Here is a 91,651-nt window from a genome sequence, read left to right on the forward strand (position 1 = left end):
TAAGAACATTCCTCACTCTACTTTGCAGATCGAGTCCGAACAGCATAGACACGATGAATCCATTTTGTGCACTATAGAGTCAGGTGCGCCGGATGCACATGCACATCATAGCCATTAATAAAAGGAGGACTGTTTGACTTTTTTGGAGCGGCTGAATCCTCGACCGCTCCCCTAAGTACCAATGCACTCCTTGGAAATTTGTTCTGTAGACTAAGATCCAAGTCTGTTAACGCAAAATGGGTCATTCCTTCTTAAATGGAGCGATGGCATTTAGTATAAACCTCATTATTTTCTCAAAAGTCAAATTCATACCTGAATCGAGATAATTCAAGTCTGCCCACCATCACAATAACGGTTTTTCGTACGCATCTTTACCTACGCGATTGCCCTTTGATACGATTCAATCAGTGATTCAAGATGACCTTATTATTTTTAAAATTGTGACTTTTCCGTTCTCTTTACATATTAATAGCACCTGAAGCTATTCCCTCTGACTTTTCCAATCCAAAAAAGAACTGACCGTCGTAGCTTCTTTCTTTTATATGTCCAGTAGTATATAAATAAAGATTAATAAAAATGAGTGGACTTTTTAATCAGTGCCTTTCATAAAATTCTGAGTCAAATGGAGTGAAGCCTCTTTTAGAGTATTAATAAAAATACGTGTCGCAGCACTCAGGTATTTATCTTTCCTGTAGATAATTCCTATATATCGAGCAAGATTAACATTTAAAATGGGAATAATTCTGATACGAGGATGGTTAAGGTACTCTAAGTAAGGTCGCGGTAATATAGTTACCCCTATCCTATCTATAACCATATTAATTAAAGATTGCATGGTTGTAATTTCAAAGACCGGTTCTGGAATAAACCCCACATCTTTACAAGCTTTATTTATAAGCTGTCTTATAAAGTATTGTTCAGGAAGTAAGATGGAAGGTGTTGTTTGCAAGACTTCTATACCTAATTTATCCTGATTCTCTAACGGGTGTCCAACAGGCACTGCAAACGCCATTTCCTCTCTATATAAAGAAATGGTTTCTAATTCATCCCCTTTCATAGGTAAAAAAACAATGCCTATATCCAGCTTATTTTCTAACAGTTGTTTTTTTATATCCCCAGTACGTAATCCAAACACAGATATCTTAACACCAGGATATAGATGATGAAAACTACGTAATGTGGGCGGAATGAGGTAATTTTCAACGGTTAACAAGGTGCCTATAGAAATGGTTCCTCTTTGAAGGCCATTTAGTTCATCTATTGAGGTTTTTGCCTGTTCCAGTTCATGAAAAATGTTACGTGTATACTTTAAGAGTAATTCCCCTGATTCCGTAAGAGCCGTCTTTTTACCCATGCGATCAAATAAAAGTGTGCCAATTTCATGTTCTAACAAACGAATTTGTTGACTTAAAGAAGGTTGAGAAATCCCTACCTTTTCTGCTGCTCTTGTAAAATGTAGCTCTTGGCACACAGCGTAAAAATATTCAAGTTGTCTTAACTCCATTCTTAAGCCTCCTGATTTAAACGGTAATAGTTCCTACCTTTGCATTTTGCAAGTTCATTAACATGAATTTCAATAGGAATACTATAAACAATCTTAGATATTACACATTATACCATAGGTTAAACCTATGGTTATTATATAAATAATTGAATTGTACTATTGATTGAACTGTCTTAGACTATTAGTTGCACAGAGATCAAAGTAAAGTCTTTAATCCTAAAAGTATAAATTCTTTAAACTGTGTAAAAATTTTGTGGGGGTGATAAGATGGGTAGTCAAAAAACAGAGATTATCTACTACAGTGAGTTTTTAATAAAGAGTAGGAAGCCTGCCGTTCGAGCATGTTCATGGAAATGGAAAGACATTTATCCATTACTCAATTAATCTGTATCAGAAGGCTTTCTTTAAAGTGGCCGTGGAACATTGTCACTCATTCATAATCATACAGGGGATACGCATGGAACTTCATCAACTATGAAAGTAGTCGTCCAAATTTTTAAACCTGGTGGGCATAATAAAGCTCATCGTCATACTAATGTAGCTCTCAATCTAGTATTTCAGGGCGAAGGTTATAGTATCGTGGATGGAGAAAAGATTGAATTGAAAAAAGGTGACCTATTCTTAGCTCCTCCTTGCTCTGCTCATGAGCATTGCAACACTTAACAAACAGAGGATGCTATTATTTACACGTTTCAAAATGTACCGGTTCTTACTTCAATGGGCACTTGGTTTTTAGAGAAACCGGTGGGTAGTACACCTCGTCACATAGTCAAACCAGATACACAAACAAAGAATAACTAGAAAAGATTAGTTAATACTTTTGGCCTGAAGAATGTAACCAAACTTTAAACAACATGAACATAGAACAATTTAGTCATTCAAATATACCTTTTAAAAATTATCTGAAAGGATTTAGTATTTGACCTTATGTACAAATTAGTTCTTGTAATGTATATACACTGGAGGATATAACTGATGAAAAATTTTAATGTTGCTATTCCAACTCCCTTTCGTGATGATGAGAGCTTATATTTAGAAGGATTCAATCCTATTGTTAAATATTTAACAGATAACGGGATAGATTCACTACTTGTGTCTGCTACGACAGGCGAACAAAATTCAATGAGCATTGAAGAGCGTATCCATATTATTGATTATTTTAATCAACAAAAATTTGAAAATGTTGAACTGATGTTTGGCGTATCAGCTACAACAACAAGAAATGCAATAAAACTGGTTAAAAAGCTTGAGGAATCTGTTTTTGATTCTATTCTAATTCAGTTTCCACCTTACATTCAGCCGACACAACAACAAGCTATTTCTTATATCAATGAGCTGCTACAACATACTACCAAAAACGTTGTCCTTTATAATAATCCTTTCCGAACAGGATTTGAGCTAAGTGCTGAATCATTAAAGACTGTTATTAACCAGAAGTACTCTAACCTTGTAGGACTTAAAGAAGAGAGTGATGCCAAACGTCACCATAATACTGACTTACCAGATGATTTCATCATGTTCGCTGGTGGAGATGTAAATCTTATAGAAAAGATAATGAATGGATGTAATGGACTTTCTAGTATGGTAGGAAATGTTTACCCACAAGAAATCAAACAAATTTTTAATGACTTATTAATGAATAAACCAGTAGACCTTTGGAAGATAAAACAATTAATTGATAAAGTTACAAGTGGTCAAGCCATCATAAACATAAAAAATCACTATAATTCTTTAGGTATAAAAGTAGGGGCTTGTCGTTCTCCTATTAACTAACGGGAGAAGTCCAAAAATTCGCTTAATTTAATTAAAATGTTTAAAAGTAACCGTCAGTAGAAAACAACATTTTATTATGTTCTCTGCTTTACGGTTACTATTGTGGAACAATATAGAAGTTTGGCAATCCAAACAATAAATGAATTGATTACCTAATTTAGAAAAGCTTTAGTATTAAATGCGGAGGATCTATAGCGATCATGGGTATTTCACAAAAAACCAATCAACTAGGACAACCGAAACCGGATCTAAAGCCTAGAATAGGATTACTTATTATAGGTATCATCCTAATGGGAGCCAATCTCAGAGCACCACTAACATCAGTGGGTCCACTAATAAATTCTATACGTGACAGTTTAGGCATATCTAATATACTAGCAGGGACAATAACTACAGTACCTTTACTTACTTTTGCATTCTTATCCCCTTTTGCCCCTAAGTTAGCTCAACGTTTTAGTACGGAGTTTATCCTATTTATTTCTTTAATCTTATTAACCATTGGATTTGGAATACGTTCTTTTGGTGGTGTAATAACCTTATTTATAGGAACAATCTTAATTGGTTCATGTATTGCCATTGGTAATGTATTACTCCCCAGTCTCATTAAACATAACTTTGCACAAAATGTAGGAATGATAACAGGGATTTATATAGTCTCTATGAATTTATGTGGAGCTATTGGATCCGGTATAAGTATCCCCATCTCCTCATTATCAGGGTTAGGATGGTCAGGAGGTCTCGGATGCTGGGGAATCTTATCTCTTCTAACACTTTTCTTTTGGTTACCACTAATACAAAATCAACATAAATCTATTAGATTTGTACAAACTAAAAAGAAAGTTAAATCTATAAACTTATGGCATTCTAAACTAGCATGGAATGTCACGTTATTTATGGGTTTTCAATCCTTAATCTTTTATACCATGATAACGTGGCTTCCTGAAATTCTTGAACAAAAAGGGCTGAACACTCATGAAGCTGGCTGGATGTTGTCTTTAATGCAATTTGCTATGCTTCCTACTACGTTTATTGTCTCTATTTTAGCTGGACGTTTAAAGAAGCAGCATTCATTAGTACTGGTTTCAGTCGTCTTGCTTATTGGAGGGGTATTCGGTATCTTACACGGAAGCACGATCCTTATTCCAATATGGATAATCATGGTTGGAATTGGAGTGGGATTTGCCTTTAGTTTAGCTATGATGTTTTTTAGTTTACGTACTCAAGATACGAATGAGGCAGCAGAATTATCCGGCATGGCTCAATCATTAGGTTATCTTTTGTCTGCTATCGGCCCTGTCTTATTTGGATGGTTACATGATGTGACACATAATTGGAATACTTCCTTACTGATGTTAGTTTTAACTTCTGTTATTATCTTTATCACGGGTATAGGCGCAGGAAAAAATGAATATGTAGCATAGGATACCAGTCAGTAAACAAGAATACTTGGTTTTTAACCCAGTCTCAAAAACATTTGTTTTTGGGACTTTTTTGTAATTGGTATTAATATATAAAGGGGAATGGATAGTTGAAAACAAGAGAACTTCTTACCGACTGTCGCTATTTTATTGAACTAACGTTTCCCGTGAGTTGGACAAGATTATTAGAACTGAATGCTAATCCGTTGAATTTATGAATCCCAGTTCCAAATTTGGCGAGATCATTTCTTTATTTCCTGGGATCTTTCGAATTGATCCACTTAATCATTAAGCTCCCTGGAAATGATTTAGTTTCCTCACTCAAGCTCATGGAAGCGCTGCATGCTATTGTGCCGAACGGTACGACATATTTCTTGCAAATTACAATTAATATCTATTTTACACAACTAAGATAAGCCGTCCCCGACCCTCAGCCTCCAGTCATTACATCGTATGGTAGTACCAACAGGGTATTCAAAATCACATTCACCAATAAGAAGAAGCCAAGCTTGCGACAAATGACATTAGAAGCAGGATTGCAAAAAGCATGAATGAATTCATGTTTCTTTTCAGAATGGATAGAAGCTATGGCTTTCGCTGTTGCTTCTGTGGCTATTCCTCTGCCGATGTGTCTATGGCTTAAACCTATACTTACAATCAAATATATATATATTGTGACACAATATATAAAATCCTTATTAAATAAAGACTAAATAATAATTTAATCAAACTAAAAGAGATACGGGTTTTGTGAAGATGTCTTAGAAAACCCGCATAGCAACGTAGATTCTTCATGATATAAATCAGGTAAAATTCATCAATCTCACTGTATTTATCCCTGAGGCTAGACTTAGGGAAGATTTGTGTCACTACAATTACTTAGTCCATATTCTCCCCATTTTTATCCAATGACAAAAATGTTCCTACATTAATGACGCAAAGTTACCTAAATAGGTTCACCGATTTCACATTGATCCTTGAAGTCCATTTGTTCATTTTAATTGCCTTGTAGCTGGCTGCCAGGATATTGTTAAGTATCTTTTGAAACAAAAAAAAGAACGACTACTTACTGGAAGCCGTATAAACCGTGCTAAACAGTTATTCTATTATTAACTCACCCTTAATTCTATACTTCACCTTATTATTAGAATGCTCTTCTTCCCTCTTCGCCATATGTATCTCAGGTTCAATCAAAAACTCTTCTGTACATAACTTACTTTCATTATTCGGATCTTTGTACACCAATATGATATTCAAACTGAATAAATCCAAGTTTTCATTAAAGGCCTTTATGTTCAATAAGTATATGTACCATCTAGGAAGATGTATTTTTATACCGTGTTTTTCTGCGCCAACAGGGTGAATCGTTCCCAATTCCTCAAGATGAAAACTGATTTCATGTTTGATAATTTCTGCTTTATTAAATGAAATAACGACTTTTTCTTCTTCCTCAGAAAGATAAAATGAATGATTATCATCATCATTGAAAGCGGTATGATCTTTCATAAAATCATTTAATTCATCAAAATCAACCGCAATCTCAACCATGACATTTTCTGCTGGGATATTTCCATGATTATAAACTTCTAGATAAACACTAGATTTATCGTCTTGAAACGATGATTCCTCCACACCACTTCCCCAGTCCTGAAAGAGTGATTGATGGAGTTCAACTTCAAATGTTTTAGACGGTATGGCTAAGTTTACTTTTCTACTATTCTTCTGTTCGTCACTCGCCGTTTGATGACTCTTTTTCAATCGAAGCACAGCAAACACAGAAATGAATGTCGCTAATACTACTCCACCAATAGAAATGATTAGTACCAATAGTTGTATCTTCACCGATTTGTCCTCCGTTCCTATTTTCTTCATTATACACTATCCACTTATTCACTATATCTATGAATGGTGTCTAACTGCTAAAGCCCTATGTTTGATCACACAAAGATAACGTTAATGTTGCATAAAAAAGAACCCACGTTTTCATGGGTTTTAATCAGTCCATTATAAGAAAATCCGTCATAAGGTAAGCAGGCTCTCCTTGTTCACCTAGCATCCAAAAGCTTACATCACTTTCTCATGACCTCTTATCTACGAATTTCGCAAATTTCTTTCAAATGTAAAGTATTTGTGAAAAAATTGACTATCCTGCCCTTTAGTTTAATAAAATTGACTTTTGATGCCCATAATAAGAACGTGCATCACTAATCCTTTCTGCTCTTCTGCATTACAGGTAAATAAGCTCTTCACTACAAATCCAGACGACTAAACTCCCAACCTAACTTTCCTCATCTCTTTTTGTCGTCTCACTCTGCTTTTCTTTTTCTACCGTTCTCGTCACTCGCAGACCGAGAAGATACAAACTCAGTATCCTCAGGGTTATGTGTCCCCCTCTGTTCTATTTCTAATGCCTACAGTTTTTTGGTGTTTGTATATCCAATGTCACTGGATCATTTCAAACGGACAAAATGTATTTCTCCAAGCCTATTTTCAAACCGTCTTCATCATTACTTGATGTGACCCAGTCGGCAATTTTCTTAACTTCCTCTGGCGCATTCCCCATTGCAATTCCTAGGCCTGCGTACAAAATCATATCCATGTCATTATAGTTGTCTCCAATGGCCATCGATTCACGATAAGTAATATTAAATATCCCCTCGAGTTCCTGAATGGCATACGATTTGGACACCATCTCATCCATAATTTCCAGATAGGTTCCCTTGGATTTATAGACACTGATACCAGTAACTTCATTTTTGATTTGTTGTACAAGCCGCTCAACGTCTTCGGGAGGTCCCATGCATAAAATTTTGTGAGTATCATGATCTTCTTCTATATATGAGGAAAGCACCCTCTGTATGGGAGAGCCATTAATAATTCCCGCTTCCTGAATTACCCAAGGATTTTGAGTGTTATCAACGATCCACTGGTCATAGCCATATAAGTTAAAACTAATAGAAGGATAATGATCCGATACAATATCGTATATTTGTTTAATGCTCTTTTTCGATAAACAGATGCTATGGAGGATTTCCCTATTACAGCCCAATATTAGACCACCGCTATAACAAATGACGGGAGCGTTAATATTGAGCTCTTGCTGAAGAGGAAAAATGCTGCTTGGCATTCTCGCTGAAACGAGTACAAAAGGGATATTTCCTCCCACAACCTTTTGGATTGTATTTTTGGTGTCGAATGTAATTTGATGTTTTGAATTTAACAACGTCCCGTCAATATCGCTAAAGATTGCTTGTATCATGGCCCATGCTCCCTTGCGATTTTTATCACTTTTCTTCCTCAAGCACCTTGATAACTTCTACTCCGCTATCCTGCAACATCAGCAATGAATGCTTCGGGGCATCCTGATTTGTAATTAGAATATCAATTTCGGAAAAATTCAGACCTTTAAACGGGCTTGTTAAATTAAATTTTTTGAAATCGGCAAGTAAAAATACTTCTCTGGCACGCCTCGATACCAGCTTTTTAACTAAAGCATCATCACGGTTCGCAAAATACACTCCGTCTTCCATAATGGCGGCAGCTCCTAAAAAAGCTTTGTCAAAAAAAACATCGTTCAACTGCATAGCCGTGTCGTAGTCATAAAAAAAACGGTTTTCATGATTAAATTTGCCCCCGAGCAAATTTATGTTAATTTCACTTTTTGCTGATAAAGCTTCTGCATTATCCAACGAGTGTGTGTAAACCGTCAGATTCTTGTCCAATTGCCCACAGAGCAGTTGAATGGTAGTCGATACATCCATGAAGCATACATCTCCGTCAGCGATATACTCAGAAGCTGCTTTTGCAATAAGCATCTTTTGCTTTGTTGCTGAGGTTACACGTTCCTTGTAGGCTCTTATTTCTTCTTTTAATAAGGGTAAGGCAATACCTCCATGGGTTCTGATAACCCCCCCTTCATGAACAAGCTTAATAATATCCCTTCTTGCCGTATCTCTCGAGATGTTCAATAAATCGCAGATTTCCGAATTTGATAATTGGTTACGGCTTTGGAGATACTCTAAAATTTTCAAAAGTCGTTCCTCTTGGTGAATATAATCCCTCCCCCTTTCCCTATATTCATCATAAGCAATTTAACGCTTTTTGTTAAGTGTTTTTAAGTGTTTTTTCAGAAATTAAGCAAACCGCTTATATTGAGTATTTCACATGATAAGTCCCCGATCCGCATGCACATCGCATTAAGAGTCCAGGGACTTTATTCATTTTGCCTATTTATTGATAAATTCAATCTTTTGACATCTGCAGTGTCGGTTTTTACTTTTCGCAGTTGCATGTTTCTCGCACGTTTAGTTTGAAGTGGATTGATTATAAAATGCTTGCACTCCTCGCGTATTAAAATAGGAAACTAATCCACATCTAATCCTACAACCGGCTCCATAACACACTCCCTAATATTAAAGTTGCGGCCACTCCCACGATGGTTCCCCCATAGCTTCGCTTGTGATACGAGATCCCTGTCTCAACCAGCTCAAACATGGTCATTGAGGGCAGTGAGAGAACTGTTTTCACGACGGGCCCGCCCCAATAAAGTCAACGTTCTCTCGGCTACCGCCATCATATGATGCCTAAGAAAAAAGGCCAACCAGAAATCTCTGATTGATCTAATAACACGAAATAAAGTCCTAGACTGTCGCTATTTTATTGAGCTAACGTTTCCCGTTAGTTTGACAAGATTATTAGAACTGAACACTAAATCCGTTGAATTTATGAATCCCAGTTCCAAATTTGACGAGATCATGTTCCCTCAGAAATTTAACTGCAATTTTTACTTCAACTAAAATTATTGGATTAAGTCCTAATGTATTGTGAGAACCGTATACCATTTTGACGTTGGGTATTCTTGCAATCTTTTCTAATGAATTCACTAAATCAACAGGGTTCGTTGAAGGATAAAAGGCATATATTGGCGCTTCATCATAGAGCAGATCGCCAGTAAATAAATACCCTTTTGTTTCATCGAAAACTGAAATATGACCAGGAGAATGTCCTGGAGTGTTATATATAATTAATACGTCTTCTAAATTATACACTTAGCATTGAAATTTTGCCCGTTAGCTTAATGAAGCATCGTCAGTCTAATACTTTATTTTTCAGTCTAAATCTTTATTTTCTTTTACCCGCCGCGATCTAATAACTAACTCCATTTGCTTATTCGTCAGGGGCTACACTAATCTGCAGTGGGTCGATCTGAAAATCCTCTCCCTCTTGGGAAAATTCTTAAAAAACTTTTCCAATGTTCCCTTGTAAGACAGGTAGGATAATAGAAATTCCAGTCGCTCTCCCCCTGTTAACGCTCTCCTGATCATAGTGTAGCCTTCCTCTCGCAAAAACCTATAGGTTGCAATATGTCGAATGCTGAAGTAAAGTTTTTTTAAGCTCATTTCATATAGGAGGATAACAATGATTTATAGAAACGCTACTGTTGATGATATATCTGCTATAGTGGAATTACAAAAAAAATATCACATTACAACCATTAGTGAAAAAGACAAACCCGATGGCTTCGTAACAACCTTATTTACAGAAGAACAATTTAAGGAATTAATTGAAAAAGAAAATGGAATTACAATTGCATGTCATGGCCAGAAGATTATTGCTTATGTGATGGCTGCCTCATGGAAGTATTGGGCTAAGTGGCCTCTTTTTCAATTTATGATTGACGATTTGAAAGATACAGAATATAAGGGGATTACGCTTTCTACTGAAAACACTTATCAGTATGGGCCAATTTGCATTGATACGGATTACAGGGGGACGGTAGTACTCCGAAAGGTTTTTGATTTTTCCAGAATGCAAATGAGTAAAAAATATCCGATATTGATAACTTTTATAAACCACATCAATCATAGATCTTACGCTGCCCATACCAAAAAGCTTGGTCTTGACGTGATTAAAAGCTTTGATTTCAACAATAATACTTACTATGAATTGGGTTGTTTCACATCAGAATGATTGGATGTAATTGTAATTTTGGACCATCCATAAGCCTATTTTACCATCTCAATACCAAACCTCATGGAAATCGCCCTTCAACTAGCCTACCAGGCCAATTTAAGGGCGATTAGAATTAGAGATATTACCGATTAAGATCGAAACGACTAGCATTGAATCAGCTTAACTTACCGGTCAAAAATTGTGCCTCCCCCAGTCCAAAACTCCAATCATCATCATTATTTTCAACAATAGATACCATTAAATCGGTTGGTGCGATGCCGCATTCAGCTTCTAACCTTTCAGCCAGCAAGGAGTAGAGCTTTTGTTTCTTCTCTTTTGGCCGGGCTTTGCTTATTATGGAGAGAATAACTAGACTATCGGTACGGTTAAATCCTAGCCCAGTATCCTCAATAATCATATGGTCCGCCGGGTGTTCGTGAACGATTTGGTAACGATCTCGCTCAGGAACGTCAAAAGCTTCCACAACAACTTGGTGGGCAACATCCAAAAGTTTTTTCAGGCTTGCTTTATCTCGTCCTTTAATAAGATCAAAACGAAGTAATGGCATTTTAACTTCCTCCCTTTAATAAAAATTATTTTTCCCTATTTATTATCAACCATTCTAATAAAAGAAAATTTTCGGACTAAGGGTACACGCTCCTCCAACAGTACCAGTAGCTGCTCTTCAAATGATTCTGAAAACTTCATATGAGATGGATTTTGAGCAGTTCTAAGTTTGATGCGGTATTTATTCAGATAATCTGTGATCCGGTAAACTGCTTCTTCCGAATCTTCTGATTGCTCAGGCAGAAAGAAGTTTACTCCGAAAGGCTGGCAGACTTTTTAATTATATTCGTTAATAGCATCCAATCTTTTGAACAGTTTATTAAACTCTTTTAATTTAGCCTTATCCTCGACTTTGACCCCTGAACAATAGAATGAAATATTGCCATTGCCTTCATCTAAAGAATTCATTTCTTCCAGTACTTTTTTTAGATTTTTTGCAGTACCATTATTTCCATCAATTATATTAACATCCGATGAAAATAATTTTCTAAATACATCTTTATAGTAAGAAAAGTGAGTACATCCTAAAACAATAGTTTCATACTTACTTAAATCATATATAGATAATTGTTCTTGAAGATAAGGCAGCACTATTTGCTCGTTAAACTCAAAACTTTCTGCAAACTGAACTAATTTCGGAAGAGGTAATAAATCAACAACATGTTCGTTATCTAATTTAGTAATAAGATTTTGAAGTCTTTCTTCCCTTAGAGTCAAAGCAGTAGCAGTTACTAAAACTTGTTTATCTATATTTTTTTTTGTTTTAACAGCTGGTTTTACGGCAGGCTCCATACCAATGATTGGAATACTGTATTTTGCCCTTATTTCTTCGATTGCTGCGCTTGTGGCAGTATTACAAGCAACCACTATCGCTTTTACTTTTTGCTGGCTAATAAATTCTATAGCATTTAAAACATACCTTTTAACTTCATCTTTCGTTTTGTGCCCATATGGAACATTTATTGTATCTGCGTAATACATATAATCTTCATTAGGTAAAACTTTTAATGTATCATGCAATACAGTAATGCCTCCAATACCAGAATCAAAAAAACCTATTTGCATTTCCATTCCTCCAATAAAGGAATCAATTCACCAATTCCATTTGTATATGGTTCCAATGTAAATTACCCAGGATCTAACTAAGCTCTTGATCAGGATGAATACGAGCATGGTTCAAATTTCCTACCGCTCCTTTTTGACTTGAAATGACTGCACCGGATAGCAATATAATAGCAGAAGCAACAAGTACCAAAGCGGCAAGAAGTAGTGATAGGTTGTAGCTATGCGCCATTTCCAACACGATTCCGGCTCCGATTGGACCGAGTATTTGACCTATGCCATAAAATCCTGTCATCAAAGCAATTGCTCTACTACCACTGGATGGTCTAGACATACGAGCCGCGGCGAGAGCAAGCATGGAAATGCCCATAAAAGTGCCTCCAAAAAGGATAGATCCTAACGTTACGCCGAATATATTGGGAAGCCATACCGGCAGTATGACCCCAACAGCCTGCAGGATAAGCGCAATAATCAATGGTTTGATGTAACCGACTTTACTCGCCCACCAGGACCAGATCACTGTTGATGGTACCGCCGCTATCCCAACGATAATCCAGCTAAAGTCAGCAAAAATCGACATATGAGGCATTTGCTTAACCATTGCTACAAGAAACGTCGCGCTTACAATATAACCTAACCCCTCGAGTCCATAAGCAATAAGTAGCCAGCCGAAAATAGATGGATTTTCCGCTGATGAACTCAGGGATTCAGCATTTTGAGTTATAGGTTTCGGCTCTTTATCGTGGATAAATGACCAAACGGGTATGATAAGGATGATACTAATGATCAAAAGGCCGATCCAAGGCCCCCTCCAAGTGAAAATGCTAAGAAAAGGCGTAACTAAACCAACTAAAACAATACCAACGCCAACTCCTCCGTAAAATATACCTACCCATTTTTCACGCTTATCTGAAAACAACGCATCCAACACTAAACTTGATGATAGAACGAAAATAAGGCCGCTGCTAATTCCAGCAAGAAAGCGCAAAATCATCCACCATAAAAATGATGAAGTGATTCCCATAAGTCCCGTTAAAATGATGCAGAGTACCAATTGCATCCGAAGATGATAGGCTCTTCGGGATCCCCAGGTTATGAAACCTGCACCAAAGGCAGCGATAAGGTAACCCAAGTTATTACTCCCTGCCAAATATCCGGATTCCGTAGCGGATAGATGAGCTTGTGATTGCATCAATGGAAGTATGGAAGTATATGAAAAACGTCCGATTCCCATTGCAATAATGAGCATAACTAAACCACCGATCATGGTCTTTGTGGAATTAAACAATTTCGCATTTTTAGCTCCTGAATTCTCCATGAGACTGACCTGTCACCCTTCTAAATTCAATTTACCTCTCAATACATCAATTAATATGAACATAAATCCTGGTTAACATTAAAAAAATCAATTCCTATAACAAGAAATGACGGTAGAAACCATCCGGGATTTACCAACTTTTGAATCTTCAAATTCTATTGTTTTCCTAAAAAATCCAACATTAGTTCTCCAATTTCATATGCATGTGTTTCCAATGCAAAGTGCCCAGTATCTAATAAATGAATCTCGGCTTTAGGTAAATCTTTCTTAAAAGCCTCAGCACCAGCCGGAATAAAGGAAACATCATTTTCACCCCAGACTGCTAGCAAGGGCGGCTGATATTCACGGAGATACTGTTGAAACTCCGGGTACATTTTTACATTATTTTGGTAATCAAAAATTAAATCCAATTGTTTCTCATCATTTCCCGGCCGGGACATATAAGCAATATCTAGAGTATAGCCATCTGGGGAAACTTGACTTTCCTTTGTTCCATCAACATATTGGCCCTTGATTGTGTTAGGCGCAAATGCTGTCCTATAACTTTCCCTTTTTTCTTGTGTAGGATAACGCCAATAATCTTCTCGTGCCGCCCATTTTCCTCCTAGTCCTTCACGATAAATGTTGCCATTTTGGCTTATTATTGCTGTTACACGTTCTGGATGGTGCTTGGCAATGCGAAAGCCAATAGGGGCTCCGTAGTCAAAGACATATAACACATATTTAGTAAGCCCTAGTTTATCGATGAAAGTTTCTATAATTTCAGTTATATGGTCAAATGTATACTGGAAATCTTCTCTGTCAGGTGATGAGGTATTCCCGAACCCCGGATAATCAGGAGCAATTAAATAGTAGTCTTTTTGTAAAATAGGTATTAGCTCTCTAAACATATGACTTGCGGATGGAAAGCCATGAAGCAATAAAATGACTGGCTTGTTGGGATTACCAGCCTCACGATAAAATACGTTTAATCCTTCTATCTCTAATGAATGATAAGCCCTCATACTATAACCTCCTGTTTTATTCATAAGACCTGCCGCTTACTAAACTAATTGTAACTCCTCACAAATATCGTGTAAAATGAATTTATACGATTTGTAATATCAAAATTATCAATAATAAAATGGAGGAATGACGGTGGACATCCGGGATTTGCAGATTTTTCTGGCGGTTGCGAACGAAGGAAGCATTACCAAAGCAGCCGAAAAAATGGAATATGTTCAGTCGAGTATAAGCATCCGTATCCAGCAGCTTGAAAAGAAACTGAAAACAGCGTTATTTCGTCGTGGCCGGCAAGGGGTTCGGCTCACAACATCCGGAGAGACACTCAAGTCCTATGCTGAGAAAATTGTCTTTCTTACTCAAGAGGCGGAACGAGTCGTGGCAGATAACTCAATCCCAAGAGGCCCGCTTCGGATCGGATCGCCTGAAACCACAGCTGCGATTCGGCTACCATCTATTCTCACTGATTACCATAAATCCTATCCAGAGGTGGATTTAGCATTAAAAACTGGAACGACGGAAGAACTTATCCATTTAGTGTTGAAATACGAGTTGGACGGAGCTTTCGTAGCTGCGCCAGTTGATCATGCTGAGCTCGATATTACTGAGGTAGGGGTTGAGGAACTTGCGTTTATATCGGGAGGACAATTCCCCTCAATAGATCAGCCTGAACAATTGCAAAATCTGACTTTACTAGTATTTCGTGTTGGGTGTTCATACCGACGAAAACTCGAGGATTGGTTACATTTGCAAGGAATTATTCCTGCTAAGATCATGGAGTTCGGAACATTGGAAGGAATCCTTGGATGTATTCATGCTGGTCTCGGAGTATCCCTTTTACCTCGCTCGGTGGTTGAAAGAGCCACGGTTCAATATAACTTGCGATCTCAAGAAATCTCGGAAGAATTCTATAAAACCCCGACTCTATTCATACGTCGTAAAGATACTTATGAAACTGCAGCTATGTCCGAATTTATCCGGATTTCAAAACAGAGGTTCATTCTTACGTAATCTGCCATCGAAAGTTATCGACAATATCCTACATTTTAGAGCACCATATTAACGAGAACAAACCATACTGTGTAATTAACTTATAGAAACCGCAGCCTACTAGCGGACTGGCGTCATGGGCAACAAAACAAAGAAAGCAGCTGATCACATTGGTCGGCTGCTTTCTTGTTGTTATAGAGCTAACGGCTGTAATAAACTTCGATAACATTACCATTCAAGACATTGCAGACCAAGCAAACGTAAACCGTGGTACGCTCTTCATTATCAGGACAAATATGATTTATTGAATCAAATCATGAGACACACATTAATGAATTAAAAGAAATAGATACCTGGGCATGTCAGATGGAATGGGCTGATGCTCTTGTTCCATATTTGCAGCCAAAAATCCATGTCCGCTAATGATAAGCGTATAGAACGGTTAAAATGTTGGCGAGACCCCTTATATTAAACTTCATGATCCTTAAATTAAAATATCTCGCTACAAGCTTTCTAACAAACACATTTCCACCTGTAACTAATGTAAGTTTCATAAGATCCACCTTCTAATTAACTTAAAAATGTCCTAGCAATCACTTGGTCTAGGTGCAGAAGGGCCAAGACCAATGGAACAAAGCCAATTCAGTACTACCTCATGCAGCACGTTGATGTTGTCTACCTGGCAGTGTTCTAATCCGCCAAGTCTTCTATCCTCTATGGCGAAGAACGTCTTGTTTTTCGAACCAGCCTGCTCGTAATTTTTAAAAGCTTGCGTTAGTGGATTGGGCTGAACTAATATCTCTTCCGCACCGTGCATCACAAGAAGCGGGCATTCTATCTGGTGAAGCACGCCCTCGAGATTGTAGGCAAAACGAGGATTTTCCGCAAAGTCATCCAAGCTTTTTGCACCCAGGATTCTCATGCCGTGAGCAGCCAAACTCGGCGGCATCCATATTAGCATTGCTTCCCAGTCGAATGCGTGGGTGCCTCCGTCAGAGATGACGGCAGCAATCCTGTGGTCGAAGGAAGCAAATCTAAGGGAGTCGTATGCCGCAAAGCTCTCACCATGGACAATAATCTTGCTAGGATCCACTTCCGGTCTAGTCAGAAGAAAGTCGATTGCTCTTGAATGAAAAGCCTCGCTGTCAGCCCGTCTGCCCTTTCCCTTTTCGTACATTGAGAGACCGGTCCCAGGCTGGTCATAGACCATAAAGTTATATCCACACGAAATAAAGGCAGGCCCTAACCAGAAATAGTTCTCAATTGACCACTCATCACCACCATTGAGAGCCAAAATTGTGGGCTTCGGACCTTTTATCCAAGAAGGTGAGAAAAAGTACCCATCCAACTTGACATCCTCATAATCTACTTGGATTTTCTCTGGTTTGACATCGAAGTACTTTCCGGCAGCTTCGAAGAGTTCATTTACTTTCCTAAATATACGGATTTTCTCGGTGTCATCATCCATCACAGCATATTCAGCGATTCGGTGGTAATTGCAAGCACGAATGTAGCAGTTACGTGCTGTATACCAGTTTCCAAAAGCTTCCGCCTCCTTGCCATGCCTTTCCAAGGCCTCTGCTGTTATGAGCCATTCCCTATGCCATGTTTCCTTATCATTGGGATCTATTTTTTTGCATGCTTCATAAATTTCGGTGACATCAGTAGCACCAAGACTTGCCATGCCTAGAGCTTTAGTTACTTGATATGACATCATATAGTTGTTTGGCCAACGGCTGAATTCAATTGACATTGCAGTATCCTCCTTTTCTAGCTCTATAGATTAGTCCCGTCCTTCTCTGATTAAGCACAAGGGTGTATGTTTCGAAATGAGCACCTATCTATGTCGGTGCCGAAAACTTGATTTTCTACCATATCATTTCCTCCTATCAATTTACTTGTAGTGTTTAAGCTACAAGTAAATTTTAAGATATAAAAATAAAGCTTTTCTAAAAGGAAAATAAATCTTTATAAAGAGAATATAAAAAATCATAAAGTACTAAAAAGCAAAAAGGCCACTGCCTATATTCTGTACTTTCAACCAGCAGCGGCCTTTAATTTATTGTAAAAAAATAAAATTAGTGTTTTGCAAGTGGAAGGCTGAACTTTATGCCCAGACCGCCATACTCAGAAGAATATGCATAGATTTCTCCACCATGATGTTCAATAATTGATTTACAGCTTGCAAGTCCAAGCCCTATCCCGCCATTTTCAATTTGCCGAGATTTATCCACAGTGAAAAATTTAAGAAATAGTGAAGAGATATCCTTATCCGGCACTCCAGTCCCATTATCCTCAATTTCAAAATAGGCATAAGAACCTTGTGAGTATCCAGTCATATACACTTTCAACTCATTTTTTCCTCCATATCTTACAACATTACTGAAGAGATTACCAAAGACCCGACCTATCATAATTTCATTGACCATAAGCATTACATTTCCCGTGAATAAATGTTTGTAAACAAGCTCACAGTCAAGTCCTGATAGCTCATATTCATATTCTAGGGCAATGTTTTCAAATAATTTTGATGCATCAACGGGTTTCACAGTCATGGATTCTAAATCCTGTTTCTCTTTGGTGAAGCTTACAAAGTCATTGATGAGTTCAGCCATATATTTTGACTTTTTTTGTATCAACTCATAATATTCCTGCTTTTCATTTTCTGATAGACCCTTTTGCATAGCTAACAGTTCAGCAAAACCATTAATAGATGTTAATGGTGCTTTTAGATCGTGAGCAATGGCAGCAATGATATCCGTTTGCTCTTTGTGTGCTAGTTGGAGCCTCTTTTCCATCTTATTAAAGTGATTATAAAGGTCTCCAATTTCATCATTACTCCTTAATGCAAGTGGAGGCAATGGATGCACAATATTTATTCTTTCCAATCTGGTATTAAGCAGTCCGATTGGTTTTTCTATAAAAAAATAGATATACATAATCAAAATAATAAAGATGAAACAGGCAATAGCAAATATAGGAAAGAGTAATCCTATATATGAGGGATTCAGTAATGAACTGGATATAGGTGAATATGCTGCAAAGATAAACTTTAAATAGATTCCAATTGAAACCATAAAAACTATAAACATCACCAGGAACAGTAAAGGCAGCTTTATTTTCAGTTTCATACCATTACTCTCTTTCCTTGTACTTATATCCGATGCCCCAAATTGTTTTAATAAAGTCATATTCAGGACCAAGTTTCTTACGGATATTTTTTATATGAACCGTTACGGTATTTAATTCTCCGTATTCGTCTCCCCAGACATATTCATATATCCGCTCACGAGTCAATACATTATTGGGGTTATGCATGAGCATGGACAATATTTGGAATTCCTTTGTTGATAAGTTAAGCTTTCTGTTATTTAGAAATGCTTCAAAGGTCTTATCATTCAAGATGAGAGGAGAATCAGTCCTTTCTCTATTGGGACTAAGTTCATTCCACTCTTTAAGCAGCCTGTCAACTTTTCTGAAGTTGGCCCTTATCCTGGAAGTAAGCTCCTGAATGCTAAAGGGCTTTGTCATATAATCATCTGCCCCTATTTCGAGCCCAACGATTTTATCAATATCCTTATCCCGAGCGCTTAAAAACAGAATTGGAGCATTATAAGAATTTCTGATGCTTCGGCAGACATCAAGACCATTCATACCAGGCATCATTATATCAAGAATGATGAAATCAATGTGATTTTCTTTCAATGCACATAAGGCTTCTTTCCCAGAATATGCTGGGATCGTTTCAAATCCCTCATAACTTAAACTCTTTGTTATGAGTTTTACTATATCTTTATCATCATCTACAACTAATATCTTTTTTTTCACTTTTGCACCTCCGAGCTGCTTTAATATACTTTTGCGAGTCTACCAGTTGCGGCAGCATGATGCAATGAACACAATAACAAGAATAGCGATCAGATTTGCCATCCCGCCCTGAATGAGAAACGGGACGGCCAAAATTAACACAGCCTGCGTAAACAAAGCGATGCTGGCTAACAAAGGCGGTGAATAACGATCCACCAAAGGACCCCCGAGAAAGCTGAAAATCGACGCCGCAGATACGGCCGTATACGTGAAGCTGGGCATCGCCACCGACTGTGTCGATTGCTGAACAAAATACAGCAGGACGATAGAATAAATGCTGTCCGCGATATTGGCAGAAGTACGAGATGCGAAGAAACGGATAAAACGGCTATCCTTAAACAATAGATTCACATCTTCATCTTCTACTGCAAAATAGTCAAAGCATTCAAAAGCCTGTCACTAGCAGTCTGGAAGATTTGATGGATATACTGCCGGTTTTCTTTATATGGAATGGTAAGTGAAATTTTCAGAATATCCCCTACATGCTCTGACTCGAAGAAAATAACCTTGTTGACATTAGTCTGTGTGCTTTCGGTATATAGATTGTCGAGCAATTCTGCATCATCGCGTCCCTCACCTAAATAGTTGAATACGATGGGCAGCTGCCCAAGTCCCTTTTTCAAAAAGCTACTGGATACCGGGTAAGCTTCCTCCATTTCCGCATTGAAGATCAGGTTGAAAAAGTTCAAATGATAGCGTGAAGCAAAGTCCAGATGGGTATGGATGCTCTTTTCATAGGGTTCCATGTCATCTTCCTGCAGTACAACGGGGATATGATCAATACACTCGCCTACGATTCCAAAATAATTCCGGTCGACATATTGTCTTCCATAATTAGTAAGCCAAAGCGGAACATCAGAGCCTTCGAAATAGCTGCTGAAAAAACGTACAGCCATTTGAAGCGAAATCTCCCACATCATCGCAGGGCCGTGCTGCTCTGAAATTCCGTCTAAATTCAGCGTCCAGCGATATCTAGTAGTGTCAGCATAGTTGCGTTCTTCGGTCAGCGCGTGGATACGTTCATTATTCTCACCAAATCTCTGAAGTTCGAATTGCTCGCTGATTTCCTGATCCCTGATTCCTTGAGGGCCTTGACGGATATGGTTCACATAATCCCGGTACTGCAGCTCTTCTGTCGTATATTCCTGTTGCGGGTGATGATATTCATCAAGAAGCTGTCTGCGTAAGATGTCGCTGCTCGTAGCATCAAAGATGATGTGCGAGCAAGGAAATAACAACAGATGTTCACGCAAATTTAAGCGAACCAGGACAATCCGGTACTGCAACGATTGTGTAAGTTCATAAGGTTCTAAAAACAGGCTGGAAGCGATAGATAAAAGTAGCCTGCGTTGTGCTTGTATCGGCTGATCCGAGAGATCAACAATCGGTAAAGAAAGATGCTCTGGAGCTGGATGCAGTTCCCATTCCCATGCTCCGGACGATTGAACAAGCACACTTCTTAGCAATTCATGGCGGTGAAGAAGCCGCTGAACTGTTGCGGTCAAACGCTCGGTGTCCAAGTAGCTATCTAACTGTATTGCCATGCCCGAGCCTGTAAAATGCTGCAAATGATACTGCTGAGCTGGTGCAAGCGGATAGCACCCAATAGCATTTAGACTTAATATATTGGTATTCCAGCTTATATTTGACTCGGCAATGCTAGCAAGCCATTCATCGACTTGTAGTTTAAGTAAGGTTTCTTGTTCTTCGTTAGTTGGTAGAGTCCCAAAAATTCTATCTGGTTCGTCGGTTCCCCAGCGAACGATATAATGGGGATGAAGGTCTGGATGGATACGAGATTGGATAAACGCTGTGATTGCCTGGACTTGTTCTGTGTGAAAAGGCTTAACTTGCAGGAACAAATAGTCTTGCTTATCGGCGGATACGAAATGAAGCCATGCCTGTACACCAAACGCATCGGCAATTGCCTGCTCAACCTCCTGAGTTTTCGCAATAAGCGTATCCGTGTTCTCTCCGCCCTCTTTACCACGTTGTAACAGCTTGGCCAGGTTTCTGATCGTTTGATATCGCAGCAATTGATGTATATCTAGTGGAATGTTCGATTCCTGCATTTTGGATACCAGTTGAATGGCCTTCAATGAATGACCTCCAAGCTCGAAAAATCCGTCGTCAATGCCGATCTTTTCAACGCCAAGCACTGCCTGCCACAGGTTCGCCAACTGTTGTTCCACTTCATTTCTTGGAGCAACGTATTCCATATCGGAACCGCTGGTCATTTCTGGCTCAGGCAATGCTTGGCGGTCAATTTTACCGTTCGTTGTCAGAGGAAACGCCTGCAGGAACACATACTGGGCAGGAATCATATAATCCGGCAACTGGCCAGTCAAATGGGTCTTCATATCACTCTTAGATAGCGGTACGTCGGTTGAGATATAAGCACAGAGCGTTTTTTGACCATCGTTTGTGCTTTTTACCGTTACGTGCGCCTCCTGAACTGCATCATGCCTCATGAGCTGGGTTTCAATTTCCCCAGGTTCAATACGAAATCCGCGGATTTTAACCTGCTGGTCTATCCGTCCGAGATACTCCAGATTGCCATCCGGTAGCCATCTGCCCAAATCACCTGTCCGATACATTTTTTCGCCCGGAATGAATGGATTAGGGACAAAATTTAGCTGGGTCAGATCATCCCTGTTCAGATAGCCACGTGCCAGACCATCCCCGCCAACACATATTTCTCCTTGAGCACCAATAGGAAGCAGCCTGCTTGAAGAGTCCAAAATATAAACTGTTGAATTGCCAATTGGACGACCAATAGGAATGCGGTTATATTCCTTATCAATCGGGAAATAAGTAGAAAATGTTGTGTTTTCCGTGGGGCCATAGACATTGATAACGTTCAGCCCCGGAGAATATGCTCTCACCGTATTAATGATCCCAGGTAAAAGTACATCCCCGCCCACCAGCAGGTGCTTTAGCGAAGCAAAGAGATCTGGTTTATGCTGAGTGAGTTGGTTAAACAAGGGCGATGTCAGCCACATCGTTGTAATATGATATCGATCCAGCGCTTCACCAAGCTGAACAGCATCCAAGATTACGGATTCCGGTACAATGTACAAGCGCAATCCGTTCAGCAAAGCTCCCCAAATTTCAAAAGTACAGGCATCGAACACGAGCGCCCCTGTTAGCAAAATGCGTTCGTTCTCGGCAAACGGCATGTAATTGGTGTTCTTCACTAGCCGTATGACATTCCGGTGTTCAATCGTGACACCCTTGGGACGCCCGGTCGAACCGGATGTATACATGACATAGGCCAGATCGTCTGCCGTTGACGATTCGGAAAAAATGAAGTCGTCTGAATCGTAGGAGCTGATGTCGGCCAGATCCAGAACCATACCGGAAAAATCGAAAGTGTTCATCTGTTTTCCCTTACCGGACAGGGTTAGCAAAATTTCGCTGCCGCTATCCTGAAGCATGAACATAATCCGTTCCTGCGGATAAGAAGGCTCCAGCGGCAAGTAGGCTCCACCCGCCTTCAAAATACCAAGAATACCGATAATCATTTCTGGTGAACGTTCAGTCAAGATGCCTACGATGGTTTCTGACACAACGCCCAGTTTCCGCAGTTTCGAGGCCAGTTGATTAGCTTTTATATTTAATTCGCGGTAGGTTAGCTCACGATCTTCAAATACAACCGCTACTGCTTCCGGTGTTTTCTCTGCTTGTTCTTTAAAGGCGCGATGTATAGTGTGATCCGATGGGTACGGTCTTCGTGTATCGTTAAATTCAAACAAAATCTGTTGTTTTTCCTCTGCCGTTAAAAGATCAATCTCCGAAACCCGGATATTTGGGTTCTGAATCACTTGCTCCATGATTTGGATGAGGTGGGCAGCCAATTGTTTGATCGCATTTTTGTTATACGTCAATGCATTATAACTAAATTTGATTTCCAGCTCGCGCCCAGGCATGACAATTACATTTAAATCATAGTTGGTCTGTTCAATATCCTCAACTTTACCAACACGGAGAGATTTGGATTTTACTTCCGTGTCCACAAGTTCTTCCGAAACGGGGAAATTCTCAAAGGCAACAATATGCTGGATCAGGTTTTGTTTTAGTACACTATGGGCTTGAATATCAGCCAAGGAAAAATAGGAATACCGATTGGACTCCATCAAGGAATCCTGTATAGACGTAAGCAAGTCGGAAAACCGAAGTTCTGCGGAGCTTTTAATACGTACAGGTATGGTATTAATGAATAATCCGATCATATTTTCAATCCCAGGGATTTCATCAGGTCTGCCCGACACAACGGACCCGAAAATGACATCATTACTATTGTTGTACGCTTGTAGTAACAAGCCCCATACGGTTTGAAATAAGGTGCTGACGGTGACACGGTTTTGCTTCGCGATTTGTTCCATGCCTTGGGTCAGCTGCTCTCCCCATGTGCATATGAGCTGCTCTGCCTGAAACGAAGAATCAACGGAGCGGGTATAGCCGGGCACGACGGTTTCATTTTCAAAATCATCCACATAATGGTTCCAGTGTGCTGCTGCTTCCTCTTTATTTTGTCTTTTCAACCACTGAATAAAGCTGCTGAATGGATAGACGGGCTCTAATGTTAAAGGCGTATCGTCCCGAAGTGATGTGTAAATTTCAAAAAAATCTTTGGCTACCGTTCGCAGGCACCAGCCGTCCATAATTATATGATGAGAAATCCAGATAAGCTTCGAGATATCCTCATCCCACTGCACAAGCGCTAACCGGATAAGAACTTCCTTCTCCAGGTCAAAACCTCTCTGCCGCTCTTCCTGTAAAATGGCTTGAAGTCGTCTCTGCTTTTCCGCCTCTGGTAGACCGCGCACATCTTCGGTATGCACAGGAGTAGCTGATCGTTCCTCCAGTACAACCTGAAGCGGACGATCCGTCTCCTTATACACGAATACCGTACGGAAAATATCATAGCGGTCAATCAGCCTTTGTAGGCTTCGGCTGATTAGGTCGGTATCCATAGCTTCATGAATGGTAATAATCGTTTGTTCGAAATAAGCCTCTGACTTTTCATCAGCTATGGCATGAAATAGCATTCCCTCCTGCATCGGGGAAAGCGGATAGAGGTCTTTAATTTTCACTTGGTGGTTTAACAGCTTATCTGTCAAACGGTTTGCAATATTTTCAAACTGGTCCAAAGACAATTGCCCATATGTAAAATCCGTCGGGCTTTGTTCTGCTGTTTCCTTAGCACAGCAATGGCGAATAAGTTCGATCAGATGATTCTTAAAGCTGGCTGTAAGTTGCGTCACCGTCGATTCTTCATATTCATGCGCGTTATATTCGAATACAATGCTGAGTCTCTCCTTAGCCACCACACCATGAATACCAAAGCCGGGTGCTTTTTCAGTCAGAGGGCTGATTGCAGAACCGGCAAACATGGATAGTGCCGAGGTACGCCATGTTGTACCTTCTCTGGTTTCTTCGTCAAAGCTAAAGCTAATCTCAGGTGGCTTGGCAGAAAAAAGGGTTGTTTTATCCTGCTGCTCCCTGTTGGTCAAATAGCGTAAAATACCATAGCCAGCACCCTGGTTGGGTACACGCCGCAAATTGTCTTTAACCAGCTTGATTTGATAGGCCAGATCTTCGGGCTTGCTCACATGTATCACAAACGGATATACGGACGTAAACCGTCCAACTGTACGGGATACGTCAATGTCTTTAATACAATCCGTCCTGTTATGACTAGCCACCTGGACTGCAATTTCAGCATGTCCGCTCCATTCATAAAAAGCTAATCCTAGCGCCGTCAGTAAAATATCATTTATTTCTGTATTGTAGGCATGGTGCGCGTGTTTCAACAGGTTTTCAGTTTCTTCCCGGCTGAGTGTCACTTCTGATTGGTGTGCGTCACGGATGAGGCTAACCGAAACCTCATGATCTTTTGGCAGAGGACGTATCTCACGGGCTTCTACCTCATTCCAATAGTTTATTTCCTGACGCACCTGCGCGCTATGCGCGTACTTGGATAAACGTGCTGCCCATTCCTTATAGGAATCAGTTTTGGCAGGCAGTTGTAGCTTTTGACCGTTAGCAGCCTGCTGATAGGCTTTTTCCAGGTCTTCCAACAGAATTTTCCACGATACACCGTCTACGACAAGATGGTGAATGACGATTAATAAATGGTCGGCTTCCTGCAGCCGGAATAAAGCCAAACGCACAAGCGGGCCGTTACGCAAATCAAAGCCGCGTTGTAACGCGTCAGCCAATTGTAAGATTTCTGCCTCAGGTTGATCAGCATGTAATAAGTTGTAGCTTTCCAATGTGAAGCATTCACCTTCGGCTGTGCCTCTGTTATAGGCGACAGGTTCTTTTTCTCGCTCATCAAAGGTAATTCGCAAGGCATCATGGTGCGTGGTCAGCTTATCCATGGCGCTTCTCAGCCAGGTTTCATTCCATCTTTTGGTGTTCTGGAGCATGACAACCTGATTGTAATGATGACGTTCGGTTTGATGATACTCAAAAAATTCCCACTGGATTGGCGTCAGCTCCACTGCACCTTGGACTGCCCCTTGCGGGATGATCCGTGTTATTGTCTTAATATAAGGAACGATCAAATCAATCTGCGGATGACGGAACAAATCCTTCATGTCCATTTTGAGGCCCTTTGCATTCAACCGGGCTGCAATTTGCAGTGCTTTGATAGAATCTCCGCCAAGCTCGAAAAAGTTGTTGCGCAGGCCAATCGGTTTAACGCCAAGCACTTCCTCCCAGATGGAAGCGAGTGTCTGCTCCAATTTGCTCCGCGGCGCTTCATATTCGGTATCGGTCAACACAAAATCTTCGGGTTCCGGAAGCGCATGACGATCAATTTTTCCATTATGGGTCAAAGGCAATTGATCCAGCACGATAATATGGGCGGGAACCATATAGCTCGGCAACTGCTTGGCTAGCTCTGTCCGCAGGAAGGATTTGTTGGCTGCACCTGCTACGTAGGCGCACAAATACTTTTGTCCGCCCTTATCCGTTCTATCCGTGACCACCACTTGGCGTACCTCATCCAGTTGGAGTAAGGCCGACTCAATTTCCCCAAGTTCGATCCGGTAGCCACGAATTTTCACCTGAAAGTCAACTCGGCCGATGAAATCAATGTTGCCATCCGGCAGCCAGCGTGCCAGATCTCCGGTGCGGTACAGACGCTCTCCGTTCACAAAAGGATTCGGTACAAATTTCTCCGCCGTCAAGTCAGGACGGTGCAAATATCCGCGGGCTACTGAGGCGCCGCCCAAGCACAGCTCCCCGGCTACACCGATCGGGAGCGGACGCAAAGCCTCATCCAGGATATATACTTTATGATTGGGCAGTGCCTTTCCAATTGGGACGATACCGGATGAAGGCATACGCTCAGCAGTTTCTTCATAAAAGCTGGAATCAATTGCCGCTTCGGTTACACCATAGGTATTCATGATGCGCATCGTATCACCGAAGCGATTCAAAAGTGTCCGATAATTATCAACGCCAAAGCTGTCCGCGCCTGTAGTAAGTAGCTTCATGGCACTGACATCTGTACCGTGTTCATATACATAGTCCATGAGCAGCGTCAACAAGGCTGGCGGAGCTTCAAACGTCGTAATTTTATGCTGCTCGAGGACCTGGGCCAAAGCTGGAGGATCGTTGCGCACATCCTGCGGGCAGATGACCATGGTGCCCCCGTTCACAAATGTCTTGGCCAGATCACCTGCAAAGACATCGAACGACATACTGGCAATCTGAAGGAGCTTGACTGGAAATTCTTTTAACTGGTGAGCTTCTCTATAGCCCCACGCCGTATTTACGTAATGGCGATGCTCGATCATCACGCCTTTGGCGTTGCCCGTCGTTCCCGATGTGTAAATGACGTAAGCCAAAGCCTCAGGATCATGGATAGGTGTGTAAGTGGGCCCCTGTTGGTAGGCCTGCTCCGCTTGCGAAGCTTGTTGAAGTAATACTGGCAAATCCAGCACTTCACCTACAAAATCCACATCTGCCAGTAGTTCAGTCAGGGAAGATTGCGTGAGCATAATTGTAGCCCTGCTATCCTGCAGCATGTAAGTAATTCTCTCCTTCGGGTAGGTCGGATCGACAGGTACGTAGGCAGCTCCCGCTTTCATAATGCCTAGCACAGCGATAATCATATCTGCTGAACGCTCAAGCATCACGGCGACGAGATGCTCGCGTTCGACCCCGCGGCTTTGTAGCGCTTGAGCAAGCAGATTGGCCTTCTCATTCAGCTCATGATAGGTCAGTGCGGTATCTTCGTAGATGACAGCAGTCTGTTCCGGCACACGTTCTGCCTGCGCCTCAAATATTCCATGGAACGTCCCAGCAGGATAGGCGGCAACCGGTCCGCTCCATACATTGGTGAGCTCAGCCTTCTCGCTAGCAGTCAGCAGGCGAATGTCCTCCAGCGGGAGTTCAGGTGCATGTGCAATCTGAACGAGTACGTGCTCCAAATGTCCGGCTAACCGTTTCATGGCTTCATCGCTGTAGACATAGCTGTTGTAGGACAGCATAAAGCCCAGTGCTTTTCCGTCTTCTACTTCGATATTGAAGTGGTAAGGCGTTTCTTCAGATAACTGGGCGTCCTCTACGACAAATCCAAGCCGTTCCTGCAAATCAGGCCGACCAACTATATCCTCCAGTGGGTAGTTTTCAAATACAACAAAATGATCCATAAGTTGCTGCTTGAGCACAGACTGGGCCTGTATTTCAGCGAGTGAACAATAGTCATATGCCCGTGATTGAACCATGTTGCGCTGCACTTCACGAAGCAGACTTGAAAACGGCTGGTCTGCATCCCATTTGATTCGTACCGGCATGGTGTTTATGAAAAGTCCCAACATCTGTTCTACACCTGCAAGCTCCGGCGGCCGACCGGAAACAACGGTGCCGAAAACGACGTCTTCACTTTGGTTGTATCCTCCAAGCACCACTCCCCATGCGGCCAGAAACAGACTGCTAAGGGTTGTGCCGTTGTGTTCTGCCACCGTTCGCAAATGACGGGTTGTTTCATCCGTGAGTGTTATTTTATGCTCATGTAGCAGGTACCCGGTATCTGCCAGGAGTGAATGTGCTACAGGCAGGGTCGGCAGCACGGCTGGCTGATCATAGCTGTTCAGAATGGACTGCCAGTACTCCTTCGCCGCCTTCTTATCCTGCTTATCCAGCCAACGGGCATAGCCCGTATAAGGCTGCGGTGTCGGCAGTTGTACAGTCTTACCCGCTTTCAGTGCTTCATAAGCCGCGAACAGCTCTTCCATAACGATGCCGAGGCACCAACCGTCCATAATTATATGATGAAAGCTTAAAAGTAGCGTATATACGTGCGTTTTGGTTTGAAGCACCGTCAGACGAATGAGTAAATCCTTGCTCAGATCGTAACGCTGGTTCCGATCTGTGTCTGCATAGCTGCGAATGGCTGCAGCTTGCTCTGCCTCGGGAATATTTATCAAATTCTCGTAACGAAGCACCGCATTTCGCTCCTTAAACACGATGAGCCGCGAACGGGAGGCGCTTTGATGATAAATATTCGAACGAAGCGCCTCATGACGCTGCACCAGAGTCTGGAAGCTCTTTTGCAGAGCCTCCAGGTTCAGTTCACCCCGGATGGTCATTCGTACTTGCTCATAGTAAGCCTGTGATTCTGGCTCCATCACTGTATGAAAGAGCATCCCCTCCTGCAAAGGCGTTAAATTAGCCACTTTTTCGATTTCAAGACTTTTACTCATCGGATTTCCCCCTCGGCCGAATATTATAGGCTTTCATAGAAGTGCTTCATCTCTTCAAACTCTTCCAGGTCCAGATCATCCGCGCCTACGTCTGTTGGTGTCAGTTCCTGACCGGAGTGATCCAGGCAATGACGGATGGCATTTAACAGGTGAGTTTTAAAGCGAGAGAGAAGCTGCTTGATCGTGCACTCTTCGTATGCATTTCGGTCATAGGTTAGTCGGATGTTTAATTTTCCATCTTCCATTCGGCTGCTTAATAAGAGAGCATAAAGTGAAGCGCTATTTGCAGCCTGGGAACCTGATGCCACCTCAGCTTCCAGCGGCGATGTTGAAAAATATACCGTTTCCGGGTCCACGGAGTCTATGTAACGGAACCCGATTTCCGGATAACGAGAAATGCTGGAATTCGTTTGATTACTGACCTTGGTCAGATATTTTAATACACCGTAGCCCAGCCCCTGGTTGGGAACCTGTCGAATGGTCTCCTTCACACGTTTGAGCAGCATCGAAATATCATCTGCAGATTTGATGTCCAGTACAACTGGATACACGGACGTAAACTGCCCCACCGTTCTAGAGAAATCCAGCGAACTCTGTTCTCCCGGCTTTCGGACCGGCTTTTCCACGCAGAGCGCAATTCGTTCTAGTCCTGACCATTCGGATACTGTCTGACCTAGTACGGACAGCAGCACTTCATCTGGCACGGTGTTGTAGGCATAATTAACTTGTGTCATCAGTTGCCGGGTTTCGTCTGGTGATAATTGCAGGTGGAGCTGGTGTGTCGGTCTCTCCGATCCAGAATCCGTAATGACTCCATGGTCTTTGGGAAGCGTCCCCCACTCAGAGACCTCTATCTTGTTCCAATAATCCTGCTCCTTGACCAGCTCTTTGCTATTCGCATAATGCTCTAGATGCTCTGCCCACGTTTGGTAAGCGTTCGTTTTGTACGGTAAGACAATCGTTTCCTTGTCCAGCGCTTGCCTGTAGCCTGTTGCCAGATCTTCCAGCAAAATATTCCATGAAATGGCGTCAGCCACTAGCGGGTCTATAGCAAGGAAAAGATGATCACCGCTACCCATTCGGAAAAGCACTGCTCGAACTCGCGGTCCTTCAAACAGCCGCAGGCTGCTTTGAAGACGTTGACATTCAGCTGCCAATTGGCTGCGTGCTTCGCTTTCCGTTCCCGTTAGCGACAGCACCTCCAAAGTGATTAGCTCCTCATTCAACTCTTTGTGAGTTTGCACAACTGATCCGTCAGCCTCTTGTAATAAGCCAAGGCGCAGAGCATCGTGGTGCTCTACAATTTTCTTCAATGCGGCACGCAAGGGCGGCTCTTCAAAGCCCGACTTTGCTAACAGCAGTACTGACGCTGCAGCAGGAAGTGCCTCGGATGCTGAACACCGTTCGAACCAATGGATTAGATGTCGTTGTATCGGTGTCAGTAGCGCCTCCCCATCTACTGGGCTTTGCTCAATCGGAAGGGCCAGTGCTTCTACATAGCCGCTCAGGATTTCAATGGACGGATGCTCCAATACGTGCCGGATATCCAGCGAATACCCGTGAAGACGCATACGCGCGATGACTTGAACGGCTTTAACAGAGTCGCCTCCGAGCAGGAAGAAGTTATCCTGAATGCCTACCTGATCGCGTCCCAAAACATCTTGCCATACGGCGGCCAAAGCCTCTTCCACATCATTTCGTGGCGCTGCATAGACCACACCCGGCCGGGATAGCTCTTCAGGCTCTGGCAATGCTTTTCGATCAGTTTTGCCGTTCGGTGTCAACGGTATCTGGTCCAGAAAAACGAAGTGAGACGGAACCGAGTAATAGGGGAGCAGTTTGGCAGCATGTTCATGAATGGCCGTCAAGCTAGGTGCTTCTTCTGTATTCAGTACAATGTAGGCACATAGTACGGATTCATGATTTTGGCTTTCATTGACAGTGACAATAGCCTCCTGAATTGCAGAATGGCTCATCAAGGCATGTTCAACCTCGCCCAGCTCAATCCGGAATCCGCGTACTTTTACCTGATGATCGATTCGGCCGATAAACTCCAGGTTCCCGTCTGCTTTCCAGCGAGCCAGGTCACCCGTTCTGTACATTCGTGTGCCTGTGGAGAATGGATTAACCACAAATTTTTCCGCCGTCAACTCCTCGCGGTTCCAATAGCCGCGGGCTAGCCCTTCCCCTGCAATGCATAGCTCGCCCGGTATGCCGATGGGTTGTAATCTATCCTGCGCATCTATGACATACATTTGCGTATTCGCGATAGGACGCCCAATGTCGATCTGTTTGGCATGGGTAAGTTCCTGCACTGCCGACCAAACTGTTGTTTCCGTAGGTCCATACATGTTATAAATGCGGGGACCGTTCAATTTCTGCAATGCTTCCAGCAGCCTAGACGGAAGCGCTTCTCCCCCGACCATAATCTCCTGCACACCTTGCAGCGCACGGAAAGCTTCCTCATGGCCCAGCAGCAATTGCAGCCGGGATGGTGTCATTTGCAGCATGTCAACGTGGAGTGTAGTAATCAATTCGCCAAGTGTCTGAGGATCGACCTGATGATGACGATCGCCCAGCACGACGGTCATGCCGCCCAACAGGGGCAGAATCGTTTCCAAAACGAAAATGTCAAACGATATGGTAGTTAGCGATAAAATCGTTTTATTCGCTGCAAAGTCAATCACTTCACGCATCCCAGTGATAAAATTCAGCACCGAGCGATGCTGGAGCATCACTCCTTTCGGATTTCCGGTTGAGCCAGAGGTGTAGATAACGTAGGCTAAATGCTCCGGCTGAGTCGTAACTTCCAGATTGGTCTTTTCTCCTTGATATAATTCCTCATCTTCAATAAACAGGATGTTGGCGTTATAATGGTGTTCTCCTGCCAGATCGTGGCTGGTCAGGAGTACGGCAGCCTCACTGTCACTCAGCATATATTCGATACGGGCTGACGGATATTCAGGGTCGATAGGCACATAAGCACCACCTGCTTTTAGCACGGCAAGCAAGCCGATCATCATTTCCGCTGAACGCGGCGCCATCAAACCGACTAGCTTATCGGGTCCTACACCATTCGCTTGAAGCACCCGTGCCAGTGAGTTAGCACGTTCATTCAACTCCCGGTAGGTCAGACGCTGATCTCCGAACACCAATGCTGTATGACTCGGCGTCTGTTCAACCTGCTTTTCAAACTGCCCGTGTACTGTCTCATTAAACGGGAAAGGTACGACGGTACGATTAAATACGGTTAGCTGTAATTGCTTCTCCTCATCTGAAATAATCGTAATATCGGCCAACCGCATCCCTGCATCCTGCGTTACTTTTTCCAAAATTCGTACAAAATGCTCTGCCAGCCGCCGGACGGTCTCCGGTTTAAACAGCTTTGTGCCATATTCTAAAGTGAAGAACAATCGTTCTTTTTCTTCGGTCACATGCAATGAAAAATCCACCTTGGATATGCCCGCGTTGAATTCCTCCGGTTTAAAACGAATACCTCCTGCTTCCACAATATCTGTGCCGACATTTTGCAAACTGAACATCGTATCGAATATCGGATTTCGACTTACATCGCGTACCAGTTCCAGCTTGTCTACAAGCTTATCAAACGGGTATTCCTGATGCTCCAGTGCCAGCAGCAAGTTTTGCTTAACCTCCTGCAAAAAGGATTGGAACGTTAAAGAAGATTGCGGCTGGTTACGAAGCACCAGCGTATTGACGAACATGCCAATCATCGCTTGCGTGTCTACATGCCGTCTTCCGGCAACAGGTGTACCTACGATGATGTCCTCTTGACCCGCATATTTGCCCAGCAGGACATTATAAACCGCCAAAAGCACCATAAAGATCGTGGACTTTGTATCCTGGGCCAATTTATAGAGTCTGCTCGCTAGTTTGGATTCCAATGTGACGGTCAAGCTGTCACCTTCAAAGCTTTGTACTTGCGGACGTGGAAAGTCTGTTGGCATATTTAGAATAGGAAGCTCCCCATTCAAGTTCTGAAGCCAATATGATTCATGCGCTTTCCATGCCTCATCAGTTATTTGCTGCTTCTGCCAAGCAACAAAGTCTTTATAATGAAGCTGAATGTTCGCAAGTTGTCTACCCTGGTACCGTTGAATGATTTCATTAAGCAGTACAGCCATGGAAAAACCATCAGACACGATATGATGTATATCCACGAGCAGATTGAAGCCACCTTCGATAAATTCGAGCAGTTCGGCGCGGAATAAAGGAGCTGTTCCCAGCTGAAAAGGCTGAACAAACAAGGTCCTGGCCTGTTTTGCTTCTTCCTTGGAAATACGGGTATGCGGGATATCGAATGGAATGGTGTCCCGAACTTTTTGCACCACTTCCCCGTCTTCCAGATCGAAGTATGTCCGAAAAGATTCATGACGAGAAATAACTTCCTTAACGGCTTCAATGAAGCGGGGAACCTCCAGAGCTCCCTCTATGAAAAGCTGGCCAGGGACATGATAGGCCATTCCGGCTCCTAGCTGTTCAAGCACGTACATTCTCTTTTGGGCAAAAGATACCGGATAAAAGGCTTGTCTGTTCACAGCTACAATCGGTTCGTAGGCCCTCTTGCTCCCACCCGCAATATATGCAGTCAGATCAGCAATCGTTTGCAGCTCAAAAATGCGGCTAAGCGGAATGTGTGCCCCCAATTCCTTACCGACTCTCGACAGAATCACCGTCGCTTTTAGCGAATCACCGCCCAGTTGAAAAAAGTTATCGTCATGGCTGATATCCGTTACATTCAGAACGTCCTTCCAAATGTCCACAAGTTGATCTTCCATACCTCGGTTCTCTGAAGCGATGCCTGTTTTAGCGAATACGCCTGCTTGTCCCGGTGCTGGCAAAGCCTGTAGATCAGGCTGGCCATTCGGCAGAAGAGGAATATGATCCATCAGAATCCAAAAACGGGGCTGCGTATAATCTGGAAGCATTTCAATTACAGCCTTTTTTAATGCGTCTGCTTCCCAAGGCTTCGATGCGTTTGCGACCACATAGGCGCTTATATATGAGACGATTCCAGTTTCGTCCGTTTGCGGTGTAATGACGCAGGACTCCAATTGGAGAACCTGCAGCAGGTGTTTCTCCAACTGCTCCAGATTAACCTGATGCCCGCGAATATGGATGACCCGATTCAAATTTCCGATATGCCGCAGCTTACCATCGTTCTCCACATAAACCCATTCCTGGGTCGTTCCCAACAGACCTGCTGCTGAGGCTTGATACGCCTCCCCTGCTGTCCCGACAGGCGCCAAATGCTTGTACGCATCAAGGGCGCAAAGATAGTTTCCATTGGCATCGGTATTCGCTGCCCATGCTGCTCGAAGTTTTTCGGTCTCCGACGCACGGAGTAACGTCAGCGCGGAAACGCGAGCCCCTTCTTCCTCTACAAGGGAATGCAGCAGATTCAGGAAATATCCTGACCAGGCCAAGATTATGTTTGGCTGAAAAAGATCTGCATTATAGTCAAAATCAAGACGTAATTGCTTCTGCGTCTCTGTCACGTTCAAAAACAACTCATATTTGCTGAATGATACCTCATGTTCAACGAGCTCCGTCTCCAGTTTATGGAATTGAAAACGCGGAATCGGTCGATCCATATTGAATACAGCCTTTATGATAGGTAAATGTTTTAGCCCCAGCTGAGCGAGTCCGGCAAAGCTGTACTTTTGATAGCTTTCCAGTTCATTCATGCGCTTTTTGACCGTGTGAGCATGCTCCATAAAAGTAGAATCAGGACGCACTTCGCTGATGACCGGAAGCAGGTTGACACAGTTGCCGATCAAAGAGAATGCGTCCATATGGGATTGTCCTGCGGTGGGAACCCCCACCGTTATTTCCCGCTGCCCTGTCAGGCGATGCAGAAAAATCTGAAAGGCGGATAACAGCGTTATAAAAAGACTGCTGCCAAGCTTTATGCTAGCAGACCTCAATTGTTTAACAAGCGGCGTCTCAAGAATTAGGGTATGTCTGCTTCCTCTAGAGGACAGAATCTGCACTCCCCTCACTGGAGATGGCAGCTGGAGGACAGGCTGCTGTTTTTCCAGCATCGCCGACCAAAAAGCCAGGGCCTCTTCCTTTCCTGCTTTCAACTGGTCCTGCTGCCAAACCACATAATTCCGAAAAGGTATCGGTTCAGGAAGGTTGTAGTCAGCATGCCGGACAAGCGCAGAATAGATGTGTTCCAGTTCCTCAATAAATACACCGATTGACCAACCATCCGCGATAAAGTGATGGAACGTAAAGACACTCAGATGCTCCTCATCTGATATTTTTAGTAGGTGAATCCGGAATAGCGGCTCACCTGGTATCATGTTAAACGGGGTTTCGCTGTTCTTGATCATCCATGCCCGGAGATGCTGCTCCTGTTCATCGGGATGGTGAGTGGTAAAATCATAGAGCGGGACTTCCACTTTCATCTCAGGAGCGATCACCTGAGTTTCTCCATCTCCGCTCATATAAATATGTAAGGCTTCATGACGGTTTACAATGGTCTGGACAGCCTCGTTGAACGCCTGCTGCTGAAGCGGACCACGAAACCGCAACAAGGCGGTTTCGTGTAAAGATAGAGAATCACTGCGTTCTGAAACAGAGGCGAACCAAAGCTGTTTTTGGTCTGGCGTTAACGCAATAACAGTGTCTGCTGCTGAAGCTTCTGCAGGTACCGTTACAGGCTGTCTGCCCGGCCCCGGGCTGTTCCCATTCGGGGGCGGGTCCGGTAAAAAGCCCCCTTTGCGCAGCTCGTCCACGCTATCCTTGACAGCTTGTACGATTCTCGCTATATCTTCCTCGGTATGGGCCGTGGACAAGAAGCAGTTGCGTCCTTCCCAAATATAGATGCCTTTGTCCAGCATGTGATAAAAGAACAACTCCAGATCGCCCTTGAGCACAAAGCGAAATAGGGAGCCAAAGTGAACGACCTTCATAGGTACGTGTTCGTCAGTGAAATAGCTGTTTAGCTCCGCCGCTAACGCCGAGGTACGGCTGTTCAAGCGATTTTGCAGCTCCTCGCCATTTTTCTCCAAATGGTCCAGCACCGCTAAAGATGCAGCCATGGCCAGCGGATGATGGCAGAAGGTTCCTGCGACAAAGGTTCGCTGCTGCTCATGCTGTGGATAGGAATCGTCCCCGAATCTCCATGTGCCTCCGTCAATCCCGTTCATAAAGGCGGCTTTTCCGGCTACGATCCCAATGGGTAGCCCACCGCCAATGATTTTACCGTAGGTCACGAGATCCGCATGTACTCCAAACCACGCTTGAGCCCCTCCAGGCTGAATTCGGAAGCCTGTGATGACTTCATCAAAAATGAAGGCAGTGCCCGACTGTTCCGTAATCTGGCGAATTTCCTGTAAAAAAGTTTTGGGCTGAAAATCAGGTCGGCGGCTTTGCACCGGCTCCACCATGACCGCGGCCAGTTCATGCGCATGAGTGCGAATATAATTCAGGGAATCGTCCGTCCCATAAGGAAGCACGACGACATCGTCTACCATATGCTGCAAGATGCCTGGAGCTAGAGGTGTCGAATGTTCCTTGTTGTCACCTGCACTCCCCAGCGCCAGCACCCCGTCGAATGTACCGTGATACGAGCCAGCAAAAATGACGACTTTAGCTCGTCCTGTGGCAGCACGCGCCAAACGGAGCGCGACCATAACGGCCTCGGTGCCGGAATTATACATGGCAACTCGTTTCACCCCGGTCATCTTGCATATTCGTTCGGCCACCTGTCCGGCTATGTTGGACATGGGGCCGATACACATGCCGTGCTTCAGCTCTTCCTCAATTTTTTCACGAATAAAGGCCGGATTGTGCCCGAACAGATTTACGCCAAAGCCCATCGTCAAATCGACATATTCATTGCCATCCAAATCCCAGATTTTAGCCCCGTCTGCACGTTGGGTTACAATTTGGTACACCATTTCCTTCAAAACAGGCCGAAAGCCAGCCACATTCCGGTTATTTGCGTATACGGAACGGTACTGCTGAGTGTATTTTTTGGTGCTGCACGTACGGGCCGTGTAGCGCTCTATCAGCTCTTGCAGGTGTTGTTCCTGACGGAGTGAAAGCAATTCACGTGCTTTAACATCCAGCTTTTTATAGGGCGTATACGGCTTGGCTTCATGACCTGCCTGCTTGGAAGCAGCCTTTACGGATGGAGCTGGAGCTGGTGCTAATCCAGCCGCAACTTTCTGCTTCGGTTCAGTATGGATGATCTGCGTGCTTTCACTAATTTCCGATGAAAAAACGCTCGTTTCCGGGCTTAATGGCTGGGAAGCTATTGCGGATGCAACTGGCTGATGCCGGAGAATATCAAGCTGCTGTGACATCAGATGCAGCTGTTGCTGCACAATTCGCTCTACAGCCGCAGGAGCTGTAGCAATCGGAAAACTTGGAGCCTGTGTGGGCCCAGCCGGAACGGCGGACTCAAGAGTCGGTTGGGTTAACGGAAAAGCTGCATGATGAAACTGTTTCAGCGTTGCTTCTGGACGATTTTCCATAGACTGACCCGGGAGTTCAACAGAAGTAGAAATGCTCGCCCGTTCGGCTACGTAGCTGGCCAACCGTTCCAGCGTGGTCAACGATTCGAAAAATTCGTTCATTGGAATGTCTAGTCCGAAGGTATCCTTGATACTGTGGCGAACCTGGGACAAATTAATGGAATCCAACCCAAGCTCGAGAAAATGTGTCTGCGGCTCCAGTTCCTCCAGGCTGAGCTGGGACACGTTACCGATCATTTTCGCTAGCTTTAGAAGTATAGATGATTTATGCTGATCATCGGCAGCAGATGCTGGCGATGAATACTCGTTCCCCATCATTCCAGACTCCTTTACTGTTGAGTTTTCATGAACTGACGTTTTCTGTTCCGCTCGAACCTGTTCAGGCACGTTAATCCAGCATCTTTTCCGTTCGAATGGATACATAGGCAGAGAAACCTTTTTATAACGCTTACCTGCATAGAGGGCATTCCAATTGATCTGCGCTCCTTGCACATACTTGGCAGACAGCTGCTCCAGGGATTGGAGCGTGTCCAAGCTTCCAGTGACCATCTCTGCGCTGCCTATGCTATCCGCTATTCCAGTGTATACACCTTCGACGACTCTGCCTTGTTCATGCAACTGAAGCACCTTCGCTTTTAACGCATCCGCTCCTGCAGCAGTCACAGCAATCCGGTGATTCAGATGGCTTCTGCCTGTGTTAGCCGTATAGCATACATCCTCCATCACGATCTCTTCCACGCGCCCGAACCGTTCTGCGTACCGTCCGACCAACTGGCGCAAAGCGGATTCACTCCGCGCCGACAGGGTCAACAGCAGCGGTGATGATTTATTGTTGCTGCCCGTTGGACTTGGATCTGGTTTTGTCTTCTCTATATACTCCTCCAGCACCACATGGCAGTTCGTCCCACTGAATCCAAAGGAACTCACCCCGCTTCTTCTCGGGAATCCGTCCGTCTTCCATTCCCTCAGCTTCGTATTGGCATATACCGGGGATTCCTCAAAATGAATCTTCTGGTTTGGTGTGCGAAAATGAACAAGCGGCGCAATTTGCTGGTGCCTCATGGACAGCACGGATTTGATCAAGCCCGCAATCCCGGCGGCTTCGTATAAATGACCGATATTCGTTTTGACCGTGCTGATCGCCGCAAACTGCTTACGCTGTGTATGCTTGCGGAAAGCCTTGGCAATGCCGTCAATTTCAACCGGATCGCCCAGTTTGGTTCCGGTTCCATGAGCTTCGATATAGCTGATCGTTTCAGGATCAGTCCGTGCATCGCGCCACGCCTGCAAAATGACTTCTGCCTGAGCCAGCGCATTAGGCGCGGAAATACCAATCGTGCTGCCGTCCTGATTGATGGCGCTACCCTTGATCACGGCTAAAATGTGGTCGCCGTCTTGTTCCGCTTTGCGCAGCGGTTTCAGGAAAACAGCACCAACTCCTTCACCCCAGCCTGTTCCGTCCGACTGGTCGTCGAAGGCGCGTGCCCGATCATCGGAGGATTCCATGCCAATACCGGCTTTCAGCGGCAACAAAATCGTTTTCACTCCACCTGCCAAGGCCATGTCGCAGTCTCCATTGAGGATGGACTTGCAGGCCAAATGCACTGCCACGAGTGAAGAAGAGCATGCTGTATCAATTGTTACTGCCGGACCTTTCAGATCGAGCAAATATGCAATCCGGCTGGAAATAATGGACGGTAAATTACCAATGGCAAAGTTCGGCAGCGCGCCTGGTTCTACCTCGGACAACAAACGCTCATATTCAAAGCTGGTCTTGGAGAAGCCGACATATACGCCGACCTTTTGGCCTGCTAGTTGCTTTCCCCCATACCCTGCATCCTCAATCGTGCTCCAGGCTGTTTCTAGAAATAACCGTTGGTTCGGGTCCATGAGCGAAGCCTCTCTTGGAGTCAGTTTAAAGAAGGAGTAATCGAACTTGTCTACTTCATCCAGATAACCGCCTTCTGCAATTTGCATATTCCGTCCTTCCGTATTCAGACGCGAAAGAAAAGCTTCGGCATCTTTTCTTCTTTCGTCGCTGTACGGGCCGATATTATCAGCGCCTGATGCTACATTCGCCCAAAACTGCTCCAATGTTTCCGCTTGAGGAAACCTGCCTGACATGCCGATGATGGCGATATCTCGGACATTTGCTTCTTCCTTGGCTTTGGACTCTGCTGTTGCAGTTGCATCTCCGCTTAGATTTTGACTGGAGATATACGCAGCCAGCTTGGCGATGGTCGGATAGGAAAAGAAGTCCGTCACCTCAATATGAATCCCTAATTGATCCTCCAATTGGTCCACAATTTGAACAAGCTGCAAGGAAGTTACTCCGATATCAAAGTAGCTGTCGTCTGTCCCGATCGACTTTATATTTAAAATATCCTGGCATATTCCAATCAGCTTCTTCTCTACTTCTCCTTGAGGCAAGACCGCACGCTCAGCTGATTGTGTGACCCGAACAGCCTCGGCCAGTGCTGTCAATATTTCATCAAATTCGCCCTGCTCATAACTCTGGGCTAATTTGAAGCGCTGAACCTTTCCACTGGTTGTTTTAGGTATACGCCGGATCGGAACCACCTTGTGAATATGCCAGCCTCCCCGGTAATTCAGATGGCTTTTCAGCTTTTGGGCAAGCGGTACAAAATGCTCTATTTTTTTTGCGTGCATTACAAAGGCTATAATACGATCCTGCCTCGTTTGCGTATCATGTACACCGCACACAGCTACTTTTCCGAGTTCCACACCATCCAGTTCCTCGGCGATTCTCTCAATATCATGTGGGTAGACATTCTGTCCGTTCACAAAAATGATATCCTTGGCTCTACCGGTAATAGTCAGGCGTCCGTTTCGCATAAACCCTAAATCTCCAGTGATAAGCCAGCCATCCTCCGTTATAACCTTTGCGGTAGCTTCTGGATTGTTATAATATCCGGATGTAACATTTTTGCCGCGGATTTGCGTGTATCCAATCACCCCATCATCAAGCACCTGATTTTGTTCATCACAAATACGGACAGAGGTATTAGCCAATGGATAACCCAAATCCAAAAAAGTAAGACACCGCTTGTCAGACTTGTCCACTTCTTCTACAGGCTCACCAACGTGTAACTGGTGCCGGTTCAAATGAATGGGAATAAAAGTGTTTTTGTCCAGAGGCGGAGAGGAAACACCTACACTCGCTTCTGCCAGCCCGTAGACGGGTAACATGGCATTTTTATTCAAACCATGAACACTCATTGCATCCATAAACACATGACAAAGCTCTACAGATATTGGCTCAGCTCCATTTAAAATCATACGAACACTCGTCAAATCCCAGTTAGCTGCTGTTTCAGGTTTATACTGATCGAGAAAAAATTTATATCCAAAATTGGGAGAGCATATTTGAGTAACCTTATGCTCCGATACTTTTTTCAGCCACAAAGACGGACGCCTGATAAAAAGTGCCGTCGGCATAATCAGCTGTTTGGCATTAGCAATCACACAGGTTAAATGAAATGCGATCAATCCCAGGTCATGCGTAAGCGGCATCCAGCCCAAATAAGCATCCTTGGAGCTCATGTCTGTTTGATTTACAATATCCCGGATATTGTAAACTAGATTTTCATGCGTCAGCATGACTCCTTTGGGATCGCCTGTAGAACCCGAGGAGAATTGGATAAAAGCTAGCTCCTCCGGTTTGGATACATGAACTACACCTTTATTCTGAGTGGAATAATCGAATCTATGGCTTGAAAAAGTCGCTTTTTTAACCGGCTCAAAGGAATCCAGCTGCTCGTGCTCTTGCGCGTATTTTTCAAGCTGCTCTAATACCTTGTCATCTGCAACCATATATGGGCGGGAGAGTGTGTTCCAGATTTTAAACAATTTCATTTTATGCTCATCATTATTCCCTATGCTTACAGGTACAGGAACGATTCCACCAATCAGGCAACCCCAAAATACATTCAAAAAGTTATGGTTGTCGTCGATCTGTATGATCAGCTCATCGCCGGGTTTTACTCCTTGTTCCTGTAATTCATAAAGCACCTGTAATGCTTGCTCCAGAAGTTTCCTGTAGGATACGTATTCCTCTTGTTTATCACCGGAAATAAAAATGATTCCGTTCTCATCCCGGCTTGCACGGTCCTGAATGATTTCAACTAAGGTTTGAAACTGCTCCATCCTGATCCCTCCTCAATTGCTCTAGCATTGCTTTCCGCTCTCCTTCGGAGACCTGTTTGGTTTGCAACACAAGGCAAATACACTCCAGTATTTCCTGTCTTTGCTCAGAAGCAGGAGGCGAACTACTGCCTGATTGCAAGTTTCGCAGTAATTTTTCCAGTCTGCGCACAGGTAAAATAACACCCTTTCGATACTCATCTTCATTCCAATTGGCGTTGGGAGTAGACACTGCTAGTGACAGGGAACAGGCAATCCAATCACGGATCGAGAAACGGCGGCCCAGTTCAAAGCGATCCAAGTCTCTGTCCAAGGACAGCACTTCGATATTAGGGCTTATTTCCCTCACTAAATTTTTCAGCACTGTTCGTGGACCTAACTCGATGCCTTGTTTTACGCCATGATTCATCATATATTGCACGGTTTGAATCCATCGAACCGGGTGAGTCATTTGCAAAATCAATCCTTGACGTATGCTGTCAAGATCGCGGTATGGCTGAGCGGTCACATTGGAGATCACGGGCCACTTCGCTTCATTTAAAGTGTACTTTTGCAGCTCTTCGGCCAGTCTGTCCGCAGCAGGCTGCATAAGCGGACTATGAAAAGGGCCGCTGACCTGCAACCGCGTAATTTGGGCTCCTCGCTGTTCTAACTCGCCAGCTGCCAAAGCGACAGAGGTATGATGACCTGAAACGACGTTTTGGCTAGGTGAATTGTAACATGCAATGGCTGCAGGCTGATCGACTGTGGAGTACAAACGACAGCATTCTTCCACTTCGCCCAGCTCAGCTCCGCGAATGGCAATCATGCTGCCCAGCTTTGTCATTGCGGCTTCTTCCATAAAGCGTCCCCGCTCTTGGACTAATCGTAAAGCGTCTCCAAAGGACAGAACACCGCTGCTTACCAGCGCTGAATATTCACCTAGGCTATGACCAGCTGAAAATTCAGGGATAATTCCGATTTCATGCATATAACGCCGAAATGCAATGACACTGATCGTGAGAAGTGCGGGCTGCGTATAGAATGTTCTGGATAGCTTGGTCATCGGACCTGCCATGCATAAAGCTTTCAGATCATATCCCAAAATATCAGCAGCCTCTTCGAACAAGCAATCCGCTTCTGCAAAGCCGCTATGCCATGTAGCCCCCATTCCTACATACTGAGATCCTTGTCCAGGAAAAACCAAAGCTATACGATTCATATCAAACCCCTTTCCACAAAAATTATGGAAGAACAAAGGTATCTTTACATTTCATGTATGTATACATATGTATGGTGACATTAAGATGTAGAGAAAACTGCAGTAAAAAGCAACGAAGTAGATTGCCAAAAAACAGTAATCGACATATGGAAGTGAATTGGTAATAGGGTTCCGTTCGTGGTGTGATTGTGAACAAAAGTCAGGTGTGTGAGTAGACTTGGAAGTGTAAAAACCTTGGAGTATACTGAAATTTCAGGCTTGAAAGCTAAAATTCAGCATCATAGATGAATGGTGTGAAATTACTGGAGTCATACAGGGTGTTTTTCTATAAGTAAGCGTTAAATATGGAATATTTTATTTATATATTAAATATGGACTCGAAAAATGTCAATATCCATCCAATTCCTTTAATAAGAGAAAATGATGAGACATGAATGTTTTTGTTACATTAAGCCTAAAAGTAAATTAAAGTATGGCAATATAATGTTAAGTATATTATACACACAAACCATGTCCTTTTTTGTCTAAAAAATCAGGCATGGTTTGTAATAACAGTTCATGGCACGGATCATTAAGCCCCTTCCGTTACATGAATTAGCTTCGTCCGTTCCCTGTAATCGGAACTACTTCAGTCAGCCGGGTCTACAGCGAACCATATCACAAACGGCAAATCGGTTATAAAATCAAGGGTCTTATATCTCAGATGGGTGACAGTAGCCTGAATGACCCCGTCAATTTCCAGCACATAGCAATCATTGTGTTTAATGTTCTGACGAATGAGAGCAACATCTGCCTGAGCGGCAGGCCACTGGATTCCCAACTGCCGGATCGTTTCGTACGCTTCGTAGGTCACATACTGTTTGTCTGCACTAAGTTATCTGAATGTTCAGGTAAAATATGATGAACGAGATGAGGAGTTAAAACCTATCTGCCATCAAAGATCTATATAACAATGAGATTATCGCCTATTAGATCAGCTGCAGGAAATGACTTGGAATTCCCTTAGCCATTTTCGAATTTTATGGATACCCACAGTTCGAACCGCAGCGATTATTGTTTCGTCACTTCACGAATACTCATATGTTCTTCGTTCACCAACCGGACTGCCTCCATCTTTACATCTAAGGAGTATTGCCGGAATGATTGTCCCTTTTTAGCCATGAAAAATCCCCTCCGTTCAACAAGATTAAGTCCATCTTAACAGATGTCTTTTCTCTCTTGTCTACTAGAAGGGGATAATACCAGCTGCCCTGTCCTTTTATAAATGAATAAAATCCGAATACCCCTCTATGAAAAAAGCAGCCCCTCTTGAACTGCCTTACTGCTAGTCACTTCAACAATAGGATGAATTCATTCATGGGCTACCTCATTTACAAGTAGCTATTCAGCGTTTTTTAAGAATTCAAGCTCTTTGACAATACCGGGAAATAATTTATCTAGATTGTAAAATGCCAGCAATAAAATTTGCAGGATAGCCAAGATAATTGGAACGTAGATAAACATGAAATGAATAGACGCTAGCGCAGTAGTACTGATTGTAGCTTGTCCACCAGCATATCCTCCCAATGCCAGTCCCCAACCGATAAGTGCCGCTCCCAAACCGCCTCCCGCTTTTGTGCCGAAACTGCCTGCACTGTACACCAGTCCTTCGGTGCGCATCCCTGTCTTCCATTCGCCATATTCAATGGTATCTGCCAACATAGCAAAGAAGGTTCCGAGAATAGCGGCATGCCCAAGCGCTTTAATAACGAGTCCCAGACAGACCGCCATCAGACTTGTGGGGCTGACGGCAATGACAAGCGATCCGACAATCAGGAGGATACTTCCGATAATGGAGGAATTTCGTTTACCGATCCGCTTGACGACGGGGGGCAATAGCATATAACCAAACAGGGAAGGAAGCAGTAAGGATATGCCGAGGACTCCAATCAGATTGGCGTCTTTTAACACATAACGTGCGTAGTAAATATTCATACCTGTGCCCAGTGCGTTATTTATAAAATAGACCACAGCAAACCCAAGGATCAATTTCCAATACTTATTACGCATCAGCGCTCCAAAAGCGCGTCCAAACGGAATTGGCTTTTGTACAACAGATGGAGTAACCCTTTCCTTGGTACTGAAGAAGGTAACGAGAAATAAAAAGGTTCCGAGCAAGCCAAATATAATAAAGGTGTAAATCCACCCTTTTTGACCGCCGCCGAATGACTTCACTAACGGGAGGGTGAAATAATTAATTAGCAAGGCACCAATATTCGCTAGACTCATACGAAAAATATTAAGCAGAGAACGCTGGTAAGAATCCTGCGTTATCATGGAATTAAGCACACCATAAGGGACGTTAATGCTGGAATAGATAAAGTTCATTAGCAGATAGGTAACGTAAATGTATAGAATAGTGATCGTCATATTTCCACTTGGAACCGTGAACAAAAGAATTCCAGACAATGCAAATGGCCCGGACATCCACAGTAACCAAGGACGGGCCTTTCCGTGTCTGCTCTTCGTTTTATCAATCAAAGCCCCAATCGCGACATCAATAAACGCATCCAGTACGCGTGCAACTAGCATTAAAGTACCAATGACACCAGCGCTGATCCCGATTACATCTGTGTAAAAATAGGACAGAAAAGTCATTGCGGCGGCAAACAGCAACTGGCTGGCAAAATCACCGAATCCATAACCAATTTTTTCTTTCAGCGTAATATTTGAACCGGTTTGCACTGAAGTCTCATTTCCCATTACAACAATATCGCTCGAACTTCTCATGCTCATGCTCATGCTCCTTTTCCCTTGTTATTCTCTACAATTCAATGCCATCAAGAAAACGTTTTCTTAATCATCAAAAAAACAAGCTGAAATACCTTGAATCCAGCTGATTATTGGTAAAAACAATTGTTTTTGTCCAGAAAATACTAGAAAACGTTTTCCGGGGTTGATTATACTCTCCTTATAAACCAAGGTCAAGCGCTTTCTTTGCTCTGGAATCTTTGTTAAACTCAATAAACAATTCAATAAACTGATATAATTAATTCAATCCACTTTGAGAAACTTTTTCTAAATAAATACTTGCTTGAAAGTCGGTGTGTACAATGAAAATGACTATAAAAGATGTGGCTCGAATGGCCAACGTCTCCATTTCAACGGTTTCCAGAGTAATCAATAACAGCCAGACGGTGAACAGTGAAATACGCAAACGAGTTCAGGATGTCCTTGAAGCCACTCAATTCCGTCCAAATGCCATAGCACGGACACTGGTAAAGAATGATACATCTCTGATTGGGGTACTTCTGCCCGCGATTAAAAACAACGTCTTTGATGACATGGTTGAAGGCATCAATCAAGTAGCGCACCTATACGGCTTCGATGTCATAATCGCCTTGTCAGGGGGGACGAGGATTCTGAAATACACTATTACAATATGTTCCGTGAAATGCAGGCGAGCGGAATTATTATATCGGTAAGCGAAATCCGGGATGCGCTATTTGCGCTCATTGAAGCGGCGGGAATTCCCTGCATCCTTGTCGGACGGGATTTTCGAGACCAATCCATTCCTTCCGTGCATGTTGACAACATAACGGCTGCTTTTGAAGCGGTAACTTATCTAATTCAGCAGGGGCATCAAGATATAGCGATGCTGCAGGGACCAGCGGGGGATATTTCAGTGGGCAATCAGCGTTTTTTGGGCTATGAACAGGCATTGAAGACCGCTCACCTGCCAGTACGTGCCGAACGTGTGTTGGAAAGCGGCTTTTCAGTTGAAGACGGCATAAACTCTATGAGAAAACTTTATCATTCAGGCCCATTGCCTAGTGCGGTGTTCTGCGCAACGGACCGAATTGCCATAGGTGCTATGAACTTTCTGGCCGAAAATGGTGTGAAAATACCTGAACAGGTCTCCTTCTTGGGATTTGACGACATTGATATGGCTACAATAATCCGGCCTAAATTATCAACTGTCCGATATTCAGCATCCGAACTGGGCATGGTTGCCGCCCGCAATCTCATTAAGCTTATTAGAGGAGAAGAATTAGCAGCTGTCCACTGGTCCATATCGCATCAGTTAGAAATTCGGGACAGCATTACAAAACATGGAGTATCCTAACCTTTGATGCTCCTACGCGGTTACTGGAAGTGCTTAACCGGTTGGGATGGTCTTTTCAGCGAATCCGACGCCGAATAATGGAAACGTTCTCTTGTGTTTTTCCAAAAGGGTATGATTGAGGATACGCAGAAACCAGGCTCGGTTTAGTCGGCTATCATGTAGGTGGGCATTTCCGGGGAAAGTCGCCATTGCCGAAAAGGTTGCCTTCTAAGTCACTACAAGGACTCAGAAAGCAACCTTTTCATCAAGTTATTCAGCTTGCCAGATATCTTTCAATTTCCAGTATGTCAACTCATTTACTAGAGCCTCTCCGCGCTCCGCTACGAGTTCTATGCCTAGCAGTTTTTCACTCGGATAGATGCGACTTGTCATCGTAGCTTGCCCTTCATTCGCAAATATTTCAATGGATGAGCGATCCAGATATACATGTAACGTCAGCTGCCCCTCTGCACTTAAGGCTGTTTGACGTACTCCATCCGTCTTTTTGCCCGAATTAGAACAATCAAGCATAAGTTTCTGACCCGCGATAGAATAAGTGATAACCGTTTCCTCCTCACCTATTCCGCGAAGTCTCAAGCCTACCAGGTCTGCACTTGACTTCGTCAGGTCGAACACGACCTTCACTTCAAGCAGATCCGCTTCAACTTCCGTTAAGTAACTTCCAGAAATAGCGCGATATTGGTACAAAACCTGTTCGCTTTGACGAAGCAACTTCATTTCCTCTACTGGATTCATCAGTAATTTATTATTGGCACCCAACGTAATTACACGTGGGATCGTCAGCGCTCCGGACCAGCCGTCTGCTTTCGTCGGCATATCCGATTCCCACATATCCATCCAACCAATCGCAATGCGGCGATCTTGATCATCTAGAAAAGTTTGAACCGCATAGAAGTCATGACCATTATCCAACTCGATGAACTCTCCATGTTTATATTCATTACTATCATAATTATATTCGCCAACATAATATCCCGTCTGGAACAAGTTATTGTACTTATCTCCTTGTGCATCAATACCTTGTGGGGAGAACATAAATATATGCTTACCGTTCAGTTCAAAGAAATCAGGGCACTCCCACATGAAGCCCATATTCTTATCTCCCTGCAGAAGCACACCATGATAGGTCCAAGTTCTAAGATCAGGAGATGTATATAGAATAACACGCGGCAGATCTTCTTTCGTGCTGTTACCTAGGATCATGTACCATGTATCCTCATGCTTCCATACCTTCGGATCACGGAAATGCTGTGAGCTATCTGTCGGAGGTTCAGCGATTACGGGATTCTGCCTTAGTTTTGTAAAATGAATGCCATCTGTGCTTACTGCCACATTTTGATTTTGGAAAAAGATATTGCTTGGTTGATCAATATAGTGATGACCAGTATAGATCAATGTCAGTTCGCCGTTATTATCTACTGCGCTTCCTGAGAAGCAACCATCAAGGTCACACGCATCTCCAGGCGCTAATGCAATCGGACAATGCTCCCAATGTACAAGGTCTTTACTCTTCACGTGGCCCCAATGCATTGGGCCCCAGTTCTCATCATAAGGATGATGCTGATAGAAGGCGTGATATTCACCTTTGAATTGAATTAACCCATTGGGGTCGTTAATCCAGTTGGCCGGTGCCATAATATGATAACCTAATCGGTATCGCTTGTTCATTTTCGCTTCTGCTTGTTTTAATGCTTCCTCAGCTTGCTTCGTGTTGTTAATATATGTGCTGTTCATTTGTCTTCCTCCTATGCTGTTTTAATATGCTTGTTAGGCTTGGGTTCTAGCTTTTTCGGTTCTTTCTTTAAGGTAAAGATTGAGATGGTTGTAAAGGCGAATACGAAAACACCCATAATTACGTACGTATTTGCAAAGCCTCTAATGTCATAAGACATACCGGCGATTGGCGAGAAAATCGAAGCTCCTACCTGACTCGTAAACTGGTATCCCACCAGATATAGGATCGAAGACAGACGCGTATCGAAATTAGCAGCCAAGTACTTAAATACGGCGATCAGCATGATTGGCAGTTCCAATGCGTGAATCAATTTCATAGCTGAGATTCCATAAGGTCCAATAACTAAGCCTGAACCCATGATCCGGAACGCCATCAAGAACCCTGCCAATATCAGACCCTTTTTTGCTCCAATTTTGTTGACAATGAAAGGCGCTAAGAACATCATGCCTGCTTCCAAGAACACTTGTAGGGAATTTAAGTAACCGTAAACTTGATTGCCTAATGCAACCGTTGAGAACGTCGATGAAAAGTAATTCGGGAACTGCTGGTCATACACATTGTAAATACAGGTAACACCAAGAACATATAAAATGAAGAACCACAAATGCTTATTTGCAAACAAATGGCCGATTTGCTTAAAGTTAACGGATTCTGCTCGCTCCATCTCGGAATCTGTCATTTCAACTTTAATTGTCATCATAATGATAAACAGAACGACAGCAGATATTGATGCAATCCAGAAGTTAATGTTAGGGTTGATATTGAAGAGTTGACCAGCGAAAAATGTTGCTGCTGCCCAACCTAGTGAGCCCCACATACGAGATTTTCCGTATTCAAAGTCATATTTTCGGCTGACTTTCTCGACATAAGATTCGATGGCTCCAATCCCTGCCAAAAAAGCAATACCCAAGTATAATCCACCTACAATGGCGCCGAGAAATACATTGTATTGAAGTAACGGTCCATAGATAAAGATATAGAAAGGACCCACAAATAAGAGTAAAGAACTGATTAGAAATAAAATATGCTTCTTCAATCCGATTTTATCAGATATATAGCCATAAAGCGGTTGCATACATAGCGCAAAGATAGCGTTTACAGTAAAGATAACACCTGTTTCAGCGCCATTCAGACTGATTTCTTGCCCTAGCCAGATGGAGAACAATGAATAACTTGCTGACCAAGTAAAGAAAAAAAAGAAGAAATAGGCACTTAGTTTCCAGTACATGCTCTTTGACTTTCTCATATCGAACGCTCCTCTAGTTGAACATTTAATGTAAATGAAAGCACTTTCGTATTTACAGATCGATTATATGTCAACCGCTTTCATATGTCAACCGCTTGACATATCTTCAAAAGAAAAAGAGCTCTCCTCTTTGATTTCAATTACTCTAATAAGGATAGCCCATCTTATATCACAATGCTAAAAACTATGGAAATTGTGTTAAGCTGTACTAGCTTCAATAAGTTTCACTGGTAGATAGGTTTCTCGCGGGACATCACTGAATCCACCTTCAATTTCTTTAATAAGTAACTCTATGGAAGATCTCGCGATTTCCTGTATTGGTTGCTGAATTGTCGTTAATTCAGGGAGAAGATTGCGGGTTGTTTCAGTTCCGTCATATCCAATTACGCGGATATCTTCAGGAACCCGTTTTCCTCTTCTTCTTGCTTCAGCAATAAAAGACGCAGCCACCATGTCATTACTCGCGAACAATCCATCTACTTCAGGATGTTCATCGAGCAAGCGTTTAATCGGTTCATTGTGATTCTGTTGGTGAAAGGGATCATGTACTTCATAGGTAATTGCCTTTCGACCATACTGCTCCATCACATCTTCATATGCTTTTCTTCTTAAGCTTGCTGGTGTTTCCAATTCAACAGGGCCATTTATGTGAAAAATATGCTTGCACCCCTTTTCAATAAGCAGTTCTGACGCCAGTTTGCCACCCAAATAATTATCTGATCCTACAACTGGGATTGAATCGGATAGGAAGCGATCGATCGCAATGACGGCAATATTCTTCTGTTCATAATTTACGATACCTCGGTTGTGTGTACCGACGATAATACCGTCAACTTGATTTCGCATAAGCATATCGACATAAGATTCTTCTTTATCCAGCTGATTTAAACTGTTACAAAGCAACAGCTTATAGCCTAATGACGCACAAATATTCTCTATATGGAAAGTCAGCTCTCCGAAAAATGGGTTGCTTGTAGTTGGAATGATTAATCCTATCAGATTTGTTCGTTTACTAAATAATGACCGAGCTACATCATTAGGAAAATAATTTAGCTCCTGCATCGCTTTATGAACTTGATCCTTTGTTTCTTGACTGATATAGCCACGATTGTTAAGTACGCGAGAAACCGTGGTCGGTGAAACTCCAGCTAATTGTGCAACATCGTTAAGTTTTGGTTTCATTGTTTCAACCTGCCTTCTCTCCATGCCAAGTCTCCAAGTATCCTATTATTTTAACATGGTTAAACGTGAAAAAACATGTCTCCAGCATTACGTGCTGTATATGCATCGAGAATATTGTATACACATTAGCTCTTCCATTCTGCTCATATAAGCTTTTAACAAGCGTTTACATTTAAAGTCATCCCATCAATGAATTGGCTGAAGATGCTTCCAAGTACTAAGTTACCCTGCTTTCCCTCGTGTTCGATAGCGCCAAGGCGTTTTGAGATATTCTATTATAATAGCCGCTCCTGAATTTTCAGGAGCGGCTACACGCTTAATTTATATTGATTTTAAATCCATCCCCTGCTTGGCCACCCAAAACGATCAAGCCCCCTTGGGGCAGAACAACCGAATTGTTATGGCTGGCAGTTGAAAAATCTACAACCGCTCCGTTTTCATCATAGACAGCGAACCCTCCACTTGTTGGAACATCAACGGTCATCGTTTTATGGGCTACGTTTTTATCTATTTTAAACCATATGGCTTGGCCATTGGATGGTATAGTGTACTGTGATTTCCCTCCTAGGATAGGTTTAATAGCATCCTCACTGATGTAGGACTGTCCATCTATGGTTAAATACTCTGAGCCATCCTTGGTAGTAAAATTCAAATCAAATGCATCTCTTCCACTCATAACTGGAATTTCAACGGCATTAACAGCTTTATTCTCATCCACAATTTTAGTACCACTTGCGTATCCCTCATGATCAACAGATATTTTTTTCGTAATAAATGATGGAGCCAAATAAAAAATAGAAGATATCTTTTCATCCAGGGCATAATAATTTTTCCCGTTTCTATGTTCCCATGCTTTTTTAACTGTAGTATTTAGAGGATTGGCATCAAGCTTTTGATATTCATAATTTACCATAACCATTTGACCTAATCCCGGAAAGTTTAAATAGAAGTTAGCCTTAATATACGTTTTTCCGTTTTTTTGTTTCTCAAAGCTTATGGCTACACTGCCATCACTGCTTTTGAATGCTCCATTGCCTGCATACACATATTTTTGCGCCGGGACGAGTCCATCCAGAAAAGCTGGTAACTCAAACTCTCCATTTTTAATCTCTACATTGATGGTTGTACCCACAGTGCCATATAATCCAGAATAAGAAAGCAAGTCAGATGGCATTTCCACTTTTACAGGAGGTTCAAATCTTTTATCCGGTAGAATGTCTTTAATGATGCCCTTGTCTTTTAAATGCTCCAATAAAACATTAGAAGCAAAAATACTATCCAGGATGGAAGACCCTCCAGATGAAAGCACAGCCATAGAGATATGATGCTCTGGTAGGGTGATCAAGACAGAGTGATACAAAACAGTGTCTCCCCCCTTGGACAACGCAGTTATTCCGTAATCACTAAATGGTGCCAAACGAACCGCGTCCCAGCCAAGGCCATAATTAAAGCTGTTTGTCTCTTCAGATACCCATATTCCTTTTCGATATTCATGGCTTTGCATGGACTTTGCTGATTGTTCAGATAAAATATCAGTTCTATTCCCTGTTAATACTTCTGCAAACTGGGTCAATTCTTCTGCGGTAGAGTATAAGCCCCCCGTCCCGATGACATTGGCATTTTCAACGGGTAAGGCTCCCTCAATCGCAGGAAAATAAGTTTTGGACAGCTTTTGTCTATCAAACTGATCGAGTGGTGTTTTCGTAGAGTTCAAACCCAAAGGGGCACTAACATGCTTTGCCAGAAATTCGGTATAACTTAGACCACTCACCCGTTCAACCAATATTTCAAGCAATTGAAAACTATCATTACTATATACAGAATATTCGCCGGGGTTGGATTTTAAAGTTTCTGATTGTAATCTCAGCAATAGCTCATCATGATTTTCTGTATCATTGTCATTAAATAACATACTATTTTTATAGTGAGCACCGTAAAGGCCTGACGAATGATTTAACAGCATACGCGGTGTAATTTTTTTGTATCTTTCATCAGCCATTGTAAAGTCCTTAATGTATGTTGTTAGTGGCTGATCAATATCTACCTTATGGGCATCTACCAGCATCATCGTTGCAGCAGATACAAACATTTTGCTTGTAGAGCCTATACCGAACATCGTATCGTTAGTGATTGGCTCGTTGGTTGCTTTATTCTTTACACCCACGCTATCCGATAATACGATGTTTCCATGGTCCATAATGGCATACTGCACACCGCTAACACCGTATTTGGATACCAGCTCCGAGGCCAGATTACGCGCCTTTTCCTTAATGGGTTTAGGATTGTCTTGAGCAAAAGCATTCGTCATCGGCAGTACAATAAGCATAGCCGAAATGAACACAGCTATTATTTTCTTCATTCCATATTTCCTCCTCTTATAGGTTCCCAGATTTTATTTCTGGACTGATCATACAATGAACGAGGATTCTTTATAGCAAAGTCACCCTAAAACGAAAAAAACAATCCCTAAACAGCATGACGTTTAAGGACTGTCCTTATAAAATGGGATTAAAACCATATTATTGAATATTTTATTTTTCGTTTCAATGATCATGTTTCCACCGTATTTGTCACATATTCTGGATATATTCGTTAAGCCAATACCATGAATATCCGGGTTTGATTTTTGACTATGCAAATGGGCAACTTCATTCTCCATATGATTCAGAATGTGAATGAAAAGCGCAGATTCATTGGAATGTATTTTAATAAGAATGTACCTATCATCCGCAATTTTGATCTTTTTAGATGCTTCTATGGCATTATCCAGCATATTGCCCAGAGCGACGCACAAGTCATAACGTTCAATATTTACTTTCTGTGAGTATAGGTTGAGCTGGGTATCCACCTTGATGCCATTGGCCTGAGCAATATTAAGACTATTTGTGACAAGAGCATCTATAACCAGATTACCGGTGTTAACCCTCTGATAGGCTCCTTCGATTTTATTTAATGTGACCTTAATATGTTCACTTGCCTCAGCTAATTCATTTCTCTTGATACATTCGTCAATATACAAGAACTGTTGGTGTGTGTCGTGAATGATTCTTTTCATATTTTTAAAGCTGTGAACCGTTTTTTCGTAGTTAGCATCTTGGTAGTCCATCTGATGTTGTAGTTGAGCATTTTCATGCATTAACTGGAATTTTTCAATGACATTATCGAAGATGTATATGATAAAAACATTTAAGGAAATAAAGCCAATAATAGATACAAAATAATACATATTCTTTTCACTATAAACAGATAAAACATTGACCTGGTATATACTTATAATAGGAACGATTAGAAATAAAATGTAATAACGGGCATGCAAAGGGAAGGTTCTGCGTTTGGCAAATAATCGTATAATCTGAATGACAGCAAACATGATAATACAGCTGAGCAACATAACCTTAGAAAATATCAAGTGATCTTGACTGCTCAAATGGCTAAGGTTGCTAACTTTAACAGAGTCTACAGTATATAAAATATAAAGAGATATAAAATTAACGATGGTGATCAACACAGCATAAAGGATGGAAAAAATGATCTTTGTCTTTATTTCCACAGTATAAGACTGGGCCAAGCTAAATATGACAAATAACGCCAAAATGGAGGAAAACGTAGGAGACAGATAAACACTTAAATATAAAAAATTCAGCAGCCCGAAAATAATGAAATACATCATTCTGTTCGGCTTTCGACTGGACTTATCAAAAACCGAGTTGAAGTAAAAATTCACCTGAAAGCACATCACCAAGACAACACATAGGTTAAGAAACAGGTAGTTATATTCCATCATATTAATGCATCTTCATGATCATAAATTTGGTATATAGATCTTTAACTTCTTTTATTTTAGAACGTCCAATAGGCAACTTCACATCATTTGACATCAGAACATCACCGCCAGCAAATTTTTTGACATGAATTAAGTTTATAATAATCGAACGATGAATTTGCAGAAAATTATATTCCTTTAATGCTAAAGCATAATCTGAAAGAATCCCTTTGCTATCATAGGTTTGTGTAGAGGTTACAAAATGCAGTTTGTTTTTTATGGTCAAGCTTTTGACCACTTCAATACTAATGATATCATCATATTTTAAAAGCACTTCTTCATAAGCTGACTTGATGATAACGAATTTTTTATCAAGAGATTGAAAATACTGACACAGTTTTATCATTTTTTCTTCAAAGATATGGGAAGCAATCGGTTTTATTAAGTACTGAAAGGTAACTACGTCAAAGCTTTCTAGCATATATTCGGGATAGCTCGTTAAAAAAATGATCTGTTCATCAAGGTGATGTAAACTCCTTATTTTTTGAGCTGTTTGAATTCCGTTCATGCCGTTCATTTCAATATCCAATATTAAGATATGGAATGGCGATTCATGGTTTAAATAATGAGCTACCAGCTGTTCTCCAGAGTTGAATAACTCAATTTTAAATTCTATATTTGTTTTGATGGATAAAGCAATCAGCATATTTTTAACAAGCTCTCTTTGCTTGTACTCATCATCGCAAATAGCTACTCTATACATAAATGCCATACACCTCTTCCCCATTGCATGTTGCGTGGAATTATAGTCTGAACAGTATACAATATTTTAATATTCTATACATAGCTTTTGGATAAAACGCAAATTCAAATCCCTTAAATGCGAGTTATTGTGTAAGAGCACAACTTGTGATTTATTAGGAGGGTAGGAATTGATGTATTAGCAGAGCGACGACTTTCACACATAAGCCTTATTGGAGGAATTTATGGAGAACAAAAAGTATAATTAATCAATTCATCTATCTGGATATTATAAAAATTAGTAAGCAAAGTAATGTAAGTGTTAAAGAAATTAAAGCCTTATTTGCTAAAGCCGATACTAATTACCTTAAACTTTACTTAGAGCAGAAAAATGAAGAAATTTATAAAGAAATAAAGAAATTAGAAGAACTTAATAAACGAATAGAAATATTAAGGACAGCTATTCATTCATCTGAAGATGAACTTATGAACAATGGATTTAACATTCAGACATTTGAAAACAGATCCTTTTTAAGTTTACCTACTCAAGGTGGACTGACTTTTAGCTTAAAGTTTGTATTCATAAATAAAATTTGTATTTTCGAGTTTGCCGATAGGTAGATTAAATACAGTTACCGCTTCATCAAGACGGACAAATCCATTATGGTCATAGAATCCATAGTTACTCATTGTGTCTGTATACACATAAATTTTAGTTGCTTTTGTATCTCTTAAGTAAGAGATGAGTTCATTGAATAATTTTTTCCCTATCTTTTTTCCTCTACATTAACTTGCTGTATGCCTCATTAGTCATAGAGGTGAGTTCAACAAATACTTTTCGTTCTATGTCATTTAGATTTAAGAGTTGTAGTAATTCACTTGTATAATCTTCCTGAAGCATTCTATAAGATGTTGTTTCACCAACTCTTGAACCAAAAATTACACCAATGACTTCTCCATCTAATGTAGCTACTCTTCCAAAAGTACTTTTATTTATTATTGGACTTATGAACATCATTGTAACTGCTGCATTTATCACGCCCTCATCCTCTATAAAATCCTTTGCGTTCCAAGTATCCGCAATAATTGCTTTAATAGGTTCTATATCTTTTTTTCTAATGTCTCTAATAACTAAGTTGATTTTGATTCCTTCTTTTAATTGATTAGCTTACAAATTGAGTTTAATGTATCCCCTAATGGGGAGAGTCAAGTATTTAATGCAATGCTTTTTTTCAACTAACCGTTTAAATAGTTATGTTAGACTGGTGAGAACCAAAAAATGCCGGACTCTATTACAAGGAGTCCAGCATTTTCAGGTGAAACTCATATAAATCTTTATGTTCAAAGGAAATAATTGATTGCTTTATGGTGCTTATATTTTCTGAGCTATTGAGGGTATTTCAGTACGACTCAAGCCAATCTAACTCAAAATCAATCAACAATACACCTGTTATAGAAATACTTAATTACTTAGAGAAAAATTATATGACTTGTACTTTAATTTCCACAGCTAAGCATTTCAATTTTCATCCAAACTATCTAAGTAATTTAATTAAAAGAACTACCAATAGATCTTTCTCAGAAATTATATTACTTCAAAAGTTAACTAGAGCATCTATCTTACTTGAAAAATACTTAAATCCTATTTATGGGATTGAAAACGAAATAGGTTATAACACCAAAAGAATTTCGAGATAATTCTATTTCTAAATCTATTCAAAAATTTAAGTAAAATCACTTATTTTTTTGCAGTTTTTCATAACATCATTATGTTAACTAAAAAATCCCCTAGCGGGTCTATTCAGCTATCTCCCCCTGAACACGCAAAAGCAGCCCTACAGGGCTGCCTCTTCTGCTGTAATCATACTAATTGCTCGTATATTTTACCCAGTCATATTCGGCATACAACGGATTGACTCCGTTATATGGACCTAACCAGCTATCTACTCCGGTGCCATTCCATAAATTCATCATAATTTGGCCTGGCGTTTTCGGTATGTTCGTAGTTGCCGTATGCTTTAGAACCCCGTCAACATACCACTTAATGTATCCTGGCTGCCAATCGAATGCATAGGTGTGGAAGCCACTTGATGCATCAAAACCCAGATCGACAACCTTCTCATGACCACCGACCCCGTTTGTATAATAGTTAAATTGCACTTTTGTTGTGTCTTTTCCTAAAAATTCAATATCTATTTCATCCCATTGCGTGCCATTAGCAGGTCCCGTATATGTGAAAAAGGAAGATACGATTCCTGTATTTTTAGCAGGCTTCATGTTGACCTCGTATAAGCCATATCTGTAAGTATTCTTCGAACGATACTCTCCACCGTCAAATTTATTATACGCAGAACTCGTTAAGCTAAGCTTCATTTTGCCATCGTTAGTAAAATTGACATTATTGGCACGCCAAGTGCAATTAAACATGTCCCCATTGGAATATCCATCTGCCTTTTGCCATGTACTCGGATTATAATAACTTAATGGTTCCCAGAACACATTCGCCGCAAAAGCGCTTACCGAAAAAAACAGAGAAACTATACCCGTGATCACCAGTGTAAACCAATACTTCTTCTTCATAAATACACCTCCAAGAATAATTTCAAATATGAACAAAGTTGTGGAATACGTTTCCAGCAAACGCGATACAGTCTGCCGAAAACCAATTAATAGAGCATTTCACCCGCCGATTGCGCTCGTTTGGAATAACAGGCGGATCTCTCGATTTTACAAAAGGTCCAGAACAACTACTGTTTCGACGAGCGATCATAATGAAAATTCAATGAAATCCACGTAGGCATCCCAAGTGCCGTCATCGCTCGTCAAGGTGAGTTTGATCTCCTGATCTCCGATAGCGTGAGTAATATTGGACAAGGTTTTGACAGTTGGTGTTTTACCTGTGAAATTGAAGGAACCTACAGTTGTTCCTCCAATAACCAAGTCCACCTTGGCCGTACCAGCATTGCTTGAAGCCCCCCGCACTGAGATATTATGCGTAGGGTTGGCAAAATACTGTGAATATGAAGCGTAGTCAGCATTGGCATACAAAGCGACCCCCTCAAACGGTGCGCTGATCTTGCCTGCATGAGTGCCGCCAATATTCATATTCTCGGCTTCAACCTTTGTTACCGTATTTTCCCCCGTGTTGGGAGTGAATTGCCAGGCATCCAAATTCAACAGATTACCGTTACTTGACCCGGTAAACACCAGATAAACGTTGTGAACTCCTGTTGCATTATTGATCGTGGTCTCTACTTCTCTCCAGGTTTGCATACCTCCAGTTGATGGCACTTTCAAGGAACCGACTAGAGGACCTGTTTCACTGTCAAGCCGTACTTCAATATTGCCACCGACATTTGTGGCCACATTAGCTTTGAACGTCTTCGCTCCGGTAGAGCCAAAATTAGCCTTTCCAACAGCGATCCAGTCCCCATTATGGATGTTGGTCACATTCAGATTGCCAATCGGGCCGCCGCTGGCTTGCGTGGGTTCGGTCGCAATGCCTGCTTGCCAGGCAATGGTCTCCGCTTCAACTCTGGTATACGGGTTCATATTGGATAGCTGCGCGATTCCTGTCATATTCCCTTGCACCTCAGAGATGCTTCCGTCCTCCTTGTGCACCAGCTTATTAATATGCGGAGAGCGATAGCCTTTTCCATCTCCAATTTGAGCTTTGCTGACCGTTTGGGCATGGTATACGACATACCATTCATTCTTGAAATTAAATACAGCATGGTGGTTGTTGCCGCCAACGCCGAAGAACGTATACGGATTTTTCAGGAAATGACCTTTATAAGTGAAGGGACCCATCGGGTTGTCGCTAACCATATAGCCGATTTCACCAGCAGGGTACTGTGGAGGGTGTGTTCCGGCAAAGTTGATACAGTACGAATAGTAGTATTTGCCGTTGTACTTATGAATACCGGAATCTTCAAACAGGTAAGGAGCATCTATAGTGGTGGCACTTCCAATAACGCTTGTCATATTTGCGCCTAATTTGATGACTCTGGCGGTTTTCGGATTTGCAATGGAAGCCGGATCGGATTCATTAGGAATTCCGCCACCGCTATACAGGTATCCCGTGCCATCATTATCTACCAGTACAGCCGGGTCAAAAAGCCAAGTCACGCCAGCCATCCCAGGTGTACTATGTGTCACAAGTTCTTTGCCAAGGGGATCTGTCCAAGGTCCGATAGGCGTGTCCGCTGTCAGGACACCAATACCTGCTCCCCCATTGGCGAAATATAAAAAGAACTTGTCTCTGCCATTTATTTTTTTATGCGCAACTGCTGGAGCCCAGGAGTTAGAGGCCCATTTGGCAATGCCTCTTCCACCGTTTTTGTTGTTGGCACCTGCGACTGGTATCGTTCCGTGATCCGTCCAGTTCACCATATCTGTGGAGGATATGACCTGGATACGATCCAGCTTACTAAAGTCGTTCTCTTTAATCGATCCATCCTTGTTATACACGTACGTATCACTTGACATGTAAATATACACTCTTCCATCATATACCAATGAATACGGGTCAGCTCCCAATTTGTGATCCATTAGAGGATTGGAATTTCCAGGTAGTTTAGCCAGTGGTCGATTGGCAGCATCTACATTTAGCATGGGAAAGACACTCAGCAATAAAGCGAAGGAAAGAAATAAAACTAGACATTTTCTAATCATAACATAACCTCCGTTTTTTATATGGTCTAAAGCCGAGCTATCCGTAAATATATCAAATTTATGGATATGCTCAGACCTTTACCCGTAAGGAGAATGACGTGAAGAATGGTAAGAGATAGAATTGTTTTGAAATCGCTTACAAAGTATTGTTTGGAAACATTCTACAAGAGGAGTCACTAAATACTTATCTCTGTCCTTATGATGTCAGTATTAATTTAATAAAATATAGAAATATAAAAAATTGAGTATTAATATGTAATTGGATATAAAATAATGGATTTATTTGGGATAATCATACCATACTCTATCAAATATAACAATATCATTCTAATTTAAAAAGAGCACACCAAAAGGGATGTAACCTTGAATTTGATTGTAGCCGGGCAAATTAAAGGCAGACTATCTGGTAGGATTAGTGAGCAAAAGCTCGTCTGCCCTACTTGGCTTGATTTTGTTCATATTAAGAGAAATTGCAGCACCGGTAAACGGAATTGTGGTGGGCAATCTGCAATTTACATGGGGTTGGTTATTGCATAAGGTCCCTAGGGTTTTATCATTTATAAATAGTCCAGATCACAAGCCTGGATCGTTGTAATATTAGAAAAAATACTTAGCAGGCAAGGACAATCGGACGGAGCCGCTGCCCTTGCCTGCTAAGTGAAATCATTTTTTTTAGAAAAATGAAAACTAATTTAGAAAATAAAATCGATGGAATCGGGCGAGAAGCCTTCTGCTTGCTCGTCCGAGTTTACCTGAAGATCGCTTAATAGCAAATCTGGATTGGCTCCAACCTGTGACAGGATCGTTATCAAATCTCCGGTTAATCGTTCAATAGCATCTGCGCCAAACAGCTTCGTGCAATATTCAAAGGAACCCTTGATCTGCCCGTCTTCACCACTCATAGACAAGGTCAAATCGAATTTGGAGGTCCTGTGTTCCTTAACATAAGGACTAAAGGATAGTGTTTCAAGTTGCGCTTCCTGCGACTCCGTATTTTCCAGTACAAACACAGTGTCAAACAACGGGTTACGGCTTGCATCCCGCGCTACATCCAGCTTTTCCACCAGTTCTTCCAGTGGATAATCCTGATGCTCGAAGGCTTGCAGCGTACGATCTCTGGCTTCCAGCAAGTAGTTATGGAAAGTTTGATTGCCCTGCGGCTGGTGCCGGATGGCTAGTGTATTGACGAACATGCCGATCAGCGGCTCCAGTTCAGGTAACAAGCGGCCTGCTACCGGCGTACCGATGATCAAATCATCCTGACCGCTGTATTTGGACAGCAAAACGGTGTAGGCGCTCAATAGCACCATATACAATGTGCTTCCAGTCTGTGCCGCTATCCGGTGCAACTGCTCGGATACATTCGGGGCCACGGTAAACTCATACATTGCCCCCTCGAAGCTGCGAACAGCAGGTCTAGGATAAGCAATCGGCAGATCCAGTACCGGTAATTCCCCTGCTAAATGCTCCAGCCAGAACTGTTCCCGGCGCTGGTAGGACTCACGCTGCATTTCCTGCTGCTGCCACACCGCATAGTCCTTGTACTGAATTGGCAGCGGCTCCAAGGCCTGTCCCTCGTACAGTTGTCCCAGCTCCTGCACGATATTGTTAGACGATACCCCGTCTGAAATAATATGGTGCATGTCGTACATCAGGAGATGGCGCTCGGGTCCGGTTTGAATAAGACGGACACGCAGCAGCGGTGCCTGCCGAAGATCGAAGCTGCGTACAAAGGACTCGATATACACTTCCGCTTCGGACTCACTGGCCTGCAGGCGTTCTACGACAAACTCCACTTGATCGTAAATCCGCTGAACAACCTCGCCGTCCACCATTTCAAAGGAAGTTCGCAGCGTTTCATGACGGGCTACTAACTGACGGAACGCATCCTCCAGTCGATCTGCCTGAAGCGGCCCCTCTACTACTAATACACCCGGCATATTGTAGCTGAGATCCCCACCTTCCAGATGGCTCAAAATATACAGTCGTTTTTGCGCTGAGGAGACAGGATAGTAAGACTGTTTCGTCGCAGCAGGGATCACCGTATAGGTGTCTGTCCCGTGCGTTGCGATGAGCTGGGCTTGCTGCTCAATCGTAAAGTGCTGGAACACCTCACGCAGTGTAATCCGACTGTCCAGTTCCTGATGGATTTTAGCCACCAGCGTCGTTGCCCGCAGGGAGTGTCCACCCACATCGAAGAATGAGTCGGTGACGCCTACGCTGGACAGCTTCAATACATCCTGCCAGATTTGCGCTAACTTGGCCTCCAGCGGCGTCCGCGGCGCAACGTACTCCAGACCTCCTTCAAGGCGTGCTTCCGGTGCTGGCAACGCCTTCCGGTCGATTTTCCCGTTTGGCGTCAGTGGGAAACGATCCAGCTGTACCACATACGTCGGGATCATATAATCCGGCAGCTTCGGCTGCAGCGCATTCCGCAGTTCCGGTAAACTCAGCGACTCCGAAGCTACGATATAGGCACACAGATCCTTGTGTCCGTCTTCGTTTTCCCAGGCTGTGACCACGGCTTTTTGAATGCCGTCCACGGTCAGCAGCTGCGCTTCCACCTCGCCCAGCTCGATCCGATACCCCGAATTTTCACTTGGTGGTCGATCCGGCCCAAATACTCGATACTGCCATCCGGCAGCCACCGTGCCAGGTCGCCCGTTCTGTACATCCGGTTTGCGAAAGTGCTGTCCGCTTGATCAGCGGCAGTCGCATCAGCGAACGGATTCGGAATAAACTTCTCAGCGGTCAGTTCCGGCAGGTTGAGGTATCCTCGTGCGATACCTGCACCTCCGATATAGAGCTCACCCGCGATACCGATCGGCACCAGCTGTTGCTGGTTGTTCAGGATATACACTGCCTGGTTCGCTATCGGCGTTCCGATGGATACCGTATGCTCCCCTTTTTCCAGCAGTACATGCAGAGACTCTACATCTTCAATCGTATAAGCCGTCGCATCTACCGTCGTTTCCGTCGGACCATACACGTTCGTAATGACCGGACGATACCCGGACCACTTGTGTAGGAACACCTTTACCAACTGCACGGATAAGGCTTCGCCCCCGATCAGGTAATGCTTCACATCCGGCGCTTCGGTCACGCTGACGCTTTCGTTTAAAATATGCAGATGCGCTGGTGTGCCGTCCGACAGGTCGATCCGGTGCATACGGTAGTACGCAATCAAATGCTCCCCGCTCAGGCTGACGTCACGGGACACCACATGCAAGGTGTGGCCTAACAGCAAGCTGGCAAAGATTTGCTTCACCGAAGCGTCAAATACAAAGGCCGACAGCCATGCGATGTGAAGCGGCTGATCATACCGGCTGTATACGCGCTCGTATAGAGCCTCTACCAGATTGCTGACACTGCCCTGCTCGATCATGACCCCTTTCGGCTGACCGGTTGTACCTGACGTGTAAATCATATAGGCCAGGTTGTGCAGGCCGGAGACAGGAACCAGGTTGCTTGCATCCTGTTCTCCCAAGTGAGCTTGAACGCCCTCATCGTCCAGAACTACAGCTTGTATTGCTACCGGCAGTCTGAGCGAGAGAGTGGCAGCTCTGCTTGTAATCACGACTGGTGCCCCACTGTCTTGGAGCATGTAGTCAATGCGCTCCTGTGGATACATCGTATCCATTGGCACATACGCGCCTCCGGCCTTCAGTACCCCCAGAATGCTCACCAGAAGATCCGCAGAACGTTCCAGCAGTACGCCTACTGGTTGATCTGCTTCAACCCCTTTCGCCCGTAGCACACGGGCCAACCGGTTCGCCTGCTCATTCAGCTCAGCGTAGGATAGCGCCATGTCCCCAGACACCACGGCTATCCGCTCAGGGCTGTTTTTCGCTTGCTCTTCAAAACGCTCGCTGAGCGACAGGCCTTGGAGTGTTCCACGCACGCTATGTGCATTCGGATCATTGAATACCTTTAGAATCCGCTTGGTTTCTTCTGTCGTAATGAGCTCCAGCTCACCCAGCTTCGCATCCGGGTTCGCTGCCACGGCTTCGGCTAAGCGAATAAAGTGACGTGTCATCCGTTCAACGGTTTCCCGTTGATACAGCGCAGTTGCATACTGCAATCCGAACTGGATGCCTGCCTCTTCCTCTCTGGCTTCCAGCGTCAAGTCAAACTTCGCTGGCGTTTGCTCCAAGCCATATGGACGGAAGCTCAGGTCTGCCAACTGTAGTTCGCCTTCTTCGGTCGTTTGCAGGGTAAACATCGTATCGAATAGCGGATGGCGGCTCATATCCCGCTTCACATTCAGCTTTTCCACCAGCTCCTCAAATGGATAGTCCTGATGCTCGTAGGCTTGCAGGGCGCGAACCTTCACTTCTTCCACGTAGCTGCGGAAGGTATGTTCTGCTGTCGGATAGTTCCGCAGTGCCAACGTACCGACGAACATGCCGAGGATCGGCTCCAAATCCGCATGCGGTCGTCCGGCAATCGGCGTGCCGACGACGATGTCCTCCTGGCCGCTGTATTGGTGCAAGAGGGCGGTATACGCCGCCAGCAACACCATATACAGTGTAGAGCCTGTGTTCGCCGCCAGTTCTTTCAGACGCTCGCTTACTTCGCGTTCCAGCCCAAACACCACGGTATCGCCTGCCGTACTTCGCACCGCCGGACGGGCAAAGTCTGTCGGTAGATCCAGCACAGGCAGTTCACCCCGGAAGGTATCGAGCCAGTAGGCTTCCTGACGCTGCATCCATTCCTGATGGGCTTCGCTTTGCTGCCATACGGCATAATCCTTGTACTGTATCCGCAGTGGCGGTAACTCTTCACCGTCGTACAAGCGGACAAATTCATTAGTCAGTACCCCCATGGACACGCCATCCGAAACGATGTGGTGCATATCGAGCATAAGCAGATGTTGAGATTCCTGCTCTACTCCCTGGACGCCTAGATCCACCAAGCCTACTCGCAGCAGCGGCGCAGCTTTGAGATCAAACGGACGGACAAAGCGACTCACCAGCTCATCCACTTTCTTGCCGACCCTCGTGTCTGTATCCGTAGTCGCACCCTCTGCTTGTACCTTCGTATATTCCACCTCGAACGGCACCGTGTCCTCAACCCATTGCATCGGCTCACTGTCGATCAGGTCAAAGCGGGTGCGCAAGGACGCATGACGGGCGATCAGTTGACGGAATGCATGTTCCACCCGCTTCACGTCCAGCGGACCGCTCACTTGCAGTACCGACGGCATGTTGTAGTTCACATCATGCGGATCGAACTGATGCAGCACATACAGTCGTTTTTGCGCTGAGGACAGGGGATAGAAGCTGCGCTCTTCCGTTACCGGAATGGACGCATACGTCACTTGATCCAGCTGTTCCAGTACAACGGCCAGTTGCTCAATCGTTGGTGCTTCAAAAATACTGCGCAGTGGAAGTGGCTTGTTCAGCTCTTTGTGAATCTTCGAGGCCAGTGTCGTTGCCCGCAGCGAATGACCGCCAATCTCGAAGAAGTTTTCCTTCACACCGACCTGAGTGAGACCCAGTACATCCTGCCAGATTTGCGCCAGCTTCACTTCCACCCATGTCCGAGGTGCAACATAGTCGCCTCCATTTTGCAGGCTGCCCTCTGGTGCTGGCAGGGCCTTGCGGTCGATTTTACCGTTCGGTGTCAGCGGCATTTGTTCCAGCTGTACCAGATAGGAAGGGATCATGTAACCCGGCAGCTTCTGGCTCAAAGCGCTGCGTAGCTCACTTGCGACAACTTCCTCATCGGCGACCACATAAGCGCAGAGCTGCTTTTGCCCTTGCTCATCTTCCCGTGCGATGACTACAGCTTCTCGCACTGCCTCCAGCTTCAACAGCTGCGTTTCTACCTCGCCCAGTTCGATCCGGTAGCCCCGAATTTTCACCTGCGCATCGATCCGCCCCTTATATTCCAGCGAACCATCCGCATTTAAGCGTACCATGTCGCCTGTGCGATAGCAGCGTTCTCCGCTACGGAACGGGCTGTCGATGAACTTTTCGGATGTCAGGTCCGGACGGTTGCGGTAACCACGTGCTACCCCGTCACCGCCTACCAGTAGTTCACCCCATACCCCCACGGGCTGAAGCCGCATCGAACGGTCCACAACATACGCTGTCGAATTATGGATTGGTCTGCCAATTGGCACCGATTCCGATTGTACACCGGTGATCGCGTGTACTGTGGAAAAGGTCGTATTTTCAGTAGGGCCATAGATGTTACTGATTCGCAGGGACGGATGGGCCTCCAGCACCCGGTTCATATGTGGTACGGACATCACATCACCACCAACCAGTAGCTCCCTTACCCCCTCGAACAGCGCCAGATTCTGCTGGGACAGCTGGTTAAAGAGCGGTGTGGTCAGAAACATCGTGGTAATGCCATGACTGCGGACAGCTTCCTTAAGCTTGAGCGCGTCCAAAATGACATCCTGACTCACTAACACTAGCTGTCCACCGTTTAATAGAGCTCCCCAAATTTCGAAGGTGGATGCGTCGAAAACAATCGCGCCTGTCTGCAAAATGCGCGTGTCAGCATCCAACTGCGCGTAGTTTGTATTTTTCACCAAACGCACAACATTGCGATGCTCTACCATGACACCCTTCGGCTGCCCCGTCGTACCCGACGTATAAATCACATACGTTAGATCGTTCGGACCGGACAACGGCTCCAGATTGGAGCCATCCTCGTGATGCACACTCTCTGCCCCATTCAGCACCAGCACCTGACCGTCGAAAGCTACTTTGTCCACCAAGTGGCTTTGCGTCAACAACAGCTCTGCTCCCGAGTCATCCAGCATATAGCGGATACGCTCCTCTGGATACGTCGGATCGATTGGCACATATGCGCCTCCGGCTTTCAAAATGCCTAACATACCCACAATCAAGTCTACCGAACGCTCGGTCATCAGACCCACCAGATGATCCTTGGTCACGCCTTGACTGCGCAAGGTACGAGCCAGACGATTCGCACGTTCATTCAGCTCGCGATAGGTCAACTGCTCTCCTTCGAAGTACAATGCTGGCTGTTCCGGTGTCTGCACGGCTTGTGCTTCGAACAAACCATGAATCGTTTGCTTGCTTGGATACTCAGCTGCTGTATCTCCCCATACACGGAGAATTTGCTCGCGTTCCTGCTCGCTTAACACATCCAGCTCCTGCACTTGAATGTCCGGCTGCGCTACCACCTGCTCCAGCAGCTGTACCAGATGACCCTGCGTCCGTTCCACCGCTTCCCGATCATATAACTTCGCATTGTATTCGAATCGGATTTTCATCGCTTCCTGCGGCATGACGACCAGATTGAAATCATAGTTGGTTTGTTCAATCATCCCTGCATTGCTGATGACAAAATCCGATTCCGCACCTTCGCCAAGCTGCTCGACCTGCTCCTCCACCGGATAGTTTTCAAACACGATAATGTGGTGGATCAGCTCTTGCTTTTGCTCGGTCAAGGCTTGAATTTCATACAGCGGATACGTTTCATAATCTTGAGAAGCCAGCGCCTGCTGCTGATTTGCCCTGATCAGGTCGGCAAAGGTGTCCTCAGCCTTACTACGGATACGAATTGGGATGGTGTTAATGAACAAGCCCACCATATTTTCGATACCTGAAATATCTGCCGGGCGACCCGATACTACGCCACCAAAGACGGCGTCGTTACTACCGTTGTACTTTTGAAGCAGTAAGCCCCATGCCGTTTGTAGGAGCGTATTGGTGGTCACGTGATACTGCTTGGCTACCATTTCCAGGCGTCCTGTCAAATCCTTACCTAGGTCGCACAGTACATGCTCAAATTGTTCACCCTCGGCTTTCGCGCCTACTTTGCCGGTTGGAATCGACGTTTGCTGATCATAGCCCAGCAAATATTCCTTCCAATATGAAGCGGCTGCTGCTACATCTTGAGCTTCCAGCCACGCAATATACTGACTGTATGGAGTAACAGGGGCGAGCTTCGGTGCTCTATGCTCTACCGCTGCAAAGTAAACCTCAAACACCTCATCCGTTACCAACGCCACGCACCAGCCGTCCATTAGGATGTGATGAGAACTCCATACAAAATAATAATCCTCATCACCGGTCCGCAAAATCGCCACGCGCATCAACGCATCCCGGGACAAATCGAATCCAGCTGCCTTGTCCTGGCGAATAAATTCCTGCACATACGCGTCACGTTCCTGATCATCCAAATGACGCAAATCTTCACATCTGAAACCAACCTCTTTATGGCGGAAAATCACCTGTACGGGCTCATCCTGCCAGCCGCTGATGAAATTGGCTCTAAAGATCTCATGCCGCTGCGCCAGTTGATTCAAGCTATCTTGGAAAATATCGGCTTGGAAGCGTCCGTGTAGATCAAAGGTCGTTTGTTCAAAATAAGCCCCTGACGCTGCATCCATCAGACTATGGAACAACATGCCTTTTTGCATCGGTGTCAATGCATATACATTTTCCAGTTCCCCGATGTCACGAGTCCGCTCTACCAACTGATCCAGCTCGGCCAAGGTTACAGGTTTAAGCATCACATCGCTTGGCGTCAGCTCCGGCTGTTTGCGGCCCACGCAATGCGTGATGATTTCCTGCAGGCTGGTTCTGAGCGCTTCAGCTAGCCGCTCCATCGTTTCCCTGCGATATTCCTGATGGCTGTAGCTGATCGTCAATTGCAATTGACCTTCCGAAATCAGTCCGTTCAGATCCAGCGTGTGCGATCTGGCTGCATATGCGCTAAGCTCGGCACCGCTAGAGTAAGGAGACACGCCAATGGATTGATGTTGCATATCCTGATCAAATTGTCCCAAATAGTTAAAGCTGACTTCAGGTTCAGTTCCAAAACGCTCTTGCTCACATGCGGCGGACAAGTATCTCAGTATCCCGTAGCCAATGCCCTTTTGCGGAATCCGGTGGAGCCCTTCTTTCACCTGTTTGATGCGCTGTGAAAGATCTTGCCCTGAGCTCATGTCCAGAACAACCGGGAATTGAGTCGTAAACCAGCCTACCGTGCGCGTAATATCCAGCTCTGGCAAAATGGATTCCCGTCCATGGCCTTCCAGGTTGACGAGTACGCGTTCGATGCCCGCCCAGCGATGAATAGCCATGCCGAGTGCGGTCAGCAGCAAATCATTCATCTCCGTGTTGTAGGCACGATGCGCCTGCTTTAACAACTGCTCCGTTTCCTGAGTGGTCCATGTGACCGTCATAAGCTCGCTGTCTTTATTCAAGGATTGTGGTTGCGGCTGGTCTTTTGGAAGCGGCTCATACGCCCCCTGTTCCACTTCCTGCCAGAAGGCGAGCTCTGCTTCCATTTCTGGACCGTTCGCATAGTGAGACTGTGCCTCGGCCCAGGTACGGAACGAATCCGTTTTGTGCGGAAGACGAGCCGCTTGTCCGTGCAATGCCTGTTCATAGGCTGTCGTAAGATCCTCGAACAAAATGCGCCAGGATACGGTATCCACTACTAAGTGATGAATAGCAATCAATAAATGGTCTCCATCTGGGCAATGGAACAGCCCCAGCTTCACCAGTGGTCCTTCGCTTAAATGAATGCCCGCCTGAATTTCATTTACTTTGGCCTCAATCGCCGCAGACACTTCAGTCTCATGGCTGAAGTCTATACGTTCCAGCGTATACAGCTCGCCCTCACCCACCGCGCGGTTCCAGGCTTCATATCCGTGCTCCGTAGGACGGAAAACGATCCGCAGTGCATCGTGATGGCTAACGATGTGGTCCATCGCTGTGCGTAGCGCTGCCTCATCAAAACTATCCTTGCTATGCAGCATGATGGATTGATTATGATGATGAGCATCCGTCAGGTTCCGCTCAAAGAACCAATGCTGAACAGGTGTCAGCTTCACCGCGCCTACTACTTCGCTTTGATCCGCCAAGCGGGTCACCGATTGGACGCTCAGCGCCAATGCAGACACCGTTGGATGGCTGAACAGGTCTTTCATCTCCAGTCGATAGCCTGCTTGCAGCAAGCGGGACGATACTTGCAGGGCTTTGATCGAATCGCCGCCCAGCTCGAAGAAGTTATCCTGCGTGCCTACGGCTTCTACGCCGAGCACTCCGGCCCATACCGCAGCCAGCACTTGCTCCACCTTCGTACGCGGGGCCACATAGGAGGCTCCTGTATGGATGCTGCCTTCCGGCTCTGGCAAGGCCTTGCGGTCGATTTTGCCGTTGCTGGTCAGCGGAATGGCCTCCAGACGCATCAAGCGTGCAGGCACCATGTGCGCGGGGAGTCCTGCTTCCAGGGCTGCCTGTACTTCCTCGATCCGCAGCTCGGTTTCTCCCGTGATATATCCGCACAAATACTTGTGCCCACGCTCGTCTGTCCGGTCGACGACTACGGCTTGACGCACGCCCGGCACCTGCTGGATCGCGGTTTCAATCTCGCCCAGTTCGATCCGGTAGCCCCGGATTTTGACTTGATAGTCCATCCGGCCAATAAAGTCCACATTGCCGTCCGACATCCACCGCGCCAAGTCGCCGGTGCGATATAGTCGTTCACCCGGTACGTACGGGTTCGCTACGAATTTCTCGGCTGTCAGGTCTGCACGGTTCAGGTATCCCCGTGCCACGCCAGCACCGCCAATGCACAGCTCGCCCAGTACGCCGATTGGCACCGGATTCAGCTGGCTGTCCACGATGTAGAAACGTGCGTTCAGCCATGCCTGACCAATCGGCACATTCCCGCTGCTTGGCAGCTTCGACAGCTCTTCGTCGTAGAAGCTGGAGTCAATGGCCGCTTCCGTAACGCCATAGCTGTTGATGATGCGGATATCTGTGCCAAACCGTTCTTGCAGCACTCGGTAATCCGTCACGCTGCAGCTGTCCGAGCTGGTGATCAGCAGTTCCAGACTGCTCATGTCCAGCCCCTGTTCATGCACATGCTGCATAAACGGTACGATCAGGGCCGGAGTCGATTCGAACACGGTAATCTGATAATCGCGAATCCATCCGTACAGACGGCTTGGATCAATCCGGTCATCTTTTGGACAGATGACCATCGTGCCCCCGTTATAGAGCGTCCGTGCAATATCACCGACGAACACGTCGAAGGAGAAGCTTGCCAGTTGCAGCAGTCGTACCGGGAACTGGTTCAGACGGTAATCCCGGCGATACGCTGCAGCCGTATTCACCAAGCTGCGATGCTCAATCATGACGCCCTTCGGACGTCCGGTTGTGCCAGAGGTGTAAATCACATACGCCAGATCGTGCGGTTCATTGATCGGTTCAACATCCGTCGTATCCCCGGTGTACAGTGACTCATCGTCCAATGCCAGTACGGTATGCAGACGCAACCCTGTTGCCGATTCGGATGCTGCTTCGCTGTCAGACTTCGAATCTGCTGTTCCATTTAGGTTTCCATGAAGAGCACCTGATTCCATCGTTTCAGCGCCAGCCGCTGTTTCCAGCTCACCCTCAGTCTGCCCTTCGACCAAGGCCTGATCGCTTTTCTCCAGCCATGCCTGGGCACGCTCCTGCAAACTGGTTTGCGTGAGCAGCACCGTCACACCGCTATCCTCCAGCATGAAACGAATGCGTTCGGACGGATAGTCTGCATCCAGCGGCACATATGCGCCTCCAGCCTTCCATACCGCCAAAACGCCGACCAGCATGTCTACCGAGCGTTCACTCCAAATGCCGACAATCGATTCGCGTCCGATACCTTCATTTCGCAGTCTACGCGCCAATTGGTTCGCACGCTCGTTCAATTTCCGGTACGTAAGCTGTTGCTCCTCGTACACCACCGCCACGTGATCTGGTACAAGCTGGGCCTGTTCTTCCACGAAGGCATGGAACAAGACATCTGCTTCAGCAGCAACATCCGATACGCCTACATCTCCAAAACCATAGATGATTTGTGCTTTTTCCTCGACAGTTACCATATCCAATGCGGCCAGTGGCTGCTGTGGATGCAGTGTAATGGCACGTACGAGTTCGGTAAAATGCTGCGCAAAGCGCGCGATAGTCTCAGGTTTGTACAGCGCCGTGCTGTATTCCAGACTGCACAGAATGCCTTCTGGCTGCTCTACGGCATCCAAGGTCAGATCAAATTTGGACGTATGATCGTCCGTTGGATACGGCTTGAAGGTCAGCCCTTCCAGCTCGAACTCCTGCTGCTCAAATGTTTTCAGCTCAAACATTGTGTCAAACAGCGCATTCCGGCTCGTATCCCGCGTTACATTCAGCTTTTCAACCAGCTCTTCAAACGGATATTCCTGGTGCTCATACGCACTGAGCGCATGCTCTTTGACCTCTTGCAAGTAGTCCAGGAACGTTTTGTCACCAGACGGATAATTACGGATCGCCAGCGTGTTCAGGAATACGCCTACCAGGCTACTGAGCTCCGCATGTGGTCTTCCGGCAATCGGCGTGCCGACGATGATGTCCTCTTGACCCGTGTATTTATGCAAGAGTGTGCTATACGCTGCAAGCAACACCATGTACAAGGTGGATCCGGTTTGCGCGGCCAGCTGCTTCAACTGCTCGCTGTCCTCCATGCAGATCGCAAACTCAAATCGAGTTCCTTCCAGACGCTGTACAGCGGGTCTTGTAAAATCCGTTGGCATATCCAGTGCCGGAATTTCACCAGACATGGTGTTCAGCCAATAGCTTTCTTGCGCACGAAGACGTTCACTTTGCATATCTGCATGCTGCCAAACGGCATAGTCCTTGTACTGAATACGCAGTGGCGGGAGCTCCTTGCCTTCGTACAATTGAGAGAACTCCTGCACGATAATTCCTTCTGTGACGCCATCCGAAATAATATGGTGCATGTCATAGAGCATAACGTGACGCCCCGGTCCGTTTTCGATCAACTGAACCCGCAGCAACGGGGCTTGTGCGAGATCAAAGGCACGTACAAAGTCCTGTGCGTACTGCGGTGTCTCTTCTTCGCTTGCTTGCACATACTCCACGCTGAATGGGACGTTAGATTCAATCCGCTGAATCACCTCGCCATCCACCATCTCGAATCGGGTTCGCAGGGTTTCATGACGGGCAATCAGCTGGCGGAAGGCTTGCTCCAGTCGCTCTTTATCCAAGGAACCTTCGATAATCAAAGCTCCTGGCATGTTATAGCTAACCTCTCCGCCTTCCAGATGACTCAGCACGTACATCCGTTTTTGCGCCGAGGAAACGGGATAATATTCGCGCTCCTCCGCCACAGGTATGGATACATACATTTGCTGGGTCTGATCTTCACCCATCACCTGTACCAATTGCTCAATCGTCGGATATTGGAAAATATCTCGCAAGGCCAGCTTGTGATTCAGCTCCTGATGGATTTTCGCCATCAGTGTTGTAGCGCGCAGAGAATGTCCTCCCACTTCAAAGAAGTTATCCTGGATGCCTACCCGCTGATGATTCAGAACGCTTTTCCAAATACGTACCAATTGTTCTTCCAGCGGTGTCCGCGGCGCAACATACTCCGTACCTCCTTCGAGGCGCGCTTCCGGTGCTGGCAACGCTTTGCGGTCAATTTTTCCGTTTGGTGTCAGCGGGAATTGATCCAGTGGTACGACATACGTCGGGATCATATAGCTCGGCAGTTTGGGCTGGAGTGTGCTGCGCAGCTCCGGCAAATTCAGCGCCTCCGAAGCTACGACATACGCGCACAGATCTTTGTCTCCGTTTTCGTTTTCCCAGGCGGTGACGATGGCTTTCTCAATGCCATCCACAGTCAGCAGCTGCGCTTCCACCTCGCCCAGCTCAATCCGGAAGCCCCGGATTTTGACCTGATCATCCATTCGGCCGATAAAGTCTACATTGCCGTCCGGCATCCACCGCGCCAAATCGCCTGTGCGGTACAGTCGTTCGCCCGGTACGTACGGGTTCGCTACGAATTTTTCCACCGTCAGGTCCGCACGGTTTAGGTACCCCCGTGCGACCCCGGCTCCGCCGATGCACAGTTCGCCCAGTACACCGATCGGCACCGGATTCAACTGGCTGTCCACGATGTAGAAACGGGCATTCAGCCACGCCTGACCAATCGGCACATGACCGCTGCTTGGCAGCTTCGACAGCTCTTCGTCATAGAAGCTGGAGTCAATCGCCGCTTCCGTGACGCCATAGCTGTTCATGATGCGGATATCTGCGCCAAACCGCTCTTGCAGCACCCGGTAATCCGCCACACTACAACTGTCTGAGCTGGTGATCAGCAGTTCCATGCTGCTCATGTCCAGCCCCTGTTCATGCACATGTTGCATAAACGGTACGATCAGGGCCGGAGTTGATTCGAACACGGTAATTTGATAATCACGAATCCATCCGTGCAGACGGCTAAAATCAAGTCGGTCGTCTTTCGGACAGATGACCATCGTGCCGCCGTTATAGAGCGTCCGCGCCATATCCCCGACAAACACGTCGAAGGAGAAGCTGGCCAGTTGCAGCAGTCGTACTGGGAACTCGCTCAGGCGATAATCCCGGCGATACGCCGCAGCCGTATTCACCAAACTGCGATGCTCAATCATAACACCCTTCGGACGTCCGGTTGTTCCGGAGGTGTAGATCACATACGCCAGATCCTGCGGTTCGTTGATGTGATCAACGTCTGTCGTATCTCCGGTGTACAGTGACTCATCGTCCAATGCCAGCATGATTTGCAGACGCAGCTTTGTTGCCGATTCAGATGCTGCTTCGCTGTCAGACTTCGAATCTGATTTCAAGCTCACGCCTTCATTCAGGTTGTCTCTTTCCATCGTTTCAGCGCTAACTGCCGTCTCCAGCTCACTCTCAGTCTGCCCTCCGGCCAAGGCCTGCCGGCTTTCTTCGAGCCATATCTGCGCATGATCCTGCAAGTTTGTTTGGGTCAACAGCACCGTCGCACCGCTGTCCTCCAGCATGAAACGAATGCGTTCGGACGGATAATCCGCATCCAGCGGCACATATGCGCCTCCAGCCTTCCATACCGCCAATACGCCGACCAACATGTCTACCGACCGTTCACTCAGAATGCCGACAATCGATTCGCGTCCGATACCTTCATTTCGCAATCTACGCGCCAATTGGTTCGCACGCTTGTTCAGTTTCCGGTACGTAAGCTGTTGCTCCTCGTACACCACCGCCACGTGATCTGGTATAAGCTGGGCCTGTTTTTCCACAAAGGTATGGAACAGGGCTCCTGCTTCAACAGCAACATCCGTTACGCCCACTTCTCCAAAACCGTAGATGAGTTGCTCTTGTTCCTCATCGGTTACCATATTCAAAACTGCCAGTGGCTGCTGTGGATGATAGGCAATCGCTCGAACAATTTCCGCAAAATGCTGTGCCAATCGCGTCATGGTCTCCCGCTTGTACAGCACTGTGCTGTATTCCAGACTGCACAGAATGCCTTCTGGCTGCTCTATTGCCTCCAAGCTCAGATCGAATTTGGATGTATGATTATCCAGTGGATAGGAGTTCAAGCTCAGCCCTTCCAGCTCGAACTCCCGCTTCTCCAACGTTTTCAATTCAAACATCGTGTCGAACAGCGCATTCCGGCTCGTATCCCGCGCTACATTCAATTTTTCAACCAATTCTTCAAAAGGATAATCCTGATGCTCATACGCACTGAGCGCATGTTCCTTGACCTCTTGCAGATACTCAAGGAACGATTTGTCGCTGGATGGATAATTACGAATCGCCAGCGTGTTAATGAAGACACCGACTAGATTACTGAGCTCCGCATGCGGTCGTCCTGCAATCGGCGTACCGACTACAATGTCCTCTTGGCCTGTGTATTTGTGCAAGAGTGTGGTGTACGCAGCCAGCATCACCATATACAGGGTAGAGCCGGTCTGGGCAGCCAGTTCTTTCAGGCGTTCACTAACCTCACGCTCCAGTACAAATTCGATCGTATCCCCTGCCGTACTCTGTACCGCTGGGCGAGCAAAGTCCGTAGAGAGGTCCAGTACAGGCAGTTCACCTTGGAAAGTGCTCAGCCAGTACGCTTCCTGACGCTGCATCCATTCCTGATGGGCTTCGCTTTGCTGCCATACGGCATAATCTTTGTACTGAATCCGCAATGGCGCCAGCTCTTCACCGCCATACAAACGGACAAACTCATCAGTCAGGACCTCCAGGGACACCCCATCTGAGACGATATGGTGCATATCGAGCATAAGCAGATGTTGGGATTCCTGTTCTACTCCTTGAATGCCCAGATCCACCAAGCCTACTCGCAGCAGCGGCGCAGCTTTGAGATCAAACGGACGGACAAAGCGCCGCACCAGCTGTTGCGCCTCTATGTTGACCCTTGTGTACGTATCTGTAGTTGTGTCCTGATCTGTATCCGCAATCACATCTTCTGCCTGTATCTTCGTATATTCCACCTCGAATGGCACGGTGTCCTCGATCCATTGCATCGGCTCATTGTCCACCAGCTCAAAACGGGTACGCAACGTCGCATGGCGGGTGATCAGTTGACGGAACACGTCTTCCACTCGTTTCACGTCCAGCGGACCGCTCACTTGCAGCACCGACGGCATGTTGTAGTTCACATCCAGCGGATCGAACTGATGCAGCACATACAGTCGTTTTTGCGCCGAGGATAGTGGATAGAAGCTACGCTCTTCCGTTACCGGAATGGACGCATACGCCACCTGATCCAGACCTTCCAGCACGGCTGCCAGTTGTTCAATCGTTGGTGCTTCAAAAATACTGCGCAGAGGAAGCTGCTTGTTCAGCTCTTATGAATCTTCGAGGTTAGTGTCGTCGCCCGCAGCGAATGTCCGCCAATCTCGAAGAAGTTTTCCTTCACGCCAACTTGCGCCAGGCCCAGCACATCCTGCCAAATTTGCGCCAGCTTCACTTCCACCCACGTCCGCGGCGGGACATAATCGGCCCCGCTTTGCAGGCTACCTTCCGGTGCTGGCAGTGCCTTGCGGTCGATTTTGCCATTTGGACTCAGTGGCATCTGCTCCAGCTGTACAAAGTAGGACGGCACCATGTAGCTTGGTAGTTCCTGCCCCAGCTCACTTCTCAGCTCGCTGGCACTGATTTCTTGCCCCGCGACATAGTAGGCGACCATGTGTTTTTGTCCCGTTTCATCTGCACGAGCCATGACAATCGCTTCTCGTACCGATTCCACTTGGAGCAACTGCGTTTCGACCTCGCCCAGCTCAATCCGGTACCCCCGGATTTTCACCTGATGGTCGATCCGGCCCAGATATTCAATGTTCCCGTCCGGCATCCATCTCGCCAAATCGCCGGTACGGTACATCCGCTCATACCCTGCTTCCCCGCCAGCAAACGGATCAGCTACAAATTTCTCGGCCGTCAGCTCGGACGGTTCAGATAACCTCGTGCTACGCCGATACCGCCGATGCACAGTTCACCTGCCACACCAATTGGCTGCAATTGCTCCGTGCCTTCCTTCACGATGTACAGACGAATGTTTTGAATCGGTTTTCCGATCGGAATAACCGCATATTCCTCTGACGGCTCGCAATCGAAGTACGATACGTCCACCGTCGCTTCGGTTGGCCATACAGGTTGACTAGCTTCGCTCCGGCTAGGCTCGACACGAGCCGCTGGAACCCGCCACATGCTGTGGCGGCAACGCTTCGCCACTGGCAAAGACATGGCGCAGTGTGCCTAGCTTCGCTCGCATCACATCCCGCGGCTGCTGCTTCCACATATCCAGGAACGCATGCAGCATGGCTGGTACAAAGTGCATCGTACTCACGCCATCGCGGGCAATCGTGTCGACGATGTCTTCCGGGTTCTTTTCCCCGCCGACCGACAGCAGGCTTACCTTTGAGCCGACCATCGACCACCAGAACAGCTCCCACACCGACACGTCGAAGGTAAAGGCGGTCTTTTGCAGAATCGTATCTTCCACGCTTAGGCCATACCGATCATGCATCCACAAAATCCGGTTTAGCACGGAATGGTGTTCCACCATCACGCCCTTCGGTTTTCCGGTGGAACCGGAGGTATAGATCACATAGGCCACATGGTGCGGTCCGGCCAAGGGCTCCAGATTCGAGCCATCTTCGTGATAGATGTCCTCACGGTCCAGCACCAGCACCCGGCCGTCGAAACTCAGCGATGCTTGCTCCGCCAGATGCGATTGCGTCAGCACTAGCTTCGCGCCCGAGTCCTCCAGCATAAAGCGGATGCGGTCGGCCGGATATTCCGGATCGATCGGTACATAAGCTCCGCCTGCCTTGAGGATCGCGTAGATACCTACGATCATGTCCAGCGAACGGTGAAGCAGAATGCCCACCGGCTGATCCGGTTCCACCCCTTCCGCACGCAGCGTCCGGGCCAAACGGTTGGCTCGCTCGTTTAGCTCACGGTAGGTCAGCGACTCTTCACCGCACAGTACCGCGACTTGCTCCGGCATGTTCGCGACCTGCTGCTCAAACAGACTGCTTAGTGTCTGATCCTGCGGATAGGCTGCCGCTGTATCTCCCCATACCTGAACGATCTGTGCCTGTTCTTCCGGTGTCACCAATTCCAGCTCATTCACACGGATATGCGGATTGTTCACGATTTGCCCGATGACATGCAGTACATGTCCCTGCATCCGCTCGATCGTAGACCGGTCGTACACATTCGCGTTGTATCTGAACATGATGCGGAAGGTTTCATCCGGCATCACAATCAAATCCAGATCATAGTTCGTCTGCTCAACAACCTCTACATTCGTAATGTCAAATGCAGACGGACGAACTTCACCCAACTGCTCGACTTGCTCCTCTACCGGATAGTTTTCAAATACCATAATGTGATTAATCAGATGCTGCTTCTGCTCGGTCAGCGCCTGAATTTCATACAGCGGGAAGCTGTCATATACCCCGAAGCCAGCGCTTGCTCCTGCGTGTTCCGCATGATTTCGACAAACGTGGCATTTCGTTCACTTTGAATCCGAACCGGAATCGTATTAATGAACAGACCGATCATATTTTCTACGCCAGCAATATCCGTCGGACGTCCAGATACGACACTGCCGAATACAACATCTTCATTGTTATTATATTGCTGCAAAATAACGCCCCACACGCTCTGCATCAGCGTATTGATCGTGACCTGCTGCTGCTTTGCAATCCGGTACATGGCTTCGCTCCACGTTGGATCCAGATCTACCGTTACTTTTTCAGAAACATATTCGCTGGCTTCGCTTGCTGTCGAGGATACCGCATGTTCCCTGCTGTCCGTCACGTGGTCTTTCGATGCAGTATCCGATCCAGGCAGCAACGTCTGCTGTTCAAAGCCCGCCAAATAGTTGCTCCAATACTCTTTTGCCGCACGTTCATCCTGACGCTCTAGCCACTCGATATATTGGCCATACGGTGTGATCGGAGCCAGCTCCGGCTGTTTCTGCTCCAGCAGCGCAAAGTACGTACCAAACACCTCACCCGTAACGAGCGATAAGCACCAGCCGTCCATGATAATGTGATGGAAGCTCCAAACCCAGTGATACGTTTCTTCATCGGTCTGCCATACCTGTACGCGCATGAGTGCATCCGTACCGAGATCAAAGCCCCGAGCCTGATCCTCCTGCTTCAACGCCTGGATATACGCCTGTTGTTCTGCTTTCGGCATTCCGCGTACATCCTTGAAGGACAGATCGCTATCTTTGTGACGGAACACCAGTTGCAATGGCTCCTGACCGTGTCCGGTCTCAAACCGATGGAAATTCGTCCGCAGCGCTTCATGACGCTGTGTCAGCAGATCTAGGCTCTTGCGGAAAACAGCAACATCGAAGCTGCCTTTTTGATCAAACGAGGCTTGCTGGAAGTATGCACCTGAGTCGGGTTCCATCAAGCTATGGAACAGCATCCCTTTCTGCATGGGAGAAAGAGCATACACATTTTCCAGTTCACCCACAGAAGCCGTTTGCTCCGTTAATTGCTCCAGTTGTTCCAACGACAAGCCTTTGAACAAGACATCGCTTGGCGTTAGTTCGCTCCGCTCTTGGGAGGCACAATGCTTGATTACTTCCTGCAAGCTTTCCCGTAGCAGCCGGGCAAACTTCTCTACATTTTGCTGATGATATACTTGGCTGTCATAGCGAATTTCCAAGGTCAGCACGCCTGCTGTAATCATGCCGTTCACATTCAGCGGCTGCTCCAGCACGGTATAACCACTCATCGGTTCTCCGTCCGTATGCGAAGACAGCACGATGTCACTCTGTTCCAAATCCTGATCAAATTGTCCCAAATAGTTAAAGCTGATCTCAGGCTGCAGATTCAAGGAAGGATCGCATTATCCGAAGACATATACTTCAAAATACCGTAACCAATACCCTTATGCGGCACATGACGCAGGTCCTCTTTTACCCGCTTGATGCGCTGCCCTACTTCCGCCTTTCCATCGACATCCAGCAGCACGGGATACTGACTTGTAAACCAGCCCACGGTACGTGTAATATCCATATCTGGAACAATAGCTTCCCGGCCATGCCCCTCCAGATTGACCAGCACACGCTTTTGACCGCTCCAGTTGTACAATGCGCTGCCGAGTGCGGTTAACAGCAAATCATTGACCTCCGTATTGTACGCACGATGTGATTCCTGAAGCAGCAACCGGGTTTCCTGTTCGCTCCAAGCTACGGTCACCGTCTCACTATCTCTGACCCAAAAAGGCTGTCCTGCCGCTTTGTCTCGATCCTTAGGCAGCGATGCAACTTCCATGTGAGCAAGACGCTGCCAGTATTCGCGTTCGTTGTCAATGGCCGGACTGTTCGCATATTGAGACAACCGCTCTGCCAAGCAGAGAACGAATCCGTTTTATAAGGCAAGCGAATCGCTTCTCCCCGAACGGCCTGTTCATATCCAGTCGCAAAATCTTCAAACACAATCCGCCATGAGATCCCATCTATAACCAAATGGTGAATGGCAATCAGTAAATGATCTCCATCCATGCAGCGGAAAAGTCCCAGCTTCACCAGCGGTCCTTCATCCAGATGAATGGAGCTTTGGATGGCATTGGCTTTCATCTCAATTGCGGCTGCCACCTCTGCCATGTTTTGCACATCCGTCAAATCCACAACGTCCAGACTGTACAGCTCGCCTTCGTTCACACTGCGATTCCACGCTTCATAGCCCTGTTCCGTCTGACGGAAGACCATACGCAGCGCATCATGATGCTTCGTCATCTGGGTCACCGTGCGATGCAATGCGCCTATGTCGAAGCCTTCTGCTCTATTCAGCATCACCGACTGGTTAAAATAGTGCGGCTCTGCCGATGCTTGTCCAAAGAACCATTGCTGAATCGGAGTCAGCTTAACACTTCCCGAAACCTCGCCCTGATCGGCCGTACGGCTAACTGGGTGTACATGATCGCTCAGCAGCGAAATGGACGGATATTGGAACAAATCCTTCATGTCCAGCTTGTAGCCCGCTTGCAGCAAGCGGGAGGATACCTGGATTGCTTTGATCGAATCGCCGCCCAGATCAAAGAAATTATCCAAAATCCCGATGTTCTTCGTTCCTAATACAGACTGCCAAATCGAAACCAACGTCTGCTCCAGTGCTGTGCGCGGCTCTACATAATCCGCTCCGCTTTGCAGACTGCCTTCCGGTGCCGGCAGGGCCTTACGGTCGATTTTGCCGTTCGGTGTCAGCGGCATCTGCTCCAGCTGGATGAAATACGAAGGCACCATGTAGTTTGGCAATTCCTCACCCAGAAAGCCGCGCAGCTCCCCAGCGCTTACGTCTCTTTCAGCGACATAGTACGCCACCAGTTGGTTTTGCCCCTGCTCGTCCGCTTGGGCCAGTACGATGACCTCTTGCACGTCTTCCACTTTCAAGATTTGTGCCTCGACTTCGCCCAGTTCGATCCGGTAGCCCCGGATTTTTACCTGATGGTCGATCCGGCCCAAATATTCAATATTGCCGTCTTGCATCCATCTCGCCAAGTCCCCCGTACGGTACATTCGTTCATAGCCTGCTTCACCCGCCGCAAACGGGTTCGCTACAAATTTCTCCGCCGTCAGATCTGGACGATCCAGATAACCACGCGCCAGACCCGGACCGGACACGCACAGTTCACCCTGCTACGCCGACCGGCGCCAAATGTCCATGGATATCCACCATGTATACCCGGTGATTCGGCATAGGACGTCCGATGGAAATGAGTTGTCCTGCCCTTTCATCCTCGGATACCGGCCAGATGGACGTCGCCACCGAGTTTTCGGTTGGTCCATAGCCATTGTAGTACGCCACCTGATCCTTCCACTTGTATACCAGTTCGGTGGATGAGGCTGAACCCGCAGTGAACAGAATACGCAGGCTTGACATCCGCTGCGGCTCCAGATACACCGCATAGGTCGGTGGCAAAGCAGCCACCGTAATGTGGTGATCCGCCATATATTGCTCAAACCGCTTCGTAGTTCAAAATCGTCTCTGTTGTTGGCACATATAACGTAGCCCCGCAGAACAGCGCTTGGAAGATTTCCCAGCAAGCCGCATCGAACGAATAGCTGGCAAACAGCAGTGCATGATCCGTTGTACTAATCTTGAGTGTCTGATCAAAATACGTTTTTCAGATTGCAGAGCCCGTGATGCTCCAGCATAACGCCCTTCGGCTGCCCGGTTGTACCCGACGTATAGATTACATACGCCAAATCGTTTCGGACCAGACAGCGGCTCCAGGTTGGAACCATCCTCGTGGTACACGGTTTGTGCTCCATCCAATACCAGTACTTGACCATCAATAACTGCTTTGTCCATCAGATGACTTTGTGTTAACAGCAGCTTCGCACCCGAGTCGTCCAGCATGTAGCGGATACGTTCCTCCGGATACGTCGGATCAATAGGGACATATGCGCCTCCAGCTTTCAAAATCCCGAAGATGCCCACGATCATATCCACCGAACGCTCGGTCATCAGACCCACCAGCCGATCCTTCGTCACGCCTTGACTGCGCAAGGTACGTGCCAGACGATTCGCGCGTTCATTCAGCTCGCGATAAGTCAGCGTTTCTCCTTCAAAGAACAAGGCTGTCTGCTCTGGCGTCTCTAATGCTTGCGCTTCGAACAAGCCGTGAATCGTTTGCTCGCTTGCATAGGCTGCCGCTGTATTGCCCCACACCTCAACGATTTGCTTACGCTCCTGCATCGTAACCATGTCCAGTTCATGTACACGAATGTTCGGATTCGCTGTCACCTGCTTCAGCAGCTGCACCAGATGACCTCGAATTTGCTCCACACTTTCCCGTTCAAAGGCTAGGGCATTATAGCCAAAGCTCATATGAATGGTGTTTCCCGGCAGCACTACCACGTTAAAGTCATAGTTGGTCTGCTCAACGGACTCGGCTCCTGTGATCGTGAAGCTGGACGCCTCACTACTACCTAATTGCTCAATTTGCTCCTCTACCGGATAGTTCTCAAAAATAAGAATATGATGAATCAAATCCTGCTTAAGCTCCGACAACCCCTGAATTTCATACAACGGATACGTATCATACACATGGAAGCAATCGATTGCTCCTGATGTGCTTCATCACGTCGGAGAATACGCTGTCCACCTGACTGCGGATACGCACCGGAATCGTATTGATAAACAGACCAATGATATGCTCCACATTCGGAATGTCTGCCGGACGTCCAGATACCACACTGCCAAACACGACATCATCGGTGCCATTATATTTTTGCAGCAAAAGGCCCATACGGTTTGCATCAACGTATTGATGGTCACCTGATAACGCTTGGCTATGCGCTGAATACCAGCTGTGAGCTCTGCGCCCAAATCAAAAATCCAAACGCTCCGACTGATACCCCGTCTTACCCTGAATTTTTGCCTGTGGCAAGCGGGACTGCTCCTCATATCCATCCAGAACCTTGCTCCAGTAGCTCGATGCGGCCTGACGATCCTGCTGCTCTAGCCATTCGATATATTGACTGTACGGCGTTACAGGGGCCAGTTCCGGCTGTTTATGAGCCAGTATCGCAAAAATAACTCGCAAACACTTCGTTGGTCACCAGTGACAAGCACCAGCCGTCCATCACGATATGATGGAAGCTCCATACAAAACGGTACGATTCCTCACCTGTGCGCAAAACAGCGACACGCATCAAAGCATCCTGCGCCAGATCAAAGCCTCTTTGCTTGTCTTGGCGCGTAAATTCGAGCATGTACTCGTTTTGCTTCTCTTCCTCCATATCCCGCAAATCCTCAACATACAGTTCGCTGCGCTTATTCCGGTACACGACCTGAAGCGGTTCATCCTTCCAGCCGCTGTAGAAGTTCGTACGCAGTACTGTATGCCGCTGCACCAATACATCCAAACTGGCCGCAAAGGCAGCGATATTAAACTCTCCTCGCAGATCAAAGGAGGCCTGTTCAAAATATGCTCCGATTGCGAATCCATCAGATTGTAAAAGAGCATGCCCTTCTGCATCGGCGTCAGTGCGTATACATTTTCCAGCTCACCAATACGTGCCGCCTGTTCCGCGATCTGTTCCAGCTCTCCAGTCGTCAGACCTTTGAAGGATACATCACTTGGCGTCAGCTGAGGCTGCTTTTGAGCGGCGCAATGCGCAATGACCTCCTGCAAAGCAGATTTTCATTAGCCCCGCCACCCGTTCCAGCGTTTCTTTACGATACTGCTTACGGCTGTAAGCGATCGTCAAGCGCAGCTTACCTTCTGAGATCATCGCGTTCAAATCCAGCGTGTACAGTAACGGTGAATGGGCATCCTCTGTTTCCCCTGCACGGTAGGAGGACAACGTGATTCCACTGTTTTGCAGATCTTGATCGACTTGACCCAAATAGTTAAAGCTGATTTCCGGCTCGGCTGCGATCGTGCCCACTTCATCTGCAGGCAACGCAGAGGACAGGTAACGCCAAGTGCCATAGGTCAGGCCTTTATGCGGAATCCGGCGCAATCCTTCCTTCGTTTCTTTAATTCCGCTGAGCCAGCGTCAGGTTTGCACCTGTATCCAGCAGCACTGGATACAAGCTCGTAAACCAGCCTACTGTACGTGTAAATATCCACCTCTGGCAAGATCGCTTCCCGACCGTGTCCCTCCAGGTTCACCAGTACATGGCCTGCACCTGTCCAGTTGTGCACCGCGGAGTCCCAGCGCGGTCAGCAGCAAATCATTGACCTCGGTGTTATAGGCGCGATGGGCCTGCTTCAGCAGTTGCTGGTTTTTCAGCTTCAGTCCACTCCACCGTTAGCACTTCGCTGTCTGCATTCACGGAGCCCTCGTAGGCAAAATCCTTAGGCAGTGGTGCAGCTTCAGCTTTGACCTGTTCCAGCTGCTTCCAATAGACTTCATCCGATGCAGCCTCAGGACGGTTAGCATAAGAGGATAACTCCCGTGCCCAAGTTTGGAAGGAATCTGTTTTATAGGGCAATCGTACAGGCTCGCCCTGGATCGCCTGCTCGTAGCCTGTCGAGAAATCTTCAAACAGAATCCGCCACGACACCCCGTCCACCACCAAGTGGTGAATGGCGATCAGCAGATGGTCGCCCTCCGCTGTGCGGAACCATCCGAGTTTCACCAAAGGTCCTGCGGACAGGTCCATGCTGCTTTGGATTTCCGTTGCCTTCGCTTCCAGCGCTTCCGCATAAGCGGCCCGTTCACGGTAATCTACCATTTCCAGTGTATATAACGTGCCTTCCTCTACATGGCGAGTCCAAGCTGTATAACCAGCGGAAGTCTGATGGAATACCATACGCAGCGCATCATGATGCTTCACGAGGTGATCCATGGCTTGGCGAATTGCCGTCTCCTCAAAGCCTCCGCGCGATAGAGCATGACCGCTTGATTAAAGTGCTGTGGACGCTCGCGCTCCTGCGCCAAGGAACCAATGCTGGATCGGAAGTAGCGCCGTTTCCCCGCTGACTTCTTCCTGATCTGCCATACGACGGACCTCGTGCATATGCGGTGCCAGAGCTTCAACGGTTGGATACTGGAACAAATCCTTCATGTCCAGCTTATAGCCAGCCTGGAACGCACGGGATGCGATTTGGATCGCCTTGATCGAATCACCGCCCAGATCAAAGAAATTGTCCAGAATACCAACCGTCTGCAGCCCCAGTACCGACTCCCAGACGCTACCAGAGCGCGCTCTTGCATAGTGCGCGGCTCTGCATAATCGACTCCAGTTTGCAGGCTGCCTTCCGGTGCCGCAAGGCCTTGCGGTCGATTTTGCCATTCGGTGTCAGTGGCAGCTGTTCCAGTTGTACAAAGTACGATGGTACCATGTAGCCTGGCAGCTCCCGTCCAGCTCACTTCTTAGCTCGCTGGCCTCGACTACTTGTCCCGACATAGTAGGCCACCATGTGGTTTTGGCCCATTTCGTCCATACGGGCCACGACCACGGCTTCGCGTACCGATTCCACCTGGAGCAGCTGCGATTCGACCTCGCCCAGCTCAATCCGATAACCCCTGATTTTCACCTGATGATCGATCCGGCCCAGATATTCGATGTTGCCGTCCGGCATCCATCTCGCCAAATCGCCGGTGCGGTACATCCGTTCATAGCCTGCTTTGCCTCCGGCAAACGGGTTCTCTACAAATTTCTCGGCCGTTAGTTCTTCGCGTTTCCAATAACCACGGGCTAATCCTTCCCCTGCAATACATAATTCGCCCGGCACACCGATTGGCTGCAATCCCCCATCCGCGTTCATGATATATATTTGGGTATTCGCGATAGGACGTCCGATATTAATTTGATGAGCATGGGTCAGTTCCTGTACAGTCGACCAAACTGTCGTTTCTGTAGGTCCGTACATATTGTAAATGCGAGGACCGTTTATCTTTTGCAGATCTCCCAACAGCTTGGACGGTAGGGCTTCACCCCCGACCATAATTGCCTTCACGCTTTGCAGTGCGTGGGAACCTGTTTCATGACCCAGTAGCATTTGCACCCGCGATGGTGTCATTTGCAACATCTCAATATGATGATGAGTAATCAACTCACCAAGTGCCTGAGGATTCACCTGATGCTGGCGGTCGCCAAGCACAACCGTCATGCCACCGAGCAGAGGCAGGATGGTTTCCAAGACAAAAATATCGAATGAAATGGTCGTCAGTGACAAAATGGTTTGACTCGTTTCAAAGTCAATTGCTTCGCGCATACCTGTAATAAAGTTGAGCACTGAGCGATGCTGGAGCATAACCCCTTTCGGGTTTCCAGTTGAACCAGAGGTATAGATGACGTAAGCCAAATGCTCTGGGCGGGCAATCGCCTCCAGGTTGCTGCTTTCTCCCTGATACAATTCTGCATCCTCAATAAATATTGCATTGGCGTTGCAATGGTGCTCTTCCAACAGATCACGACTGGTCAGAAGCACTGTGGCCTCGCTATCTTCCAGCATGTATTGAATACGAGATGACGGAAATTCGGGATCAATTGGCACATATGCACCGCCTGCTTTTAGAACGGCCAGCAGACCTACGATCATTTCCACTGAGCGATGCACCATCAGGCCGACCAGCTTATCAGGTCCTACACCTGTGCTTGAAGTATGCGTGCCAATGAGTTGGCTCGTTCATTCAGCTCCCGATAAGTCAGACTCTGATGTCCAAACATTAATGCTACCTGATCCGGTGTCTGTGCCACCTGTTCCTCGAACACCGCACTTAACGTCTGATCCTGTGGATAAGCTGTTGCAGTATCGCCCCAAACCTGAATAATCTGCGCTTGTTCTTCCGATGTTATCAATTCCAACTCACTCACACGGATATTCGGATTCTCCACAATTTGCCTAATGACATGCTCGATATGACCCTTGATACGCTGCATTTCGGACCGGTTATATACCAGTTCATTGTATTCCAGCAGGATCGTGATATCCTCGTCAGGCACGACAATCAGGTTAAAATCGTAGTTGGTTTGCTCTGCAATTGCCACATTGGCTATAGATAAGCCTTTATGTGCGTCTGCTTCGCCGGAATCAATCACCTGAGATATCTTTTGCCCGATCGGATAGTTTTCAAAGACCATAATATGATTAATCAGGTCTTGTTTTTGTTCAGTCAGCGCCTGAATATCGTAGAGCGGAAACGTGTTATATGGACCGGAGGTCAAAGCCTGTTCCTGTGTACGCTTTAATATTTCAGCAAATGTTGCATTCCGCTCACTGTAAATGCGTACCGGAATTGTATTAATGAACAAACCGATCATGCTCTCCACGCCTGCGACTTCTGCCGGACGCCCGGATACCACACTACCAAACACATCCTGATTATTATTGTATTTCTGTAAAATAACACCCCACGCACTCTGTAAAATCGTATTAATTGTTACTTTCTGTTGCTTTGCAATACGCTTCAATGCGGTACTCCGCTCTTTACCTAACCCAAAGGTCACCTTCTCCAAAACATAGCCTGTATCCGAACGCCCGTCACTTCCGTCTGCATCCTCATTCTGCACTGTTACAGAAGCCTGCGCTTTCTCACCAAGCAACAAGGTCTTTGCTCATAGCCCGCCAAATAGTCGCTCCAATAGCGAGCCGCTTCCTGCGCTTTCTGCTGTTCCAGCCATTCAATGTAACGGCTATATGGTCTGACAGGTGGTAGTTCCGGCTGCCTGTTCTTCATCAAAGACGAATACGCACTTAGCACTTCTTCCATGACAAGTGACAGACACCAGCCGTCCATCAGGATATGATGGAAGCTCCATACAAATCGGTATGAGCAATCCCCTGTACGGAAGACAGCTATACGCATCAGCGCATCCTTGCCTAAATCAAAGCCTCGAGCTTTGTCCTGAGTCACAAATTCAGCTACAGTGTGTTCACGCCCTCTGGCATCCTCGTAACGGAAGCTCGGATTTTTATGACGATAGACAACCTGCAACGGTTGACCATGCCAGCCACTGTAGAAATTTGTCCGGAAAATTGCATGACGGCTTACGAGCAGCTTCACGCTTTCCTCAAACATGCTCGGTTCAAACTCTCCTTCAAGATCAAACGTCAACTGTTCAAAATACACTTCGGTTTGTGTATTCATCAAACTATGGAACAGCATACCCTTTTGCATTGGCGTTAGCGGTACACGTTTTCCAATTCTCCAACCGTCTTTGTCTGCTCCTTAATCGTATCTAATTGCTCTAGGGTCAGACCTTTAAACAGTACATCGCTTGGAGTCAATTCGGTCTGCTCCCTTGCAACACAGTGCTCGATAACTTCAAGCAGATTGGCTTTTAGTAGGTTAGCCAGCATTTGGATGGTGTCCTTACGAAAGACCTTGCTGTTATATCGAATATCCAGTTTCAGGATACCGTTGGTTACACCCGCGTCCACAATGAAATCGTATTTCATCTCCACCTGATCACTAACGACCGATCCAATCGAGTAAGGTGACATACGGATATCACTGTTTTGCAACTCCTGATCAAACTGTCCGTGATAGCTAAAACTTACCTGTGGCTCGGCAAAAGCTTGATGTTGACCGAGATTCAGTGCATCTGCTTGCTGATCCGTGGCTTGGCCGGATTCACTCAAATATCTCCAGATTCCGTAGCCAATTCCCTTATTCGGAATATCACGCAGACTCTCTTTGACCTGTTTGATGCGTCCCGATAAAGTAAAATCACTGCCGATGTTCAGCCATATTGGATATTGAACCGTAAAGCAACCTACCGTACGAGAAAGGTCCGTATCTGGTAAAATGCCCTCACGTCCATATCCTTCCAAATTGATCAGGCTACGTTCATGACCGGTCCATGTGTACAGCATCATGCTCAAAGCTGTCAGCAGCAGATCGTTCACTTCCGTGTTATATGCGCGGTGCGCTTGCTTCAATAGCCGTTCTGTCTCTTCTTCCGAAAGCTTAACGACCATTTTACCCGTGTCAGCCAAGATAAATTTGCCATCCTGTGCTTGATCTTCAGGCAAGCGTACCTGGTCAGCCAAAGCGGATGCGTTCAGATGCTCCCAATAGGCGCGTTCGCCTTCCAGTGCTGCACTATTCGCATAGGTGTACAGTCTTTGAGACCAGGAACGGAACGAGTCCGTTTTATCCGGTAACTGAAGCACTTCTTGATGGACGGCTTTCTCATAGACTGTGGCTAAATCCTCCAACAAAATGCGCCACGATACCCCGTCTGCCACCAAATGGTGGATGGCTATGAGCAAATGATCCCCATCCGCACAGTGGAACAAACCAGCTTTAAATAGCGGGCCTTCATGCGCATAAATACTGCTTTGAATTTCGCTGACTTTCGCCTCAATCGTCGCACTAAGCAAGGCTTCATCAGTGACATCTCTAAAGTTCAATACATCCAGATGATACAGTTCGCCCTCATGTACTCCCGGTTCCATGCTTCATAGCCTTGCTCCGTCTTGCTGAACACCATCCGTAGTGCATCATGGTGCTCAGTTAGCTTCATGAGCGCCTGACGTAGAGCGGATTCGTCAAAGCCCTGCTTCAGATGCAGCAAAACCGCCTGGTTAAATGGATACGCATGCACTTGCCCTTGTTCTGCAAGCCAGTATTGGGTCGGCGTTAGCGCCACTTTCCCCGTGACCTCGCCTTGCTCGGTCGTTTGCTTGTCCGCTAACCGAAGATGCGGAGCCAGTTCCTTCACATTTGGAAATTTGAACAAGTCCTTCATATCCATCTTGTACCCGGCTTGAAGCAGTCGGGAAGAGAATTGAATCGCCTTGATGGAGTCGCCGCCCAGATCAAAGAAGTTGTCTAAAATACCGACCGTTTGTACGTTCAGAACGGACTGCCAGATTGCTACGAGTGCCCGTTCGGCTCCAGTGCGCGGCTCTACATACTCCGCTCCGCTTTGCAGACTGCCTTCGGGTGCCGGCAGAGCCTTGCGGTCAATTTTGCCGTTTGGACTCAGTGGCATCTGCTCCAGCTGTACAAAGTAGGATGGTACCATGTAGCTTGGCAGTTCTCGGCCCAGCTCACTTCTCAGCTCACTGGCACTGAGTTCTTGCCCCGCAACATAGTAGGCCACCATTTGGTTTTGGCCCGTTTCATCCGCACGAGCCATGACCACGGCTTCTCGTACCGATTCCACCTGGAGCAGTTGCGTTTCCACCTCGCCCAGTTCGATTCGATAACCCGGATTTTTACCTGATGGTCAATCCGTCCCAAATATTCGATGTTCCCGTCTGGCAACCATCTCGCCAAATCGCCTGTGCGGTACATCCGCTCATAGCCTGCTTCCCCACCAGCAAACGGATCGGCTACGAATTTCTCAGCCGTCAGCTCCGGTCGGTTCAGGTAACCGCGGGCTACGCCGACACCGCCGATGCACAGCTCACC

54 protein-coding genes and 6 pseudogenes (1 of these 60 cut by a window edge) are annotated in these 91,651 nt (G+C 45.6%); 9 read left to right on the top strand and 51 right to left on the bottom strand.

Annotation, left to right across the window (positions count from 1 at the left end; genetic code table 11):
• Nucleotides 1-118, top strand: the 3' portion of a protein-coding gene (locus BN1546_RS24860; RefSeq protein WP_090739093.1) for a cation diffusion facilitator family transporter. It extends 830 nt beyond the left edge of the window; 118 of the gene's 948 nt are visible here — the last part of the coding sequence; its start codon lies beyond the left edge, outside the window; its stop codon occupies nt 116-118.
• Between the two features lie 471 nt (nt 119-589).
• Here the strand turns inward: BN1546_RS24860 and BN1546_RS24865 are convergent, their stop codons facing one another.
• Nucleotides 590-1,504 (bottom strand): LysR family transcriptional regulator, encoded by a 915-nt coding sequence (locus tag BN1546_RS24865; RefSeq protein WP_013371247.1) that lies wholly within the window; start codon nt 1,502-1,504, stop codon nt 590-592.
• Nucleotides 1,505-1,978: 474 nt separating this feature from the next.
• Here BN1546_RS24865 and BN1546_RS28125 point away from each other — a divergent pair, with 474 nt between their 5' ends.
• The 3 genes from BN1546_RS28125 to BN1546_RS24880 all read left to right on the top strand — a co-directional run bounded on the left by BN1546_RS28125 (nt 1,979) and on the right by BN1546_RS24880 (nt 4,698).
• The gene (locus tag BN1546_RS28125; protein WP_165083947.1) at nt 1,979-2,167 is read left to right on the top strand and encodes a cupin domain-containing protein; all 189 of its coding nucleotides are present in this window, start codon (nt 1,979-1,981) and stop codon (nt 2,165-2,167) included.
• A gap of 312 nt (nt 2,168-2,479) precedes the next feature.
• Nucleotides 2,480-3,277, top strand: coding sequence for a dihydrodipicolinate synthase family protein (locus tag BN1546_RS24875; RefSeq protein ID WP_090739094.1), 798 nt, complete (start codon nt 2,480-2,482; stop codon nt 3,275-3,277).
• A gap of 200 nt (nt 3,278-3,477) precedes the next feature.
• Complete coding sequence (locus tag BN1546_RS24880; protein WP_058712577.1) at nt 3,478-4,698, top strand: CynX/NimT family MFS transporter; 1,221 nt, start codon at nt 3,478-3,480, stop codon at nt 4,696-4,698.
• Nucleotides 4,699-5,102: 404 nt separating this feature from the next.
• Here BN1546_RS24880 and BN1546_RS28130 read toward each other — a convergent pair.
• The 5 genes and pseudogenes from BN1546_RS28130 to BN1546_RS24905 form a co-directional block, all read right to left on the bottom strand.
• Nucleotides 5,103-5,320: pseudogene (locus BN1546_RS28130) on the bottom strand (GNAT family N-acetyltransferase); the annotation flags it as partial.
• Nucleotides 5,321-5,793: 473 nt separating this feature from the next.
• Nucleotides 5,794-6,537, bottom strand: a complete 744-nt coding sequence (locus BN1546_RS24890; RefSeq protein ID WP_255305545.1) for a hypothetical protein — start codon at nt 6,535-6,537, stop codon at nt 5,794-5,796.
• 613 nt (nt 6,538-7,150) lie between these two features.
• Nucleotides 7,151-7,954 carry a Cof-type HAD-IIB family hydrolase gene (locus BN1546_RS24895; protein WP_049816871.1) on the bottom strand — a complete coding sequence of 268 codons (804 nt, stop codon included), beginning with the start codon at nt 7,952-7,954 and terminating at the stop codon, nt 7,151-7,153.
• Nucleotides 7,955-7,979: 25 nt separating this feature from the next.
• Nucleotides 7,980-8,726 carry a DeoR/GlpR family DNA-binding transcription regulator gene (locus tag BN1546_RS24900; protein WP_090739096.1) on the bottom strand — a complete coding sequence of 249 codons (747 nt, stop codon included), beginning with the start codon at nt 8,724-8,726 and terminating at the stop codon, nt 7,980-7,982.
• 663 nt (nt 8,727-9,389) lie between these two features.
• A pseudogene (locus BN1546_RS24905) lies at nt 9,390-9,722 on the bottom strand (MBL fold metallo-hydrolase); the annotation flags it as partial.
• Nucleotides 9,723-10,113: 391 nt separating this feature from the next.
• Between BN1546_RS24905 and BN1546_RS24910 the strand changes: the two are divergent.
• A complete protein-coding gene (locus tag BN1546_RS24910) occupies nt 10,114-10,665 on the top strand; it encodes a GNAT family acetyltransferase (protein ID WP_014599766.1) in 552 nt (183 codons plus the stop codon).
• 157 nt (nt 10,666-10,822) lie between these two features.
• Here BN1546_RS24910 and BN1546_RS24915 read toward each other — a convergent pair whose 3' ends face one another.
• The 4 genes from BN1546_RS24915 to BN1546_RS24935 all read right to left on the bottom strand — a co-directional run bounded on the left by BN1546_RS24915 (nt 10,823) and on the right by BN1546_RS24935 (nt 14,598).
• The gene (locus BN1546_RS24915) at nt 10,823-11,215 is read right to left on the bottom strand and encodes a tautomerase family protein (protein ID WP_013371236.1); all 393 of its coding nucleotides are present in this window, start codon (nt 11,213-11,215) and stop codon (nt 10,823-10,825) included.
• 275 nt (nt 11,216-11,490) lie between these two features.
• The gene (gene murI / locus BN1546_RS24925; RefSeq protein ID WP_090739097.1) at nt 11,491-12,279 is read right to left on the bottom strand and encodes a glutamate racemase; all 789 of its coding nucleotides are present in this window, start codon (nt 12,277-12,279) and stop codon (nt 11,491-11,493) included.
• Nucleotides 12,280-12,352: 73 nt separating this feature from the next.
• Entirely contained in the window at nt 12,353-13,594 is a 1,242-nt protein-coding gene (locus BN1546_RS24930; RefSeq protein WP_090739098.1) for a YbfB/YjiJ family MFS transporter, read from the bottom strand.
• Nucleotides 13,595-13,749: 155 nt separating this feature from the next.
• A complete protein-coding gene (locus BN1546_RS24935) occupies nt 13,750-14,598 on the bottom strand; it encodes an alpha/beta fold hydrolase (protein WP_090739099.1) in 849 nt (282 codons plus the stop codon).
• A gap of 127 nt (nt 14,599-14,725) precedes the next feature.
• On the opposite strand from BN1546_RS24935, the gene BN1546_RS24940 reads away from it, so the two are divergent.
• Both BN1546_RS24940 and BN1546_RS28135 read left to right on the top strand, forming a co-directional pair.
• Nucleotides 14,726-15,607, top strand: a complete 882-nt coding sequence (locus BN1546_RS24940) for a LysR family transcriptional regulator (protein WP_255305546.1) — start codon at nt 14,726-14,728, stop codon at nt 15,605-15,607.
• Nucleotides 15,608-15,747: 140 nt separating this feature from the next.
• A pseudogene (locus BN1546_RS28135) lies at nt 15,748-15,982 on the top strand (TetR/AcrR family transcriptional regulator); the annotation flags it as partial.
• A gap of 190 nt (nt 15,983-16,172) precedes the next feature.
• Here the strand turns inward: BN1546_RS28135 and BN1546_RS24950 are convergent.
• The 9 genes from BN1546_RS24950 to BN1546_RS24990 all read right to left on the bottom strand — a co-directional run bounded on the left by BN1546_RS24950 (nt 16,173) and on the right by BN1546_RS24990 (nt 45,819).
• Nucleotides 16,173-17,339 carry an alpha/beta hydrolase family protein gene (locus tag BN1546_RS24950; protein ID WP_090739101.1) on the bottom strand — a complete coding sequence of 389 codons (1,167 nt, stop codon included), beginning with the start codon at nt 17,337-17,339 and terminating at the stop codon, nt 16,173-16,175.
• Between the two features lie 325 nt (nt 17,340-17,664).
• Nucleotides 17,665-18,717: a HAMP domain-containing sensor histidine kinase gene (locus BN1546_RS24955; protein WP_090739102.1), complete on the bottom strand. Its 1,053-nt coding sequence runs from the start codon at nt 18,715-18,717 to the stop codon at nt 17,665-17,667.
• 4 nt (nt 18,718-18,721) lie between these two features.
• Nucleotides 18,722-19,414 carry a response regulator transcription factor gene (locus BN1546_RS24960; RefSeq protein WP_090739103.1) on the bottom strand — a complete coding sequence of 231 codons (693 nt, stop codon included), beginning with the start codon at nt 19,412-19,414 and terminating at the stop codon, nt 18,722-18,724.
• A 39-nt stretch (nt 19,415-19,453) separates the two neighbouring features.
• Nucleotides 19,454-19,804 carry an MFS transporter gene (locus BN1546_RS24965; RefSeq protein WP_025677731.1) on the bottom strand — a complete coding sequence of 117 codons (351 nt, stop codon included), beginning with the start codon at nt 19,802-19,804 and terminating at the stop codon, nt 19,454-19,456.
• Between the two features lie 11 nt (nt 19,805-19,815).
• Nucleotides 19,816-29,175 (bottom strand): non-ribosomal peptide synthetase, encoded by a 9,360-nt coding sequence (locus BN1546_RS24970; RefSeq protein WP_090739104.1) that lies wholly within the window; start codon nt 29,173-29,175, stop codon nt 19,816-19,818.
• Nucleotides 29,176-29,198: 23 nt separating this feature from the next.
• A complete protein-coding gene (locus BN1546_RS24975; RefSeq protein ID WP_090739105.1) occupies nt 29,199-41,852 on the bottom strand; it encodes a non-ribosomal peptide synthetase/type I polyketide synthase in 12,654 nt (4,217 codons plus the stop codon).
• Complete coding sequence (fabD, locus tag BN1546_RS24980; RefSeq protein ID WP_058710632.1) at nt 41,827-43,050, bottom strand: ACP S-malonyltransferase; 1,224 nt, start codon at nt 43,048-43,050, stop codon at nt 41,827-41,829. Before fabD ends, BN1546_RS24975 begins: the two co-directional genes overlap by 26 nt.
• Nucleotides 43,051-43,678: 628 nt before the next feature.
• On the bottom strand, nt 43,679-43,903 hold the full coding sequence (locus tag BN1546_RS24985) for a GNAT family acetyltransferase (protein WP_090739106.1): 225 nt from the start codon (nt 43,901-43,903) through the stop codon (nt 43,679-43,681).
• 527 nt (nt 43,904-44,430) lie between these two features.
• Nucleotides 44,431-45,819, bottom strand: coding sequence for an MFS transporter (locus tag BN1546_RS24990; protein ID WP_013371222.1), 1,389 nt, complete (start codon nt 45,817-45,819; stop codon nt 44,431-44,433).
• Between the two features lie 353 nt (nt 45,820-46,172).
• On the opposite strand from BN1546_RS24990, the gene BN1546_RS28140 reads away from it, so the two are divergent.
• Together BN1546_RS28140 and BN1546_RS24995 are read left to right on the top strand one after the other, a co-directional pair.
• Nucleotides 46,173-46,514, top strand: coding sequence for a LacI family DNA-binding transcriptional regulator (locus tag BN1546_RS28140; protein WP_255305548.1), 342 nt, complete (start codon nt 46,173-46,175; stop codon nt 46,512-46,514).
• Complete coding sequence (locus BN1546_RS24995) at nt 46,484-47,155, top strand: substrate-binding domain-containing protein (RefSeq protein ID WP_255305549.1); 672 nt, start codon at nt 46,484-46,486, stop codon at nt 47,153-47,155. Before BN1546_RS28140 ends, BN1546_RS24995 begins: the two co-directional genes overlap by 31 nt.
• A 249-nt stretch (nt 47,156-47,404) precedes the next feature.
• Here the strand turns inward: BN1546_RS24995 and BN1546_RS25000 are convergent, their stop codons facing one another.
• The 32 genes and pseudogenes from BN1546_RS25000 to BN1546_RS28255 all read right to left on the bottom strand — a co-directional run.
• Nucleotides 47,405-48,889, bottom strand: a complete 1,485-nt coding sequence (locus tag BN1546_RS25000; RefSeq protein ID WP_090739107.1) for a glycoside hydrolase family 32 protein — start codon at nt 48,887-48,889, stop codon at nt 47,405-47,407.
• 11 nt (nt 48,890-48,900) lie between these two features.
• Nucleotides 48,901-50,136, bottom strand: coding sequence for an MFS transporter (locus BN1546_RS25005; protein WP_090739108.1), 1,236 nt, complete (start codon nt 50,134-50,136; stop codon nt 48,901-48,903).
• 198 nt (nt 50,137-50,334) lie between these two features.
• Nucleotides 50,335-51,318, bottom strand: a complete 984-nt coding sequence (locus tag BN1546_RS25010) for a LacI family DNA-binding transcriptional regulator (protein WP_025677743.1) — start codon at nt 51,316-51,318, stop codon at nt 50,335-50,337.
• 316 nt (nt 51,319-51,634) lie between these two features.
• A complete protein-coding gene (locus BN1546_RS25015) occupies nt 51,635-53,677 on the bottom strand; it encodes a serine hydrolase domain-containing protein (RefSeq protein WP_090739109.1) in 2,043 nt (680 codons plus the stop codon).
• 123 nt (nt 53,678-53,800) lie between these two features.
• On the bottom strand, nt 53,801-55,102 hold the full coding sequence (locus BN1546_RS25020) for a sensor histidine kinase (protein WP_090739110.1): 1,302 nt from the start codon (nt 55,100-55,102) through the stop codon (nt 53,801-53,803).
• A 1-nt stretch (nt 55,103) separates the two neighbouring features.
• Nucleotides 55,104-55,844 (bottom strand): LytR/AlgR family response regulator transcription factor, encoded by a 741-nt coding sequence (locus tag BN1546_RS25025; protein ID WP_090739194.1) that lies wholly within the window; start codon nt 55,842-55,844, stop codon nt 55,104-55,106.
• A 545-nt stretch (nt 55,845-56,389) separates the two neighbouring features.
• Nucleotides 56,390-56,593: an N-acetyltransferase gene (locus BN1546_RS28415; protein ID WP_369690605.1), complete on the bottom strand. Its 204-nt coding sequence runs from the start codon at nt 56,591-56,593 to the stop codon at nt 56,390-56,392.
• Between the two features lie 10 nt (nt 56,594-56,603).
• On the bottom strand, nt 56,604-56,861 hold the full coding sequence (locus BN1546_RS28145) for a hypothetical protein (protein WP_255305550.1): 258 nt from the start codon (nt 56,859-56,861) through the stop codon (nt 56,604-56,606).
• An 827-nt stretch (nt 56,862-57,688) separates the two neighbouring features.
• The gene (locus tag BN1546_RS25045; protein WP_013371213.1) at nt 57,689-58,402 is read right to left on the bottom strand and encodes a beta-glucanase; all 714 of its coding nucleotides are present in this window, start codon (nt 58,400-58,402) and stop codon (nt 57,689-57,691) included.
• A gap of 186 nt (nt 58,403-58,588) precedes the next feature.
• The gene (locus BN1546_RS25050; RefSeq protein ID WP_090739111.1) at nt 58,589-60,496 is read right to left on the bottom strand and encodes a carbohydrate-binding protein; all 1,908 of its coding nucleotides are present in this window, start codon (nt 60,494-60,496) and stop codon (nt 58,589-58,591) included.
• 692 nt (nt 60,497-61,188) lie between these two features.
• Nucleotides 61,189-63,144, bottom strand: a complete 1,956-nt coding sequence (locus tag BN1546_RS28150) for a condensation domain-containing protein (protein WP_255305551.1) — start codon at nt 63,142-63,144, stop codon at nt 61,189-61,191.
• Entirely contained in the window at nt 63,042-77,057 is a 14,016-nt protein-coding gene (locus BN1546_RS28155) for a non-ribosomal peptide synthetase (protein WP_255305552.1), read from the bottom strand. Before BN1546_RS28155 ends, BN1546_RS28150 begins: the two co-directional genes overlap by 103 nt.
• An 80-nt stretch (nt 77,058-77,137) precedes the next feature.
• Nucleotides 77,138-77,785: a non-ribosomal peptide synthetase gene (locus tag BN1546_RS28585; RefSeq protein WP_369690595.1), complete on the bottom strand. Its 648-nt coding sequence runs from the start codon at nt 77,783-77,785 to the stop codon at nt 77,138-77,140.
• Nucleotides 77,734-78,003, bottom strand: coding sequence for an AMP-binding protein (locus BN1546_RS28165; RefSeq protein WP_369690596.1), 270 nt, complete (start codon nt 78,001-78,003; stop codon nt 77,734-77,736). The genes BN1546_RS28585 and BN1546_RS28165 overlap by 52 nt, the downstream gene beginning before the upstream one ends.
• A complete protein-coding gene (locus tag BN1546_RS28170; RefSeq protein WP_369690606.1) occupies nt 77,969-79,240 on the bottom strand; it encodes an AMP-binding protein in 1,272 nt (423 codons plus the stop codon). The genes BN1546_RS28165 and BN1546_RS28170 overlap by 35 nt, the downstream gene beginning before the upstream one ends.
• A complete protein-coding gene (locus BN1546_RS28175; protein WP_255305553.1) occupies nt 79,219-80,658 on the bottom strand; it encodes a condensation domain-containing protein in 1,440 nt (479 codons plus the stop codon). Before BN1546_RS28175 ends, BN1546_RS28170 begins: the two co-directional genes overlap by 22 nt.
• Nucleotides 80,655-81,098, bottom strand: coding sequence for a condensation domain-containing protein (locus BN1546_RS28180; RefSeq protein WP_369690597.1), 444 nt, complete (start codon nt 81,096-81,098; stop codon nt 80,655-80,657). Before BN1546_RS28180 ends, BN1546_RS28175 begins: the two co-directional genes overlap by 4 nt.
• Nucleotides 81,020-82,447 carry a condensation domain-containing protein gene (locus BN1546_RS28185; RefSeq protein WP_255305554.1) on the bottom strand — a complete coding sequence of 476 codons (1,428 nt, stop codon included), beginning with the start codon at nt 82,445-82,447 and terminating at the stop codon, nt 81,020-81,022. The genes BN1546_RS28180 and BN1546_RS28185 overlap by 79 nt, the downstream gene beginning before the upstream one ends.
• A gap of 7 nt (nt 82,448-82,454) precedes the next feature.
• The gene (locus tag BN1546_RS28190; protein ID WP_255305555.1) at nt 82,455-82,775 is read right to left on the bottom strand and encodes an AMP-binding protein; all 321 of its coding nucleotides are present in this window, start codon (nt 82,773-82,775) and stop codon (nt 82,455-82,457) included.
• A gap of 161 nt (nt 82,776-82,936) precedes the next feature.
• Nucleotides 82,937-83,119: an AMP-binding protein gene (locus BN1546_RS28590; RefSeq protein ID WP_369690607.1), complete on the bottom strand. Its 183-nt coding sequence runs from the start codon at nt 83,117-83,119 to the stop codon at nt 82,937-82,939.
• 37 nt (nt 83,120-83,156) lie between these two features.
• Nucleotides 83,157-83,876 (bottom strand): annotated as a pseudogene (locus tag BN1546_RS28195) (AMP-binding protein); the annotation flags it as partial.
• Nucleotides 83,869-84,375, bottom strand: a pseudogene (locus BN1546_RS28595) (condensation domain-containing protein). The pseudogenes BN1546_RS28195 and BN1546_RS28595, both read right to left, overlap by 8 nt.
• Nucleotides 84,344-84,826, bottom strand: coding sequence for a condensation domain-containing protein (locus tag BN1546_RS28210; protein ID WP_369690608.1), 483 nt, complete (start codon nt 84,824-84,826; stop codon nt 84,344-84,346). The pseudogene BN1546_RS28595 and the gene BN1546_RS28210 overlap by 32 nt, the downstream one beginning before the upstream one ends.
• A gap of 81 nt (nt 84,827-84,907) precedes the next feature.
• Nucleotides 84,908-85,297, bottom strand: coding sequence for a condensation domain-containing protein (locus BN1546_RS28215; protein ID WP_255305559.1), 390 nt, complete (start codon nt 85,295-85,297; stop codon nt 84,908-84,910).
• The gene (locus BN1546_RS28220) at nt 85,270-85,482 is read right to left on the bottom strand and encodes a hypothetical protein (RefSeq protein ID WP_255305560.1); all 213 of its coding nucleotides are present in this window, start codon (nt 85,480-85,482) and stop codon (nt 85,270-85,272) included. Before BN1546_RS28220 ends, BN1546_RS28215 begins: the two co-directional genes overlap by 28 nt.
• Nucleotides 85,483-85,526: 44 nt before the next feature.
• Nucleotides 85,527-86,117 (bottom strand): condensation domain-containing protein, encoded by a 591-nt coding sequence (locus tag BN1546_RS28225; protein WP_255305561.1) that lies wholly within the window; start codon nt 86,115-86,117, stop codon nt 85,527-85,529.
• Between the two features lie 69 nt (nt 86,118-86,186).
• Nucleotides 86,187-86,576 (bottom strand): phosphopantetheine-binding protein, encoded by a 390-nt coding sequence (locus BN1546_RS28230; RefSeq protein WP_255305562.1) that lies wholly within the window; start codon nt 86,574-86,576, stop codon nt 86,187-86,189.
• A 73-nt stretch (nt 86,577-86,649) separates the two neighbouring features.
• Nucleotides 86,650-88,799: pseudogene (locus BN1546_RS28600) on the bottom strand (amino acid adenylation domain-containing protein).
• Between the two features lie 2 nt (nt 88,800-88,801).
• Nucleotides 88,802-89,377 (bottom strand): condensation domain-containing protein, encoded by a 576-nt coding sequence (locus BN1546_RS28240; protein WP_255305601.1) that lies wholly within the window; start codon nt 89,375-89,377, stop codon nt 88,802-88,804.
• A 35-nt stretch (nt 89,378-89,412) separates the two neighbouring features.
• Complete coding sequence (locus BN1546_RS28245) at nt 89,413-90,690, bottom strand: condensation domain-containing protein (RefSeq protein ID WP_255305563.1); 1,278 nt, start codon at nt 90,688-90,690, stop codon at nt 89,413-89,415.
• Nucleotides 90,642-91,376 carry a phosphopantetheine-binding protein gene (locus tag BN1546_RS28250; RefSeq protein ID WP_255305564.1) on the bottom strand — a complete coding sequence of 245 codons (735 nt, stop codon included), beginning with the start codon at nt 91,374-91,376 and terminating at the stop codon, nt 90,642-90,644. The genes BN1546_RS28245 and BN1546_RS28250 overlap by 49 nt, the downstream gene beginning before the upstream one ends.
• Nucleotides 91,295-91,651 (bottom strand): AMP-binding protein (locus BN1546_RS28255; protein ID WP_255305565.1); only part of this gene is annotated, 357 nt, incomplete at its 5' end. The genes BN1546_RS28255 and BN1546_RS28250, both read right to left, overlap by 82 nt.

Source organism: Paenibacillus sp. Mc5Re-14, assembly GCF_001049835.1.
GTDB classification, from domain to species: domain Bacteria; phylum Bacillota; class Bacilli; order Paenibacillales; family Paenibacillaceae; genus Paenibacillus; species Paenibacillus polymyxa_C.

Excerpts from the sequence above, each read along its gene's own strand:
- BN1546_RS28165 (WP_369690596.1), bottom strand. The coding sequence starts at position 78,003 with ATGTGGCGGGTTCCAGCGGCTCGTGTCGAGCCTAGCCGGAGCGAAGCT.
- BN1546_RS25015 (WP_090739109.1), bottom strand. The coding sequence starts at position 53,677 with ATGAAGAAAATAATAGCTGTGTTCATTTCGGCTATGCTTATTGTACTG.
- BN1546_RS25020 (WP_090739110.1), bottom strand. The coding sequence starts at position 55,102 with ATGATGGAATATAACTACCTGTTTCTTAACCTATGTGTTGTCTTGGTG.
- BN1546_RS28140 (WP_255305548.1), top strand. The coding sequence starts at position 46,173 with ATGGCCAACGTCTCCATTTCAACGGTTTCCAGAGTAATCAATAACAGC.
- BN1546_RS24935 (WP_090739099.1), bottom strand. The coding sequence starts at position 14,598 with ATGAGGGCTTATCATTCATTAGAGATAGAAGGATTAAACGTATTTTAT.
- BN1546_RS28245 (WP_255305563.1), bottom strand. The coding sequence starts at position 90,690 with ATGGAACCGGGAGTACATGAGGGCGAACTGTATCATCTGGATGTATTG.
- BN1546_RS24975 (WP_090739105.1), bottom strand. The coding sequence starts at position 41,852 with ATGGAGCAGTTTCAAACCTTAGTTGAAATCATTCAGGACCGTGCAAGC.
- BN1546_RS24865 (WP_013371247.1), bottom strand. The coding sequence starts at position 1,504 with ATGGAGTTAAGACAACTTGAATATTTTTACGCTGTGTGCCAAGAGCTA.
- BN1546_RS28230 (WP_255305562.1), bottom strand. The coding sequence starts at position 86,576 with ATGGCAAAATCGACCGCAAGGCCTTGCGGCACCGGAAGGCAGCCTGCA.
- BN1546_RS24875 (WP_090739094.1), top strand. The coding sequence starts at position 2,480 with ATGAAAAATTTTAATGTTGCTATTCCAACTCCCTTTCGTGATGATGAG.
- BN1546_RS24940 (WP_255305546.1), top strand. The coding sequence starts at position 14,726 with ATGACGGTGGACATCCGGGATTTGCAGATTTTTCTGGCGGTTGCGAAC.
- fabD (WP_058710632.1), bottom strand. The coding sequence starts at position 43,050 with ATGAATCGTATAGCTTTGGTTTTTCCTGGACAAGGATCTCAGTATGTA.
- BN1546_RS24910 (WP_014599766.1), top strand. The coding sequence starts at position 10,114 with ATGATTTATAGAAACGCTACTGTTGATGATATATCTGCTATAGTGGAA.
- BN1546_RS24895 (WP_049816871.1), bottom strand. The coding sequence starts at position 7,954 with ATGATACAAGCAATCTTTAGCGATATTGACGGGACGTTGTTAAATTCA.
- BN1546_RS28190 (WP_255305555.1), bottom strand. The coding sequence starts at position 82,775 with ATGGCGGATCACCACATTACGGTGGCTGCTTTGCCACCGACCTATGCG.
- BN1546_RS28180 (WP_369690597.1), bottom strand. The coding sequence starts at position 81,098 with ATGGAAGTTGCATCGCTGCCTAAGGATCGAGACAAAGCGGCAGGACAG.
- BN1546_RS25010 (WP_025677743.1), bottom strand. The coding sequence starts at position 51,318 with ATGAAACCAAAACTTAACGATGTTGCACAATTAGCTGGAGTTTCACCG.
- BN1546_RS24880 (WP_058712577.1), top strand. The coding sequence starts at position 3,478 with ATGGGTATTTCACAAAAAACCAATCAACTAGGACAACCGAAACCGGAT.
- BN1546_RS24930 (WP_090739098.1), bottom strand. The coding sequence starts at position 13,594 with ATGGAGAATTCAGGAGCTAAAAATGCGAAATTGTTTAATTCCACAAAG.
- BN1546_RS25045 (WP_013371213.1), bottom strand. The coding sequence starts at position 58,402 with ATGAAGAAGAAGTATTGGTTTACACTGGTGATCACGGGTATAGTTTCT.
- BN1546_RS28250 (WP_255305564.1), bottom strand. The coding sequence starts at position 91,376 with ATGGCTCGTGCGGATGAAACGGGCCAAAACCAAATGGTGGCCTACTAT.
- BN1546_RS24950 (WP_090739101.1), bottom strand. The coding sequence starts at position 17,339 with ATGTCAATTGAATTCAGCCGTTGGCCAAACAACTATATGATGTCATAT.
- BN1546_RS28125 (WP_165083947.1), top strand. The coding sequence starts at position 1,979 with ATGAAAGTAGTCGTCCAAATTTTTAAACCTGGTGGGCATAATAAAGCT.
- BN1546_RS25005 (WP_090739108.1), bottom strand. The coding sequence starts at position 50,136 with ATGAGAAAGTCAAAGAGCATGTACTGGAAACTAAGTGCCTATTTCTTC.
- BN1546_RS25025 (WP_090739194.1), bottom strand. The coding sequence starts at position 55,844 with ATGTATAGAGTAGCTATTTGCGATGATGAGTACAAGCAAAGAGAGCTT.
- BN1546_RS24955 (WP_090739102.1), bottom strand. The coding sequence starts at position 18,717 with ATGAAACTGAAAATAAAGCTGCCTTTACTGTTCCTGGTGATGTTTATA.
- BN1546_RS25000 (WP_090739107.1), bottom strand. The coding sequence starts at position 48,889 with ATGAACAGCACATATATTAACAACACGAAGCAAGCTGAGGAAGCATTA.
- BN1546_RS25050 (WP_090739111.1), bottom strand. The coding sequence starts at position 60,496 with ATGATTAGAAAATGTCTAGTTTTATTTCTTTCCTTCGCTTTATTGCTG.
- BN1546_RS28590 (WP_369690607.1), bottom strand. The coding sequence starts at position 83,119 with ATGGTCAAGTACTGGTATTGGATGGAGCACAAACCGTGTACCACGAGG.
- BN1546_RS24990 (WP_013371222.1), bottom strand. The coding sequence starts at position 45,819 with ATGAGAAGTTCGAGCGATATTGTTGTAATGGGAAATGAGACTTCAGTG.
- BN1546_RS24995 (WP_255305549.1), top strand. The coding sequence starts at position 46,484 with ATGCAGGCGAGCGGAATTATTATATCGGTAAGCGAAATCCGGGATGCG.
- BN1546_RS28240 (WP_255305601.1), bottom strand. The coding sequence starts at position 89,377 with ATGAATACACAAACCGAAGTGTATTTTGAACAGTTGACGTTTGATCTT.
- murI (WP_090739097.1), bottom strand. The coding sequence starts at position 12,279 with ATGCAAATAGGTTTTTTTGATTCTGGTATTGGAGGCATTACTGTATTG.
- BN1546_RS24970 (WP_090739104.1), bottom strand. The coding sequence starts at position 29,175 with ATGAGTAAAAGTCTTGAAATCGAAAAAGTGGCTAATTTAACGCCTTTG.
- BN1546_RS24915 (WP_013371236.1), bottom strand. The coding sequence starts at position 11,215 with ATGCCATTACTTCGTTTTGATCTTATTAAAGGACGAGATAAAGCAAGC.